The 97693-nt window shown below is 70.0% G+C and carries 82 protein-coding genes and 1 riboswitch; of the genes, 44 read left to right on the top strand and 38 right to left on the bottom strand.

Annotation, left to right across the window (positions count from 1 at the left end; all coding sequences use genetic code 11):
• Window positions 1–171 precede the first annotated feature (171 nt).
• Genes NS334_RS06720 through NS334_RS06710 form a run of 3 tightly spaced genes read left to right on the top strand, consistent with a single transcriptional unit; the run spans window position 172 to window position 5487 of the window.
• Window positions 172–1029: a glucose 1-dehydrogenase gene (locus NS334_RS06720; protein ID WP_058755195.1), complete on the top strand. Its 858-nt coding sequence runs from the start codon at window positions 172–174 to the stop codon at window positions 1027–1029.
• 55 nt (window positions 1030–1084) lie between these two features.
• Window positions 1085–3472 carry a DUF3772 domain-containing protein gene (locus NS334_RS06715; RefSeq protein WP_058755194.1) on the top strand — a complete coding sequence of 796 codons (2388 nt, stop codon included), beginning with the start codon at window positions 1085–1087 and terminating at the stop codon, window positions 3470–3472.
• A 53-nt stretch (window positions 3473–3525) separates the two neighbouring features.
• On the top strand, window positions 3526–5487 hold the full coding sequence (locus NS334_RS06710; protein ID WP_058755193.1) for a putative bifunctional diguanylate cyclase/phosphodiesterase: 1962 nt from the start codon (window positions 3526–3528) through the stop codon (window positions 5485–5487).
• A 22-nt stretch (window positions 5488–5509) separates the two neighbouring features.
• On the opposite strand, the gene NS334_RS06705 is transcribed toward NS334_RS06710, so the two are convergent.
• Genes NS334_RS06705 through NS334_RS06695 form a run of 3 tightly spaced genes read right to left on the bottom strand, consistent with a single transcriptional unit; the run spans window position 5510 to window position 7924 of the window.
• Window positions 5510–6301 (bottom strand): LysR family transcriptional regulator, encoded by a 792-nt coding sequence (locus NS334_RS06705; RefSeq protein WP_058755192.1) that lies wholly within the window; start codon window positions 6299–6301, stop codon window positions 5510–5512.
• A gap of 4 nt (window positions 6302–6305) precedes the next feature.
• On the bottom strand, window positions 6306–6704 hold the full coding sequence (gene apaG, locus NS334_RS06700; RefSeq protein WP_058755208.1) for a Co2+/Mg2+ efflux protein ApaG: 399 nt from the start codon (window positions 6702–6704) through the stop codon (window positions 6306–6308).
• 14 nt (window positions 6705–6718) lie between these two features.
• Window positions 6719–7924 (bottom strand): trans-sulfuration enzyme family protein, encoded by a 1206-nt coding sequence (locus NS334_RS06695; protein ID WP_058755191.1) that lies wholly within the window; start codon window positions 7922–7924, stop codon window positions 6719–6721.
• A 110-nt stretch (window positions 7925–8034) separates the two neighbouring features.
• Between NS334_RS06695 and NS334_RS06690 the strand changes: the two genes are divergently transcribed.
• Window positions 8035–9267, top strand: coding sequence for a glycosyltransferase family 39 protein (locus tag NS334_RS06690; protein WP_058755190.1), 1233 nt, complete (start codon window positions 8035–8037; stop codon window positions 9265–9267).
• 213 nt (window positions 9268–9480) lie between these two features.
• Here the strand turns inward: NS334_RS06690 and leuB are convergent, their stop codons facing one another.
• The 12 genes from leuB to NS334_RS06630 form a co-directional block, all read right to left on the bottom strand.
• Window positions 9481–10533, bottom strand: coding sequence for a 3-isopropylmalate dehydrogenase (gene leuB / locus NS334_RS06685; protein WP_058755207.1), 1053 nt, complete (start codon window positions 10531–10533; stop codon window positions 9481–9483).
• A 29-nt stretch (window positions 10534–10562) separates the two neighbouring features.
• Entirely contained in the window at window positions 10563–11294 is a 732-nt protein-coding gene (recO, locus tag NS334_RS06680) for a DNA repair protein RecO (RefSeq protein WP_058755189.1), read from the bottom strand.
• A 239-nt stretch (window positions 11295–11533) separates the two neighbouring features.
• Entirely contained in the window at window positions 11534–13453 is a 1920-nt protein-coding gene (uvrC, locus tag NS334_RS06675) for an excinuclease ABC subunit UvrC (RefSeq protein ID WP_058755188.1), read from the bottom strand.
• 359 nt (window positions 13454–13812) lie between these two features.
• The gene (locus NS334_RS06670; RefSeq protein WP_058755187.1) at window positions 13813–15618 is read right to left on the bottom strand and encodes a DUF885 domain-containing protein; all 1806 of its coding nucleotides are present in this window, start codon (window positions 15616–15618) and stop codon (window positions 13813–13815) included.
• A 122-nt stretch (window positions 15619–15740) separates the two neighbouring features.
• Window positions 15741–16352 (bottom strand): ATP synthase subunit B, encoded by a 612-nt coding sequence (locus NS334_RS06665; RefSeq protein ID WP_058755186.1) that lies wholly within the window; start codon window positions 16350–16352, stop codon window positions 15741–15743.
• Entirely contained in the window at window positions 16345–16839 is a 495-nt protein-coding gene (locus NS334_RS06660) for an ATPase (RefSeq protein ID WP_058755185.1), read from the bottom strand. The genes NS334_RS06665 and NS334_RS06660 overlap by 8 nt, the downstream gene beginning before the upstream one ends.
• 69 nt (window positions 16840–16908) lie before the next feature.
• Window positions 16909–17136: a F0F1 ATP synthase subunit C gene (locus NS334_RS06655; protein ID WP_019515901.1), complete on the bottom strand. Its 228-nt coding sequence runs from the start codon at window positions 17134–17136 to the stop codon at window positions 16909–16911.
• A 41-nt stretch (window positions 17137–17177) separates the two neighbouring features.
• The gene (locus NS334_RS06650) at window positions 17178–17966 is read right to left on the bottom strand and encodes a F0F1 ATP synthase subunit A (RefSeq protein WP_058755184.1); all 789 of its coding nucleotides are present in this window, start codon (window positions 17964–17966) and stop codon (window positions 17178–17180) included.
• A 26-nt stretch (window positions 17967–17992) separates the two neighbouring features.
• A complete protein-coding gene (locus NS334_RS06645; RefSeq protein ID WP_058755183.1) occupies window positions 17993–18325 on the bottom strand; it encodes an AtpZ/AtpI family protein in 333 nt (110 codons plus the stop codon).
• A gap of 232 nt (window positions 18326–18557) precedes the next feature.
• Window positions 18558–18935, bottom strand: coding sequence for a YdbL family protein (locus NS334_RS06640; RefSeq protein WP_058755182.1), 378 nt, complete (start codon window positions 18933–18935; stop codon window positions 18558–18560).
• Window positions 18936–18938: 3 nt separating this feature from the next.
• Entirely contained in the window at window positions 18939–19103 is a 165-nt protein-coding gene (locus NS334_RS06635) for a YnbE family lipoprotein (protein WP_193753021.1), read from the bottom strand.
• 47 nt (window positions 19104–19150) lie between these two features.
• Entirely contained in the window at window positions 19151–22234 is a 3084-nt protein-coding gene (locus tag NS334_RS06630; RefSeq protein WP_058755181.1) for a YdbH domain-containing protein, read from the bottom strand.
• Between the two features lie 110 nt (window positions 22235–22344).
• Between NS334_RS06630 and radC the strand changes: the two genes are divergently transcribed.
• Window positions 22345–23034 (top strand): RadC family protein, encoded by a 690-nt coding sequence (gene radC / locus NS334_RS06625; RefSeq protein WP_058755180.1) that lies wholly within the window; start codon window positions 22345–22347, stop codon window positions 23032–23034.
• 52 nt (window positions 23035–23086) lie between these two features.
• Here the strand turns inward: radC and NS334_RS06620 are convergent, their stop codons facing one another.
• A complete protein-coding gene (locus NS334_RS06620) occupies window positions 23087–25882 on the bottom strand; it encodes a TonB-dependent receptor plug domain-containing protein (RefSeq protein ID WP_428835043.1) in 2796 nt (931 codons plus the stop codon).
• Between the two features lie 506 nt (window positions 25883–26388).
• Here NS334_RS06620 and NS334_RS06615 point away from each other — a divergent pair.
• From NS334_RS06615 to dacB, 7 genes are all read left to right on the top strand, one after another.
• Window positions 26389–28782: a penicillin acylase family protein gene (locus NS334_RS06615; protein ID WP_058755179.1), complete on the top strand. Its 2394-nt coding sequence runs from the start codon at window positions 26389–26391 to the stop codon at window positions 28780–28782.
• Window positions 28779–30374 carry an N-acyl-D-amino-acid deacylase family protein gene (locus tag NS334_RS06610; protein WP_058755178.1) on the top strand — a complete coding sequence of 532 codons (1596 nt, stop codon included), beginning with the start codon at window positions 28779–28781 and terminating at the stop codon, window positions 30372–30374. Before NS334_RS06615 ends, NS334_RS06610 begins: the two co-directional genes overlap by 4 nt.
• 90 nt (window positions 30375–30464) lie before the next feature.
• The gene (gene dgcN / locus NS334_RS06605) at window positions 30465–31517 is read left to right on the top strand and encodes an N-acetyltransferase DgcN (RefSeq protein WP_058755177.1); all 1053 of its coding nucleotides are present in this window, start codon (window positions 30465–30467) and stop codon (window positions 31515–31517) included.
• Entirely contained in the window at window positions 31460–32464 is a 1005-nt protein-coding gene (gene dgcA / locus NS334_RS06600; RefSeq protein ID WP_058755176.1) for an N-acetyl-D-Glu racemase DgcA, read from the top strand. Before dgcN ends, dgcA begins: the two co-directional genes overlap by 58 nt.
• Window positions 32461–33705 carry a dicarboxylate/amino acid:cation symporter gene (locus NS334_RS06595; protein ID WP_241491837.1) on the top strand — a complete coding sequence of 415 codons (1245 nt, stop codon included), beginning with the start codon at window positions 32461–32463 and terminating at the stop codon, window positions 33703–33705. Before dgcA ends, NS334_RS06595 begins: the two co-directional genes overlap by 4 nt.
• Window positions 33706–33716: 11 nt before the next feature.
• The gene (locus tag NS334_RS06590) at window positions 33717–34601 is read left to right on the top strand and encodes a LysR family transcriptional regulator (protein WP_058755174.1); all 885 of its coding nucleotides are present in this window, start codon (window positions 33717–33719) and stop codon (window positions 34599–34601) included.
• The gene (gene dacB / locus NS334_RS06585; RefSeq protein ID WP_058755173.1) at window positions 34601–36013 is read left to right on the top strand and encodes a D-alanyl-D-alanine carboxypeptidase/D-alanyl-D-alanine endopeptidase; all 1413 of its coding nucleotides are present in this window, start codon (window positions 34601–34603) and stop codon (window positions 36011–36013) included. The genes NS334_RS06590 and dacB overlap by 1 nt, the downstream gene beginning before the upstream one ends.
• On the opposite strand, the gene NS334_RS06580 is transcribed toward dacB, so the two are convergent.
• The gene (locus NS334_RS06580) at window positions 35987–37021 is read right to left on the bottom strand and encodes a serine hydrolase domain-containing protein (RefSeq protein WP_058755172.1); all 1035 of its coding nucleotides are present in this window, start codon (window positions 37019–37021) and stop codon (window positions 35987–35989) included. The genes dacB and NS334_RS06580 overlap by 27 nt on opposite strands.
• Window positions 37018–38538 carry a permease gene (locus NS334_RS06575; protein WP_241491836.1) on the bottom strand — a complete coding sequence of 507 codons (1521 nt, stop codon included), beginning with the start codon at window positions 38536–38538 and terminating at the stop codon, window positions 37018–37020. Before NS334_RS06575 ends, NS334_RS06580 begins: the two co-directional genes overlap by 4 nt.
• 116 nt (window positions 38539–38654) lie before the next feature.
• Between NS334_RS06575 and NS334_RS06570 the strand changes: the two genes are divergently transcribed.
• Window positions 38655–39533, top strand: coding sequence for a BadF/BadG/BcrA/BcrD ATPase family protein (locus NS334_RS06570; RefSeq protein WP_058755171.1), 879 nt, complete (start codon window positions 38655–38657; stop codon window positions 39531–39533).
• 9 nt (window positions 39534–39542) lie between these two features.
• On the opposite strand, the gene NS334_RS06565 is transcribed toward NS334_RS06570, so the two are convergent.
• Genes NS334_RS06565 through NS334_RS06550 form a run of 4 tightly spaced genes read right to left on the bottom strand, consistent with a single transcriptional unit; the run spans window position 39543 to window position 45501 of the window.
• Entirely contained in the window at window positions 39543–40289 is a 747-nt protein-coding gene (locus NS334_RS06565) for a GntR family transcriptional regulator (protein ID WP_058755170.1), read from the bottom strand.
• Window positions 40286–41173, bottom strand: a complete 888-nt coding sequence (locus NS334_RS06560; protein WP_058755169.1) for an N-acetylmuramic acid 6-phosphate etherase — start codon at window positions 41171–41173, stop codon at window positions 40286–40288. The genes NS334_RS06565 and NS334_RS06560 overlap by 4 nt, the downstream gene beginning before the upstream one ends.
• A gap of 24 nt (window positions 41174–41197) precedes the next feature.
• Entirely contained in the window at window positions 41198–42748 is a 1551-nt protein-coding gene (locus tag NS334_RS06555; RefSeq protein WP_058755168.1) for a sodium:solute symporter family transporter, read from the bottom strand.
• A gap of 5 nt (window positions 42749–42753) precedes the next feature.
• Complete coding sequence (locus tag NS334_RS06550) at window positions 42754–45501, bottom strand: TonB-dependent receptor plug domain-containing protein (protein WP_058755167.1); 2748 nt, start codon at window positions 45499–45501, stop codon at window positions 42754–42756.
• A 218-nt stretch (window positions 45502–45719) separates the two neighbouring features.
• On the opposite strand from NS334_RS06550, the gene NS334_RS06545 reads away from it, so the two are divergent.
• From NS334_RS06545 to NS334_RS06535, 3 genes are all read left to right on the top strand, one after another.
• Window positions 45720–46793 (top strand): beta-N-acetylglucosaminidase domain-containing protein, encoded by a 1074-nt coding sequence (locus NS334_RS06545; RefSeq protein ID WP_241491835.1) that lies wholly within the window; start codon window positions 45720–45722, stop codon window positions 46791–46793.
• Window positions 46790–48499 carry a D-lactate dehydrogenase gene (gene dld, locus NS334_RS06540; protein WP_058755166.1) on the top strand — a complete coding sequence of 570 codons (1710 nt, stop codon included), beginning with the start codon at window positions 46790–46792 and terminating at the stop codon, window positions 48497–48499. The genes NS334_RS06545 and dld overlap by 4 nt, the downstream gene beginning before the upstream one ends.
• A gap of 92 nt (window positions 48500–48591) precedes the next feature.
• Window positions 48592–49944 carry a glycoside hydrolase family 27 protein gene (locus NS334_RS06535; protein ID WP_058755165.1) on the top strand — a complete coding sequence of 451 codons (1353 nt, stop codon included), beginning with the start codon at window positions 48592–48594 and terminating at the stop codon, window positions 49942–49944.
• 52 nt (window positions 49945–49996) lie between these two features.
• On the opposite strand, the gene NS334_RS06530 is transcribed toward NS334_RS06535, so the two are convergent.
• Both NS334_RS06530 and NS334_RS06525 read right to left on the bottom strand, forming a co-directional pair.
• A complete protein-coding gene (locus tag NS334_RS06530; RefSeq protein WP_058755164.1) occupies window positions 49997–50788 on the bottom strand; it encodes a kinase in 792 nt (263 codons plus the stop codon).
• Window positions 50778–51749 carry a 2-hydroxyacid dehydrogenase gene (locus NS334_RS06525; protein WP_058755163.1) on the bottom strand — a complete coding sequence of 324 codons (972 nt, stop codon included), beginning with the start codon at window positions 51747–51749 and terminating at the stop codon, window positions 50778–50780. The genes NS334_RS06530 and NS334_RS06525 overlap by 11 nt, the downstream gene beginning before the upstream one ends.
• A 331-nt stretch (window positions 51750–52080) precedes the next feature.
• Between NS334_RS06525 and lldD the strand changes: the two genes are divergently transcribed.
• Together lldD and NS334_RS06515 are read left to right on the top strand one after the other, a co-directional pair.
• The gene (gene lldD, locus NS334_RS06520; RefSeq protein WP_058755162.1) at window positions 52081–53217 is read left to right on the top strand and encodes an FMN-dependent L-lactate dehydrogenase LldD; all 1137 of its coding nucleotides are present in this window, start codon (window positions 52081–52083) and stop codon (window positions 53215–53217) included.
• A 73-nt stretch (window positions 53218–53290) separates the two neighbouring features.
• Window positions 53291–54544, top strand: a complete 1254-nt coding sequence (locus tag NS334_RS06515) for a CaiB/BaiF CoA transferase family protein (RefSeq protein ID WP_058755161.1) — start codon at window positions 53291–53293, stop codon at window positions 54542–54544.
• A 2-nt stretch (window positions 54545–54546) separates the two neighbouring features.
• Here the strand turns inward: NS334_RS06515 and NS334_RS06510 are convergent, their stop codons facing one another.
• Entirely contained in the window at window positions 54547–55113 is a 567-nt protein-coding gene (locus tag NS334_RS06510; protein ID WP_193753020.1) for a hypothetical protein, read from the bottom strand.
• 118 nt (window positions 55114–55231) lie between these two features.
• On the opposite strand from NS334_RS06510, the gene NS334_RS06505 reads away from it, so the two are divergent.
• Genes NS334_RS06505 through NS334_RS06495 form a run of 3 tightly spaced genes read left to right on the top strand, consistent with a single transcriptional unit; the run spans window position 55232 to window position 57425 of the window.
• A complete protein-coding gene (locus NS334_RS06505) occupies window positions 55232–55888 on the top strand; it encodes a LuxR C-terminal-related transcriptional regulator (protein ID WP_241491834.1) in 657 nt (218 codons plus the stop codon).
• Entirely contained in the window at window positions 55885–57039 is a 1155-nt protein-coding gene (locus NS334_RS06500) for a sensor histidine kinase (protein ID WP_153002614.1), read from the top strand. The genes NS334_RS06505 and NS334_RS06500 overlap by 4 nt, the downstream gene beginning before the upstream one ends.
• Window positions 57036–57425: a response regulator gene (locus tag NS334_RS06495; RefSeq protein ID WP_058755158.1), complete on the top strand. Its 390-nt coding sequence runs from the start codon at window positions 57036–57038 to the stop codon at window positions 57423–57425. The genes NS334_RS06500 and NS334_RS06495 overlap by 4 nt, the downstream gene beginning before the upstream one ends.
• Here the strand turns inward: NS334_RS06495 and NS334_RS06490 are convergent.
• The 5 genes from NS334_RS06490 to NS334_RS06470 all read right to left on the bottom strand — a co-directional run bounded on the left by NS334_RS06490 (window position 57404) and on the right by NS334_RS06470 (window position 65482).
• The gene (locus tag NS334_RS06490; RefSeq protein ID WP_058755157.1) at window positions 57404–57922 is read right to left on the bottom strand and encodes a hypothetical protein; all 519 of its coding nucleotides are present in this window, start codon (window positions 57920–57922) and stop codon (window positions 57404–57406) included. The genes NS334_RS06495 and NS334_RS06490 overlap by 22 nt on opposite strands.
• Window positions 57922–62865, bottom strand: a complete 4944-nt coding sequence (locus NS334_RS06485) for a DUF11 domain-containing protein (RefSeq protein ID WP_083500296.1) — start codon at window positions 62863–62865, stop codon at window positions 57922–57924. Before NS334_RS06485 ends, NS334_RS06490 begins: the two co-directional genes overlap by 1 nt.
• Before the next feature lie 67 nt (window positions 62866–62932).
• The gene (locus NS334_RS06480) at window positions 62933–64072 is read right to left on the bottom strand and encodes a hypothetical protein (protein WP_241491833.1); all 1140 of its coding nucleotides are present in this window, start codon (window positions 64070–64072) and stop codon (window positions 62933–62935) included.
• A 34-nt stretch (window positions 64073–64106) separates the two neighbouring features.
• Complete coding sequence (locus NS334_RS06475; protein ID WP_058755156.1) at window positions 64107–64559, bottom strand: DUF11 domain-containing protein; 453 nt, start codon at window positions 64557–64559, stop codon at window positions 64107–64109.
• Window positions 64560–64570: 11 nt separating this feature from the next.
• On the bottom strand, window positions 64571–65482 hold the full coding sequence (locus tag NS334_RS06470) for a hypothetical protein (protein ID WP_058755155.1): 912 nt from the start codon (window positions 65480–65482) through the stop codon (window positions 64571–64573).
• Window positions 65483–65839: 357 nt separating this feature from the next.
• Between NS334_RS06470 and msrB the strand changes: the two genes are divergently transcribed.
• The 9 genes from msrB (at window position 65840) to cobS (ending at window position 74871) form a co-directional block, all read left to right on the top strand.
• Window positions 65840–66280 carry a peptide-methionine (R)-S-oxide reductase MsrB gene (gene msrB, locus NS334_RS06465; protein ID WP_058755154.1) on the top strand — a complete coding sequence of 147 codons (441 nt, stop codon included), beginning with the start codon at window positions 65840–65842 and terminating at the stop codon, window positions 66278–66280.
• An 84-nt stretch (window positions 66281–66364) separates the two neighbouring features.
• Complete coding sequence (locus NS334_RS06460) at window positions 66365–68773, top strand: putative bifunctional diguanylate cyclase/phosphodiesterase (protein WP_058755153.1); 2409 nt, start codon at window positions 66365–66367, stop codon at window positions 68771–68773.
• A 58-nt stretch (window positions 68774–68831) separates the two neighbouring features.
• Entirely contained in the window at window positions 68832–69236 is a 405-nt protein-coding gene (locus NS334_RS06455) for a hypothetical protein (RefSeq protein ID WP_241491832.1), read from the top strand.
• Window positions 69237–69257: 21 nt separating this feature from the next.
• Entirely contained in the window at window positions 69258–69869 is a 612-nt protein-coding gene (gene cobO / locus NS334_RS06450) for a cob(I)yrinic acid a,c-diamide adenosyltransferase (RefSeq protein WP_058755151.1), read from the top strand.
• A 43-nt stretch (window positions 69870–69912) separates the two neighbouring features.
• A riboswitch (cobalamin riboswitch) is annotated at window positions 69913–70101 on the top strand.
• A 168-nt stretch (window positions 70102–70269) separates the two neighbouring features.
• Window positions 70270–72213, top strand: coding sequence for a TonB-dependent receptor plug domain-containing protein (locus NS334_RS06445; protein ID WP_083500294.1), 1944 nt, complete (start codon window positions 70270–70272; stop codon window positions 72211–72213).
• Between the two features lie 3 nt (window positions 72214–72216).
• On the top strand, window positions 72217–72621 hold the full coding sequence (locus NS334_RS06440; protein ID WP_058755150.1) for a DUF1636 domain-containing protein: 405 nt from the start codon (window positions 72217–72219) through the stop codon (window positions 72619–72621).
• Window positions 72618–73628: a nicotinate-nucleotide--dimethylbenzimidazole phosphoribosyltransferase gene (gene cobT / locus NS334_RS06435; RefSeq protein WP_058755149.1), complete on the top strand. Its 1011-nt coding sequence runs from the start codon at window positions 72618–72620 to the stop codon at window positions 73626–73628. Before NS334_RS06440 ends, cobT begins: the two co-directional genes overlap by 4 nt.
• A complete protein-coding gene (locus tag NS334_RS06430; protein ID WP_428835042.1) occupies window positions 73625–74173 on the top strand; it encodes a histidine phosphatase family protein in 549 nt (182 codons plus the stop codon). The genes cobT and NS334_RS06430 overlap by 4 nt, the downstream gene beginning before the upstream one ends.
• Window positions 74170–74871, top strand: a complete 702-nt coding sequence (cobS, locus tag NS334_RS06425) for an adenosylcobinamide-GDP ribazoletransferase (protein WP_058755148.1) — start codon at window positions 74170–74172, stop codon at window positions 74869–74871. Before NS334_RS06430 ends, cobS begins: the two co-directional genes overlap by 4 nt.
• A gap of 4 nt (window positions 74872–74875) precedes the next feature.
• Here the strand turns inward: cobS and NS334_RS06420 are convergent, their stop codons facing one another.
• Genes NS334_RS06420 through NS334_RS06410 form a run of 3 tightly spaced genes read right to left on the bottom strand, consistent with a single transcriptional unit; the run spans window position 74876 to window position 78283 of the window.
• Window positions 74876–76315: a cobyric acid synthase gene (locus NS334_RS06420; RefSeq protein WP_058755147.1), complete on the bottom strand. Its 1440-nt coding sequence runs from the start codon at window positions 76313–76315 to the stop codon at window positions 74876–74878.
• Window positions 76303–77226, bottom strand: coding sequence for an adenosylcobinamide-phosphate synthase CbiB (gene cbiB, locus NS334_RS06415; protein ID WP_058755146.1), 924 nt, complete (start codon window positions 77224–77226; stop codon window positions 76303–76305). The genes NS334_RS06420 and cbiB overlap by 13 nt, the downstream gene beginning before the upstream one ends.
• Window positions 77219–78283, bottom strand: coding sequence for an aminotransferase class I/II-fold pyridoxal phosphate-dependent enzyme (locus NS334_RS06410; protein ID WP_083500293.1), 1065 nt, complete (start codon window positions 78281–78283; stop codon window positions 77219–77221). The genes cbiB and NS334_RS06410 overlap by 8 nt, the downstream gene beginning before the upstream one ends.
• A gap of 64 nt (window positions 78284–78347) precedes the next feature.
• Between NS334_RS06410 and cobU the strand changes: the two genes are divergently transcribed.
• Together cobU and NS334_RS06400 are read left to right on the top strand one after the other, a co-directional pair.
• Window positions 78348–78866 (top strand): bifunctional adenosylcobinamide kinase/adenosylcobinamide-phosphate guanylyltransferase, encoded by a 519-nt coding sequence (cobU, locus tag NS334_RS06405; protein WP_058755145.1) that lies wholly within the window; start codon window positions 78348–78350, stop codon window positions 78864–78866.
• Window positions 78867–78927: 61 nt separating this feature from the next.
• Window positions 78928–80019, top strand: coding sequence for a Gfo/Idh/MocA family protein (locus tag NS334_RS06400; protein ID WP_058755144.1), 1092 nt, complete (start codon window positions 78928–78930; stop codon window positions 80017–80019).
• Between the two features lie 8 nt (window positions 80020–80027).
• Here NS334_RS06400 and ligD read toward each other — a convergent pair whose 3' ends face one another.
• Together ligD and NS334_RS06390 are read right to left on the bottom strand one after the other, a co-directional pair.
• Entirely contained in the window at window positions 80028–82535 is a 2508-nt protein-coding gene (gene ligD / locus NS334_RS06395) for a DNA ligase D (protein WP_058755143.1), read from the bottom strand.
• A complete protein-coding gene (locus NS334_RS06390) occupies window positions 82528–83394 on the bottom strand; it encodes a Ku protein (RefSeq protein ID WP_058755197.1) in 867 nt (288 codons plus the stop codon). Before NS334_RS06390 ends, ligD begins: the two co-directional genes overlap by 8 nt.
• 119 nt (window positions 83395–83513) lie before the next feature.
• On the opposite strand from NS334_RS06390, the gene pdxH reads away from it, so the two are divergent.
• From pdxH to NS334_RS06330, 12 genes are all read left to right on the top strand, one after another.
• On the top strand, window positions 83514–84095 hold the full coding sequence (gene pdxH, locus NS334_RS06385; protein WP_058755142.1) for a pyridoxamine 5'-phosphate oxidase: 582 nt from the start codon (window positions 83514–83516) through the stop codon (window positions 84093–84095).
• Window positions 84092–85039: a cation diffusion facilitator family transporter gene (locus tag NS334_RS06380; protein ID WP_058755141.1), complete on the top strand. Its 948-nt coding sequence runs from the start codon at window positions 84092–84094 to the stop codon at window positions 85037–85039. The genes pdxH and NS334_RS06380 overlap by 4 nt, the downstream gene beginning before the upstream one ends.
• A 13-nt stretch (window positions 85040–85052) precedes the next feature.
• Window positions 85053–85847: a PhzF family phenazine biosynthesis protein gene (locus tag NS334_RS06375; protein ID WP_058755140.1), complete on the top strand. Its 795-nt coding sequence runs from the start codon at window positions 85053–85055 to the stop codon at window positions 85845–85847.
• Window positions 85848–86058: 211 nt separating this feature from the next.
• A complete protein-coding gene (locus tag NS334_RS06370; RefSeq protein ID WP_083500292.1) occupies window positions 86059–88443 on the top strand; it encodes a circularly permuted type 2 ATP-grasp protein in 2385 nt (794 codons plus the stop codon).
• Window positions 88444–88475: 32 nt separating this feature from the next.
• On the top strand, window positions 88476–89363 hold the full coding sequence (locus NS334_RS06365; protein WP_058755138.1) for a transglutaminase family protein: 888 nt from the start codon (window positions 88476–88478) through the stop codon (window positions 89361–89363).
• A gap of 60 nt (window positions 89364–89423) precedes the next feature.
• Entirely contained in the window at window positions 89424–90374 is a 951-nt protein-coding gene (locus NS334_RS06360) for a DnaJ C-terminal domain-containing protein (protein ID WP_058755137.1), read from the top strand.
• Window positions 90375–90380: 6 nt separating this feature from the next.
• Entirely contained in the window at window positions 90381–91328 is a 948-nt protein-coding gene (locus NS334_RS06355; RefSeq protein WP_058755136.1) for a YihY/virulence factor BrkB family protein, read from the top strand.
• Window positions 91329–91351: 23 nt separating this feature from the next.
• Window positions 91352–92155 carry an enoyl-ACP reductase FabI gene (gene fabI / locus NS334_RS06350; protein ID WP_275044676.1) on the top strand — a complete coding sequence of 268 codons (804 nt, stop codon included), beginning with the start codon at window positions 91352–91354 and terminating at the stop codon, window positions 92153–92155.
• Between the two features lie 15 nt (window positions 92156–92170).
• The gene (locus NS334_RS06345) at window positions 92171–92428 is read left to right on the top strand and encodes a hypothetical protein (RefSeq protein ID WP_058755134.1); all 258 of its coding nucleotides are present in this window, start codon (window positions 92171–92173) and stop codon (window positions 92426–92428) included.
• Window positions 92425–92964 (top strand): GNAT family N-acetyltransferase, encoded by a 540-nt coding sequence (locus NS334_RS06340; protein WP_241491831.1) that lies wholly within the window; start codon window positions 92425–92427, stop codon window positions 92962–92964. The genes NS334_RS06345 and NS334_RS06340 overlap by 4 nt, the downstream gene beginning before the upstream one ends.
• Window positions 92965–93031: 67 nt before the next feature.
• Window positions 93032–93349 (top strand): hypothetical protein, encoded by a 318-nt coding sequence (locus tag NS334_RS06335; RefSeq protein WP_058755133.1) that lies wholly within the window; start codon window positions 93032–93034, stop codon window positions 93347–93349.
• A complete protein-coding gene (locus NS334_RS06330; protein WP_058755132.1) occupies window positions 93346–94902 on the top strand; it encodes a methyl-accepting chemotaxis protein in 1557 nt (518 codons plus the stop codon). Before NS334_RS06335 ends, NS334_RS06330 begins: the two co-directional genes overlap by 4 nt.
• Here NS334_RS06330 and NS334_RS06325 read toward each other — a convergent pair.
• The 3 genes from NS334_RS06325 to NS334_RS06315 are packed head-to-tail and all read right to left on the bottom strand — an operon-like array spanning window position 94899 to window position 97401.
• Window positions 94899–95255: a reverse transcriptase-like protein gene (locus tag NS334_RS06325; protein WP_193753019.1), complete on the bottom strand. Its 357-nt coding sequence runs from the start codon at window positions 95253–95255 to the stop codon at window positions 94899–94901. The two genes, NS334_RS06330 and NS334_RS06325, sit on opposite strands and share 4 nt — an antisense overlap.
• Window positions 95252–95791 carry an rRNA large subunit pseudouridine synthase E gene (locus NS334_RS06320; protein ID WP_058755130.1) on the bottom strand — a complete coding sequence of 180 codons (540 nt, stop codon included), beginning with the start codon at window positions 95789–95791 and terminating at the stop codon, window positions 95252–95254. Before NS334_RS06320 ends, NS334_RS06325 begins: the two co-directional genes overlap by 4 nt.
• A complete protein-coding gene (locus tag NS334_RS06315; RefSeq protein WP_058755129.1) occupies window positions 95788–97401 on the bottom strand; it encodes an NAD(P)/FAD-dependent oxidoreductase in 1614 nt (537 codons plus the stop codon). The genes NS334_RS06320 and NS334_RS06315 overlap by 4 nt, the downstream gene beginning before the upstream one ends.
• Window positions 97402–97693 lie beyond the last annotated feature (292 nt).

Genomic DNA, 97693 nt, shown 5'->3' with positions numbered 1-97693 from the left:
AGAGCACCACCGCTGCGGTGAACAGGCCTCTACGGGCCCCGCCCCGAACGGTCAAGCGATTCGATGACACTTTTTTTGCCGCGCTGCGACGAATGTGTTGATCGACGTCACGACGCGGAACGTCCTACGTGCGCAAGCCATTGATCGCACGACGCTTTCAGGAGCCGCCGCATGACCGATTATCCCGTACCCCCCTATCCGCCACAACAGCAGTCGATGCCCGGATCGACCGACGCCATGGATCCGCGTCCCGATCACGGGGAACACAGCTATGTCGGCCATGGTCGCCTCACCGATCGCAAGACGATCGTGACCGGCGGCGACAGCGGCATCGGGCGGGCGGTGGCGCTCGCCTTCGCCCGCGAAGGCGCCGATGTCGCGATCGCCTATCTCGACGAGCATGACGACGCGCGCGAGACGCAGCGGCTGGTGGAGGATGCCGGGCGACAGGCGCTGCTCATCCCCGGCGATATCAGCGATCCCGCGCACGCGCGTCACGTCGTCACGACGACGGTCGCCGCGTTCGGGCGGATCGACGTGCTGGTGAACAATGCCGCGCATCAGGCGACCTTCCAGTCGCTGACCGACATACCGGACGAGGAGTGGCAGCTGACCTTCGCGGTCAACGTGCATGCGATGTTCTACCTCTGCAAGGCGGCGGTGCCGCACATGCGCGCGGGATCGTCGATCATCAACACGACCTCGATCAACGCCGACAGCCCGAACGAGCAATTGCTCGCCTATGCGACCACCAAGGGCGCGATCCACAATTTAACCGCCGGACTGGGGCAGATGCTCGCCGAGCGGAAGATCCGCGTGAACGCGGTCGCCCCCGGCCCGGTATGGACGCCGCTCATCCCCTCCACGATGCCGCCCGAGAAGGTGAAGAGTTTCGGCAGCAACACGCCGCTCGGTCGCGCCGCGCAGCCCGCCGAACTGGCGCCGCCCTATGTGATGCTGGCCAGCGACGCCGCCAGCTATATCACCGCCGCGACGATCCCGGTCACCGGGGGGCGTCCCTTCCTGTAACCCGCATCAGGGAAGGCCCTGCGCAGCGGGACGGGTTCTGCTATCGGCGCGCATCATGCCGATGCGCTTCCTGATCCCGCTGCTGCTCGCCCTCCTGCTCCCCGCGCCGCTTGCCGCGCAGGCGCCATCCGTCGACAAGCCCGCCGACAGCGCCGCACGCCTGGCGCAAGCCGAGGCGGACGTGCGGATGGTCGACCGCGCGCTGGACACGCGGCTCGACGACGACCGCCGCGACGAACTGCGCGACCGCATCATGAGCGCGCGGGTCGCCGCCACCGCCACCACCGCCGACCTGGCGCAGCAGCTCGCGCTCGTCGATGCACGGCTCGCCGGGCTCGGCCCCGCCAACCCGACCGAGGCGCCCGACCTGCGCGAGCAGCGCCGCCGGCTGGCGCAACAGCATACCGCGCTCGATTCGAGCGTGAAGCGCGGCCGGCTGATCGGCGTCGAGGCGCAGCAGCTGGCGGACGAGCTGGAACAGAGCGTCGCCGAACAGTTCAGCCAGACGATCACCGCCCGCTCGATCCCGCCGATCTCGCCGTCCTTCTGGGTCGCGGTGGTCCAGGCGATACCGCGCGACCTGCGGCGGATGGAACGCTTCGTCACCACCGGCGCGGCGGGCATCGCCGGCCACTGGGGGGGACGGCCGCCGTTCCCGGCGCTGTTCGGTCTGCTGGCTGCGCTGGCGATCATGCTGCCGGGGCGTGCCGCGGCGCATCGCGTCGGACAGCGCTTCCTGATCGAGGGCGCGCCCGGCCACCGGGTCCGCCGCTCCGCCAATGCGATCTGGCGGGTCATGGTCGGCACGCTTGCGCCCTTGCTCGCGATAACGCTGCTGATCGAGGGGCTGCGCTGGTCGCTGCTGCTGCCCGACAGCTGGAACGGTGTGGCGGAAGCCTTCACGATCGCCGTCACCTTCGCCTGCTTCGCCTCCTCGGTCACCGGCGCGTTGCTGATGCGCCAGCACCCGAGCTGGCGGGTCGCCCCGATCGCCGACGATGTCGCGCAGGAACTGCGGCCGTATAGCTGGCTGCTCGCCGGCGTCGCCTTCACCAGCTACATGCTGGAGGCGTTCAACACCGCCACCGGCGCCAGCCCGGCGATCCGCAGCGCGACGCAGGTGCTGGAGATCGTCCTGCATCTGGCGCTGCTTGCCTTCGCGCTGCTCGCGCTGGGGCGGCTGCGCGCGAATCGCGCCGAGGAGGAGGCCGCCGCTCCGGCCCGCACCGGGCTGGGCGCGCTCGCGCTGCTGGCGTGGGTCGTCGTGCTGGCGACGACGCTGGCGCTGCTGATCGGCTATCTCGGCTTCGCGCTGTTCGTCATGCAGCTGATCGCCTGGGGCGTCGTGTTGTGGAGTGCGGCCTATCTGCTGATGGCCGCCGCCGACGATCTGGCCATCACGCTGTTCACGCGCGACAGCGCGCTGGGGCGGGCATTGTCGCGCGGGCTGGGGCTGCGCGGCGCGGTGATCGACCAGTTCGGCGTGCTCCTGTCCGGCGTGCTGCGCGTCACGCTGGCGCTGCTGGCGATGGGACTGTTCTTCTCGCCGCTCGGCGCGGGCGGCGGGATCGGCAGCGTCATGGGGCGGCTCGGCCTGCTGGCGCAGGGGGTGCAGATCGGCGGCGTCTCGATCTCTCCGGGGGCGATCGTGCGCGGCGTCGCGGTGCTGTTCGTCGGGCTCGCGCTGGTGCGGGCGTTCATGCGCTGGCTGGAGGGCAAGTATCTGCCTGCGACCGACCTCGACGGGTCGGCGCGCAACTCGGTCGGGCTGGTCGCGCGCTATGTCGGCATCGCACTGGCGGTGATCTGGGCGATGGCATCGCTGGGCATCGGGGTGGAGCGAATCGCGCTGCTGCTCTCGGCGCTGTCGGTCGGGATCGGTTTCGGGTTGCAGGCGATCACGTCCAACTTCGTCTCGGGGCTGATCCTGCTGGCCGAACGCCCGATCAAGATCGGCGACTGGATTCGGGTCGGCACCGACGAGGGCGATGTGAAGCGGATCAGCGTGCGTTCGACCGAGATCGCGCTGGCCGATCACTCGACGCTGATCGTGCCCAATTCGGAGCTCATCACGAAATCGGTGCTCAACAAGACGCTCGCCAGCCCGCTCGGCCGCTTCCAGATCCAGTTCGCGGTCCCGCTCGAAACCGATGCCGATCGCGTCGCGGCGATCGTGGCCGAGGCACTGGCGGCCGAGCCGGCGGTGCTCGATCAGCCCGCCCCGGCCGTCTATATCGATTCGATCGCGGACGGCCGCATCTTCTTCAACTGTTTCGCGCATGTCGCCTCGCCACGCGCCGCCTACAGCGCGCGCAGCGGCGTGCTGACGGTGCTGCTGCGCCGGTTCCGCGCGGAAGGCATCGAAATCGGCACCGTCCCGCAGAAACTGGAGCTGATCGCCGCGCGCGACATGGCCGCCGCCGAACCGCCGGCACGCTCTTAGTGCCCCGTTAACGCTTTCTGGTTATCCCTCCTCTCAGGGGGATAGGCGGCCGGATGAACATTGCAGCATTGCGGCGCTGGCGACTCTATCGGTGGTATGCCGATGTCGGCACCGATCCGCGCCTCGCGGTCGCGCAGGTTCGCAACCTCTACGGACAGGTGCCGTTCCTCTACGGGCTGCTCGTCGTCAGTTCGATGGCGGTCGCGTTGACCCACCATGCCAGCGCGCCAGCGCTGGTCAGCACCTATATCCCGGCTCTGCTGTTCTCGATCAGTTCGGTCCGGATCGTCCACTGGTGGCGGCGATCGAGAACGCACGCGCGTCCCGATCCGGTCATGGCGAAGAAGCAATTGCGCGCGACCGTCGTACTGGGGGGGATCGTCGCCTGCGCCTATGCGGCCTGGGCGTTGTCGTTGATGAGCTACGGCGTCGGCCAGCAGAAGGCGCACGAGATGGTCTATCTGACCACCACCGTGCTCGGCTGCATCTTCTGTTTGGGGACGCTGCCGCAGGTGGCCGTGCTGGTCGGGATCATCGTCATTCCGTCGTTCATCGCGATGTGCCTGGTCGAACACGATCTCATGTACACGGTCATCGCCGCCAACGTCGGGCTGGTGCATATCGTGCTGCTGCGCGTGCTCCTGAACAGCTTCGAGCACTTCCGCCGACAGGTCACCGCCCAGACCCGCCTCACGCGCCAGCATGACGAACTCGTCCGCCTGAACGAGGAGAACGACCGGCTCGCGCGCACCGACAGCCTGACCGGGCTTCCCAACCGGCGGCGCTTCCAGAAGGATCTGGAGGAACTGGCCGCCGCCGGCCCGTCCGCGCCGTTCGCGGTCGGGCTGCTCGACCTGGACCGGTTCAAGCCCGTCAACGACACGTTCGGGCATCACGCCGGGGACATCCTGCTGATGCAACTCGCCCGCCGCGCGATGGAGGTCGTGGGCGGCGAGGCGACCTTTTACCGCCTCGGCGGCGACGAATTCGGCATCCTCATCCCCGGCGACGCCCGCGCCGCCGCCGCGGTCGGCGCGCGCGTGTGCCGCTCGCTGGACCGGCCGTTCGACGTCGGCGAGCTGAACATCGCGGTCGGCGGGTCGCTGGGAATCGCGCTCTATCCCGAGGCCGGCGACACCGCGCCGGCGCTGTTCGACCGCGCCGACTATGCCCTTTATCATGCCAAGCGCGTGCAGGGCGGCGGGATGTGCATCTTCACCCCCGATCTGGAGGGCGCGATCCGGCGCGACCGCGCGATCGAGGCCGCGTTGCAGGCCTGCGCGTTCGACGACGAGCTGCAACTGGTCGGTCAGCCGATCGTCAACGCCCGGACCGGCATGGTCGAGGCCGTCGAGCTGCTCGCGCGGTGGAACAGTCCGCTGCTGGGCGATATCGCGCCATCGGACTTCATCGCGGTCGCCGAACGCTCGACGCTGATCCACGGCATCACGCTTACCGTGTTCCGAAAGGGGCTGGCGGCGGCGCGACTGCTGCCCGATCATGTCGCGCTATCGTTCAACATCTCCGCCTGCGACCTCCATTCACCCGCCACGCTGGCGGCGATCGAGTGCGAGATCGCGACCTCCGGCATCGCGCCGTCGCGGATCTGGATCGAGGTGACGGAAACCGCGCTGATGCGCGATGCCGCGACCGCCGCGCGCGTGCTGCAACGATTGCGCAGCTGGGGCATCAAGGTGGCGCTCGACGATTTCGGCACCGGCTATTCCAGCCTCAGCAACCTCCACCAGCTACCGCTCGACAAGGTGAAGATCGACCGCAGCTTCATCGACGACGTCCAGGCGCAGCGCGGCTGGGCGGTGGTCGAATCGGTGCTCGGCCTCTGCCGCGCGCTGTCGCTGCAATGCGTCGCGGAGGGCGTGGAAACCGCCAGCCAGCTCGAGGCGCTGCTGCGCATCGGCTGCGAACATGCGCAGGGCTTCCTGTTCGGCGAACCGCTGCCCGTCGCGCAACTGCCGGAAGTGGTGCGGATCGTCAGCCGTCGCAACGCCGCCTGATCGCGGCGCGCCCGCCCGGCGCTTACCGGGAAAGCGCCTCGACCAGCGCCTGCACCTTGCGCTGCCGCCACTGCGGCGTCGGCGCGACCAGCCAGTAACCGATGCGGGACGGCTGCGCCGCGCCCACCACCACGACCCGCCCGGCGGCGATATCGCGCGCCGCCAGCATCTCCGGCACCGTCGCGCGCCCCAGTCCGGCGGCGGCGGCATCGATCGCCAGCCCGGCGTCGCCGACACGCACCTGCGCCGCCGCCTCCGTCTCGGGCGCGCCCGGCCACACGATCGTCGCGGTCGCCTCGCCGCCCGGCCGCGCGACCGTCACCAGCCCCTCGCTCTCGATCGCCTCACCCTCGTGCGCGCCCGGCCCTTCGCCCCAGCGGATCGCGAGGTCGAGGTTCGCCTCGGTGAAATCCATCCCCTCGTCCGCCGCGACCAGCGCGAAGCGCAGGTCCGGGTCCGCCGCCGCGATCCCGGCCAGGCGCGGCAGCAGCCACTTCTCGGTCACGTCGCGGGGCGCGGCGATCGTCAGCGACTTGGACGATTGCCCGGCCTGCATCGCGCGCACCGCTTCCTCGAACTCCAGGAACGCCTGCCGCAGCGGCGCCAGCCCCGCCTCGCCCTCCGGCGTCAGCTCCAGCCCCTTGGTCGTGCGGCGGAACAGCACAACGCCCAGCGTATCCTCCAGCGCGCGGATCTGCTGCCCGACCGCCGCCGGGGTCACCGCCAGTTCGTCGGCCGCGCGCGTGAACGACAGGTGCCGCGCCGCCGCATCCAGTACGCGCAGCCCATTCAGTGGCAGATGCGTCCGCTTCACCGCGTCACTCCGCCTCGGCGGGCGCGAGCAGCGCGAAACGCGGGATCGCCACGTCGAACAGCCGCCCGTCCTCCGCCACCATGCGATAACTGCCCTGCATCGCGCCGGACGGCGTCGCCAGCGGACAGCCCGATACGTAATCGTAGCTTGCGCCGGGCTGGATCACCGGCTGCTCGCCGACCACGCCCTCGCCCTCCACCGTATGGCGCGCCCCGCGCGCGTCGGTGATGATCCAGTGGCGGGTCAGCAACTGCACCGGCCCGTCCCCGTCATTCTCCAGCCGGATATGATAGGCCCAGAACCAGCGCCCGCGTGCCGGCTCCGACTGTTCCGCCAGATAGCTGACCGAAACGCGCACCGTCACCCCGTCGGTGGTCTGCGCGTCCGGGAACAGCGCGCCCATGCCCGGCGGCAGCGTCACAGCCCGACCTGCCCCAGCGCGCGATCGAGATCGTCGATCAGGTCCCGCGGGTCTTCCAGCCCGACGTTCAGCCGCAGCATCCCCTCGGTCACGCCCATCTCCGCGCGCGCCTCCGCCGACACGCCATAATGCGTGGTGGAGGCGGGGTGCGTCATCAACGACCGCGAATCGCCGATGTTGTTCGAGATATCGATCAGCTCCAGCGCGTTGAGCAGGGCATGCGCCTGCGCGCGATCCGCCACCTCGAAGGCGAAGATGCCACCGGCCGCGACCATCTGGCTCATCGCCAGTTCGTGCTGCGGATGGCTCGGCAATCCGGGGTGCAGGATGCGCGGCACGCGGCCCTCCAGGAAGCGCCCGACCGCCAGCGCATTGTCCGACTGGCGGCGGATGCGCAGGTCGAGCGTCTCCAGCCCCTTCAGCACCACCCAGGCGTTGAACGCGCTCAGCGTCGGCCCGGTGTTGCGCGTGAACGGCAGCAGCGTGTTGGTGATGAAATCCTCGGTCCCGCACACCGCGCCGGCCAGCACGCGCCCCTGCCCGTCCATCATCTTGGTCGCGGAATAGGCGGTGACGTCCGCGCCATAGTCCATCGGCCGCTGAAGCGCGGGGGTGGCGAAGGCATTGTCGACGACGCTGGTGATCCCGTGCTCGCGCGCGATGCCGCACACCGCGCGCAGGTCCACCACATCCATCGTCGGATTGGCGGGCGTCTCGAAGAAGAACACCTTGGTGTTCGGGCGCACCGCATCGCGGAACGCCTGTGGATCCCGCGCGTCGACGGTGGTTGTCTGGATCCCGAACTTCGGCAGCAACGTGTCGACCAGCCAGCGGCACGATCCGAACGCCGCGCGGCCCGCGACGACATGGTCGCCCTGCTGCAACTGGCACAGCAGCACCGCGGTCATCGCCGCCATGCCGGTCGCCATCGTCCGGCACGCTTCCGCACCCTCCAGCAGCGCGATGCGATGCTCCAGCATCTCGACCGTCGGGTTCTGGAGCCGGGAGTAGGTCATCCCCGACTGCTCGCCCGCGAAGCGCGCCGCCGCATCCTCCGCCCGGTCGTAGCAATAGCCGGAGGTCAGGAAGAGCGCCTCCGACGTTTCGCCATACTCGGAGCGCGCCGTGCCGCCGCGTACCGCGAGCGTCGCGGGACGCCAGTGCTGCGTGATCGACCGATCCTGTCCGCTGTGCCGTTTCATGGGTCCGCTTTGCCCCCGCGCAGCCGTGGGACGCAAGTCAAACCGTCATCGCGGGCTTGTCGTCCGCGCGCCGCTGTCGCAATCCGCGTCGGCATGGTGGCGGAGGACAGATGCCGGTGAAGACGATCGAACGACGCCCGCGCCTGCTGCTATGGCTGGTCGCGCTCGCCAGCGAGGCGATCTTCCTGTTCCGCCTGACCGTGCCGACCAAGCCGGTGTTCGACGAGGTGCATTACTTGCCCGCCGCGCGCGCGTTGCTCGCGCTGTCCGGGCCGGCGAACATCGAACATCCGTTGCTGGCCAAGGAATTGATCGCGGCGGCGATGTGGCTGTTCGGCGACACGCCGTTCGGGTGGCGCTTCGCCTCGACGCTGGCGGGGGCCGCGACCGTCGCGGCGGTGTTCGCGCTCACCCACCTGCTGACCGGGCGGGTGCGCGCCGCATTGCTCGCCACCGCGTTCGCGCTGCTCGGCTTCACGATCTACATCCAGGCGCGGATCGCGATGCTGGACACGTTTCTGGTCGCGTTCCTGATGTGGGGCGTGGTCCTGCTGGCCGGCGCGATGCGGGACGGCAGCGTCGCGCGGTGGAGCGCGGGCAGCGTGCTGATGGGGCTCGCCACTGCCTGCAAATGGGCGGCGGCGCCCTATGTGGCGGCGGCGGGCGTCACCTTCCTGCTGATGCGGCGCAAGCGCCCGTCGCGCTGGCCGGGGCTGGGCACGGTCCCGGCGCTGGCGCTGCTCGGCGGCCTTTCGGTCGCGGCCTATTTTCTGACCTTCGCGCCCGCCTTCTTCTACGCCGGCGACGCGCTGACGCTGCGCGGGCTCCCGCATTTCCAATGGGACATGTACCTGCGCCAGACGCAGAAGCTGCCGCCGCACACCTACCAGTCGACGTGGTGGACATGGCCGCTGCTGATCCGCCCGATCTGGTATCTGTACGAGCCGGTCGACGGCGCGCAACGCGGCATCCTGCTGCTCGGCAATCCGGCGGTGATGTGGGGCGGGCTGATCGCGGTCGCGGCCTGTTACCATGGCTGGGTGAAGACCGGCGCGGCGCGGCTGCTCGCCCCGGCGGCGCTATGGACCTTTTCAGTCGCGATCTTCGCGATCATCCCCAAATCGCTCGGCTTCTATTATTATTACTATCCGTCCAGCGTGCTGCTCTGCGTCGTGCTGGCGGTGGCGCTGGATCACTGGCGCGTGGCGCTGGGGCGCTGGATCGAGCTCTACCTGCTGCTGGTGTTCGCGCTGTGGCTGTATTTCCTGCCGGTCCTGTCCGCCGAGCCACTGGCCAACCCCGCCGCCTTCCACCGCTGGACGTGGTTCGACAGCTGGGTGTGACCTGTCAGCGATACCGCCCCCAGGTGAACCGCGACGACAGCGCACACCAGGCAGAAGGCCACCCAGCCGTCCCGCAACGCCCGCGCGGTCGTCAACCGCCGGTCGCGACAGGTCAGTGCGCCGCGCCCCGCGGCGTCGCGGAACGGTGCCCCCCCCCGGCCTGCGTGCGCGTGCCGGTGGAATGAAGCGAGGGCAGGATCCCCTCCGACGAAGCTACAGCCCCGCCAGCACCGCATCGCCCATCGCGCGCGTCGTCGCGGTGCCGCCCAGATCGGGCGTCCGCACGCCGGTCGCCAGCGCCTTCGACACCGCCGCCTCGATCCGGTCCGCCGCCACGCCGTCACCCAGCGAATGCCGCAGCATCATCGCCGCCGACAGGATCGCGGCGCACGGATTGGCCTTGCCCTGCCCGGCGATGTCCGGCGCGGAACCGTGGATCGGCTCGTACAGCCCCTTGCCCTGCGCATCGAGCGACGCCGACGGCAGCATCCCGATCGACCCGACGCACATGCTCGCCTGATCCGACAGGATGTCGCCGAACAGATTGCCGGTCACGATCGTGTCGAACGCGCCCGGATTGCGGACCAGCTGCATCGCGGCATTGTCGACATACATATGGGTCAGCTCGATCTGCGGATAGTCCGCGGCGACCTCGATCACCACGTCGCGCCACAATTGCGACGTCTCCAGCACGTTCGCCTTGTCGACCGAACACAGCTTGCCGCGCCGCTTCGCCGCGGTCTGGAACCCGACGTGCGCGATGCGGCGCACTTCCGATTCGTCATAGCGCATCAGGTCGTGGCCCTCGCGCAAGCCGCCCTCGGTGGTGCCGCGCCCCTTCGCGCCGAAATAGACGTCGCCGTTCAGTTCGCGCACGATCACCAGATCGATCGCATTCGCCACCTCGGGCTTCAGCGTCGAGGCATCCTCCAGCCCGGCGAACATCTTGGCCGGACGGAGGTTGGCGAAGGTCGTCAAATTCTTGCGCAGCCCCAGGATCGCCTGCTCGGGGCGCAGCGCGCGCTCCAGCGAGTCGAACTCCGGGTCGCCGACCGCGCCGAACAGCACCGCATCGGCGCGCTTCGCCAGATCGAGTGTCGCCTCGGGCAGCGGACGGCCGCTGGCGCGATAGCCCGCGCCGCCGACCGGCGCTTCCTCGAAGGTGAGACCGAGGTCGAGCGCGTCGAGCACGCGCCGCGCCTCGCTGGTCACTTCGGGGCCGATCCCGTCGCCGGGCAGAATCGCGATGAGCTTGCCGTATGTCATGGCCGCACCGCATGGCGCGGGCAGCGCGCTCACGCAACCGCCCTCTGCAATCGTTCGAGCAATCGCGCCCGCGCCGCCAGCGGATCGCGCCGCCGGTCGACCAGCACGTCGCGCGCGAGGAAATGCCCGGTGATCGCCAGCCCCGCCAGCACCTCGTCCCATTCCGCCCCTCCGCCATCGCGCAGGAACGGCGGCAGCGCGAACAGCCGCGCCTCGTAACCGGCGGCGGCCGCGCGGCTGACCGCCCCGCCGCTCTTGGGGCTGACGAAGGCGAGGTCGTCGGTCGCGCCGGTCGCGACGCACGCCGACAGGTCGAGCCCGAAGCCCAATTCGGCCAGCAGCAGCAATTCGTACCGCGCCATCGCCGCCGCCCAGCCGCGCGCGCTCGGCGCCGCCTCGATCGCGTCCAGCACGCCCGCCAGCGCATCGTGGAGGTGCGGATAGGGCTGCGCTTCCGGCAAGGCGGTCGCGGTCAGCGCGGTCAGCCATTCCAGCGCGGCGGCGGGCAGCGGCGCGGCATGGAGCGCGGCGCGGCTATGGACCAGTTCGACGGTCAGCGCGGCGAGTTGCTCCTCGGTGCGCGCGCGCCACTCGCCGCGCACGATGTTCCCCGGTTGCAGCACCGGCCGCAACCCGCGCGCGTGCCCGCCGCGGACATAGCCCGGCTGCACCCCGTCCAGCCGCGTCAACGCCCGCGCCACCGCCCCATGCTCGCCATGCGCGCGGACGGAGAGCAGGATGGCGTCAGCGGTCAGGTGCACGACGACCTCAATCCGTCATTCCCGCGAAAGCGGGAATCCAGAACCTCCGACGATTGCGTCTCCATCGCCGGACCTGCGCGTCTGGATTCCCGCCTTCGCGGGAATGACGGGAACGACCCATCCCATCGACCTTCCCCCGTCATTGCGAGCGCAGCGAAGCAATCCAGGGCGGCGTGCGGAACACTGGATTGCTTCGCTGCGCTCGCAATGACGGAGCGACGGGTCACGACCGTCACCCCTCACCGCGCATGGTAGAAGTCGTACACCTGCTGCGCGACCGCCGCGCTCACTCCCGGCGCCTTGCGCAGATCCTCCAGCGAGGCGTTCCGCACCGCGCGCCCGGTGCCGAAGTGCATCAGCAACGCCTTCTTCCGCGCCGGACCGATCCCCGGCACCTCGTCCAGCGGACTCGCGCCGATCGCCTTCGCGCGCTTCGCCCGGTGCGCGCCGATCGCGAAGCGGTGGACCTCGTCGCGCAACCGCTGGAGATAGAACAGCAAAGGCGCATTGACCGGCAGCGTCAGTTCGCGCCCGTCCATCAGGTGAAAGACCTCGCGCCCCTCGCGCCCGTGATGCGGCCCCTTGGCGACGCCGACCATGCACACGTCCTCAATGCCGAGGTCCTCCAGCACCGCCTTGGCCGCGTTCAACTGTCCGCGCCCGCCGTCGAGCAGCACCAGATCGGGCCAGGTCTCGCCATCGCGGTCGGGGTCCTCCTCCAGCGCGCGGGCGAAGCGGCGGGTCAGCACCTCGCGCATCATCGCATAATCGTCGTCGGTCGCGGCCTGCTTGATGTTGAACTTGCGATACTGGCCCTTGCGGAACCCCTCCGGCCCGGCGACGACCATTGCGCCCAGCGCATTGGTGCCCTGGATGTGGCTGTTGTCGTACACTTCGATCCGGTCGGGCGGCTCGCCCAGTTCGAACAGATCGGCCAGTTCGCGGTGTAGTCGCGCCTGCGTCGTGCTCTCCGCCAGCCGCCGCTCCAGCGCTTCCTTCGCATTGCGCGTCGCCTGATCGAGCAGCCGCCTGCGCACGCCGCGCTGGGGCACGGTCATCTCCACCTTGCGCCCGGCCTGATCGGAGAGCGCCTGCACCAGCACCTCCGCCTCGGGCAGCACGCGGTCGATCAGGATCGTGCGCGCGGGCGGCACCTCCTCATAGAATTGCGCCATGAACTGCGTCAGCACCTCGTCCTCGGGCACGTCGGCGGTGTGCGCGGGGAAGAAGCTGCGGTGCCCCCAATTCTGCCCGCCGCGGATGAAGAACGCCTCGATCCCGATCAGCCCTTCGTGGCTGGCCAGCGCGAAGATATCGGCGTCGCCGACCCCCTCGGCATTGATGAACTGCGTGCCCTGGATGAAGGTCAGCGCCTTCAGCCGGTCGCGCAGGATCGCGGCCAGCTCGAAATCCATATTCTCGGCCGCCGCCTGCATCTGCGTGCCCAGCTTCGCCTGCACGTCGGTCGCCTTGCCGGCGAGGAACTTCTTGGCGTCGCCCACCAGCTCGGCATAGCCCGCTTCGTCGATCCGCCCGACGCACGGCGCGGAGCAACGCTTGATCTGGTACAGCAGGCACGGGCGGTCGCGCGTCTTGAAGAAACCGTCGGTGCAGCTGCGCAGCAGGAACAGCTTCTGCAACGCGTTCAGCGTGTTGTTGACGCTCCCCGCGCTGGCGAACGGACCATAGTAATCGCCCTTCGCGCGCCGCGCGCCGCGATGCTTCTGGATGCGCGGAAAGTCGTGGTCGGCGCGCAGCAGGATGAAGGGAAAGCTCTTGTCGTCGCGCAACAGCACGTTGTAGGCGGGGCGATAGCGCTTGATGAGTTGCGCCTCGAGCAGCAGCGCCTCGGCCTCGTTGTTGGTGGTGACGATCGTCATCGAGCGTGTCTGCGCGACCATGCGTTGCAGCCGCCTGGGCAGGCGATCGACCTGCACGTAATTGCCGACGCGGTTCTTCAGCGCGCGCGCCTTGCCGACGTACAGCACGTCGCCCTTCGCATCGTGCATCCGGTACACGCCGGGCTTCAGCGGCAGCGTCTTCAGCACGTTGCGGATCGCCGCGACCCCGCCCTCCAGATCGGGCGCATCGGCGCCACGGATCGCGTAGGTGGCCTTTTCCTCGTTGAAGCGGTCGGGGGGACCGTAGCTGCCTGTCATCCCCCGCGATCTAGGAAGTGCGGGGGAGTGGGGCAACGGGTCGCCGGCTCCGCCCGTCGTCCGTGCCGGCACGTCGCCCCTGCGAAGGCAGGGGCCTATGTCTCTCGAGTGGTTACCCGCCCATCTGACACAGGAAACGCCGCCCCCGTGTCAAACCCGTCGCGACACGCCACAGCGATAGGCCCCTGCCTACGCAGGGGCGACAACGGTCGAAAAGCCCCGGATTTCACCCCCCCACAACCCGTCACCCCGGCGAACGCCGGGGCCCAGTTGGGAGACGTCGCCGGATTTCACGAGCCGCCCGCCACTGGACCCCGGCCTCCGCCGGGGTGACGGCTGAAAATGAAGCGCGGTGGCCTCTACTTCCCGCCGCCCTTCACCCAGGCGGCGATCTTCTCCTCCAGCACCGGCATCGGCAGCGCGCCCGTGTCCAGCACCTCTGCATGGAACCTGCGCGGATCGAACCGTGCGCCCAGCGTCTTCTGCGCATCCGCCTTCACGCGCGAGATCGTCAGCTGCCCGATCTTATAGGCCAGCGCCTGCCCGGGGATCGCGATATAGCGCTCGACCTCGGCCGTCGCGTCGGTGCGCGACATCGGCGAGTTGGCGAGCATATAGTCGATCGCCTGATTGCGGCTCCACCCCTTGGCATGGATGCCGGTATCGACCACCAGCCGCATCGCGCGCAACATCTCGTCGTTCAGCCCCCCCATCCGCTGATACGGGTCGGTCTCCATCCCCAGCTGCGGCCACAGCGTTTCCGCATACAGCGCCCAGCCCTCGACATAGGCGGTGTTCCCGCCGAACCGCATGAACGCGGGCAGCGCCGTATTCTCCTGCGCCAGACTGATCTGGAAATGATGCCCCGGCACCGCCTCGTGCAGATACAGCGTCTCCATCTCCCACATGTAACGGCTCGGCAGGTCGTAGGTGTTGTAGTAGAACACCCCCGGCCGCGACCCGTCCGGCGTGCCGGGCTGATAGGAGCCGCCAGCGTCGGTCTTCTCCTTGAACGCCGGGACCGGGCGGATCTCGAGCTTCGACTTGGGGATCAGCGAGAATTGCTCGCGCACCCGCGCATCGACGCGCCGTCCGATCGCCTCATAGCCCTCGCGCAGCTGCGCCGCCGACGACGGCTGGAAACGCTTGTCGGTGCGCAGGACGGTGAAGAAGTCGGCCAGCGTGCCCTTGAACCCCACCTTGGCCTTCTGCGCCTCCATCGCGCGCGTGATCCGCGCGACCTCGGACAGGCCGAGCTGGTGGACCGCATCGGCCTTCAGCGGCAGCGTCGTGTTCGACTCGATCAGGTAATCGTACAGCCTCGCCCCGCCCGGCATCGCCGACAGCCCGACGCTGTCGCGCGCGACCGGCAGATAATCGGTACGCAGGAAGTCGCGCAGCCGCGCCTGTGCCGGGTTCAGCACCTCGGCGATCTGCTTCGCATAGGCGGCCGTCAACCGGGCGCGCTCGGCCTCCGGGATACTGTCGGGCATCATCTTGATCGGGCCGTAGAAGGGCGACGCCTCGACCCCGCCCGCCAGCAGGTTGTCGAGCTGCCCGATCACGTTGCGGACGACCAGCTTGGGCTGGACGACGCCTGTCTTCATCCCCTCGCGGAACCGGCCGATCGCCTGGTCGAGCATCACCGCATATTGCGCGTTGCGCTTCAGGTTGTTCTCATAGTCCGCGACGGTCTTGAACGGCGCCGCGCCCTGCCCCGACGCCAGTTCGGGATAGAAGGTCTGTATGCCGTAGAAGTGGTCGAGCGGGCGGACGATGGTCAGCGCCACCAGATCGGGCGCGAAGCCGCGCAGCGTCGTCTGCGTCTGCTGCCGGAACGTGTCATAGGCGAGCTGGTCGACCGGGTTCAGCGCCGCGCGGTCGATCGTGCCGAGAACGGCCAGATCGTGCTCGGCTGCGGCGCGCTCGGCGGCGAGATAGGCGTCGGTGAAATAGTCGCCGAGCTGGTCGGCATAGCGCATGTCGCCCCGGAACAGCGCCGACACCGGATTGCGCTTCAGGCTGGCTTCGTCGCTTTCGTGGAACAGCGCGCGGAGCCGGGCATCGGCGCTCGTCGCGGGCGCGGCGGCGGGGGCGGCGGTCTGGGCGAGCGACGGCGCGCCGGCGGTGCCGACCAGCAGGGCGGCGAGGAGGACGGAACGCATCGGACTGGCTTCCTGGGCTGGCCGCCAGCGAGGGGAAGCAGAATGCCGACGGCGTGGGGAGGGAGAAACGTCGGGGAAAGGAAAGGACCGGCGGAAACTGTCGCCCCGCCGGTCCCGGTAACTCAGTTCAGGCGGCCGACGCCCGAAATCGCGCGGTCGACCAGCGCGCGGTCGGCGTCGGCGCCGTGCCGCTCCGCGATCAGCGCGGCGGCGGCGGCGGTCGCCGCCTCGGCGGTACGGGCGCGGACCTCGGCGATCGCGGCGCGTTCGGCGGCGGCGATCTTGTCCTCGGCCATCCGCGCGCGACGCTCCATCAGCGCCTCGGTATCGGCCTTCGCCTTGGCGACGATCGCGGCCGCCTCGTGATGCGCCAGGTCGCGCATCTTGGCGGCATCCGCCTCGGCACCGCGCGCGCGGGCGGCATATTCGTCGCGGAGCGCCTCGGCTTCCTTGCGGAGCGCGGCGGCTTCGTCGAGCTGGTGGCGGATCTCGGCGATACGCTTGTCGAGCATCGCGCCGATCGCCGCCGGCACCTTCATCACCGCCAGGCCGATCAGCACGACCAGCGCGGCGATGCCGACCCAGCCGGTGTCGTTGAAGCCCAGCGCGGTCGGCGCGGCGTGCGATTCGCCGTCACCGGCGCTGGTCCCGGCGTGGATGCCGCTGCCGTTGGCCATGTCCTGGCCCTCCAGCGGCTGCGCCTCGATATCGTGGACGAGCGGGGAATTAGCCATGATTGAGCTGCCTGCGCACCGCCTCGTTGGCGGCTTCCGGGGGGATCGTGACGCCGGACAGGCGCTGGACCAGATCCTGCGCCGCCTCGGCGGCGATCGTCTGGACGTTGACCATCGCGGTCGCCTTGGCATTGCCGATCGCGACGTCGTGATGCGCGACCCGCTCGGCCAGATCGGCGTCGGCGGCGCGCAGCTGCGCCTCGGACGCGGCGACCGCGCGCGCCTTGGCGGCGGCGACCTCCGCCTGCGCGGCGACGCGGGCGGCGTCCATGTCGGCGTTCCAGGCCGCCTCGGTCCGATCGGCCTCGACCCGTGCCGCTTCGGCCGTGGCGAGATCCTGCGCGATCTTCGATTCACGCAGCTCCATCACGCCCTGCACCCTGGGCACCATCATCTTGCCGATCCCGAAATACAGGATCCCGAAGGTGATGAGCAGCCAGAAGAGCTGGGAGGCGTAGGTGGCGGCGATCTGACTGATTTGCGGCATGCCGGTCCCTTGGCTGGTCGTCGTGGCACTGGCCCGGCCCGCGCGAACGCCGGCCGGGCAAGTCGTATGTTACGCGACGAACACCAGGATGATCATCGTCACGAAGGCGAGCAGGCCCAGAAGCTCGGCACCGGCGAAGCCGATGAACAGGCGGCCCTGCTGGCCGTCGGCGGCACCCGGGTTGCGCAGCGCGCCTTCGAGGAAGGCGGCGAACACGTTGCCCACGCCCAGCGCGGCGATACCCATGCCGATCGCGGCGAGACCGGCGCCGAGCAGCTTGGCGGCGTTTGCGTCCATGATAGTAACTCCCGTTGAAATTCAGTGGTGGAAAAGGAAACTCAGTGCAGGTTGACCGCGTCGTTCAGATAGACGCTGGTCAGCAGCGCGAAGACGTACGCCTGGATCGCCGCGACCAGCAGCTCCAGCAGCGTGATGCCGATCATCAGCACGAAGCTGGGCAGCGACACGATCGCGATATAGCCCGGACCCATGTTGATGCCGTTGATGACGAACGCCGCCAGCACCTTCAGAAGGATGTGCCCCGCGGTCATCGCGACGAACAGTCGCAGACCCAGCGAGAACGGACGGACCAGGAAGCTCAGCAGCTCGACGACGAAGATCAGCGGGATCATCACCACCGGCGTGCCGTGCGGCACGAACAGGCTGAAGAAATGGAAGCCGTGCTTGCCGAAACCGACGATCAGCACAATCGAGAAGCTGATGATCGCCAGCACGCCGGTGACGGTCAGGTGGCTGGTGATCGTGAACGGGTGCCAGCCGGGCACGATACCGACCGGCATCAGCCCCAGGACATTGGCGAACAGGATGAACATGAACAGCGAGAAGACGTACGGGACGAACCGCTTGCCCTGCGGCCCGACGTTCGAGGTCAGCATGTTCTGGACGAAGCCGGTGAAGCCCTCCACCGCCGCCTGCCAGCGACCGGGCACCAGCTCGCGCTTCATCCCGCCCAGCATGAACAGCCACAGCGCGACCAGCGTGATGACCATCCAGAGCGCGGAATTGGTGAAGGACAGATCATAGCCGCCCACGATCCAGGGCCGACCGAGCACAGGCTCGATCAGGAACTGGTGCATCGGATCGATCTTGCCGCCTTCTGCCGCCACTGCCGGGTTCCCGCTTCTCACATACGTCAAGCGCCCGGGTCGCCCGGACGCTTGCTCGTCAACCGAATGATCTGCCTGAACGCCACCGCGATTCCGAGGAACAGCATGACGATCAGCCCCCAGGGCGCGGTGCCGAACCAGCGGTCGATAAGCCAGCCGATCAGCGCCGATCCGACGAGACTTCCGATCAGGGCGGCGAGCACGCGGTTGCCGAGCTGATAGCCGGCCTCCGATTCGTCGCGCACCGTCCCCTGTCGAACCGCTTCGTCCCGGCGCGCCTGCCTCAGCCGTTCGTCCAGCTGGTTCAGGCGCGGGTCGCCCGCGTCGTGGAAATCCCCCCCGGGTCCGTTCTCCGCCACGCAGTCACCCTCACCCCTGTGTTCTGACAGCCGGGGAGAGGACGCGCGCAAGCGGCGAGCAGCCCCGCCAAGGCCCGGCCCGGTTAGACGGGGGGTCCGGGGGTGTCAACCACGCACGAACACCCGCGCGTCATCCCCGTGTCATCTTCGGGGCAGGGTAAGCGATAAACGTCACGGTCCGGTTACCGCGCCGCCCGTGCGCCGGCGACCGCCGGTCCTCGACCCGGCGCCCTCACACGCAGCGCGGATCCCGCTGCGGCGCCCCGCTGCCGCGCGTCTCCCACGACCCGTCGGGGGCGCGATACTTCTCGCCGGGCTTCGTCTGCGCGATCAGGTTGCACCCGCTGGTGAACGCCATCTGCTCGACGGTCGCGCCCGACGCCTGCGCCTTTTGCGTGTAGGCGGCCTTGCGCTGGATGTTGATGTTGCTGACCAGCGCGCGCAGCGCCGCCGATCCCGCGCCGACGACGCCCAGATAGCCGTCCGGCTGCTCGCCCACCTCGCCGCCCGCGCGCGCGGCGGCATAGGCGGGATCGCGCTGCGCCTGCGCCATGCCCGGCAGCGCCAGCGCGGCCAGAGCGGCGAGGATCGAAAATGCCTTGATACGCATGGCTCAGAAAATCCCCGGGTTCTGCTGGATCAGCGACTTCGCCTCGTTGTCGAGGCGATAGACCACTTCCTGCGTCACGTTGATGTTGAGGTTGATCTGGATCGGCTTGTCGGGGGCGGAAATGTTCACGCATCCCCCCATGCCGCCGGCCAGCATCAGCATCGCCATCGATGATAAGGTCGTGAGGCGCATCGCGTTCGTCAATCCTGCTCGGGTCATGGCACATTCTCGCTTGCGGGCGGCTGAACACCCGTCTTCCGGTTCTGTTCGTCGATCAAGGCCTGGAGGTTGCGCTTCACCAGCCGCTGCGGGTCGTAGAAGCTGGCCGCCGAATCGATCAGCCCGCGGAACGGCGCGCGGATCGTGATGTTGAACTGGATCGGCAGGCGGGTCAGCCGGCGCAGCAGGAAATTGCTCTTCGCGCCCTGCCCCTGCCGGATGCCGGTGAAGCGCACGCCCGTCACCATCTCGCCCGCCAGCGGCCCGTCCATCTGCACGTCGAGGCTGCGATAGGTGAGCGAGCGCAGCGACTGGAAGGCGAGATTGCCCCAGAAGCCCAGATCCTTCTCGGTCAGCTCGCCCAGATAGGCGATCGATCCCCCGCCCGGCCGCGCGATCAGCCGCCCGCCCTCGATCCGCCCGCCGCTGTCGTCGAAGATCATCGGCAGCACGCCGTCGAAGGTGCCGGTGGCGTTCAGGTTCGAGAAGTCGAACTGCTGCAGGAACTTGCCCGCCTCCATTCCCTGGACGCGGAACGTCAGCCGCCGCGTCCGCTCGGCGTCGAAGTCCAGTACGGTCGGGTCGAGCGTCAGCGTCCCGCCCGCGAACGGCCAGCGCCCCGCATCCACCCGCACGCGCAGGTCGGGGAGCAGGCGATAGACGATGCGCCCGTCCGTCACCGCGATGCCGGGATTGATCGACGCGACCGTCGCGACCTGATCGGGCGCGCTCACCAGCCCCAGCAGGTCGGTGAAGCGGATCGTGCCCGCCAGCCCCTCGACCGGGCCGAACGCGGCGGCCAGGTTCATGCCCGGCGTGGTGAAACTGCCGGTGCTGCTCACACCCTTCGCGTCCCAGCGGATGTCGCCCTGCCCGCTCACCATTCCCTGCACGTCGGCGATCACGCCATAGGTCACGCGCGTCAGCAACTCGGGCTGGAACGTCTTGGTGAAGGTGATGCCGGGCACCGTCAGCCGCGCCTGCCCCGCGCCGCGCGACAGCGCATGGTCGATCGCCACCGTCGCCACCGCCGTCCCGGTCGTCGGCTCGATCAGCGCGCCGGTCGCGCGGATCGCATCACCCTTCAGCGAGAACGCGACGTCGCGCGCGGTCATCGGCTGGAACCGCGCCGGATCGGCGGCGTCGGCGACGCGCAGCGTTCCCGTCAACGCCAGCGCGCGGCCATCGAAGGTCCATTTGCCATCGCCCGCGCTCATCACCAGCGGCACGTTGGCGACCTGCCCGCCGCCCGCCGCGAACGTGCCGGCCGCGCCCGCGCCAGTCAGCCGTCCGTCGAGCGTCCCCGCCGCGATTCGCGTCACGCGTCCCGGCGCGCCGATCAGCGCGACCACATCGCGCAGCGCGAAGCCGCGATCGACCAGCGCCAGCGTCCCGCCGCTGCTGTCGAGCCGCAGCGGCGACCCGCCGATCGCGCCCGCCAGCCGAACCGTGCCCAGCCGCGCGCTACCGGAAAGGCGCCCGTCCGCCACCTCGACCAGCGCGCGCGACGTCGGGCACAGCGTCAGCGTCGCCGCCTCCAGCCGCAGGCTCGACACCGCCAGCCGGTCGAAGGCGAGCGGGGTGCAGGCCGGATTGACCGCCAGCCGCCCGCGCCGATCCCACAGCGCCGCCACCGGGACGCGCAATCCGTCGACCCGACCGCCCGCCAGCGGCCCGCTCAGCGTCGCGCGGGTGGTGATCCGCGTCGCGCCACCGCCGCCGGTGGTGAAACGCACCGGGGTCAGCGACAGCGCCGCGCCGCCGCGCGCATAGGGCTGGATCACCGCCGTGCCGCTGACCGGCGCGCCCGGTGCCGGCTGCGCCAGCCGCACCGTCGCGCTCGGCAGCCCGCCGCCACCGATGGCCATGCGCCCGTCGAGCTGGACGCCCGCCGGATGGCCGATCGTGATCGCCCCCGAATCCAGCGTCGCCTGGGCACCGGTGGCCGCGCGCAGGTCCGCGCGCTCGATCGTCAGCAGCGTCGGTGTGCCGGTGGCCAGCGCCAGGTCGGCGCCGACGCGCATGTTGCCCGCCGCGCGCGCCGCATCCTCGGTCATGCCGGCCAGCAGCGGCGCGACCGGCGATCCCGCCGCGCCGCGTCCGGCCGCCGCGATCCGCGCGCGCCACGCCGGCGACAGCGCGACCTGCGCGGCCTCCAGCCGTCCGGCCAGCGTGGCGCGACCGCCGCTCAGCCGCCACTGCCCCGCCAGCCGCGTCGCGCCGCTGCGCCCGGCCTCGGCCGCCGCGCCCGCCAGCGTCAGGTCGGCCGTGCCGGTGGTGCGATCCGCGTCGCCGCGAAAGCGGATCGTCCCGGCCAGTCGGTCCAGCCGCGCGCCGCCGGTCGCGACCCGCCCCGCCGCCACCTGCGCGCGCCCGAACCAGCGGTCGAGGGCCGGCGACAGGCCGATGTCGAGGTCGGTCGCCACCGCGCGCGCCGCGGTCGCGCCGCACGCCAGCCCCGCGGCGTTCACCGGCCCGGCCAGGCGCGGCGCGCTGGCGGTGACGCGCAGGTTCACCGCGGCGGCCAGGCCCTCGACGCGACAGCCCGGCAGGGTCAGCGACGGCGCCTGCGCCCGCAATTGCCCGCGAAAGCCGTCGTCGAGCTTCCCTTTCCCGCTCAACAACATCGCGACCGCGCCATAACGCGTGTCCAGCGCGATGCGCGCCTGCTCGACCGCGACGTTCAGCGACGGCAGCGCGAAGGGCCCACCCGATGGCGGCGGCAGCAGCCGGTCGATAGCGCCCAGCAGCACGCGCCCCTCGCGCAGCCGCGCCGCGATCCGCACATGGCCGGCGCGCACCGCCACCAGCCGTGGCCCCGACAGCCCCAGGTCGATCTGCGTTTCCACCCAGTCGGCGGTCAGGTCGGGATGCGCGGGGTCGCCGATCACGACGTTGGTCAGCCGCTGCCGCCCCAGCCCCAGGTCGTCGATGCGATAGCGGGCCGCGACGCCCTTTGCCGCCAGTTCGCGGTCGATGACGTGCGTCGCGATCGGGATGCGCGACAGCCACAGCCCGCCACCCGCCGCCAGCGCCAGCACCGATACCGCCACGCCGATCCGCCGTCCGGCACCGCTCACGCCGGATGTCTCCGCTGCTGTGCCGTGCCGGTCATGCGGGTGCCAGCATAGGGCAGTCGCGGGCCGCGACGCAATTGCACGGGCGCACGATCCGACCTACCCCCGACGTCATGGCCGACGACGACATGCGCGCGCAGGATGCGAAGGGGCACCGTGCCCGGCTGCGCGCGCGGCTGCTCGCCGATGCCGACGGGCTGCTCGATCACGAACTGGTCGAATATCTGCTCGCGCTGGCGATCCCGCGTCAGGATACCAAGCCGCTCGCCAAGGCGCTGCTGCGCGAATTCGGCGGGCTGCCCGGGCTGCTCGGCGCCGACACCGACGCGCTGGTGCGCGTGCCCGGCATGGGGGAAACCAGCGCGGCGGCGATCCGCATCGCGCACGCCGCCGCGATCCGGCTGGTGGCGACGCGGGCACGCGCGGCGCCGATCCTCTCGAACTGGCAGGCGCTGTCGGACTATCTTCATGCCGATATGGCGCACGACATGGTCGAACGGTTCCGTGTGCTGCACCTGAATACGCGCAACATGCTGATCCGCGACGAGGTGATGGCGCGCGGCACGATCGACGAAGCGGCGGTGCACGTCCGCGAGGTCGTGAAGCGCGCGCTCGACGTCGGCTCGGCGGCGCTGATCCTGGTCCACAACCATCCGTCGGGCGATCCCTCGCCCAGCCGCGCCGACATCGATATCACCCGCGCGATCGTCGCGGCCGGCAAGCCGCTCAACATCGCGGTCCACGATCATCTGATCGTCGGATTGACCGGTCAGGTCAGCCTTCGCGCGAAAGGACTGATCTGACCGGTATTTGACCGCGATCGACGCTGACGACCCCTGTTCTCCGCGCCGGAAATCAGCGCGTCCGAAGGCGGATGCCGACCCGGAACGCGCGCCCCAGCAGGTCCGAATAGGTGCTGTTCGCCGCCAGCCCGGTTTCCGGCAACAGGATCGGATCGGCATCGAACAGGTTGGTAACGTTGAAGAATACCTCCCCCTTCGCCTCGCCGCCGACGTCGATCTTGGTGGTCAGGTTCAGGTCGAAGTAAAAGGCGCCCGAAATGTCGTTGTTGTCGATGGTCGGAAACTGCGAAACGATCGCGGCCGGACGACCGACCGGGCAGTCGGTCGAACACACGATATAGTTGTTTCCATACGTCCCGGAGCTTATGCCCCGCCCCGTCGCAGTAATCGCGAACGCATCGGCGTCATAGGTCGCCGAAGCACGATAGATCCACTTCGGAAGCCCGCCGCCACCATTCTGTCCGACGATATCGACCGGGATGTTACCGGGCACGCCCGAGTTGGTGATGTTGTCGATATAGCGCGTGGCCAGACCGTGCAGCGTCAGATTGTCGTCGCTGCCTGCGAACAGTCTTTCCATCGGCAGACGATAGGTGGCGTCGATATCGATCCCGCGCACGCGCTGCTGCGCGAAGTTGAACGGGCTGGCGCGGAAGAACAATTCGCGGTCGCCGGTCGGATCCTTCTCGAACGCGGCACAGAATTCCTGCCGCCCTTCATAGCAGCGATTGATGATATCCTGCGCGAAGAACTGTCCGATCGCATCCTTCAACTCGATCAGGAAGCCATCCACCGACAACGAGAAGCCCGGCACGAAGCGCGGCTGCAGGATCACCCCGACGCTGGTCGAATCGGCCTTTTCCGGGCGCAGATTGGGGTTGCCGGTCGTCGTCTCGCGGAAGGTGACGCCGGTACGCCCGTCCCGGGGGTCGGTCAGCGTGTTGGTCCGCGACGTGCCGGAAGCGAACAACTCGTTGAGATTGGGCGCGCGGATGTCGCGCGACCGGGTGACGCGGAAGCGGATGTCCTCGATCGGCTGCCACGTCGCGCCCGCCTTCCACGTCGTGACATAGCCCGATGTCGAATAGTCGGTGCCGCGCACCGCGCCGTTGAACTCCACCCCCGCGCCCAACGGCACGACGGTTTCGAGATAGGCCTCCTTCACGTTGTAACTACCGAAGGTCGGGAGGAAATTGCCCACCGACCAGCCGGTGCGGAATTCGGCCGGGACCGAACCGGACACTTCCTCCCGGCGATATTCGCCGCCCACCGCGACGCTGACCGGCCCCGCCCAGGTCGAGAATGGCGTGACCGACAGGTTGGCGCCCGCCACCGTCTGCTTCAGCTTCTGGTCGCGATACGGATCGCCCAGCACGTAATCGACCGCCGCCGGATCGGCGACGCCGATGCCCAGCCGGTTGAGCGGGAGGCAGCCGTTGGTCGGCGCGGTCAAGGTCGATCGACAGACGATCGTGCCCGCCGCGACGCCCAGTGCGTTGCCGGCCGGCGCGAACACCGCATCATTGGCGTTCGCCATCCGCGTGGTGTTCATGATGTTGCGCAACTGCTCGTGCGCGTTCATCTCGCCATATTGGCCGTAGACGTTCCAGATCGCCTTGTTGCCGAACCACTGGAAATCGCCCTCCGCGCCCAGCGCATAACGCTGCACGTCGCGCGAGCTGTTGTTCTGGCGATACGGCAGGTCGGCGGCGGTGGTGCCGATCGTCACGCTGGTGATCCCCGCCAGCCGCGACGCGCCCAGCGTATTGATCAGATAGGCATTGTCGCCGCGCAGCGTGGTGGTGGTGCTGACGTTCGGCCCGGCGTTGAACAGCGTCTTCTGCCAGTTGTACGCCCCTTCCGCGAAGACCGAGATCCAGTCGGCCAGTTCGTAGCTGACGCGCCCGAACACGCCGCGCCGGTCGTCGTCGGCGTCCAGCCCGATGCGGCGGCCCGAATCGTTGAGCTGCCAGTCGCCGCCCTGCGTCAGCGACGGAGCGTTGGTGCCGCCGAGCGCGGGCGAGTTGAAGGCGCCGTACTGGAACTGGTTCACCGATCCGCCCGGCCCGAAATACAGCCCGCGCAGCCGGTTGGCGACGCCGCCGCTGGAATTCAGGATAATCCCGCCCGGGGTCGCATTCGCCACGCCGACCGGCGTGCGGATCAGATATTGCGGCTGCCCGTTGTTGACCAGGCCGGTCGCATTGGCCGGGTTCGTCATCCGCACCCGCCCGGTGAAGTTCCAGTCGCGATCGACCGCGAAGATGCCGTCGCGATGCGCCAGTTCGGCGCTCAGCAGCACATGCCCGCGCCCCTCGCTGCCGAACGACGTGCCGCCCGCGACGCTGAACGAGTAATTGTTGCCGTCGCCGCGGCTGGTGATGCCGCTGTCGGCCGTGACCTTCAGCCCCTCGTACTTCTTGTCGAGCACGAAGTTGACGACGCCCGCGACCGCGTCCGATCCATAGGCGGCGGAGGCGCCGCCGGTCACGATCTCCACGCTCTTCACCAATGCCTGCGGGAAGGTGTTGATATCGACCAGCCCGGTGACGCTGGAGGCGACCGTGCGACGCCCGTCGAGCAGCACCAGGGTGCGGATCTCTCCCAGCGCACGCAGGTTCAGCGCGTTGATCCCGGCCAGCCCCGAGCTGATCGCCAGCCGCGAGTTCGCCGGCCGCGTCGATCCCGCGACCGACGGAATCTGGTTGATGAAATCGGCCAGATTGTTGGTCGGCGAGGAATTCTGGATCTCCGCCTCCGACACCACGGTCAGCGGGGTCGGCGCCTGAAAGCCGTCGCGGACGATGCGCGTCCCCGTGACCACGACGTCGGAGCCATCGTCCTGCATCTGCGCCAGATCGGGTTCCGACGCTGGCCGCGCCGCGCTGGCACCCGTGCCCGGCCCGTCCGCCTGGCCCTGCGCACCGGCCTCCGCGGCGAGCAACGCGAGCATCAGCGCCGCCATGCTGGCGCCGGCGCGGGTCACCGCGCGCAGCGCGTGGCCGCGTCCTGCCGTTAGCCGTCGAACCGTCATCATATCCCCCTATTGTAGCCCGGACCCGATGGCCCGGTCGCGATCAACCCGGATGTTTCCTGCGTCCGCGCCTGACCCGTTTCGCCCTCGCGCGGGGCGATCGCGGGGTATCAGGATCGGTGAAGGTGACGATGCGCACGGGATCACGTCAAGCACCAACGCCGGTCCGATCCGCGATAGGGGCATAGCCCGCGATTATAGGGCACCCCCGGCCACGCCGCTCCGGCATAGCCGCGCCCTATGCGCCGCCGACCGCTTGGTATAGCCACGCGCGGACGCCGGGCATTAGCCTGCCTGCATCAGCCGAGGAGTTCGCCACGATGCTTGACCGCCGATCGCTGCTGCTCGGATCGGCCGCAGGAGCCGCGTTCATGCCGTTCCTGCCCGCCGCCGACGCCCGCCCCGCACGGCCGATCCGCCGCACCGCCGTGCGCGGGGCGAGCGCACCGATCGAGATCGTCGACGACGTCCATGGCGTCCCCCACGTCCGCGCCCGCTCGATCCCCGACGCCTTCTTCGGGCACGGCTATGTCACCGCGCGTGACCGGCTGTTCCAGATCGATCTCGGGCATCGCCGCGAGATGGGGCGGATGGCGGAAGTCTATGGCGCGGATTTCGCCCCCTTCGACGCGGTGGCGCGGCTGTTCCATTATCGCGGCGATCTGGACGCGGAGCTGGCGCGCCTGCCCGCCGACGTCCTCGCCTGCGCGCGCGCCTATGTCGCGGGGGTTAACGCGCGCATCGACGAGGTGAGCGCCGATCCCGCGCTGCTGCCGCTCGAATATCGGATCCTGGCCGTTGCGCCGCTGCGCTGGGACGTGCGCGATTTCGTGCTGGCGCGCGGCGGCGGCGCGGGCAACACCGATGACGAGGTGCGCCGCGCACAGCTGGCGGGCATGGGCTTGCTCGATCTCGACGCGGTGTACGCGCCGCTGCGTCCCGCCTGGACGATGACCGTGCCGGAGGGGCTGGACGCCGCCGCGGTGTCGGAGGCCGATCTGGGCGTGCTGCGGCTGGGTCGCCTGCCGTTCGACGCGGAGACGCCGACGCGCGATCCCGCCGGCACCGCCCGCGACGCGACCGAACGGGCGAACGCGGGCAGCAACGCCTGGACCATCGCGCCGTCGCGCAGCGCGACCGGTCGCCCGATCCTGGCCAACGACCCGCATCTCGGCATCGGTGACTTCGGCCCGCGCCATGTCGCGCATCTGAGCGCGCCGGGCCTGGACGTGATCGGCGGCGCCTCGCCCGGGCTGCCCGGCATCATGCAGGGGCATACCGACCATTTCGCGTTCGGCCGAACCAATTTCCATATCGATCAGGAGGATCTGTTCATTCTCGAACTCGATCCCGCCGATCCCGAACGCTACCGGCACGACGGCGGGTGGAAACGCTTCACGACGATCGAGATCGATATTCCGGTCAAGGACGCCGCGCCGCATCGCGCCACGTTGCGCCATGCGGTGCAAGGCCCGGTCGTGTCGCACGATCCGGCCCGTCACCGCGCGACCGCGATCGCGACCATCGCGATGCAGCCCGGCGGGTCGGGATCGTTCGCGATGATCGCGATCAACCTCGCGCGCGACTGGGACAGCCTGAAGGCGGCGTTCGCGCTCCATCCCTGGCCCACGAACCTTCATTATGCCGATGTCGCGGGCAACCACGGCTGGCAGGTGATCGGCTACGTCCCCCGGCGCAAGCGCGGCGACGGGCTGCTGCCGGTGCCGGGCGACGGGCGCTACGACTGGAACGGCTATACCGACTATCGCGCGCTGCCCAGCAGCTTCAACCCGGCGAAAGGCTGGTTCGCCTCCGCCAACCAGAACAACCTGCCCGCCGACTGGCCGCGCGACCGCATCCCCGCCTTCTCGTTCCGCGATCCCTATCGCTACGACCGGATCGCCACGGTGTTGGATGGCGAGCCGAAGCATACGCTCGCCGACAGCGTCGCACTCCAGCACGATACGCTGTCGACGCCGGCGCAGCAGCTGGTCGCCTTGCTGCCGAAGGCCCCGTCGCCGGCCGCCGCGCCCGCCGTCGCACTGCTGCGCGACTGGGACGGGCGGGTCGATGCGGACAGCGGCGCGGCGGCGCTGTTCGAAATGCTGACGCGCGAACTCGGCCGGCGGATGGTCGAGCGGATCGTGCCGGAACGCGCGCGCCAGCTGGTCGATCAGATCGCGCCATCGGTGCTGCTGGGCCTGCTCGCCTTTCCGGACACGCGGCTGGGAGCGGAACCGGTCGCGGCCCGCGACGCGCTGTTCGACGCCGCGCTGGCCACCGCGTGGCAGCAGGCGGTGGCGGCGCTCGGGCCGGACAGCGCGGCATGGCGCTGGGGCACCCTGCATCAGGTCCGCATCACCCATCCGCTGGCGCGCATCCCCGCGATCAGCGCCGCCTTCCCCGCGATCGAGGGCGAAGGCTCGGGCGGGGATTCGTTCACCGTCATGGCCCGCTGGCTCGACGCGACCGGGCCGGGCTGGCGCGCGCGCGGCGGCGCCAGCTACCTGCAGGTGATCGACGTCGGCGCCTGGGACAATTCGCTTTGGCTCAACCTGCCCGGACAGTCGAACGACCCGCGCTCCCCGCATTACGGCGACCTGTACCGGCCGTGGAGCGCCGGGCGGATGCTGCCGATGGCGTTCAGCCGCGCCGCCGTCGATCGCATCGCCACGACGCACACCCTGCTCCAGCCGACCGGAGATCGCCCATGACCCGCCTGCCGCTCCTCGCGCTCGTTCCGCTGCTGATCGGCGCGGCGCCTCCGCCGGTCGATGTAGTGATCCGCGGCGGGACGGTCTATACCGGCGCGGACACGCCGCCTGCGACCGGCGATGTCGAGATCGCTGGCGATCGTATCGTCTATGTCGGCCCGACGCGCGGCACGGCGGCGACACGCGTGATCGACGCGCGCGGCAAGATCGTCGCGCCCGGCTTCATCGACGCGCACACCCATCCCGACACCTATATCCGCTCGCCCGACCCGCAGCAGCGGCTGAACATCGCGTGGCTCGGGCAAGGCGTGTCGACGATCGTCACCGGCGTCGATGGCGGCGGCACGCCGGATGTCGCGGCCGATGCGAAGAAGCTGGAGGCAAGCGGGATCGGCACCAACACGGTGCCGTTCGTCGGCTTCGGCGCGATCCGCGCGCGCGTGCTGGGGCAAGCCGACCGCGCGCCGACCCCCGCCGAACTGGAGCAGGAAAAGGCGCTGGCGGCCAAGGCGATGTGCGAAGGCGCGCTGGGGCTGTCGACCGGGCTGTTCTATGCCCCGCAGAGCTATGCCACGACCGACGAGGTGGTCGCGGTCGCCGCCGAGGCGGGCAAGCGCGGTGGCATGTACGACACGCACCAGCGCGACGAATCGAGCTACACGATCGGGCTGATGAACTCGACGCGCGAGGCGATCGAGATCGGGCGGCGCGCCGGCACGCCGGTCCATTTCGCGCATCTCAAGGCGCTGGGCGTCGACCTGCAGGGGCAGGCGCCGGCGCTGATCGCGATCATCGACGCCGCGCGCCGCGCCGGGCAGGACGTGACCGCCGACCAATATCCGTGGCTGGCATCGGGATCGAGCGTCGACGCCTCGCTCGTGCCGCGCTGGGCGGTCGATGGCGGGTACAAGCGCATGATCGCGCGCTTCGACGATCCCGCCGCGCTGGCGCGGATCAAGGTGGAGATGCGCGAGAACCTGCGGCGGCGCGGCGGCGCCCCCTCGCTGCTGCTGACCAGCGCCGGACAGCCGTGGACCGGCAAGACGCTGCAACAGATGGCCGACCTCTGGCACGTCGATCCCATCGACGCGGCGATCCGTATCCTGCGCGTCCCTGATGTGCGCGGCGACGAACCGGCGGGCGTGGGGGTCGCCAGCTTCAACATGGCCGATCGCGACGTCGATCTCATCATGCGCCAGCCGTGGGTCGTGACCAGTTCCGACGGATCGGACGGGCACCCGCGCCAGTTCGCGACCTTCCCTCGCAAGTACCAGACCTATGTGCGGGAGCGTCACGTCCTCTCGCTGGCCGATTTCATCCGCCGCTCGACCGGGCTGACCGCCGACATGTACCGGCTGCGCGGGCGCGGCTATCTCCGCCCGGGCTATTTCGCCGACGTGGTGGTGTTCGATCCGGTCCGCTTCGCACCGCGCGCCGACTATGTGCATCCGACGCGCCCCAGCGTCGGCGTGGACGCATTGTTCGTGAACGGCCGCCCGGCGCTGGCGAAGGGGGCCACGACCGGCGTGGCGGCGGGGCGCGTGCTGCTGCGCGACCGTCCGGCCGCCTGCCCCGCGCCGGCGGGGACATAGCCCGACGTTATGGCGGGCCGCGCGACCATGATTGGCGCGCCGCCCGGCCGTCCCGATAGGATCGACCTTCCTCCAGCAGCAAGGCGCCCGATGATCCCCGGACCCTTCCTCCTCTATCTCGGCCATTCCGACGACGAGATCGGCATCAAGACCTCGCGCGGGCTCGCCGCCTTCCGCCCCGACGATTGCGTCGGCGAATGGCGGCATGACGATTGCCCGCTGACGCTCGGCCTCGATCGGATCGACGCCGCCGAGGCGCGGCGGCGCGGCGCGCGGACGCTGGTGCTCGGCATCGCCAATGCCGGCGGGCGGCTGGGCGCGGACCTGATCGACGACGCGCTGCTCGCGATCGAGGCGGGCATGAACGTCGCGTCGGGGCTGCACCAGCGGCTCCACGACGAACCGCGTCTGGTCGCGGCGGCGCAGGCGGCGGGCGTGCAATTGTTCGACGTACGCGAGCCGCCGCGCGACCTGCCGGTCGGCAACGGGCTTGCGCGTGCGGGCAACCGGCTGCTGACGGTCGGCACCGACTGTTCGGTCGGCAAGATGTACACGACGCTCGCGCTCGCGGGCACGCTGAACGCGCGCGGCATCCGCGCCGACTTCCGGGCCACCGGGCAGACCGGCATCCTGATCGCGGGCAGCGGCGTGCCGCTCGACGCGGTGGTGGCCGATTTCATCGCCGGCGCGATCGAGCAACTGTCCCCCGCGCGCGACGACGATGGCTGGGACATGATCGAGGGGCAGGGCTCGCTGTTCCACCCCTCCTTCGCCGGTGTCTCGACCGGGCTGCTGCACGGCGCGCAGCCCCGCGCGCTCGTGATGTGCCACGATCCGTCGCGCGCGCACATGCGCGGTCTGCCGCACTATCGGCTTCCCGACCTGCGGGAGTGTGTCGAGGCGAACCTGTCCGTCGCGCGGCTGACCGCCCCGGCCGTCCGCATGGCCGGCGTATCGCTCAACACCGCCAGGCTCGATACCGACGCCGCGCGGCGGCTGTGCGCGGAGACCGCCGATGCGCTCGGCCTGCCCTGCACCGACCCGTACCGCTTCGGTGCCGATCCCATCATTGACGAGTTGCTGCAATGGTCCGCGACACCCCGATCCGCCACCTCGACGCCCATCATGACCGCTTCGGCCTGAACGCGCCTTTCCGCATCGCGCGGGGCGTCAAGACCGCCGCCGATGTCGTGACGGTCACAGTGAGGGAGGGCGCGCAGGTCGGCCGTGGCGAGGGCGTACCCTATGCCCGTTATGGCGAGACGATCGAATCCGCGCTGACGGAACTCGCGGACATCCGGCCGCTGGTGGAGGCAGGCGCCGGCCGCGCCGATATCGCGGCGGCGATGCGCGCGGGCGCGGCGCGCAATGCGCTGGACGCCGCCTTGTGGGATCTGGAGGCGCGGCTGGCCGGATCGAGCGTCGCCGCGCTCGCCGGTATCGCGGAACCGGCACCGGTCGCCTCCGCGATCACCATCACGATCGACACGCCCTCCGCGATGGCCGCGCGCGCCGCGCGGCTGGCGCGTGTCCCGCTCCTCAAGATCAAGGTCGATCGCGAAGGCGCCGCCGAACAGCTCGCGGCTGTCCGCGCCGTCGCCCCCGCCCTGCGCCTGATCGTCGACCCGAACGAGAGCTGGACGATCGACACGTTGCGCGATCTGCACGACCGGCTGGTCGCACACCGCGTCGATCTGCTCGAACAGCCGCTGCCCGCCGATCGCGACCAGGACCTCGCGGATTTCGCCAGCGCGATCCCGATCTGCGCCGACGAGGCGCTCCATACCCGTGCCGACCTGCCCGCGCTGGCCGGACGCTACGACTATGTGAACATCAAGCTCGACAAGACCGGCGGCTTGACCGAAGCCCTCGCGCTGGCGACGGCGGCGCGGGAGCAGGGGTTCGGGCTGATGGTGGGATGCATGGTCTGTTCGTCGCTGGGTATCGCGCCCGCGCTGCCGATCGCGCGCGAGGCCGCGTTCGTCGATCTCGACGGTCCCTTGTGGCTGGCCGAGGATCGCGCCGGCGGCGTCCGGGACCATGACGGCATGTTGCATCCCCCCGCGCCCGGATTCTGGGGCGGCCCGTGAGGCGCTGGTTCGCGATCCCGCTGTGGCAGCGGGTGGTCGGTGCGCTGTTGCTCGGCATCCTGCTCGGCTGGCTCTGGCCGGAAGGTGCGGGCGCACTGAAGTTGGTGGGCGAATTGTTCGTCCGGCTGATCCGGATGCTGGTGGTGCCGATCGTCCTGGTCACGATCGCGGCGGGGATCGCCTCGCTCGGCGATCCCCGCCGGCTGGGGTCGATCGGCGGGCGCACCGTCGCGCTGTTCGCGTTCACGACATTGGTGGCGGTGTCGGTCGGCATGGCCACCGGGCTGCTGATCCGGCCGGGTGTCGGCGTCGCGCTGGCCGGTGTCGCCCCGCATGTGCTGGGAACGCCCGTCTCTCCCGCCGACCAGCTGCTCGGCATCGTTCCCGCCAACATCGTCGATGCGCTGGCGAAGGGCGACATGCTGGCGATCATCTTCGTCGCGGTGCTGCTGGGTGTCGGCAGCGTCGTCGCGGGTGAGGCGGGGCGCCCGGTCGTCGCCTTCATCCAAGGCCTGTCGGCGGTGCTGATCCAGATCGTCCGCATCGTGATGGAGGCGACGCCCTTCGGGGTCTTCGCACTGATCGCCAATGCCGTGGCGGCGGGTGGCGCGGCGGTGTTCGTCAACGTCGGCTGGCTGGCGCTGTGCGTGGTCGTCGGATCGCTGGTGCAGATACTGGCGGTGCACGCGCCGCTGCTCCGGCTGGGCGCGCGGGTGCCGCTGTCGCGCTTCTATCGCGGGATCGCCGACGCACTGGCGATCGCCTTCTCCACCGCTTCCTCCTCCGCGACCCTGCCGGTCGCCTTGCGGGTGGCGCAGGACAATGTCGGCATCGCGCGCCCGATCGCCTCGACCGTGCTGCCGCTGGGCGCCAGTATCGGCAAGGACGGCACCGCCATGTACGTCGGGCTGCTCGGACAATTCGCGCTTCAGGCACTCGGCATCGTGCCCGATGCGAGAATGTTGCTGGTGATGCTGCTGACCGGCGCGCTGGCGGCGTTCGGCACCGCGCCGATCCCCTCGGCCTCGCTGTTCATGCTGGCGGCGATGCTGTCGGCGGTCGGCGTCGATGCTGCGCAGACCGCGCTGGTGGTGGGGCTGGTGCTGCCGTTCGACCGGCTGCTCGACATGACCCGCACCGTGCCGTCCGCCTCCGCCAACCTGACCGTCGCGACCTTGGTGGCGAAGGCCGAGGGCGCGCTGGATGGCGGGCGGTTGGCCGACACGCGCCATCTGGTCTAGACGGGCGCACGATGAACCTGCGGCATATCGAGATCTTCCACGCGGTCTATGTCAACGGCACGGTCAGCGCGGCGGCGCGCGCGCTCAACGTGTCGCAACCCTCCGTGTCGAAGACGTTGCGCCACGCCGAAAGCCTGCTCGGGTTCGAGCTGTTCCAGCGTACCGCCGGGCGGATGGTCCCGACCGAGGACGCCCATGCGCTGTTTTCGGAGGTGGCGGAGATCCAGGACCGGGTGCGCGCGCTGCGCGAGGCGGGGCGCAACCTGCGCGCGGGCAACGGCGCGACACTCCGCGTGTCGGCGCTGCCCAGCTTGGGTCTCGCCGTGCTGCCGACCGCCGTTTCGCGCTTCCTGGCTCAGCATCCCGACGTGCGCTTCGACCTGCAGACCGTCCACCACGACGATCTGCTGCGCAAATTGTACGAGCGCGAGACCGATGTCGCGATCGCCAGCGAGGCGCCGCGCGGCGCCGCTCTGGGACAGAGCTGGCTGGGGGAGGGCGAACTGGTGCTGCTGTACCGGGACGCCGACCTGCCCGAGGCGCCGCCGCGCGTTCCGCTGGCCGATCTGGTCGGCACGCGCTTCATCACGCTGGCGGGCAGCGGCCCGATCGGGCATCTGTTCACCGACGAACTGGAGCGGCTGGGGATCACCCTGTCGGAAGTCGCGACGGCGCGCACCTTCTACATTGCGGCGGCGTTGGCGCGCGCGGGCGTCGGGCTGACCGTGGTCGACAGCTTCACCGCCGATTCCGCGCTGTCGCAGGGGCTGTCGATGCGCTCGCTCAAGCCGCCGATCACCTTCGACGTCCACGCCATCCATCTGCTCGATCGTCCGCCCAGCGTGCTGATGGGCGCGTTCCTGTCGGTGGTCGGCGACGTGATCGAGGGGCGGTGATGCGCGCGGTGCCGGCGCTTCTGCTGGTCGCCGCCGCGCCCGCCCCGCCGCCCCCCGCGGTCGAACAGGCGCTGGCGAGTGCCGGGCCGGGGACGCGCATCGGGCTGGTCGTCGCCGACGCGGACGGGCGCGAGCTGGTGGCGATCCGCGCCGACGAGCGCTTCGTCCCGGCCTCCAACACCAAGATCTTCACCACCGCCGCCGCCTTCGCCGCCCTCGACACCGCCGCACCCGATGCGGCGGGCGGGGCGGGCGTGCGGATCGACGGACAGGACGTGATCCTGACCGGGCACGGTGACGCCCGGCTGTCGAGCGCGCCCGACTGCGCCGCCGACTGCCTTTTCGACCTCGCCCGCGCGGTCGCGAAGCGGACCCGTGTGGTGCAGGACGTGATCGGCGACGACACGGCGTTTCCCGACGAGCGCTGGCCGCTGGGAATGAGCTGGAACAACATGGCCGGCCGCTACGGCACCGCCGCCTCGGCGCTGACGATCGACGACAATGCGGTCGCGGTCGTCGTCGTGCCGACCCGGGCCGGTGCGGCGGCCGATCTGCGCGGCGACGGCTATTATCGGCTCGACGATCGGGTGACGACGACCGTCACCGGCGCGCCGGACCTGTCGATCGAGCGCTTGCCGGGCAGCGACACGCTGCGCGTCACCGGCACGATTCCGGCGGGTGGCGCGCCGGTCACGCTGATGGCCGGGATCGACGATCCCGCGCACCGCGCCGCCTGGCGGCTGGCGGCACTCCTGCGCGCGGCGGGAGTGCACGTCACCGGGCGGATCCGCGTTCGCCATCGCGCGCTGACCGGCGCCGACGATCCGCAGCGACGCGGCGCGGCCGTGGCGATCGCGCCGCGCCCCGCGCCTGCGCTCGCGCAACTGATCCCGCCGCCGCTGGCGGAGGACATTCGTCTCACCAACAAGCAGAGCCAGAACCTGCACGCCGAACTGCTGCTGCGTCGCGTGGCGGCGCGCGCGGGAAGCGGGTCGGTGGCGGACGGGCGCGCGGCGGTGCAGGCGCTGCTCGATCGCGCCGGCGTGCCGCGCTGGAGCTACGATTTCGCGGACGGGTCGGGAATGTCGAACTACAATCGCGTGACCCCGCGCGCGACGGTGCGCTTTCTGTCGTGGACCCGCGCGCAGCCGTGGGGGGCGGCGTGGCGCGAAACCTTGCCGGTCGCCGCGGTCGACGGCACCTTGGCGCGGCGGTTCGTCGGCACGCCGCTGGCCGGCAGGCTGTTCGCGAAGACCGGGACACTGAACGCCGCGACGGCCGTATCGGGGTTCATGGTCGCCGCCAGCGGACGAACGCTCACCTTCGCCGCCTTCGCCAACGACATGCCGGCCGATGCGGGCGCGACGGCGGCGCTCGACCGCGCGCTACTGGCGGTCGCCGCCGCCTATTGACGCGTCCCACGCCGCGATCACCGCCTCCCCGACCGCCGGGCGCAGCGTGAAGATGCCGCTGTCGGCATGGCGGGTCGGATGAACCCGGTTGGTCAGCAGCGTCCAGGCGAGGCCACGATCCCGATCGACCCATAGCCCGGTGCCCGTGAAGCCGGTGTGGCCGATCGTGGTCGGCGAACACGCCTGCCCGCCCGACCAGCCGGGAAAACGGATTTCCCAGCCGGCGGTGCGATGCCCCTCCACGGGCGTGCCGATCGCCGCCAGGATGCCGGGGGGCGTCGATCCGTCGAGCAGCCGCTCCGCGAAGTCCAGCACGCCGTCCACCGTCCCGAACAGCCCGGCATGACCGGTGCGCCCGCCCATCGCGAAGCAGTTTTCGTCATGCACCTCGCCGTCCAGCACGCGCCCGCGCCACTGGCAGAACTCGGTCGCGACCGCCGGCCCGGGCGGCGGTCCCCAGCTCAGCCCCGGCCCCAGCGGCAAGCGGTCCAGCGGGCCACCGGTCAGCCGCTCGATCGCGATGCCCAGCAGGATGAAGTTGATGTCCGAATAGACCGGCGGGCCGTGACGCCACTCGCGCTGCAGCACGAACGCGCGCAGCCGCGCCGGATCGTCGCCATAGGTATAGATCGGCTCGACCGCCGGCAGGAAGGTGCGATGGACCAGACAGTCGCGGAACGTCAGCCGCCGCTCCGCCGCGTTCGCGACGTCATATTGGCGCAGGTCCGGGATGGCGTCGGTCAGCGGCCGGTCGAGGTCGATCCGCCCGTCCTCCGCCAGCTGCAGGACGAAGCTGGTGGTCGCGATCACCTTGCTGACCGAGGCGAGGTCGAACCAGTGGTCACGCGTCAGCGGGGCGTGTTCCGGCACGCGCCGCGCCAGCCCGGCGACCTGCACCGCGCGCGCGCCATCGGCGGCGACGATACCCAGCGTCGCGCCGGGGATGCGCCCCTCCTCCACCGCCGTCCGCGCGGCGGCGAAACCGCGTTCCACCACCTGTTCGATCATGCGGCATCCTCCCCGTCGTCGGCGCGCGGCCGGATCCGCGCCAGCACCGGCAGGAACGGCATCACCGCCAGGCTGAGCGCACCCGACAGCAGGAAGAAGCCGTCATAGCCGATCGCACCCACCATCGTCCCCCCCGCCCCGGCCAGCAGTCGCGGCAACAGGAACGCGAAGCCGGTCAGGAACGCATATTGCGCCCCCGGATAGCGCGGGTTGACCAGCAGCGAGAGGTAGACGACGAACACCGCCCCGGCCATGCCGTTGCCGAACTGGTCGGCGGCGGTCGCGACGTAGAGCAGCGGCTCGCTCACCGGCTGATGCGCCAGCCATACGAAGCCGAAATTGCCGAGCGCGGCGAAGAGCGCCCCCACCGCCAGCGCCACCCCCATCCGCCAGCGCGTCACCATCCACCCGCCCAGACCGACGCCGACGATACTGGCCAGCAGCGCGACGACGCTGTCGGCACGGCCGATCTGCGTCAGGCTATAGCCCAGCCCCTTGATCATCGGCTTGGACAGGTTGAGCGCCAGCACGTCGCCCATGCGGTACAGCGACACGAACGCCATCAGCACCAGGGCACCGACGCCGTAGCGCCAGAAGAAATCGACATACGGCCCCAGCGCCACCGACGTCCGCAATCGCGAGCCCGGTGTCGCGCGACGGATGCGTGGCAGCGCGGCGGCCATCAGCAGGAACGGCACCATGCACAGCCCCAGCACCCACGGCGTCACATTGCTGTCGGCGTCGATCCCCGCGCGCGCCGCCAGGCCCAGCACCAGCCAGCCGACCACCGCGGTCGCGAGCGCCGCCAGCGACAGGATCACCACCGCGGCGACCAGCCCGGTGCCCAGCGCCACGCCGCGCCCGCCGCCGTGCGCGCGGTCCGGTGCCATCGCGACCAGCAGCGGGAACGGCAGGAACGCCGCGGCCGCGATCACCAGATAGGCGACGCTCCACCCCCCGACATCGGCGAGCAGCAGCGCGCCCGATCCCGCCGCGACCATCGCGCTGCGATAGCCCCATAGATTGGCGGCGACGATCGGCCCCTGCGCATCCTGCGTCGGATACAGTTCGATGCGCCAGGCGTCGGCCGCAACCTCCAGCGTCGTCGTCCAGAAGGCGAGCAGCACCGCGAACAACGCCGTCAGCGGCAGATTCGCGTCGTTCGCGCTCCACGCCATCGCGGCGGTGGCCGAGACGATGCCGAGCTGCGCCAGCATGATCCATCCGCGCCGCTTCCCCCAGAAGCGCGCGAAGCCGGGAATGTCGTAGCGATCGAGCAACGGCGCCCAGACGAACTTGAACGTCGGCAGCAACTGCACCCAGGCGAAGAAGCCGATGACCGCCAGCGCGACGCCATGCGCCTGCAGCCGCAACGCCAGCACCGTCGAGAACATGTAGAACGGCAGACCGGCGGAGAAGCCGAGCAGGCCGTACAGCGCCATGCCGCGCCGGTCGCGGATCGCCGCGACCGGGGTGCGCGGGGAAGCCTGGGCGGAAGCGGCGGCGGCATTCGACATATCGCCAGCGTCGGCGGATGCACCGCAGGCGTCAAGCGCGCGCGATGCGTGCACGTTATGGCAGGGGCTTCACATGCTATAGGTTCGCCGGAACGGGGCGAGGCAAAGGAGCCGTGATGACGCAATCCTATTACCTCGGCATCGACGCCGGCGGCAGCCATTGCCGCGCCCGCCTGACCGATGCGGCGGGCATCGTGCTGGGCACGGGCCTGACCGGCCCCGCCAATGCGCGGATCGGCACCGAGGCGCTGCGCGCGACGCTGGACGAGGCCATCGCACTCGCCCTCGCCGATGCGCGGCTGGACCCGGAAGTGCTGACCCGCACCCATGTCGGGATGGGGATCGCGGGCATCTCGCGCATCGGGGTGCGGGAGGGGCTGGCCGCGACCGACTTTCCCTTCGCCTCGGTCGCCTATGCCACCGACTCGGTGATCGCCAACCTCGGTGCGCATGGCGGCCGCGACGGCGCGATCCTGATCCTCGGCACGGGCAGCATCGCGCAGGTCCGCGTCGGCGGCGTCGATTTCGCGATCGGCGGCTATGGCTTCCCGATTTCGGACGAGGGCAGCGGCGCGGCGCTGGGCCTGTCGGCGGTGCGCCACGCGCTGCGCGCGCTCGACGGGCGGACCGCGCGCACGCCGCTCAGCCTGGCCGTGTCGGATCGCTTCGGCCATGCCATCCCGCGCGCCATCGCGTGGATGGATCAGGCGAGCCCGCGCGACTATGCCGCGATCGCGCCGCTGGTCATGGATCACGCCGATGCCGGCGACGCCATCGCCCGCTCGATCGTCGAGGACGCCGCGCAGCACGTCGAACGCTTCATCGAGACGATCTTCGAACGCGGCGCCCCCAATTGCGCGCTGATGGGCGGCCTCGCCCCCCGGCTGCGCCCATGGCTGCGCGAGCGCACCGTGGCGCGCCTGATCGATCCGCGGGGCGACGCGCTGTCGGGCGCGCTGATGCTGGCCGGGCTGAACGTCTCCGCACCGGTCTAGCGCCGCGCGTCAGAGGTCGTGGCCGCCGGTCAGGTCGGTCACGAACTCATAGCGATCGCCGCGATAGACGGAGCGCGTGAACTCCACGACCCGCCCGGTATGGTTCAGCGTGCGGCGTTCGATCCGCAACACCTCCGCATTATGCCCGATCGACAGGATGCCGGCCTCGGTCGGCGTCGCCAGCGACGCACGGATGCGCTGCGTCCCCGATACCGGCCCGTGCCCGTTCGCCTGCAACGCCTCGTACAGCGAGTCCGCCAACCTCGCGAGATCGGGCAGGAACTCCGCCGGCACCACGGCATGTTCGATGGCCAGCGGTTCATCCCCGGCCAGCCGCACCCGCCCCAGCCGCGCGACGCGCGTCGTCGTGGAAATATCCAGCGCCACCGCTTCCTCCTCGGTCGGCTGCGCATAGGCGCGCGAGATCCACACCACGCCCGGACGCTCGCCGCGCGACCGCGCGTCGTCGCTGAAGCTGCTCAGCCTCGCGCCGGGCGTTTCGATCCGCCGCGCGACATACGTACCCGCCCCCTGCCGGCTGACGAGCACGCCTTCCTCGATCAACTGCCGGATCCCGCGCCGCACCGTGACCCGCGACAGGCCGGCCAGCTCGCTCAGCTCGCGTTCGGACGGCAACAGCCCGCCCGGGCCGATCGCGCCGCCTTCGATATGATCGCGCAGGCTGCGCGCCAGCTGCATGTAGAGCGGGGTACCGCCGTCCTCTTCCCGCGTCCAGGCGATGTCGCGCAGCGTCATGGCTGCCCCGATGCCGCAAGCGCCGCGCGCAGATTGCCGTGATGCGCCTCCAGCAGCGCGCGCGCATCCTCCATCGCCACGCCGCGCGCCACGATCACGCCCAGCCGGATATCGCCGCCCGCCGCGTCGAGCGCGTGTGCGGCGTCCTCCTCGGCCGCGCCGGACAGATCCCGCACCATACGCCGCGCGCGGTTCAGCAGCTTGGCGTTGGAGATGCGCATCGTCACCATCCGCCCGTCGTAGACCCGGTCGAGCCGCAGCATGATCGTCGTCGAGAGCAGGTTGAGCGCCGCCTTCTGCGCGGTGCCCGCCTTCATCCGCGTCGACCCGGCCAGCACCTCGCTCCCGGTCACGGCCTCGATCGGATGATCCGCCGCCGCGGCCAGCACGGTGTCGGGATTGTTGACGATCGCGATGGTCAGCGCGCCGCGCGCCCGCGCGGTGTCGATCGCCGCGACGGTATAGGGCGTGCGACCGCTGGCGGCGGCACCGATCACCACGTCGTCGGCCCCGACCTCGGCGGCGGCGATCGCCGCCGCACCGGCTGCGGCATCGTCCTCGGCCCCCTCCCGCGCCTGCGTCAGCGCCTCCAGCCCGCCGGCCATCAGAAACAGCGTCCGCTCCGGCGGCCAGTTGAAGGTGGGGTAGAGTTCGCTGCCGTCCTGCACGACCAGCCGCCCCGACGTGCCCGCCCCGACGAAGATCAGCCGCCCGCGCTCGCCCAGCCGCACCGCCGCCGCCTCCGCCGCGGCGGCGATCGCCGCCGTCTGCGAATAGAGCGCGGCGATGGCGGCCATCTGGCCTTCCAGCATCGCCTCGACCGCCTGGCGTGTCGGCCAGCGATCCAGATCGACGTAGCGGGGATCGAGCGATTCGGTGTTCATGGCGTCCTTCCTGCCCGAAAGAGATTAGGTTCTGGCGACACCGCCGCGCGGGGCGGCGCACACCAGAAAGGCGACTGCCGCGCCGATGCAGAGCTGGAACGGGAACGACAGCGCGGTGAGCGCCCCCGGCAACCCCAGCCCGCGCGCGATCGCCGGCTGGAGCAGCACGATCGTGAGGAAGCCGGTCAGCAGCGCGGCGATGACCGACGCGGTCGTGCCGCGCGTGGTGAACAGCGCGGTGAAATAGACGCCGAGCAGCCCGGCATAGGTGAACACCATCACCTGCAACGCGAACTCCAGCAGCCCCATGTCGCTGTGCCGCTGCCAGTAATAGGAGGCGACCGCCATCGCGAGCATCGCCGCGCCGATCACGCCCATCCCGGCGCGCCCCGCCTGGACGAAATGCGCCTCCGGGACCGGCCCGCGCGCGACGCGCCAAGGGCGGTAGAAATCCTGCACCAGCACCGACGACATGGCGTTGAGCGCCGAATTGGTGGTGGCGACCGCCGCCGCGCAGATACCGACCGTCACCAGTCCACGCAGCCCGCCCGGCAATTCGGTCAGGATGTAATGCATGAAGATGCTGATCTTCTCTCCCCCGAATTGCACACCCGCCGTCGCCGCGGCGCCGCCCATCAGCTCGGGGCGCTGGTAGAAGACGTGCAGCAGCAATCCGATGACGATGAAGATGCCCACCGCCGGCACCGTCGCCAGCACCGACAGGTACAGGCCGCGTGCGCCGGTCCGCGCATCGCGGCACGACAGCAGTCGCTGCGTGGTGTCCTGATCCATCCCGGCATTGGCGATGTAGAGCAACGTCAGCCCGGTCACGATCGCCAGCATCGAGAACGGCCGGGAGAGATCGGTCGACCAGTCGAACAGCCGCAGCTTGTCGACCCCGCCCGGCGCGTTCGCCAGCGCGCGGACGATCTCGGCAGTGGACGCCGGGATCGACCAGCGCAGGAACAGCAGCACCGCGATCGCCGAGCCGAGATAGACGATGAACTGCATCAGGTCGTTCCAGAGCACCGACTTTAGCCCGCCGACGAAGGTGAACAGCACGCTGGCGATCACCAGCAGCGCCGCCGCAACCATGATGCTGCCCGCGCTCACGCCCCCCGCGATCACCATCGCCAGCGCGATCGCGGCCAGATAGACGCGCGCACCGCCCGCCAGCACGCGCCCGATCAGGAACATGCCCCCGGCCCAGCGCGTCGCCCGCGGGCTGAAGCGCAACGTCAGCAGCTCATAGGCGGTCGTCGCGCGCATCGCGTAGAAGCGCGGGATCATGACATGCGCGACGAATACCGCACCGATCAGCCCGGCGATATTGCCGCCCAGATAGGTCAGGTCGCCGTGGAAGCCATAATCCGGCCCGCCCAGAAAGGTGGCGGCGGACTGCGTGGCGGACAGGACCGAGATCGCCGCCAGCCACGCCGGCACGTTGCCGCCGGCCAGAAAGTAATCGCGCGCGGAGGCGGTGCCGCGCGGCGTGAAGATCCAGCCGCCCGCCACCAACAGCAGCAGATAGGCCGCGATCACCAGCCAGTCGGCAAGGACGAACGGTATCGCCACGGCGCTTACAGGCGCGTCGTCAGCGACAGGCCGATCGTCCGCCCGAGTATGTCATAGGTGTCGGGGAAGGTGTTGAAGATCCCGCCGCTCGACACGCGCGGCGGCGTCCTGTCGAACATGTTGTAGATGCCCGCGCTCATCGTGACGCGATCGGTGAAGTCGTAGGATGCCGACAGGTCGAACGTGTCCTGCGCCGGCAGCGTCTCGGTCGATCCGGGGGTGCTCGACGTCACGCGGCCGATCCGCTGCCAGTCGAACTGGATCACGCCGCGATCCAGCAGCAGGCCGAGACCGGCGGTGTGGCGGTAATCGGGCTGGACCAGCGTGGTCCCGTCGCTGGAACAGGTCGCGCCGAACGTCCCCTTGCACTGCACCGCCGAGACGGTCGGATTGGCCTGGATCAGGTAGGAGGTGACGATGTTGCCCTGATAGCTGGCGCGCAGCCCCCTGCCGGGCAGCCAGTCGCCGCGCAGCGTGTAGCTGGCGCCGATGTCGAACCCGCGCTGGAGCAGCCGGCCGAGATTCTGGTTGTTGACGAACGCATCGCGGAACGTGCCCGTACCGGGGTTGCGCGTCACCAGTCCGCAGAGCGGGTTCCCGGCGGTCGGGTTGGTGATGTAGCAGCTGGTGATCGCCGCGACCGGCTGGATCACGCCCACCGCGCCGCGCAGGTCCAGCTCGTACCAGTCGACCGTCGCGGTCAGGCCGGGCACGAAGGTCGGCGTGAACACCGCGCCCGCCGTGGTGGTATAGCCCGTCTCCGGCTTGATGTCGGGGTTGCCGCCGTAATAGTAATTTCCGGTCAAATAGTTGGCCGACCTGGAATCCGTGGACCCCGCCGCCGGCGCGCCGAAGCGCGCGCATTGCGCGGCGTCGCCGGTGCCCAGAACGCACGGGTCGCCGGCGTAGCGCGGCCGCAGCCGGTCGACGGTGACGAGGTTGCTGAACGGCAGCGACGAGGTGGTCGCCGCGAACTCGCCGAAGTTGGGCGTACGCAGCACCCGCTGGTAGGTGCCGCGCAGCCGCAGGTCGCGCGCGACCTCCCAATTGCCCTCCACCTTCCACGTGCCATGCCGCCCGAACAGATTATAGTCGGACAGGCGATACGCGCCGCCGACGTCGAGCTTGCGGATCAGCGGCAGGTCGCGCAGCACCGGCACCAGCATTTCGCCGTACCATTCCAGCACGTCGAACGACCCGCTGTACGCCGCCTGCACCCCCTGACGATAGGTGTTGCCCGTCAGCAGCGCGGTATCCTGGCCGATGCTGGCGGTTTCGCGGCGATACTCCAGCCCGGTGGCGAAGCCGATCGGACCGGCGGGCAGCGAGAACAGTTCCTCCAGCGTCCCGCTGATCGTGCCGGCCGCGACGAACTGATCGCGCTTGCGGTCGAAGCCGTTGATCGGGCTGCCCAGCGCGGCGGCGAGGCCCGGCCGATCGGGGCCGAAGATGTCGACCGTGTTGACGATCGCGCCGAAATTGTTGGCGCCCGCCGCATTGGCCACCAGCCCGTCGCCGGTGATCCGCGTGCCCTCGGTCGAGCGACCATATTGCGCATAGATGTTCCAGCGGGTCGCGCCGGTGAGCGCACCGCGCAGCCCGCTCTGGAACTGGAACGTGTCGCGCTCGGTATGATAGGTGACGAGGCCCAGCTCGCCGAGCGAGCGCACAACGTTCACCTGCGCGACGCCGTTGACGAACGTGAGCCGGCTGCGGATCGCATCGGTCAGGAAGGGATTGTTCTGCGCGATCCCGACCGTGCGGCTGACCGACGCCGGGGTGGCGCCGGGCGTACCGGTCTCCTCCGTCCGCGCATTGGTATACATCGCGCGGCCGTACAGTTCGATCTGCGGTGCGAGCGCATATTTGTAGAGCGCGGCAACGTTGATGCGCTTCAACGGCGAGATCAGCGGATAGCGGCCTGACAGATTGGAGGTCGTGGCGGGCGTCAGCGAGAACGTCCCGTCGTCGCCGAAGCCGAAGCGCCGACCGCTGGCCACGTCGGTGAACACGCCGCCGATGCTGGGAATGGTCTGGGTCGGCGTCGCCGCCCAGTCGCGCTGCCGCGCGCGGATCAGGTCGCGCTGCGTATAGTCGGCGGCCAGCACGATATGCCCGCGCTCGCCGACCCCGGCCCCCATCAGCAGCGATCCGCCATATTGCGCGCCGCCGCGCACCGACAGGCGGCTGGTCGCGGTCGCCCGCACCCCCTCGTAATCGTCGTTGAGGATGAAGTTGACGACGCCCGCGACCGCATCCGCGCCATAGACCGCCGCCGCGCCGCCGGTCAGCACGTCGGTGCGCTTGATCAGCGAGGCGGGGATGGCGTTGACGTCCACCGAGTTGCGGAAGCTGAACGGCGCGGCACGGGTGCCGTCGATCAATACCAGTGAGCGGCTCTGCCCGAAGTTGCGCAGTTCCAGCACCTGCGCGCCGAAGGCGTCGCTGCCCTGCGATCCCTGACGCACGCCGCCCGACAGTTGCGGCAGCTTGGTCGAGAAATCCTCGATGGTCAGCGCGGATTGCAGGCGGATCTGCTGCTCGCCGGTCGAAACCACCGGGCTGCTGGAGGTCAGGCCGGCCAGCGGGATGCGCGTGCCGGTGACGACGACCTCCGCCGGGGCGTCGGCCGCGGCGGTGGCGGACGGGTCGCCGTCCGCTGGCGTAACCTGCGCGGTCGCCGCGAGCGGCAGAGACAACAAGCCCAACGCGATTGCCGTCATCGCCACCTGCTGCCGCACGATCCGCTTCATATGCGCCCCCTGTTCATCCCGCCGCCGATCCGGCGCTGCGCGTTGTCCCACGGAACATGCGCCATCCCCCTGCACATGTAAACAGGTGGTATGATACCGGCATCGCTATAGCCGCGCATCAAGGCGCACAGGTATTTTCACCGGCGCGCGTCATGACGGACGACGGCGGGCCGGATTCGCGCTACGCGAGGCCGACCGATGCGGAAGGAGGACGACGCATGACCATGGGCACCCCCGAACTGGGTCTGATCGAAGGGCGGTTCGGTCGCCTCTGGAGCGCCGACGAGCGCGGCCATGTCGTGCGCACGCTCGGCGACGCGGGCTATGGGTTCTACCATTACGCGCCCAAGGCCGATCGCGCGCTGCGCCGCGACTGGCGGCGCGCGCACGATGCGACATCGAGCGACGCGCTTGCCCGCCTTGCCGCCGAATGCCGCGCGAACGGGATGCGGTTCGGGATCGGCCTGACCCCGGTCGGCGTCACCGACGGCTTCGACGCCGCGACGCGCGACGACCTCGCGCGACGGATCGCCGACCTCGACGCGATCGGCATCGACGACCTCGCGATACTTTTCGACGACCTGCGCGGCGATCGGCCCGATCTGGCCGAACGACAGGCCGAAATCGTCACGTTCTGCGCTGAGCGGACGCGCGCCACGCGCCTCTATACCTGCCCGACCTATTACAGCGACGACCCGATCCTCGACGTCGCCTTCGGCCAGCGGCCCGCCGATTACCTGCATGACTTCGGTCGCCGGCTCGACCCTGCGATCCAGGTCTATTGGACCGGAGAGGAGGTCTGTTCGGCGGCCATCGGCGCCGGTCACCTCGCGGCGGTGGCGGACACGCTCGGCCGCCGCGTGTGCCTGTGGGACAATTATCCGGTGAACGACGGTGCGCGCATGTCGCGCTTCCTGCACCTGCGCGCCTTTACCGGACGCGACGCGGCGATCGCGGACCATGTGTCGGGCCATGCGATCAACCCCCCGCTGCAGGCGCATCTCGGCTGCATCCCGGCGCTGACGCTGCCGATGGTCTATGCGCAGGGGCCCGGCTATGCCTATGGCGCGGCCTTCGCGACGGTGGCGCAGCGGTTGCTCGGCGAGCCCTTCGCGCGGATGCTGCAACAGGATCTCGGCGCGCTTCAGGATACCGGGCACGACCGGCTCGGCAGCCGCGCGGCGCGACTGCGCGCGCGCTACGCGGCGATCGATCATCCCGCCGCGCGCGAGATCGTCCGCTGGGTCGACGGGCACGATCTCATGACCGACGACGAGGTGAAGACGCAGTGAGCGACGCGCGCGACACCCGCTTGATCGCCGCGCTGCGCCAGGTGGTGGGACGCCGGCACGTCCTGACCGCGCCGAACGCGACCGCCCGCTTCCGGCACGGCTATCGCACCGGCGGCGGCGCGGCGGTCGCCGTCGCACGGCCGGGCACGCTGGTCGAGATGTGGCGCGTGGCGCAAGCCTGCGCCGCCGCCGACGTCTCGATCATCGTCCAGGCATCCAACACCGGGCTGACGGGCGGTTCGACCCCCGATGGCGACGACTATCCCGGTGGCGTCGTCATCATCAGCACGCGGCGGATCGGCGGCATCCAGGTGCTGGGCGCGGGCGAGCAGGTGCTCTGCCTGGCGGGTGCGACGCTGCACCGGCTGGAGGCGGCGCTTCGTCCGTTCGATCGCGAACCGCACTCGGTGATCGGGTCGTCCTGCCTGGGCGCATCGGTGGTCGGGGGCGTGTGCAACAATTCGGGCGGCTCGCTGATCCGGCGCGGCCCCGCCTTCACCGAACTGGCGCTGTTCGGCCGGATCGCGACCGATGGCACGCTGCACCTCGTCAATCATCTCGGTATCGAGCTCGGCGACGATCCCGAAACGATCCTCCATCGTCTCGACACTCGCGCATTCGACGCCGGCGACGTCCGGCCCAGTCCGGCCCGCGCGCACGACGATTCCTACATCGACCATGTCCGCGACATCGACAATGCCGTCCCCGCGCGCTTCAACGCCGATCCGCGCTGCCTGTTCGAGGCGGCAGGGAGCGCCGGCAAGCTGATCGTGTTCGCGGTGCGGCTCGATACCTTCGCGCGCGAGACCGACACCACGACCTTCTACATCGGCACCGACGATCCCGAGCGGCTGACCGAACTGCGACGCGCGATGCTGGCCGATCCGGCATTGCTGCCAATCGCGGGCGAGTATCTGCACCGCACCGCTTTCGACATCGCCGACCGTTATGGTCGCGACACGTTCGTCGCGATCGAGCGACTGGGGACCGAGCGGCTGCCGGCGTTCTTCGCCGCCAAGGCGCGGTTCGACGCGATCACCTCGCACGGGCGCGCACCGCTCAGCGACAGACTGCTGCAATGGGTCGGAAAGCGGCTGCCGGATCACCTGCCCCACCGGATGCGCGATTTCCGCGATCGCTTCGCGCATCACCTGATCCTGAAGGTGTCAGGCGATCAGGCGGCGCCGACGACGGCGTTACTGGACCGGATCTTCCCCGGCGGCGCAGCGGGCGATCATTTCACCTGCACCGCGCAGGAGAGCGCCAAGGCGTTCCTGCACCGCTTCGTCACCGCCGGCGCGGCGGTGCGATACCGCGCGGTGCACCCGCGCCAGGTGGCGGACATCGTCGCGCTCGACATCGCGCTGCCGCGCAACACCCGCAACTGGGTCGAACGTCTGCCGTCACAGCTGTCGGGCGATGTGGTGCACGCGCTCTACTACGGGCACTTCTTCTGCCACGTCTTCCACCAGGATTATCTGGTCCGCACGGGCACCGATCCGATCGCGTTCGAACACGCGCTGTGGAAGCTGCTCGACGCACGCGGCGCGCAATATCCGGCCGAGCACAATGTCGGGCACCTGTATGTCGCGCGGCCGGCGTTGGCGGATTTCTACCGCACGCTCGATCCGCGTAACCAGCTCAATCCCGGCATCGGCCACACGCCCCGTGCGCGATGCTGGTCCGATCACGTGGCGGACGGATGACCGACGCTTCACGGTTGCCGCGCAAGCATTTGTCGGACTAGAGTTTTTCGCCACGGAGCGCCCGGCATATTCGGCGCAGGGAGAGGAAGGCGATGACATCCGGATTCAATCGGCGGCAGGCGCTCGTCGGTGCGGCGTTGACCGGCACGGCGGCGCTGGGCGGGCATCCCGCAAGGGCGGCGCCGACCGGTGCGACGCTCGCCCCGCGCCCGCCGATGGGCTGGAACAGCTGGAACAGCTTCGCGACGACGATTACCGAGGCGCAGGCACGCGAAACCGCCGCGATCATGCGCGACAAGCTGCTGCCGTTCGGCTATGATGTGTTCACCGTCGACATCCAATGGTACGAGCCGGCGGCATCCAGCTACGAATATAACGCCGATCCGGTGCCGTCGCTCGACGCCTACGGGCGTGTGATCCCGGCACCGAACCGCTTCCCGTCCAGCCGCGACGGATCGGGCTTCACGAAGCTGGCCGCCGACATCCACGCGATGGGCATGAAGTTCGGCATCCACGTCATGCGCGGCATTCCCCGGCTGGCGGTGAAGAAGAACCTGCCGATCCTCGGCACCCGCTATCGTGCCGCCGACATCGCCGACCCCAACAGCGTCTGTTCGTGGAACCCGGACATGTACGGCGTCGACATGACGAAGCCCGGCGCGCAGGCCTATTACGACAGCATCTTCCGCCTCTATGCGTCATGGGGTGTCGACTTCGTCAAGATGGACGACATGAGCCGCCCCTACGACGCGCACGCGCCGGAAATCGAAGCCGCGCACCGGGCGATCGTCAACAGCGGCCGGCCGATCGTCCTCAGCCTCTCACCCGGCGAGACACCGGTGATCCGCGGCGATCACGTCCGCCGCCATGCGCAGATGTGGCGCATTTCGGACGATTTCTGGGACGAATGGCCGATGCTGGCGGCGCAATTCACCCGGCTGGAGAACTGGACGCCCTATCGTCGTCCGGGGGCATGGCCGGACGCGGACATGCTCCCGTTGGGGCGGCTGGCGCTGGGCAAGCGCGACACGAAGTTTACCCCCGACGAGCAGCGCACGTTGATGACCTTATGGTCGATCGCGCGGTCGCCGCTGATCATGGGCGGCGACCTGCGTCATCTGGACGCCGCGACGCTGGCGCTGCTGACCAACCGCGCGGTACTGGCGGTCAATCAGGCATCGACCGACAACCAGCCGCACTTCATCGCGGACGGCACGCGGATCTGGTCGGCCAGACCCGAAGGCGCGCCGCGCGACCGCTATCTCGCGCTGTTCAACACCACCGACACTCCGAAGGAGGTCGGCATCCCTTTCCGCGATCTGGGCCTGTCGGGCGAGGTGGCGGTGACGGATCTGTGGAGCGGCGCGACGCTGGGCCGACAGCGCGACCGTTTCGCTCGCACGTTGCCGGCGCATGGCGCGGGGCTCTATCGCCTGACTCCGTGACCTCGGCCCGCATCCGCGCCGATCGACCGCGCTGGCGATGGTGGATGATGGGTCAGGCGCGCAGCAGCGACCGGTCCGCCGCCAGCGGCAGGCAAAGATCGGCCCGGGCCGGCATCTCGCACCAGATATGCCGGGTCAGCCGCTCGTAATGGCTGACGAACCGCGCGAGTTGCGCGGCGTTCATCACCCCGGCGCCGTGGCCGTGCGTCCGGACCAGCGCACGCTCCTGCTCGGTTCGCCACCGCAACACCGTCGGCCAGTCGGGCGGCATCAGCAGCGCCAGCACATCGATCGACGCGAAGAGCGCGGGATAGTCGGTCGCCAGCGCCGTGTTGACATGCCGCCGCCAGCGCCCATCGGGGTCTTCCGCCGCCTCCAGCACGTTGATCGGCCAGGTCAGATCCTGATCGTCCTGCGCCCTCGCCCCGACGCACCAGCCCTCGAAGATCAGCAGCGCGCAGTCGCGCGGCGCACGCGGCCAGGTGTGGACGGGCGCGCGGTCGTCGATGGCCTTGTCGAAACGCGGCAGCGGCACCGGTTCGCCGCGCAGGACCGCCGCGATGGTCCCGAGGCCCAGCGGGACGTCGTGCGTTCCGGGTACACCGCGCGTCGCGAGCAGCGGATGGACGTCGCACGCCAGTCGCTGGCGATCGGCGCGGGTGCGGTACAGATCGTCGAGCGACAGGATCGCGCTCGGGCCGAACCGGGCGGCGAGGCGCGCGGCGATCGTCGATTTGCCGCTGCCCTGTGCGCCCGACAAGCCCAGCACCAGGGGCGGTTCCCCGGGCCGGCGCCGTGCCAGCCGTTCGCCGACGCGTGTCGCGATCGGCTCCTCAGGCGACACGATCGGGCGGCTCCTCGCCCGCGAAGAAGGCGGCCAGATTGGCGGCGGCACGCATTCCCATCGCGGTACGCGCCTCGATCGTCGCGCTTCCCAGATGCGGCAGCAGCACCGCACGGGGATGGGCAAGCAGATCGGGATGCACCGCCGGCTCGCGTTCGTACACGTCCAGCCCGATGCCGCCGATCGTCCCCGCGTTCAATGCGGCTGCCAGCGCCGCCTCGTCGATCACCGTACCGCGCGCGGTGTTCACGACGATCGCCTGCGGTTTCATGACCGACAGCAGCGCGGCATCGACCAGGTGATGCGTTGCCGCGCCGCCGGGCACATGCAGCGACAGGATGTCGCATTCCGCCGCCAGCGCCAGCGGCGATGGCGCGCGGGTCGCCTGCAGCGCACGCTCCACGTCCGGCGCGGCGGCGGAGCGGCTGGCGTAGCGGATCTTCATCCCCAGCCCCAGCGCCTTCACGGCGGTTGCCTGCGCGATCCGGCCGAAGCCGATCAACCCCAACGTCCGTCCCGCCAGCCCCTGCCCGATCAGGTGCGAGGGTCGCCAGCCGGTCCAGCGCCCCGTCCGAAGCTCACGTTCGCCCTCCCCCGCGCGTCGTGCGGCCATCAGCATGAGCAGGATCGCGATCTCGGCGGTCGCTTCGGTCAGCACATCGGGCGTGTTGGTCACCACCACGCCGGCCGCGCGCGCCGCTTCGAGATCGACATGATCCACGCCCGCGCCATAATTGGCGATGATCCGCACCCGTCGCCCCGGTGTCGCCAGCAGCGCGGCATCGATGCGGTCGGTGATCGTCGGCATCAGGGCGTCGTGGCCGGTCATGGCAGCGGCCAGCGCGGCGCGGTCCAGCGCCCGATCGTCGCGGCTGAACGTCGCGCACCATCGATCCGCAAGATGGCGTTCCACCGGCTCCGGCAGACGGCGGGTGACGAGAAGCGACGGCAGACCGGTCATACGAAGCGATTTCCTGCAGTAAGGGAAGGTTGGCGCGCAGCACCGGCCCGCTCCGCAGTTCCATCCCGGAGGGACAAGGCGGGGCATGGGGACGGCGGGGTCATCGCCACCGCACGAAGGCGCACGACCGCGCCGGACAACCGGACCGTCACCATCGCGCCAGCCGCACACGGGGCAGGCGAATGCGCAATTTCCCCGCCTCGCCCCTGTCCATCGCCGATCCCGCTCCTTATGGCGTCGCCGGATACTTGGCGCGTCGGCGACGGAAACGCGCCCTATTTCAGAGGAGCCCCTGCATGATCCGGGTCATGATGTCGAGCGGATTGCCGGCGTGACGATCATCTCGTCGCCGCAGGATTTCCGCCGCGCCGCCGCCGCACGACTGCCGCGCTTCCTCTTCGACTATGCCGATGGGGGCGCGGGTTCGGAAATGACGCTGCGTGCCAATGTCGACGATCTCGCCAGGCTGGGACTGAGGCAGCGCGTGCTGCGCGACGTGTCGGAGATCGATCTGTCGAGCGACCTGCTGGGCACGCGCCGTCCGCTGCCGGTGGCGCTGGGGCCGATCGGGATCGGCGGCATGTACCGCCGGCGGGGCGAGACGCAGGCGGCGCGCGCCGCCAATGCGGCCGGCATTCCGTTCACGCTGTCGACGGTCGGGCTCTGCTCGCTGGGCGAGGTACGCCGGGCGACCGCCGGACCGCTCTGGTTTCAATTGTACGTGATCCGTGACCGCGCCTTCATGGCGGACCTGATCGCGACCGCGAAGGCGGAAGGGGCGGAGGCGTTGGTCTTTACGGTCGACATGCCGGTTCCCGGGTCGCGCTACCGCGACGCCCATTCGGGCATGTCCGGGCCGAACGCGCCGCTGCGCCGCATGATGCAGGCGATCGGCAAGCCCGGCTGGGCATGGGACGTCGGGCTGCACGGTCGCCCGCACGCGCTGGGCAATTTGTTGCCGGTACTGGGCGCGTCATCGGGCATGAACGACTACATGGGCTGGCTGGGCGCGAACTTCGACCCGTCGATCGCGTGGGACGACATCGGCTGGATCCGCGCGGCCTGGGACGGCCCGCTCATCATCAAGGGCGTGCTGGATCCCGATGACGCCCGCGCGGCGGTGGACGCCGGAGCCGATGCGGTCGTGGTCTCGAACCACGGGGGACGGCAGCTCGACGGCGCTTCCTCGACCGCCCGCGCGCTGCCCGCGATCGCCGAGGCGGTGAAGGGCCGCATCGGCATCCTGGCCGATTCAGGCGTGCGCACCGGGCTCGACGTCGTGCGGATGCTGGCGCTGGGCGCGGAGGGCGTGCTGCTCGGCCGGGCGTGGCTCTATGCGCTGGCGGCGCGCGGCGAAGCGGGCGTCACGACGCTGCTGTCGCTGATCGAAAAGGAGATGCGCGTCGCGATGGCGCTCACGGGCGTGCGGCGGATCGCCGACATCGACCGCTCGATCCTGTCGGAATAGCCGTGGCCGGGACGCACCCCCTCGCGATCGGTGCGACGCTGCGCTATCGGCCGCCATGCGACAGGAGAGGGCCATGGGTGCGTTGTCCGGAGTGAGGGTGCTGGACCTGAGCCGCGTGCTCGCCGGTCCATGGTGCGCGCAGACGCTCGCCGATCTGGGCGCGGAGGTGATCAAGGTCGAACGGCCGCGCCACGGTGACGACACGCGCGCCTGGGGGCCGCCGTGGATGGCGGGCGAGGACGGCGCACCGACGCGGGAGGCGTCCTACTTTCAGGCGGCCAATCGCGGCAAGCAATCCGTGGCGATCGACATCGCCACGCCCGCCGGGCAGGAACTGGTCCGCACGCTGGCGCTGCGCTGCGACGTGCTGATCGAGAATTACAAGGCCGGCTCGCTGGCGCGCTACGGCCTCGACTATGCGACATTGTCCGCGCGGCATCCCGGACTTGTCTATTGCTCCATCACCGGCTTCGGGCAGACCGGACCGCGCGCGGCGGAGCCGGGATACGACTTCATCATCCAGGGGCTCGGCGGGCTGATGAGCATCACCGGCGAGCGCGACGACCTGCCCGGCGGCGGGCCGCAGAAGGTAGGCGTCGCGGTGTCGGACCTGATGACCGGCCTGTATGCGACGATCGCGATCCAGGCGGCGCTCCTGAACCGGCATCGCACGGGCCATGGCCAGCATATCGACATGGCGCTGTTCGACGTGCAACTGGCGATGCTCTGCAACCAGAGTCAGAACTATCTGGCCCGGGGTGTCCCGCCCGGTCGCTATGGCAACGCCCACGCCAATATCGTGCCCTATCAGGTGTTCGACGCCGCCGATGGCGCATTCGTGATCGCGTGCGGCAACGATGGCCAGTTCGTCGCGCTCTGCGACGCGATCGGGCTGCCCGATCTTCCGCATGATTCGCGCTTCACGCGCAACCCCGACCGGGTGGCGAACCGTGACACGCTGGTGCCGATCCTCGCGGCACACTTCCTGACCGGTCGGGTCGCCGACTGGATCGCGCGCATCCATCCCCGCGGAGTGCCGGTCGGCCCGATCAACGACATCGCGCAGGCGCTCGCCGAGCCGCAGGCAACGGCACGCGACATGCTGGTGTCGATCCCGCATCCGCTGAACCCGGCATTCAAGGCGGTGGGCAGCCCGATCAAGATGTCCGACACGCCGGTTGCCTACGCTTCCCCGCCGCCGATGCTGGGCGAGCATACCGCCGGGGTGCTCGCGCGGCTCGCCGACGTGGACGACGCCCGCCTCGCCGCGCTGGCGGCTACCGGGACGATCGACCTGGGGGAGACGCGCGACGATCGCACCGGCTGATCTCAGCCGTCGTCCAGTATCGCGATCGCGCGTAACGCCGCGCGGCGGGCGGCGGGCAGCGCGATCATATCCCCCTCCGCCAGCCGCAGCCACGCCGCGCCGACATCGGCGAACCCCAGCGTTCCGGCGATCCCCGCGATGCGATGCGCCACCTCGATCGACGCCTCGGAGCGGGCGATCGCCTCCGCCAGCGATCGGCGGAGCCCCGTGAGCAGTGCATCGATCTCACTCGCGCCGAACATGTGGCGCAGCCGGGCGAGCGTCGCGGCGCGCTGACTCGGGCACCATTGCCCGAGCGTGGCGATCGCCGTCGCCGGAGAGTGCGCCATACCATCGACCAGCGGATCGGGAGTGCCCCTGTCGTCCGTGACAACGTGCAAGATGGGCACGGTCGCGCCAACTTCCTGCGCACGAAGGGTCGCCACATGGGGCCAGTCACCCACGACGACCACCGCGAAGACAGCCGCCAACAACGCCTGCGCCTCCGCCGGACTTTCTGCGCGCTTCACCTGCCAGCCGGCGCGCGCGCACGCACCGTCCCAGTCTCCATCGGCGAGTGAGATCAACATCACCGAAGGGAGCGACTGGTTCATTACGGATACATTTTTCACCATCCCGGACCAAATATCGTTCAATTTCAGCCTGATCGACATATCTGAATTTTAACGACAGGCATTATCGAAACGCATGGACATGGTTCCGCAGCAAAGGTCGGGAGGGCGCGTGCTGGTGGCGGACGACCACCCCCTGTCGCGCGAGGGACTGGCCCTGGCCGCCCGCGCGGCGCTCGGCGGCGCCACGACGGTCGGCGTCGGCTCCGTCGTCGAAGCGCAGGCGGCGCTGGAAACCAGGCTCCCGTACCGGATGATCCTGCTGGACCTGTTTCTGCCCGACGCCAGTGGCTTTTCCGGCCTGCTGACGTTGCAGATGTACGCGCGCGGTACGCCGATCGTACTGGTCACCGCCAGCGAGGAACCGCGACTGGCCGGCGCGGCGCGGGCGCTGGGTGCCGCCGGCTACCTGTACAAGAGCCTTGCGCTGGATCAAATCGCGCAGCGCCTGCGCCGGATCGACGCGGGCGAAACCAGCTTTCCGTCCACCACCCCCGAAGCGTCCGGCGTGCGCGAGGCGCGCGAGCGGATCGCCGCGCTGTCCAACGCGCAGCGCGGCGTGTTGATGGCGTTGGCCGACGGCCGCGCCAACAAGCAGATCGCGCACGACCTCGCGATCAGCGAAGCGACGGTCAAGGCGCATATGACGGCGGTCTTCCGCAAGCTGGGCGTCACCAACCGCGCGCAGGCGCTGCTGGCGATCCAACCGCTGATCGGGGGCGTGGTCCGGTGAGCGGGCGGCGGTGGTTGTGGCTGGCGCTTCCGGCGCCGCTGCTGCTGACCGTCGCCTTCTGGTCCCCGCGCCCGGCAATCGCGGCGGGCGCGCTGGCCATCGGACTGGCGGCTCAAGGCGCCTTCTGGTGGTGGGCGCGGGGCACGCACGCGCGGGCGTCATGGCTGGCCGCGGTGCTGGAGGGGGCACCGGACGCCGTGCTGGAGGTGACACGCGATGACCGGATCGCCTTGGCAAATCCCTCGGCAGCCGCGCTGCTTCACGGCACCCCGCACGACCTGCGCGGCACCCCGTTGTCGCGCGTGCTGGCGCTGGAAGCGCAGTCCGCATCCGCCCATCTGAACGATGTGGTCGCGCGGCGGTGCGATGGCAGTACGCTCTCCGTCGATATCGCGATGGCGCAGGTCGGCGACCGACTGATCGTGTCGTTGCGCGACACGTCAGAGCGCAAGAAGATCGAGCAGGCGAAGGACGAACTGCTTTCCACGATCAGCCACGAACTGCGCACGCCGCTGACCTCGATCGTCGGATCGCTGACCTTGCTGCGGATCGGGGCAGCTCCCGATCTGGGGGCCGACATGCAGCGGCTGATCGACGGAGCGGACCGGAACAGCCGGCAGTTGATCCGCCTCATCAACGACCTTCTCGATCTCGATCGTATCGATGCGGGAAAATTGCCGATCGTCCGCGTCCCTCTGGACCTGCGCGATGTCCTGGTCGAGGCGTGTCGCGCGGCCGAGGGGCTCGCGACGGCGACCGGCATTTCGCTGACGTCCGACGTGCCGCATCGCATCGTTTCCGCCGAGGGCGACGCGGGACGGTTGCACCAGGTGATCGTCAACCTGGTCGCGAACGCCGTGAACGTCGCGCCGGCGGGATCGTCGGTCCGGCTGGCGCTGTCGGTGGACGAAAAGCGGGCGGTGGTCAGCGTCGCCGATCGCGGGCCGGGCATTCCCGTCCATATGCGCGACCGGCTGTTCGACCGGTTCGAGAGCCGCAAGCTCGGCCAACGCCGGGAGGGAACCGGGCTCGGCCTGACCATCGCGCGGGAAATCGTGCGGCGGCACGACGGTGCGATCTGGTTCGAGGATCGGATCGGCGGGGGTACGCGTTTTGCCTTTGCCCTGCCGCTGATCGAAGGCGCAACATGACGATCCGCCTGCTGCATGTCGACGATGATCCCGACATCCGGGCCATCGTGGGCATGGCCCTGGCACGCGATCCGTTGCTGGAGCCGGTCGCGACCGGATCGGGCACCGAGGCCTTGTCGCTGGTTGCGGACGGGCTGTGCCCCGATGCCGCGCTGCTCGACGCCACGCTGCCCGATATGGACGGTACGACGCTGCGGGTACGGCTCCACGCAGTGATGCCGCCTGATCGTTTGCCGGTGATCTATATGACCGCCCGCGCGCGCCCGCACGAACTGGCGGCGCTGCGCGCGCCGGGCGTGTTGGGCGCGATCGTCAAGCCGTTCGATCCGCTGCGGCTTCCCCTCGACATCCACGCGCTTCTCGATCAGCGGATCTTGACGCGATAGCGCAACTGGAAGGACGCGCCGCTCGCGAACGTCCCGTTCAGCGTGACGCGGATCGCCCGCACCCGCGGATCGTAACCCGTCGCGTCGGGCACCGGCTGGTACGCCCAGCTGCTGCCATCGTAGAATTCCACGCCGTCGCTCGCAGGGCTGGATGCCGAATAGCTCAGGGTCAGCCCGCTGCTCAACAGGCCCGTGCCGAGCAGGTTCACGTCGCTCAGCTCGACCGGCCCCTTGCCGGCGGTGGCCAGATCGACGACACGCAGCACCACGCCCGCGGGCAGCGGCTCCGTCAGCAGCAGGCCGCGCACCACGGTCAGCGTACCGGCATTGTTGGTGGCGACCGTCCGGTAATCCGCCACCACGCCCGGCAGCAGCCGGGACGCCGCATTGCCGTCCGCATCCGATACCGCCTTCACCGACTTGGTGATGGCGATCGGATCCGCGCCGGCCGGAACGGCGATCAGTGCGGCGATCGCCGCCGGCATCCATCCCCGCATCACCGCCCCCGCCGCAGCAGACGGCCGATCCCGTCCTGGTCGAACTTCAGCCGCATCGTCACATAGGGCCCGCTTCGCGTGTAGCGGTCCTGTTCGAAGTCGCGGTCACGATAGCCGGTGACGTTGTAGCCTGCGCTGACCCACAGATCGCGCACCGGCGCGACGCCGACGCTCGGGCCGGCACTGAACGCCAGCGTGCCGTTGGTCAGCCCATGCTGCACCGACGCCTGCACCCCCAGATCGAAGCGGGCACCGATCTCGCGCCGGACCTCCGCCCCGACGACCTGCGTGAAGCCGGTCAGATCGTCCGTGCCGAACCGGCCCCGCACCCACTTCGCGCCATAGTACAGCGTCGCCTCCAGCCCGTGCCCCGCGCCTTCCGCACCGCTGCGATAGTTGGCCGCGACATTGCCGATCGCGCGCAGCGTCGACTGGAACGTGTCGCCACCGGCATAGACGCCCAGAACGTTGCCGGCGGTGATCCCGGCATCGGCGCGGTCGCTGCGCAGCTCGACCCGTTGCAACAGCGACCAGCGGCTGTCGATCGGCCGCCATGCCAGCGCCAGGTCGGCAGCGAACGAGCCGGCGCGTGCGTCCCTGCCCTGCGCCAGCGTGAACCATCGCACCGCACCGGCCATCGTCCGCCCCTCGCCCAGCGGGCGCACCACGCTGCCGCTCAGTCCGATCCGGTCGCCGCTGCTGCCGGCGCGATATTCGGCACGCCCGTTCCACGTCCAGCGCCCGGCGCGATACTGCGCGCCCAGGGTCATGGCGGTGAAATCCTCCTGCGCGATGCCGGCGGCATCGACCGGCTGGACCAAAGCGGTCGCCACCGGCGCGCGGCCGCGCAGCGTGCCGGTGGCGTCCAGCGTCGCATCGACCGTCCAGTGCGCGTCCAGCGCCAGCGACTGGCTGAAGCCGTATTGCGCGAAGGTGCGTGCGCCATTCTCGCCGCGCTCGGCCTGCTGCTGGTTCAACGTGCTGCTGACCCGCGCGCCGGTCCATGGCGCGACATCGAAGCCGACCCGCGCGGTATGCGACACCTGCGTGCGGCCATCGGCGATCTCATAGCCGCCGATCACGCGCACGCCGGGCGTCACGCGATAGGCGGCGCTGAGCTGGTGCCGCACGGGAAAGTCCAGGCTGTCCTTGCTGCCGCCCGGTGCAAGCTGCGTCTGCCCGGTCAGCGACAGCTTGCCGTCCAGCAGCGACTGCGTGCCGCCCAGCGTCAGCAGCCGGGAATCGCGCGCCAGACCGTCCAGCCCGCGATCCTGCGCCAGTTGCCCGCCCGCGAAGATCGTGCCCGACGCGCGCCGCCATTCCAGCCGCGCGTCGACCGCGGTCCGTTGCCCCTCCCCCGCCAGTTCACGCTGATGCCAGCCGGTCGCGACCAGCGACAGCCGCCCGGCCAGCTGTACGCGCCCGTCGATGCCATAGCGCCGCGCGCCGGCCTCGACCGCATTCTGCTGCCCGACGCCGAAGGTACGATCCTGCTGGCGGGCATAGACCAGCAGGTCGACCCCGCCACCGTGATGCTCCCCCTCCGCCAGCCAGGCACGGCCTGCGCCCAGCCCGCCGCGCCCGCCGGTGCCCGCCTCGGCACGCAGTTCGGTCGCGGTGCCGGCGCGCGCGCGCAGGTCCAACGTCATCATGTCGCCCGCCCCCGCGTTATGGAGCGCGGTCGCCCCCACCTCCACCGCGTCGCCCGCCAGCCGCACCGCCGCGCGTCCGCCCGCCACACGGCGGCGCGACGTGCCGTACACCTCGTAATCGACGACGATGTAGACCGGGTTGAACGAGGGGTCGCGGCTCAGCACGGGCTCGCGGAAGCGGATCGTGCCGGCGGCGCTGTCGATGTCATAGTCGATATGGCGCGTCATCACGGTCGCCGACACGATCCGCTCCGGGCGCAGCCGGTCGCGCACCTCGATCCGCACCTTGTCGGTGTTGGGCACCAGACCACGCGTCGAGAGACGATACGGTCCGCTCAGGCCGCTGCCGCGCAGTTCGTCGCGTGCATACAGGTCGTCGGTGCGTGCGGTGAACGCCGTCGCGGCGATGCGCCCGTTGTCATACTCCGCCTTCGCGCCGTTGAGTGTCCGGCTGTAGCGCCCCAGCCGGGTCGCGGTCAGCCCCGTCTCGAAGTCGCCGAACAGCGCATAGGCGTCGGGCCGTTCCAGCCGCAGGTACAGCTTGCGATCGGTGGGCGCATCCTGCCCCTGCAACGTCGCGTCGCCGTACACGGTGTAGTAGCGGTCCGGGTCGATCGTGCCGAGCCGTCCCCGCGACGGATCGGGCTGCCGCCGGGTGTCGATGCCGATCGTCGCCAGCCACGACCCCTTGATCCGGCCGCGCGCATACAGCGCGAGTTCCCCGTCGACGACGCGCCGGTTGCGCTCGCCCAGCGGCAGGCTGCGCGCGTGACGCGCCAGCATGTCGTGGCCGATCGTCCCGGCGCCGAAGCCGACGACGGTCCACTGCCCCGCCGGTGCGCTCAGCCAGCCGCGAAGGTCGATGCTGCGCCGCCCGTCGCGCGTGGCCAGATCGACGTGCGCGCGCAGGCTGCCCGCCTGCGTGGTCGGACGCAGCGCCAGAAAGGCATAGCCATCGTCCCCGACCACCTGCGCGGTGCCGTCGCTGCGCCGCTGCTGCTCCAGCCCGGCGTCGGCGGCGGGGGCGTAGGGCGCGTCGATGCGGAACGCCAGCAACGTGCCGGCGCGTACCGGACGCCCTGCCGCATCGGTCGCGCGCACCGCCAGCAACGGGCGGGTCACGCCGTCCGCGACCAGGCGGCTGCGCGCCGGCACCGCGACGACCCGTGCCGGATCGCCCGCCATCCGCACCTCGCGCACCAGCGTCTCGACCGTGCGCCCCCCGGCATCGACGACCCGCGCCTCCAGCCGGTTGGCGCCCGGCGACAGCGGCACGCCCGACCAGCGCGCGATCGCGACGCTGTCGTCGGCATTGGTGTCGGTACCGTCATAGGCGAGCGTCTCGACCGCGCGACCGTTCATCGACAGCGCGACCCGCTGTCCGGGGCGATGCTTCACGACGACCCGCACCGCCGGCGCGCGCGGATTGTGATCGACTTCCGGGAACAGCAGCGCGACGCCCGGTGCCTGTCCGGCGAACCAGTCGCGCTCGGCGCCCGCCGCGCGCGCATCGCTGGCGACCGCGATCGGCAGCGCATCGGGGGCGATCATCGCGCGGCCGGTGGGGCGAAGCTGGAAATCGACGCGCTTCACCAGCCCGCCGACGCCCTCGACGAAGCGCGACGTGCCGCTGCCCGCCGCCTGCGTGTCATCGTCGCACGCGACCGGCTCGTGGCTGGCGGGCAACGTGGCGCGATCGAGTTGCACGACGTGGCGACCGGGACGGATTCCTTCGATATGGTACAGGCCATCGCCGTCGGTGACGACGAACGTGCCGTCCTCCATCAGCAGCCGTACGCCCGCCACGCCCTTCCGCCCCGCCAGCGGCGCACCGCACGCGCCCTCCGTCACGCGACCGACGACCGTGAAGGCATCCGCGAACAGCGTCGGGCGCAGCCGCACCGTCGCCGCGGCCGCATTACCCGTGACGTTCGCACCCTCCGCATGGATCCGGTTGACCGCCTCGCCGACGGGGGCTCCCGCCCCGACCGAGACGATGTAGCGCCATTCGTGCGTGCTGTTCGGCGGGATCGTTCCGATCGTGTGGGTGATCGTGCGCCCATCGGCGCTGACGCTGGCCGACGACGCCCGCTCCAGCTTCAGCCCGGCCGGCAGCTGATCGATCAGCCGGACGTCGGACGCCGCCACCTTGCCGCGATTTTCGACCGTCACCCGATAGTGCACGAAATCACCTGCCGACGCCTCGCGGATCGCCACGGTTTTCGTCAGCAGCAGCGTGGTGGTCTCGCGCGGCGGTCCGGCGCGCGGATCCTCCGGTCGATGGTCCAACGGAATGTCCGCCTCGAACGGATCCGAGGATTCGAGGTCGAACGGCGCTCCGAACGACGCCTGGTTGAGGATGTATGGACGCCCGGTGGCGTCGCGCACCGCTGCCAGCAGCGCGCGGTCGCGCGTGGACGGCGCGACATAGCCGGGCGGCGGCGTGACGATCAGGCGGTACGCGCCCGGCGCGACCAGCGGAAAGCGATAGCCACCGCTTCCGAAGCGATAGGCGCGGCCGCTGGCGTCCTGCGCCACGCCGCCGCTGGTAAGGGTCGCGGGGTAACGGCTGATCCCGTCGTCGCCGAACACCGTGGCGGGGCGACCGTCGCCATCGACCAGCGCGACGGTCGCTCCGTCGATCGCCGCCCCGGTGACGGAATCGAAGACGAAGCCGGACGGATCGATCAGCAGGGCCGCCTCCGCCGACAGGCTGAACGCGCTGCCGCCGAACGACAGTCGCAAATGGTCGCCGCGCACGCGCGTCGGATCGCACGCCGACAGTTCGGGGTACATGCCGCCGCCCGGCACGCCGGCCGCGAACACGCCGGTGTCGACGCCGGTTTCGAAAAGCGGCAGCTTCGTCCTGATCGTGTCGGTCGTCACGTCGATCCAGGCCGTCTCGCGAGCGGACGCGTCGCGGTTCTCGCCCGGCGCGTCGAGCACCAGCAGCATCGTGGCGCGAGTGTCGATCGCGGCCAGCGGCGCGGACCTCGCCAATTCATCGGCGGACACCGGCGCTGGCGTGAAGGCGGGAGGCGGCCCCGGGTCGCATCGCATGTCGGTCAGGCGATAGTCGAGCGGCGGCAGCCGGAAACTGAGAACGGCGGGTCGCTTCGCGCGCTCGATATCGAGCGCCACGGTATTCGACGCCACGCTGCGCGCCGCCCCGCCTTCGTCGAAGGAGAGGGTCGCGGTATTGCTGACGCGCGCGACCTGCCCATCCGCGGCGGGGCCGGCGGTGAGCGCACACAGCGCGGAAAGCAGGGCAAGCGGACGGAATCTGGGCATGAGCGGACCCGTATCCGGCGCGCGGCATCCCGCGCGCCGGAGCATGAGGCAATGATGAGGCGGTAGGTCAGTCGATCTTGACGCGGAACGCCGCCGCCACCGATCCGCCACCGCTGACGGTGCCGACATTGGCGGTCACCGCCTTCGTCACGCCGTCGAAGGACGCGGTGACGCCGTCGGTCTCACCCGCATCGTCGGCGTCGTCGTCCTCGGTCGATCCGTTGACGACGCATGTCACGCCCAAGGCCCCCGGTGTGCCGATCGAGATCGAGCCGGGCACATAGGTGGTACGCGCCGGGATCGCGTCGCGCAGCGCGACCCCGTTCGCGGCCGTGGTCAGCGTCGCGTTGCGAACCAACAGGCAATATTCGACGATCGCGCCGGGGATCGCCTTGGGATTGGGAGATCCGAGTCCGTCCGAGATGACCCGCGCCGACTTGGCGACGCTGAGCGCGACGTTGTTCACCGCGACATGCCAGCCCGAATAGGCGCGCCCTTCGCCGTTGCGCGCGATGTCGCCCAGCAGCGCCCCGTCGCTGTCATCGTCGGCGAACACGATGTCGACCGTGCCGTCCGCGCCGTCCAGGTTGAGATCGGTCGACACCAGCCGCGCGCCCTGCGTCCCGCTCTGCCCGCCGGCCGCCGCGATGACGTGCAGCGAGTTGTACGCATATTGCGCCCCGGCCTGATCGGGAACGTTGCCGACGACGAACACGGTCGCGGACGCGTCGGGTGCCAGTTCGTCGATATAGGTCATCGTATCGACACCCGGATCGTAGCGGCCGTTGTTATTGGAATCGACATAGGCGCGCAGGCCCGTGACGTCGAAATTGTCGCTGCCCGGAAACAGCCCCAGCGACAGGTTGAGCTGATCGGGATCGAGCAGGAAGTCCTGCGTCCCGTTGGTCAGGTTGGTGACGCGGAACGTCGTGAAGACGTTCTGCTCGCCCAGATTCACCTGCGTCGGCCCGGTCTGTGCGGTGACGACGGTGAAATTGACCTTCCGATCGACGACGAACGACGCGGTGGTCGACTGCGTCGTCTGACTGGTGCCGTTGACGGTGTAGGTGACGGAGGCGACGTTATCGATGCGCGTTCCGGCCGCCGTTTGCGCCGATGCCGCGGTCTGCGCCAGCGCGATCCCCGCCCCCGACACGTTGGCCGCCACTCCGGCCAACAGCATGGCCACTGACTTCTTCACGAACATGGAACTTCCCTCTGTTGAACGGTTGAGGCCGCGCTCACTTCAGCACGGCGAGAAAGGCGAGGCGTCCCTGCGCCCCGGCGGCCAGCGGGCGGGCGAGCCGCCAGCGGACATGCGTCACGTCGTCGGCACGCGCGGGGCGATCGCCGACGCGCAGCGCGTCGATCGTCGCGAAGCGACGGCCATCGACCGAGACTTCGGGCGCCGCACTGCCCGGCGCGGGCGCGCGATAGGCGACGCCGGCCGGCACCGGATTGTCGAACACGACACCGGCCAGCGGCTGGGTGCCGGTGTTGCGGAACGTCAGCTCGAAGACGACCCGGTCGCCCGGCACGGCGCGCGCCGCCGGGCGCATCGCGACGGTCATCGTGCCGTCGGCGGCCCGCTGCGGCACCTGCGCCAGCACGCGCGACGTGACCTGCAAGGGCCCTGCCAGGGCGGGTGTCGCCGCCGCCAGCGTCAGCAGCAGCGGGCCGAGAGAACGGAACATGCGAAAACTCCTCACTGGATGATGGCCTGGAAGGTGATGGTGCGGGTGGCGGCCGCGGGAACGTCGCCCAGCGCGACGCGCACCGTGCCGGCGTCGAGCTGGGCGGCGTCGCCGTCGACCGGATCGGTCGCTGGACGACTGTCGATCGTGATGCTGCCCGGCACATAGGCGGTGCCCGCCGGAATCATGTCGGCGATCCGCGCGTTGCGGACGTCGCGCACGAATTGCGCGACCAGCGTGTAGGTGATGACCGCGCCCGGCACCGCGCGCGTCGATCCGTCAGGCGCGCGCACCGCCTGCGTCTTGTCGAAACGCGCGGCGTCGGTCGTGTCGGTCAGCCGCGTCGTCGCCGTCGCCTGCGCGCCGGACGCACCGATCACCGCGTCGTCCTCCAGCGCCGTTCCCGGCGCGCCATGCCCACGCGCGGCGGTCACCGTCGCGGTGACCGCGAGCGGGACCGGCACATCGCCGACCAGCACGAGGATGCGTCGCTCACCACCCGGCGGCAGCGCGACGACCGGGCGCACACTCGCGGCGCGCCGCTCGGTATCGTCGATCTGACCGTCGCCATCGACATCGACCGCGATCGCCGGTCCACGCTCACCGGCAACCGCCTCCACCGTGAAGCGGTCCGCGGCATTGCCCGGATTGCGGATGGTGAAGCCGACCTCGTTCTGCGCCGTCAGCGGCTGGCTGGCCCGGTCCGCCACGATCGCGGCATCGACGATCGCGCCGATCGTCAGCGCCACGGCGTTGCTGTCGAGCGCCGTCGACGGGCTGCTGGCGGTCAGGCGCGCGATATTGACGATCGTGGTGCCGGCGGCGGTTTGCGCCAGCGCCGGCGTGGATACCGATAGCGCGGCCGCGGCGCACACCGCCGCCAGCCCCCGCTTCACCCCCCGATCGATCGTCGTGTCGCCCACTGTCCGTCGCCCATCAAACGCGTGCGTACGATCAGCCGTTCGGGTGGTTAAACGGGGGTTATCGTCCTTGTTTCACCACGACAAATTAGACCTATGTCTTACATCTAGAACGAGAAAACCGTGGCTGCGCCCATCGACGCGGGAGGAGCGGGCCGGGGGCGTTCCCGCCACTGCCCCCGCCGGCGCCCACGTCGTTCCTTGATCGTGAGCATGGCGGCCCACATATCCACGACGACACGACCGGGCGATCGGTTCGGCGACGCTTCCGCCACGCGCGGATCGCCCTGGTGACCGTGATCGATCTGCCGGTACCGTCGTTGAGGCCGGCAATCGTCCCATCGTTAAGGAGCACGGCGCATGACCGACTATCGCAAGACCGACGAGGCGCTGGCCCGGCTGACCCCGGAGCAGTTCCACGTCACGCAACGCAGCGGGACCGAGCGTCCCGGCACCGGGGAGTATCTGAACAACAAGCGTCCCGGCATCTACGTCGATGTGGTGTCCGGCGAGCCGCTGTTCGCCTCCACCGACAAGTACGAATCGCATTGCGGCTGGCCGAGCTTCACGCGCCCGATCGATCCCGCGCGCGTGAACGAACTGCACGACGCCAGCCACGGCATGATCCGCACCGAAATCCGGTCGGCCGGCGCGGACAGCCATCTTGGTCATGTCTTCGAAGACGGGCCGCGAGATCGGGGCGGTCTGCGCTATTGCATCAACTCCGCCGCGCTTCGTTTCGTACCGCGCGAGGATATGGATGAGCAGGGGTACGGGGCTTACATCGATCAAGTAGAGTAAGCGTCGCGGCAATGAATTACTCAAATTGGCGTTATAGATTATTGTTATGATAGCGTTTGCAGGCAGACTGCGACAAGCAGCGCCATGCCTCGCAACTCGTCCGACACGGAACGCCGCTCCCCGGCGTCGGGGGCAGGAGACGCGGATGTCACCCTGCTCGACGAAGCGATGCTGGCGCCGATCCTGCGGACGGCGCTACGGCTGACCTCCGCCGAAAATGCCGCGATCATGGCGATGGATGGCCGGCATGTCGCCACTGGTCCGGATGCCGCGCGCTGGCTGTCGGATGACGGCCTTCGCGGGCTGCTGCTCGACTGCGACGAACCCACATCCATGATTCAGCCCGCAATGTCGCCCTCGGGGGACGGTCGGGCGGGTGGCGACCACCCGGCGTTCATCGCTCTTATCCCCCTGCATACGGCCGGCCGACGCGTCGGCGTGCTTTGCATGCTGGGCCACGAACCGTGTGCCCCGGTCGAACCCGCGGTGCTGGAAGATCTGGCGCTGATGGTGACCGACGCGCTGATGCGCGAAGGCCATGGGCACGCGGTGAACGGCATTCGCGGCGCGATCGCCCGCGTGGACCGGTCGGGACGTATCACGTCCTGGAACCATGCGGCAGAGCGCCTGACGGGGCACGCCGCCCCGCGCGCGATCGGAATGCCGATCGCCGCGCTGCTCCTCGCGCCGCACGATGCCACCTATGAGCAAGCCGTAGCTGCGGACCGTGCCGATCCGGTCACACTGACGCTCCGGCATGCCGATGGCCACGATCTGGCGGTCCGCATGATCGCGCTGTCGGCGGGTCCCTCCGAAACGATCATCGTCTTCGACACGCCGGGCGGAGACGATCCGGCGGACGCGATCCTGGAGCATCTGCCGCATCCGCTGTTCGTCAAGGACGTGCGCACCCGGCGCTTCGTACGCGTCAATCGCGCCGGTGCGGCGCTATTGGGGGAGACGGCGGAAACGCTGATCGGACGCGCCGATTACGAACTGTTCCCGCATCTCGCCGCCTCTCAGTCCCATGAGCAGCCGCCATCGGCAGGCGGTTTCGGGACCGGAACCGATTCCACCTTCGCCACCCGTGGCGGACAGCGAGTGCATGTCCGGACGCGCCGCCTGGCGATCGATGGTCGGGACGCGCCACGTCGATATGTCGCCGCATTGCTCGAGGATCTGTCCGAAGCGCATCGAACCGAGCAGGAGCTCCAACGCCTGACGCACTTCGACGCGCTGACCGGACTGTTCAATCGCGCGACCTATCTCGACCGACTCCAGTCGCTGATCTTGCAGGGCACACCGCTCTGCCTGCTCGCGATCGCCCTCGACCGGCTGAAGATCGCCAACGACCAGTTCGGGCATCTGGCCGGCGACATGATCCTGGCGGACGCCGGCGAACGGCTCTGCGCGCTGCTGGGCCCGGACGATCTGGTCGCGCGCGTCGGCGGCGACGAATTCGCGGTCGTGGTGGTCGGGCCCGACGCGGCGCTGCGCGCGCCACCACTCGCCCACGCCATATCGGCGGAAATGGTCCGCCCGTTCGCCACGATGCGCGGTACCGCCTATCTGGGCGCCGGTATCGGCGGCGCCAGCTTCCCCGACGATGCGACGACCGCACCCGAACTGCGTCGATGCTGCGACGCCGCGCTACACCGGGCGAAGTCGCAACGCGACGGACTGGTCCGTTTCTATCACAAACAGATCGATCACGATGCCCGCGACCGGCTGACCCTGGTCCGTGACCTGCGCGAGGCGATGGGGCGCGGCGAGATCACGCTGGCGTATCAGCCGGTGTTCGCTGCGGCGACCGGGCGGATCACCAGCGTCGAGGCGCTGGCGCGCTGGACACATCCGATGCGCGGGCGGGTCAGTCCAGACCTGTTCATATCGGTTGCCGAACAATATGGCCTGATCGTGGAGCTGGGCGCCGAGCTGCTGCACCGCGCCTGCGCCGACGCCGCGGGCTGGCCGGGGCATGTCGCCGTAGCGGTCAACCTGTCGCCGTTGCAGTTCGAGGGCGACGGGCTGATCGCGACCATCCAGAACGTGCTGGCCACCACCGGCCTGCCCGCCAGGCGGCTTCATCTGGAGGTCACGGAGGGGTTGGTCATCCATGATGTCGAACACACGTATCGACAGCTCGAACGGTTGCGCGAGCTGGGCATCAAGATCCTGATGGACGATTTCGGCACCGGCTATTCGGCGCTTTCCTATTTTCAGCGCTTCCCGTTCGACAAGGTGAAGATCGACCAGTCGTTCGTTCGCGAACTGGGTACCGGTCGCGCGGCGGAGGCGATCGTGCGCGCGGTCGCCGGGCTGGGCAAGGCGATGGGAATGAGCGTCGTCGCCGAAGGCGTCGAGACGGAAGAGCAGATGGCGACGCTGATCGCCGCCGGATGTACGCACGTCCAGGGATATCTGTTCAGCAAGCCGATTCCGGTCGAGTCGCTGGAACGGTTGCTGCACGCGCAATACGCCCCCCGCGGTTGACGCGCCACCGATGAACCGCTTTGACGCCGCGCCTTCGACGACGGCAAGGCGAGAGAATGTGACGGATCAGGACGAGCGCGCGCAGCGACGCGCCGAAGATCGCGAGCGTCGCGCCCGGGAGCGGGTCGCCGCCGCACTGGCGCGCACCGAACAGCGCGCCACCGAGCGCGAAGCGGCGGGCAGGCGGCGTGAAGAGGCGCGGACCGCCCGCCGCCACGAAGAGGAGCAACGCCGCGCCGCGCTGGCCGCCGAGCGCGAGGAACGCCCACGCCGCCGCAGCAGCACCGGCTCGCTCGCGCGGACCGGCGAGAAGCCGGTCGAGCGCGACGTGCGTCATTATGCGACCAGCATGGATCCGTCGCGCATCCGCGTGCTGGCGGCGCGCGGCGCCAAGCCCGACGCGCTGGCGGCGGTCTTCGGTATCACCGTAGCCGAGGTGGAGGCGGTGCTGGCCGAAGCCTGACTGCGCGACTATGCACCGCACATGAGCGATACCGACCAGCGCGCCGCGCGCCATAACGAGAAGATGCGCCGCGTGCAGGCCGCGCGCCGCACGATGATGGCGGGCAAGACGGTCGAAAAGGGGCTGCTGATCGTCCACACCGGCGCGGGAAAGGGCAAGTCGACCGCCGCCTTCGGCATGGCGGTGCGCGCGATGGGCCACGGGATGAAGGTCGGCGTCGTGCAGTTCGTGAAGGGCGCGATGACGACCGGCGAGAAGGCGATCTTCGACGCCTTTCCCGAACTGATCGAGTTCCGTCCGATGGGCGAGGGCTTCACCTGGGACACGCAGGACCGCGGCCGCGACATCGCCGTGGCGCGTACCGCATGGGAGGAGGTGCAGCGGATGCTGGCCGATCCCGACTATGCGATGGTCATCGCCGACGAGCTGAACATCGTGCTGCGCTACGATTACCTGCCGGTCGCCGAGGTGGTGGCGGCGGCCACCGCCCGCCCGGCGATGACCCATCTGGTCATCACCGGCCGCAACGCCCCCGACGCGCTGATCGCCGCCGCCGATCTGGTCACGGAGATGACGCAGGTGAAGCACCCGTTCCGCGACGGCGTGAAGGCGCAGGCCGGCGTCGAGTTCTGACGACGCCCCACCGGCCGGATTGACCGCCACCCGTCGCGACGCTAGGGCGCGCGGCGCGACAGGTTCCCCCTGACCGGGGATCAAAAGGGAACGGACGAACTCCGGCTGCCCCTGCAACTGTAAGCGGCGAGCCAGCGCGCCACATGCCATTGGGCCGATGTCCGGCCTGAGAAGGCGGCACGCACGGCGATGACCCGTGAGCCAGGAGACCTGCCTGCCGCGATCGTCCTTCGCTCGGCCAGGGTGCGCCGAACGGACGGGAAGGCGTGCACGGCAAGAACCGGCGGCCGGACCCAGCGTGACGATATCACCGCCGTGCGCGGTCGACGATGCGGATGCGCCGGACGGCGCGTGCGCAGCGGCGATCGCGACGGCTCGTTCGTCAGGGAGTCCCGTTTACATGCCGTTCCGTTTCGCCTGCCTCGCCATGCTGCTCACCTCCACCGCCGCGGTGGCGCAGGAAGCCCCCCGCCCCGACGCCGCCACGCCATCCGACCGTCCCGACATCGTCGTCGCGGCCAATCGTGCGCCGACCGACGCCGATCGCGTCATCACCTCGGTCACGGTGCTCGACAAGGCGGCGATCGATCGCGCGCAGGACCTGTCGATTGCGGACCTGCTGCTGCGCACGCCGGGCGTCACGCTGTCGCGCAACGGCGGCTATGGCACGCAGACGTCGCTGCGCATCCGCGGCGCCGAGTCCGACCAGACCGTGGTCGTGATCGACGGCGTGAAGATGAACGATCCGTCCACGCCGGGCGGCGGCTACAATTTCGCCAACCTGCTGACCGGCGACGCCGCGCGCGTCGAGGTGCTGCGCGGGCCGCAGTCGATCCTGTGGGGCAGCCAGGCGATCGGTGGCGTCGTCAACATCGTCACCCCGCTGCCCACGCAGGCGCTGGAAGGCAGCTTCGACGTCGAGGGCGGATCGCGCGATACGGTCAGCGCGCGCGCCGCGCTGGGCGGCAACACCGGCCCGCTGGCATGGCGGCTGGGGGCGCAGACCTTCACCACGCGGGGCGTCTCCGCGCTGTCGGCGGGCACGGAGCGCGACGGTTACACCAACCAGAACGTGCAGGGCCGCGCGGTCCTGACGCTGGCGCCGGGAATCAGCGCCGACCTGCGCGGCTATTATGCCAACGGCCGCAACGATTTCGACGGGTTCGGCGGCGACACGCCCGAATATGGGCTGACGCGGGAGTTCGTCGGCTATGCCGGCCTGAACATCGACCTGTTCGACGCGCGACTGCGCAATCGCATCGGCTATGGCTATACCGACACCGATCGCGATAACGAGGATCCGTCCCGCCCGTCGCAGCCCAGGACGTTCGACGCGCAGGGCCGCACGTACCGCCTGGAATATCAGGGATCGCTGGCGGTGACGCGCGGCGTGGACGCGGTGTTCGGCGTCGAGAACGAGGTCAGCCGCTTCGCCAGCGCCTCGTCCGACTTTTCGCCGCCCTATGCCCTTGGCACCCCGGCGCGCGGTCGCGCCGAACTGACCAGCGTCTATGGCCAGCTCAACCTGTCGCCGCTCGACGGGCTGACCGTGACCGGCGGCGTGCGTCATGACGAGCACAGCCGCTTCGGCGGGCAGACGCTGTTCGCGGGCGGTGCGAGCTATGCGCTGCCGACCGGCACGGTCCTGCGCGCCAGCTATAGCGAGGGCTTCAAGGCGCCGTCGCTGTACCAGCTCTTCTCGGAATACGGGAACCGCGGCCTGGCGCCGGAACGCGCGAAGGGCTGGGAAGCCGGCGCGGAACAGCGCTTCCTCGACGGGCGCGTCGCGCTGGGCGGGACCTATTTCGAGCGGCGGACGCGCGACCAGATCGTCTACAACGGGTGCAGCTTCGGCTCGACCGACCCGTTGTGCTTCGTCCCCGGTTCGACGACCGAGCAGCGCTTCGGCTATTACCGCAACGTCGCCCGCGCCTTCGCGCGCGGGGTCGAGGCGGTGGCGCGCGCGCAGGTCGGCGCGCATCTGTCGCTGGACGGCAATTACAGCTGGGTGCTCTCGGAGGATCGCTCGCCGGGCCGCACGCTGGGCAACTGGCTGCCGCGTCGCCCGCGCGACACCGCCAACGTCGCCGCCACCTACAGCTTCGCGGAACAGGGATCGGTCGGGATCGCGGCGCGCTGGGCCGGGCATTCGTTCGACGATGCGGCGAACCGCACGCGCCTGAACGGCTATACGCTGGTCGATCTGCGCGGCGAACTGCCGCTGTCGCCGCAGGTACGGCTGTTCGCGCGGGTCGAGAACCTGTTCGACGAGACGTACCAGACCGTCGCCCGCTACAACACGCTGGGACGCAGCGTGTACGCCGGCCTGCGCGGGCGGTTCTGATCCATGACGCTGGTCCCGGTCGCGGACGGACCGGCCGTCGTGGTGTGCAAGACCTGTCGCCTGCCCGCGGGTGCGGATGGCGGCGGGCCGCGCGACGGAGCGCTGCTGGCGGCGGCGCTCCGTACCGCGCAGGCCGACGACCCCGCGTGGGCGGATATCGCGGTTCAGGAGATGCCGTGCCTGTTCGCCTGCGACCGGGCCTGCACGATCCACCTGCGCGCGCCCGGCAAGATCGGCTATGTGCTCGGCGGCTTCATGCCCAGCGAGGATGCGGCGACGGGGATCATGCGGTTCATGCGCCATTATGTGGACAGCGAGACCGGGCAGGTCGCCTATCGGCTCTGGCCGGAGGCGGTGAAGGGCCATTTCATCGTCCGCATCCCCCCCGCCGGTCAGCTGGTCGCATGACGCGATTCACCTCGGTCGCGGCGTTCGGCGCCGCGCTGGTCGATCTTCCGCCCGCCGACGCCGGGGCCCGCCGTGCCGCCGCCGACCGCCAGGCACGGCTTACCAAGCCGGTCGGGTCGCTGGGCCGGCTGGAGGAGATCGCCGAGTTCATGGCCGCATGGCAGGGGCGCGCGCGGCCCCGACTGAACGACGGGCGAGCGATCATCTTCGCGGGCAACCACGGCGTCGCGGCGCGCGGGGTCAGCGCCTATCCGCCCGAGGTGACGGAGCAGATGGTCGCCAATTTCGCACGCGGCGGCGCGGCGATCAACGCGCTGGCCACCGCCGCCGGCCTGTCGCTGACCGTCGTGCCGCTGATGCTGGAACAGCCGACCGGCGATATCACCCTCGAAGCGGCGATGAGCGAAACCGAATGTCTGGAGGCGCTCGACGCGGGCGCCGCCGCGGTGACGGGGGATATCGATCTGCTGGTGCCCGGCGACATGGGAATCGGCAATACCACGCCCGCGGCGGCCCTTTGCGCGGCGAGCTTCGGCGGCAGCGGAATCGAGTGGGTCGGACCGGGCACCGGGGTTGCCGGTACGGCACTACAGGCGAAGATCGCCGCGGTGGACGACGCCCTCGTCACGCACGGCGATGCGCGCACCGCCTTCGAGCGGCTGCGCCGGCTGGGCGGACGCGAGATCGCCGCGATCGCCGGGGCCGTGCTGGCGGCGCGCCACGCGCGCGTGCCGGTGCTGCTGGACGGGTTTATCGTCGGCGCGGCCCTCGCGCCGCTGGCGGCGGCGCAGCCGGCGATCGTCGACCATTGCCTCGCCGGCCATTGCTCCGCCGAACCGGGGCACCGGCGCCTGCTGGAGCGGCTCGGCCTCTCCCCGCTGCTGTCGCTCGACATGCGGCTGGGCGAAGGCAGCGGCGCGGCGGTCGCGGCAGGTGTCGTGCGCGCCGCGCTGGCCGCGCATGACCGCATGGCGACGTTCGACGAAGCGGGCGTCGCCGAAGCGTGATCGCGTCACGCGCCGTCCACCTGATGCGGCATGGCGCGACGGCGCTGAACGGTCATCTGGTCGGGCATGAGGATGTCCCGGTAACGGCCGAGGGCATTGCCGCCTGCCTGGCGGCCGCCGACACCCTCGCCTTCACCCGTGTCGTCAGCTCGGACCTGTCCCGCGCCGCCGATTGCGCCGCCGCGATCGGTGCGACCTTCCGGCGCGATGCGCGGTGGCGCGAGCTGGATTTCGGCGCATGGGACGGGTGCGATCCCGCCACGCTGGACGCCGCCGCGCTCGCCGATTTCTGGCGCGACCCCGATGCCGCGCCCCCGCCCGGCGGCGAACGCTGGTCGGCACTGGTCGCGCGCGTCGGCGCGGCACTGCACGATCTGGACGACGGCACGCTGGTCGTCACGCACGGCGGGGCGATCCGTGCGGCGCTGGCCGGCGCCTGCGGGTTCGACGTGCGACAGGCATGGGCGTTCGCCCTGCCCTGCGCGTCGGTGGTGTCGCTGCGGCTGTGGGAAGATGCCGCGCAGATCGTGGCGCTGCGACCATGAACCGCTTCTGGACCGCCATGGCGTTCCTGACCCGCCTGCCGGTGCCCGTGATCCGGGGAGATGCCGGCGATGTCGCGGCCGCGATCCGATACTATCCGGCGGTCGGCATCGTGATCGGCGCGATCGTCGCCGGCAGCATGTGGCTGGGCGCGATGCGCGATCCGTGGCTGGGTGCCTTGGCCGGGCTGGTCGCCTGGGTCATGGTGACAGGGGCGCTCCACCTCGACGGGCTGGGCGATGTCGCGGACGGCGTGGGCGCGGCGCATGGCGACCGGGCACGTCTGTCGGCGGTCATGCGCGACCCGCACGTCGGCAGCTTCGCGGTGGTGGCGATCGGGGTGCAGTTGATCGCCAAGCTCATCTTGCTCCACGACGTCGCGGGCGATGGACGCGTGCTGCTGGTGCCCTTCGCGGCACGCGTCGGTCCGCTGTTCTGGGCGCGCTGGGTCTCGCCGCTGGGGCAGGGACTGGGCGCGCGGGTTGCCGCGGCGGTGCGATCACGCGATCTCGCCGGCTGGGGCGCGGTGCTCGCGGGCGTATGCGTGCTGGCCCCGCCGCTGCTGATCGTACCCGGCGCGATACTCGCTTTCGGTGCATGGCTGCGCTGGCGACTGGGCGGGGTGAACGGCGATGCGCATGGCGCCGGGATCGAACTGGTCGAGACGGCGGCATTGCTGGGACTGGCCACGATCGGCTGACCGCTCAGCGCGCGAGGTCGAGCAGCGCGTCGAGGTCCATATGCCGTTCCAGCGCCTCGGCGATCGCATCGAGCGCGGCATCGATCGCGGCGTGATGATCGGGCCCGCGCGCCGCCCGGCCCAGCCACGCGCTGCGTTGCTCCGCGAGCGCGAAGAGACCGTGGACATAGGTGCCCGCGACCAGGCCGTCCGCGCTGGTCGCGCCATCCACGCGCCCGTCGTCGAAATGCACCACGATCCGCGCCGCATCCGGCCCGGTCGTGGCGCCGAGATGCATCTCGTATCCGGCGAACCGCGCCCCGCGCGCCGTCCCGCGCACGTCGCGCAGCAGCTTGTCGCCGCCCAGCACCGTCTCGACGTCGAGCAGACCCAGCCCCTCGACGCGCGCCGGCGGCCCCTCCAGCCCCGACGGGTCGGCCACCGACCGTCCGAGCATCTGATAGCCGCCGCACAGCCCCAGCACCGCGCCGCCGCGACGATGATGCGCACGGATATCCACGTCCCAGCCCTGTTCGCGCACGAAGGCGAGGTCGGCGATCGTCGCCTTGGAACCCGGCAGCACGATCAACGCCGTCTCGGCCGGGATCGGCCTGCCCGGCGGGATCATCGCCACCTCGACACCGGGTTCGAGCTTGAGCGGATCCAGATCGTCGAAATTGGCGATGTGGCGCGTGATCGGACAGGCGACCAGCACCCGTCCCGACGTGGCGGATGCCGGCTGCTGAAGCACGACGGCATCCTCGCTCGGCAGCCGCGCCGCCGCCGTCAGCCACGGCACCACCCCGAACCCGCGCCACCCGGTCCGCTCCGCGATCGCGCGATAGCCGTCCTCGAACAGCGCCGGGTCGCCGCGAAAGCGATTGACCACGAAGCCGTGGATCATCGCCGCATCGTCGGGCGCGAGCACCGCGCGCGTGCCGACCAGCGACGCGATCACCCCGCCGCGATCGATATCGCCGACCAGCACCACCGGCACGCCGGCGGCGCGCGCGAAGCCCATGTTGGCGATGTCGCCGTCGCGCAGGTTGATCTCGGCCGGCGAGCCCGCGCCCTCCACCAGAACCAGATCGGCCTGCGCGCGGAGCCGCTCGAAACTCTCCAGCACCTCGGCCAGCAGCCCCGCCCGCCCCTCGCGCCAGTTCGCCGCCGCCAGCGTACCGCGCACGCGCCCGCGCACCACCAGTTGCGAGGTGCGATCGCCCTGCGGCTTCAGCAATACCGGATTCATATCGACGTGCGGCGCGACGCGCGCGGCGATCGCCTGCGTCGCCTGCGCGCGCCCGATCTCTCCGCCATCGGCGGTGACGGCGGCGTTGGTCGACATGTTCTGCGGCTTGAACGGCCGGACGGTCAGGCCGCGGTTGGCGAACGCACGGCACAGCCCCGCCACCAGCACCGACTTGCCGACGTCCGAGCCGGTCCCCTGTATCATCAGCGCGCCCATGCGACCGCCCCTGCCACGATCCAGAGCAGGGCGCACGCCCGCACGTACACCGCCAGCGCGCGCCGGATGTCGGGTGCGCCCGGCTCGGACCGCCCCTCGCCAATCCACGGCTTGTTGGCGAGCACGCCGTCATAGGCGACCGGCCCGGCGAGCCGCAGCCCCAGCGCGCCGGCCATCGCCGCCTCGGTCCAGCCGGCGTTGGGCGAGGCGTGCCGGCGCGCGTCGCGCCACATGATGCGCCATCCGCCGCCACCCGCGATGCAGATCAGCACCGCCCCGACCCGCGCGGGAATGAGGTTGGCGAGATCGTCGAGCCGCGCCGCGGCCCAGCCGAATGCCCGCCACCGCGCCTCGCGATGCCCGATCAGACTGTCGGCGGTGTTGATCGCCTTATAGGCCCACACACCGGGCAGCCCGCCGACCAGCAGCCAGAACAGCGGCGCGGCGACGCCGTCGCAGAAACTCTCGGCCAGGCTCTCGATCGCCGCACGGGCGACACCGGCCTCGTCCAGGGCGGCGGTATCGCGCCCGACGATCATCCCGACCGCGCGCCGAGCGGCGGGAAGGTCACATGCGGCAAGCGCCGCCGCCACCGGGCGGACGTGATCGAAGAGGCTGCGCTGCGCCATCGCCGGCCAGGCGAGCAGCGCGACGACCGGCCAGCCGAAGCCGATGACGCGGGCGAGATGTTCGACAAGGGCCGCGATGCCGGCGGTAACGGCGACGACGATGGCGATTGTCGCGACGCCCAGCAGGCGGCGGGGACGGCGCGGGCGATTCCAGCGCGCCTCCAGCGCGCCGATGAGGCGGGCGATCCCGCCGACGGGATGGCCGACCCGCGCGTAGAGCCACGCCGGCCAGCCGACCGCCGCATCGACCGCCAGTGCGGCAAGGGCTACCGGATCAGCCACTCTGTCCGAACCCGCGCGGAGGGCTATCGAGGGAGACGCGTCCCTCGGATGAGCCAGCTTCCCGCCGTCGCGCTAACGGCGACAGCGCCGCCGCCAGGCGATCCGTCCCCTCACCCGGCAAGCCGAAGCGCAGCCATCGCGGATGGCCGTCGAACGGACGCGTCAGGATCCCGCGCGCCGCCAGCGCCTCGAACACGTCGCCCGCCCCGTCGCTTTCCACCAACCGGAACAGCGGGCACGCGCCCGTCGCGACCAGCCCACATGCCGCGAGCATGTCGTCCAGCGCCACCGCCTCCGTTGCCAGCCGCACGCGCATCCGCGCCGCCCATCCGACATCGCGATAGGCCGCCGTGCCATAGGCCAGCGCGGTCGACGAGATCGGCCATCCGCCCAGCATCGTCGCCACGCGCGCCACCACCGCGCGTGCGCCGCAGACGAAACCAAGCCGCACCCCCGCCAGCCCATAGAATTTACCGAACGAGCGCAGCACCACGACCGGATCGTCGTCACGCAGCAGCGGCAAGACGCTCGCCCCGGCGACCGCGTCCGCAAAGGCTTCGTCGACGATCAGCATCCCGCCACGCGTGCCGGCGTCGCGTGCCAGCGCCAGCAGAGCCTCCGGCGCGATCAGCCGGCCGTCGGGATTGTTGGGATTGGCAAGCAGCAGCGTGCCGCCCGTCCGCGCCGCCGCACCGATGTCCGCCGCCGGAACAGGCGTCGCGCCCGGCAGGACATCGTGATGCGTGCGATAGCAGGGTGTCACGACATGCCACGGGCGCGGCCGGTCGATCGTCGCGAGCAGCCGCAGCGCCGGTTCGCTCCCCGGCACCGCCGCCAGCGCGCCCGCAAAGCCGAACGCGCCGCGCGCCGCCGCCTCCAGCGCCGCCAGCGCGTCGCCGGACGGCAGGCGCCGCTGATCGATCGCCAGCGGTACGCCCGGCGTCCAGCCATGCGGATTGATGCCGGTCGACAGGTCCAGCCACGGGCGCGGCGCCTGGGGGTACAGGCGCGCGGCATCCTCGATACGGCCGCCGTGGAAGGTAAGATCGCGCGACATCGGGCTCGACTTGGGGCAAGGACCGCCTCCTTCGACAATCGCGCGCGGACAGGCAAGGGACAGGATGACGGGCGACGACGGATGGCGCACGCGGCTGGTGCTGGGCGGTGCACGCTCGGGCAAGAGCCGTCATGCGCAGGTGCTGGCCGAGACGGTCGCCGGGCCGCGCGTCTTCATCGCGACGGCGCAGGCGTTCGACGCCGAGATGGCGGAACGGATCGCGCACCATCGCGCCGATCGTGGACCGGAATGGCGAACCGTCGAGGCGCCCGTCGCGCTGCCGGAGGCGATCGCCACGGCGGGCGGTGCGATGGTGCTGGTCGACTGCCTGACGCTCTGGACGTCGAACCTGTTGCTGTCGGATGCCGATGTGGAAGCGGCGACCGATGCGCTCGTCGGTGCACTGGCCGGCGCCGGCGGTCGCATCGTGCTGGTATCCAACGAGGTCGGCTGGGGCATCGTCCCCGACAACGCGCTGGCGCGGCGCTTCCGCGACGTGGCGGGCCGGGTCAACCAACGGGTCGCCGCGACCGTGGACCGCGTCGATCTGGTCGTGGCCGGCCTGGCCATGCGATTGAAATAACACGCATTGACATGGCGGGCGGGCGCCCGCAGCCTCGCCGCGACAGAACAGGGAGGTGAGGATGGAGATCGAACGCCGCACGCTCATCGCGGCCGCACCGCTGCTGGCGGCGGGAAGCGCCTGCGCGCAGGGACGGGGACGCACGCTCGGCTATGCGATCGTCGGGCTGGGCGGGTACGGGCTCGGGCGGATCATCCCCGAATTCAAGAACTGCACCCGCAGCCGGCTGGCGGCGGTGGTCAGCGGCGACCCCGCGAAGGCGAAGAAGGTCGCGGACGAACACGGGCTGGGCGCCGACGCCATCTATTCCTACGACGATTTCGACCGCATCCGCGACAATCCGGACGTGGACATCGTCTATGTATGCCTCCCCAACTCGATGCATGCGGAATATACGATCCGCGCGGCCAGGGCCGGCAAACATGTGATGTGCGAGAAGCCGATGGCGATCTCGGTCGCCGAATGCGAGGCGATGATCGCCGCGTGCAAGGCGGCGAACCGCAAACTGATGATCGGGTATCGCTGCCATTTCGAGGCGACCAACATTGCCGCCATGCGGCTGGCGAAGAGCGCCGACACGGGCAAGATCCGCTACGTCCGCTCCGAACATGGCTTCAACGCCGGCGACCCGACAGCATGGCGGCTGAAGCGCGCGCTGTCGGGCGGCGGGTCGTTGATGGACATGGGCATCTACAGCCTTCAGGCAGCGCGCTACATGACGGGCGAGGAGCCGATCGCCGTGACCGCGCGCGAATCCACGGACCGTACCGACCCGCGCTTCCGCGAGGTCGAGGACATGATCGACTGGACACTGGAATTCCCCTCGGGGGCGATCGCAGGGTGTCAGTCGATGTACTCGGCGAACCAGAATCGCATCCTGTTGATGGGGACCAGGGGGCGTGTCGAGCTGGAGCCGGCGACCCGCTACGAGGGGAACAGGCTGTGGACCGGCCGCGACGGGCGCGAGCAGGAGGTGTCACCCCCGCCGGGACCAGGAAAGACGCAGTTCGCCGGGCAGCTCGACCATCTCAGCGCCTGCGTGCAGGACGGCGGCACCCCGATCGTCTCGGGCGAGGAAGGGCTGCGCGACATGCGGATCATCGAGGCGATCTATCGCTCCGCGCGTGAGGGTCGGACGATAAGGTTGGCCTGACGCCTCGCTCAGAAATCCGGCAACAGCTGATCGGCGACGCCCCATCCCGCCAGTGCGCGGCCGTTCGCCCGCTCGAGCAACGCATCCATATCCCCGACACTCCAGCGCGCAGCGGTGTCGAGGTCGCGCAACTCGCTCCACGACACCGGGGCGGCGACCGGCGCGCCGGGGCGTGCGCGGGCGGCATAGGGCATGATCGCGGTCGCGCCGCGCTGGTTGCGGAGATAGTCGATGAAGATACGGCCCTTGCGCTTCGCCTTGGTCGCGACCGCCACGAACCGCTCCGGCTCGGCCTGCGCCAGCGCGCGCGCGAAGCGATCGGCGAAATCCTTGACACGCGGCCACTCGGCATCGGGAGTCAGCGGCACGACGACATGCACGCCCTTGCCCCCTGACAGCAGCGCGAAACTGATCAGCCCCAGTTCGGCGAGCTGCTCCTTCAGATACACCGCCGCGCGCTTCGTCTCCTCGAACCCCAGCCCTTCGTCCGGGTCCAGGTCGAACACCATCCGGTCGGGCGTTTCCAGCGCATCGACGCGCGATCCCCAGCCGTGGAACTCGATCGTTCCCATCTGCACGCACGTGACCAGTCCGGCGGTATCGTCGACGTACAGATAATTCTCGGTCGATCCGTCCTTCTCGCGGATCGGCACCTGATGGACCGCGTCACCGAAGGATCCGGCGTCATGCTTCTGAAAGAAGCACGCGCGCGCGCGGCCTTGCGGGCAGCGGACCAGGCTGATCGGGCGATGCCCCGCCCATGGCAGCATCACGCCGGCCATCGTCGCATAATAATCCGCAAGCTGGCCCTTGGTGATGTCGCTGTCGGGGAAGATCACGCGCTCGCGGTTCGTCACCTTCACCGTCGTGGGCGCCGGCACGGGGGCGGCCCGTTCGGCGACCACCTCGCGCGCCGGCTTGTCGCCGCGCAACCCGATGAAACTCGAATGGCGCAGCACGCCATCGGGGGTCGTCTCGGCGAAGGCGACCTCGGCGACCAGTTTCGGCGTCACCCAGTGCGCGCCCTTCACCGCCGCGCGCGGCGCGTCCACGGTCGGGGTCTTGCGCGCGAGCCGGTCGAGCCGCGTGCGCAGCTCGTCGATCGTCGCCGCGTCGAACCCGGTCCCGACCTTGCCCGCATAGCGCAACGTGTCGCCGTCATGCACGCCCAGCAGCAGCGAGCGCAGCCCGCGCGACTTGGTGGACGGCAGCCAGCCGACGATGACGAACTCCTGCCGCCGGATGCACTTGATCTTCAGCCACGCCGACGTCCGCTTGCCGCGATAGGGTGCGTCGGCACGCTTGGAGACGACGCCCTCATAACCTTCGCGGCACATCGTCTCGAACAGCTCTTCGCCCGACCCGATGACATGCTCGGCGAAGCGCAGCCGCTCCTCGCCCGCGCCGACCAGCGCGCGCAGCCGTTCCTTGCGCGTGACGTTGGGCAGGGCGCGTAGATCCTCGCCGTCCACTTCCAGCAGATCGAACGCGAACAGCGTCATGTCGCCGCCCGCGCCGATCGCGTCCTTCAGCGTCGAAAAGTCGGGCCGCCCGTCCTTGAACGCGACGATCTCGCCATCGACCAGCGCGCTCGTCGCGGGCAACGCGGCGGCGGCCTCCGCGATGCCGGGAAACTTGTCGGTCCAGTCCAGCCCGCTGCGGGTGAAGACCTTCGCCGTCCCGCCACCGACCGCGACCAGCGCGCGATAACCGTCGTACTTGACCTCGTGGAGCCAGTCCGAGCCGGTGGGAACGTGATCGACCAGCGTGCAGAGTTGCGGCGGCTCGAAGGGGGGTGCCTTCGCCGCCCTGCCGCTCTTCTTCTTCTTCGTCACCCCGGCGGAGGCCGGGGTCCAGCTACGGCCCGTTTCGCCTTCATCGCCAGCGTCCCCCAACTGGGCCCCGGCCTTCGCCGGGGCGACAGCCTTGCGGGACACCTTCTTCCCCTCCGCGATCTCCTGCATCGTCCGCCCGGTCGCCACGCTCGTCAACGCGGTCTCGACCAGCACGTCCGTGCCCCCCGCCTCCGCATCGGCGATCTTGCGCAGCAGCCAGTTCTCGCGCTTCTCCTTTCCCCGCGGGCGCAGGCGGATCAGCAGCCACTCGCCCTTCATCCGCTCGCCATCCAGCACGAAATGCAGATGGCCCTTCTCGATATCGGCCGCGCTCTTGCCCTTGACCGGCGACCAGGTCCCGCGATCCCAGAGCATCACCGTCCCGCCGCCATATTCACCCGCCGGGATCGTCCCCTCGAACGTGGCGTAGGACAAAGGATGATCCTCGGTCCGCACCGCCAGCCGCTTCTCGTCGGGGTCCAGGCTCGGCCCCCGCGTCACCGCCCAGCTTTTCAGGACGCCGTCCACCTCCAGCCGAAAATCCCAGTGCAGCCGGGTCGCATCATGCTTCTGGACGATGAAGCCGTTCCCGTGCCCCGCCGCCAGCGTCCCCGCCGGCTCCGCCGTGCGCGTGAAGTCGCGCTTGGCGTTGTAGCGTTCCAGCGGGTCGCGATCAGGCACGTTTCTTCGCCGGCGCGCGCTTCGCCGGCGCCTTTTTCGCCGGTGTCTTCTTGGCGGGCGTGGTCTCGCCGGGCTTCTCCATCGATTTCTTCAGAGCGGCCATCAAATCGACCACATTCGACCCTGAGCGCCCGCCATTATCGCCCTTGTCCTCGATGATCTTCTTGCCCTTCGCCTTGCGCTTGCGCTCGATCAGCCCCTTCAGCGCATCGACATAGCGATCGTGGAACTCGGCCGGATCGAAGGCGGCGGCCTTCTTCTCGATCAGCGCCTCGGCCAGTTCCAGCAACTCGCCGTCCGGCTTGTCGTCGGGAATGTCACGGAAATATCCCTGCGCCTTGTTGACCTCGTCCGCGTAGCGCAGCGTCTCCAGCACCATCCCGCGCCCGCACGGCTTCAGGCTGACGACATATTCCCGCCCCCGCATCGCCAGCTGTCCCAGTCCGACCTTCTTCGTCCGTTTAAGTGCTTCACGCAAGACGATGAATGCTTCTTCGGCGAGATCGTCGGTCGGAACCACGAAGTACGGCTTCTCATAATAAAGAACATCGATCTCATGCGCGTCGACGAACTGGGTCAGTTCCAGAGTCTTCTTCGATTCCAGCTTCACCGCGTCGATCTCGTCTTGTTCGAGCAGGACATATTCGCCCTTCTCGACCTCGAACCCCTTCACGATCTCATCGACATCGACTGGGCCGACGCCGGGCGCGACCTTCTCGTACTTGATCCGCTGCCCGCTGGGTTCGTGGATCTGGTGGAAACTGATCTGCGCGCCGGATTTGGTCGCGGAATAGATTTCGACCGGAATCGACACCAGCGCCAGCCGGATCTGCCCCTGCCAATATGCGCGTGCCGCCATCGAACCCGCCTCGCCGTTACGAAGCCGATTCAATCCGCTGAAAAGATGTGGGTTCCGTCACGATGCCCCCATGTGACGCCGTTGATGACCTTTTCGCGCGATGGCGGTAAAGGCGGCCCATGTCCGATGATCCCTTTGCCTTGTTCGATCGCTGGTTCGCGGCGGCGCGTGAGAGCGAGCCGAACGATTCCAATGCGATGGCGCTGGCCACCGCGGATGCCGCCGGCCGGCCGTCGGTACGGATGGTGCTGCTGAAGGGGCATGGCCCGGACGGCTTCGTATTCTACACGAATCGCGGTAGCCGCAAGGCCGACGATCTGGCCGCCAACCCCCATGCCGCGCTGCTCTTCCACTGGAAATCGCTGCGGCGACAGATTCGTGTCGAGGGCGCGGTGTCGCGCGTCACCGACGCGGAGAGCGACGCCTATTTCGCCAGCCGGGGGCGCGATTCGCAACTCGGCGCCTGGGCGTCGGACCAGTCGCGTCCGCTGGACGAACGCGCGACCTTCGAGGCGCGGTTCGCGGAAATGACGACGCGGTTCGAGGGGCAGGACGTGCCACGCCCGCCGCATTGGGGCGGCTATCGCGTCACGCCCGAACGAATCGAATTCTGGCAGGACCGCGCGCATCGCCTGCACGAGCGCCGCCTGTTCGTCCGCGACGACGCGCGCGGCTGGACCGAAGGATTGTTGTTCCCATGACCCGCGACGAACGCCGCCGTATCATCCCGCTTGCGATGCGCGCCGCGCTGGCCAGCGTGGCGATGGCGTGCACGCTGCTGCTGGTGAAGGCCTATGCCGCCTGGCACACCGGGTCGGTCGCGATGCTGGGCAGCCTGGCCGACACCGGGCTGGACTTGCTCGCCAGCCTCGTCACCCTGTACGGCGTCAAGCTGGCCGCCGAGCCGGCCGACCACGACCATCGTTTCGGCCATGGCAAGGCGGAGGCGCTGGCCGCACTGTTCCAGGTCGTGCTGATCACCGCATCGGCGATCGGCATCGCGGTGCAGGCGATCCGGCGCTTCTCCGACCCGGTCGCCAACGAAGATGCCGGTCTGGGCATCGGCGTGTCGATCGCCGCGATGGTCGCCACCTTCCTGCTGCTGGCCTATCAGCGCAGCATCATCCGCCAGACCGGATCGGTCGCGATCATGGCCGACAACGTCCATTATCAGTCGGACATGCTGCTGAACGTCGCGGTCATCGCCGCGCTGGTGCTCGACCAGTATCTGGGCATCTCCGGCGCGGACCCGGTGTTCGGCATCGCGATCGCGGCATGGCTGGCGTGGGGCGCATTCCAGGCGTCGAGCCAGGCGATCGACATGCTGATGGACAAGGAATGGCCGGAGGCGCAGCGCGCCGCCTTCATGGAGGTGGCCGCGCGCCAGCCGGGAATCCGGGGCATCCACGATTTCCGCACCCGCCGCGCCGGCAGCCACGATTTCGCGCAGTTCCACATGGAGGTCGACGCGAACCTGACGGTGCGCGCCGCGCACGACATCGTCGAACAGGTCGAGCGCGCGCTGCGCGACACCTTCCCGCGCGTCGAGACGCTGATCCATCTCGATCCGGAAGGGCATGTCGATACCGACAATCCGCTGGTCGAGGCGGACGTGACCCCGCACTGGTTCTCCAAGCGCCTGTAAGGAACGCGACGCGATGCGCATCCCCTTCACCCAGGTCGATGCCTTCGCCGACCGCGCCTTCGGGGGCAATCCGGCGGCCGTCATGCCGCTGTCGGCATGGCCGGACGATGCGGTGCTGCTGGCGATCGCGCAGGAGAACAACCTGTCCGAAACCGCGTTCCTGGTGCCGGACGCGAGCGGGGCAGCGAATTACGAGCTGCGCTGGTTCACGCCGGCATCGGAAATCGCGCTGTGCGGTCACGCGACGCTGGCGAGCGGGCATGTCGTGCTGTCGTCCGATCCGGATCGCGAGCGGGTGCGTTTCCGCACGCGGCAGTCCGGGGTGCTGGAGGTCGCGCGCGACGGCGGCGGCTATGCACTGGCGCTGCCCGCGCTGACGCCCGCCCCGCGCCCGCTGCCGGGTGTCGTGGTGGCGCTGGGCGTCGAGGCGGTCGCGACCCTCTGGCACGAGGGCGGCTATGCGGTCGCGGTGCTGGCCGACGAATCCGCCGTCCGCGCCTGCGCGCCCGACCAGCGCGCGCTCGAGCGCGAGGGACGGCTGCTGGTGATCGTCACCGCGCCGGGCGACGCCAGCGACATCGTGGTTCGCGCCTTCACCCCGGCGTTCGGCATCCCCGAGGATCCGGTGACCGGCGGCGCGCACGCGGTCGTCGTCCCTTATTGGGCGGAACGGCTGGGGCGCGACAGCTTCTCCTCCTATCAGGCGAGTGCGCGCGGCGGTCGGCTGGGGTGTCGCCTCGACGGCGAGCGCGTGGTGCTGCGCGGGGAATGCGTGACGACGATCGAGGGCACGTTCCTGCTGCCGTGACGCGCGTCAGGGCGTCGTTCCGGCGCGGACGATGAGGGCGCGGCGATGGGGAACGTCCCGTCCCAGAATTCCGTTTCCTTAACCCAGGTGCTCCACTACGGTCCGCCCGCTTCGCGACGAGGGAATCGCACTGGCCACGCACTTCGCCCATGACACCGGCACGCACGCCCGCCGCCGGTACGACGATTACGCGGCTGCGCCATCGGACACGATGCGCAGCGCCGCCGCCGCGCCGTGGATCGCGGTGCTGGAGGAATTGTCGGCGGTCGCGGGCGACGATCTGGGCCATGCGCGCGAGCGGGTGCAGCGCCACGCCGCCGACATCGGCACCGGCTTTCGCATCATCGGCGAGGAGAGCGAGCGGCCGTGGCCGGTCAGCCCGGTCCCTCTGCTGATCGACGCCGCCGAATGGGCGACGATCGAGCGCGGCGTCATCCAGCGCGCCGATCTGTTCGAGACGATCCTTAAGGACCTGTACGGCCCGGCACGCTTCGTCGAGCGCGGGCTGATCCCGGCGACGCTTGTCACCGGCAGCCCCTTCTACCTGCGCCCGCTGGTCGGGTTGACGCCGCCGGGCGGGCACCATCTGCATTTCGTCGCGATCGACCTGGGGCGCAGCCCGTCCGGCGAGTGGCGCGTGCTGGGCGACCAGCTGCGCGCGCCGACCGGCGCCGGCTATGCGCTGGAGAACCGGCTGGCGGTCAGCCGCACGCTGGGCGGATTGCAGGGGCGGCTGAACGTCCGCCGCCATGCCCCGTTCTTCGCCGCATTCCGCGAAGGGCTGGCCGCCGCCTGCCGCCGCAGCGATCCGCGCATCGGGCTGCTGACGCCGGGGCGCTACAATCCCAGCTATCCCGAACAGGCACATCTGGCGCGCTATCTGGGGCTGCTGCTGGTCGAGGGCGACGATCTCGCCGCGCTGGAGGATCGCCTGTATGTCCGCACGATCGGCGGGCTGAAGCGCGTCGATGCGCTGTGGCGGCGGCTCGATCCGCGGCTGCTCGATCCGCTGGCGTTCGATTCGCACTCGCGCATCGGTGTGCCGGGGCTGATCGACGTCTGGGCGCAGGGCAATGTGGTGCTGGCCAATGCGCCCGGCGCGGGGGTGCTGGAAAGCGCGGCGTTCGGGGCGTTCCTGCCGCAGCTGGCCACCCGGCTGACGGGGGCGGACCTGATCCTGCCCAACATCGCGACCTGGTGGTGCGGGCAGCCGCGCGAGGCCGCACATGTCGCCGCCGAACTCGATTCGATGCTGCTGTCGTCGGCGTTCGGCGCGCGCACGCTGGGACTGCCCGGCGACGGCGCGGTATCGGGGGCGGAGCTGACGCGCGAACAGCGTGCCGCGCTGCTCGACGACATGACCCGCCGCCCGCAGGATTATGTCGGACAGGAGGTGGTGCGGCTATCGACGATGCCGGTGGTGATCGGCGACGCGATCGAACCACGCCCGTTCACGCTGCGCGTCTTCGCGGCGCGCGATGGCCTGGGGCGGTGGCAGGTGCTGCCGGGCGGGTTCGCGCGGATCGGCGAGCATCCCGACCCGCGCGCGGCGGTGATGGGTGAGGGCACATGGTCCGCCGACGTGTGCGTCCACGGCGCGGAGCCGGTCGCGCAGGTATCGCTGCTCCCCGCCCCCGACTCGCTGCATATCCGGCGCAATCCGGGCACCTTGCCGAGCCGGGTCGCGGACAATTTCTTCTGGCTGGGCCGTTATCTGGAACGCGGCGAGGCGTTGCTGGGGATGATCCGCACGATGCTGGGCAGTTCGATCGACGCCGACGCCAGCGCCGGGCCGGACGATGCGACAGCCGGCCGGCTGGTCGCCGAGATCGTCGAGGCCGGCGCGGCACCCGCCCCGGCCAGCCTGCGCCGTCCCGACCTGATCGCCTTCGCCCGCATCGCGATGGAGGCGCGCGACGGCTATCAGTCGGTCGCCGCGATCAACACCCACGCACAGCGGATCGCAGGTGGATCGCGCGACCGGCTGTCGGTGGACATGGTGCGGTTGCTCGACGCCCCCTTCCCCACGCATCGCGGCATGCTGGACCGCGCCGGCTCGCTCCAGCGCCGCTATGCCGCGATTGCCGGGCTGTCGGCGGAGCATATGGGGCGCACCGCCGCGTGGCGATTCCACGATCTGGGCCGTCGCGTCGAGCGCGCGCGCGCGATCACGCGCGCGGCACGGGTGTTCGGGATGGTGGGCGCGTCGAGCGACGACCTGTCGACGCTGCTCGACCTCGCCGACAGCCAGATCAGTTATCGCCAGCGCTACCTGACCGGGATCGCGCGCGTGCCGGTGATCGACCTGACCGTGCTCGACCCCGGCAACCCGCGCGCGCTGGCGTTCCAGGTCGAGCGAATTCGCGAGCATCTGGACGCACTGCCGGTGCTGGGCGACGACGGGATGGCGGAGCCGCAGCAGATCGAGGCGACGGAATTGTACGCGTTGGTCGCACCCGCTCAGGCAGCGCTGCTGGATCCCGAGACGCTGTCGGAGGTGGAGCGGCGGCTGTTCCGGCTGTCGGAGGCGATCGCGCGTCGGTACTTCCTGCAAGGGGCGGAACCGCTGCGGGCGAGCGGGTTGACGCTGGCGTGAGGGCGCACGCGAAAGGTGGGAACTGCTGACCGATGCGCTACGACATCCGCCACATCACCCGTTTCGATTATGGCAATGCGGTCAAGTTCGCGCGCTGCAATTTGCGGCTGAGGCCGATCGACTGGCCGGGCCAGCATATCGAGGAATATGCGCTGCACGTTGCGCCATCGGGCCGCACCACCGTCGCCCATGCCGAGGCGGGGCTGGCGCATGTCACCCGGCTGATCGTCGACGAGCCGGTGCGGCAGTTGACGATCGAGAGCGTGGCGCGGCTGACGGTCGACCGGCTGGTCCCCGTGCCTGCCGCCGACGACCCGACGCTGGGCGAGATCGCGGCGCTGGCGCGCGCGTCGAACGACCTGTCGGCGGCGGGGCCGGCGGCGTATCTCTATCCCTCGCCGCTGATCCCGCTGGACCGCGCGATTGCGGCATATTGCGCGCCGGACCTGTCGCCGGACCGCAACGCGCTGGAGGCCGGGATCGCGCTGGCTCGCCGCATCCAGCACGACTTCGCCTTCGATACCAGCGCGACCTTCGTGGACACGCCGCCGCACGAGGCGTTCCTGAAACGGCGCGGGGTGTGTCAGGATTTCGCGCAGATCATGCTGACGGGGTTGCGCGCCGCCGGGCTGCCGGCCGCCTACGCCTCAGGTTATATCCGCACCATCCCGCCGCCCGGGCAGGAGCGGCTGGTCGGCGCCGACGCCACCCATGCCTGGGTCCTGCTCTGGTGCGGGCCGACGCGCGGCTGGGTCGGGGTCGATCCGACCAACGGCATCTGGATGGCGGGCGACCACATCGTGGTCGCGATCGGGCGCGACTATGCGGAGATCGCGCCGGTCGACGGCGTGGTACTGGGGTCGGGCGCGCAGGCGATGGACGTCAGCGTCGACGTCGCGCCGGTCATGGAGCCGGCGTAACGATTGCGCTTCGCGCACTCCTGTCCCACATAGGCGACTAACACACCAACCGGGGACGACATGGCCGATCCATATGCGACGCTGGGCGTGGCGCGCGGCGCCAGCGAGGCGGACATCAAGAAAGCGTATCGCAAGCTCGCGAAAGAGCTGCATCCCGATCGCAACCGCGACAATCCCAAGGCGGCGGAGCGGTTCGGGCAGGTGACCGGTGCCTATGACCTGCTGACCGACAAGGACAAGCGCGCGCGCTTCGACCGCGGCGAGATCGACGGCGACGGCAATCCGGCCGCGCCGTTCGGCTTCGGCACCGGCGGGCGCGGGCAGCCGGGGGCCGGCGGCTTCCGCGCCGAGGGCTTCGACATGGGTGGCGGCGGCGCGGGCGGCCCCGACATGAGCGACATTTTCGAGGGGCTGTTCGGCGGCGGACGCGCGCGCGGCGGCAACGCCGGCGGCGGCTTCGCCAGCGGATTCGGACGGCGGCCGCCGCCGGCGAAGGGCGGCAACGTCGCCTATTCCTTACGCGTCCCCTTCACCGACGCCGCGACGCTTGCGCCGCAGCGGGTGACGCTGGCCAGCGGCAGCACGATCGACCTGAAGCTGCCGGCCGGAGTCGAGACCGGCACGCAGATGCGGCTGGCGGGCAAGGGCGACGCCGGGCCGGGCGGCAACGGCGACGCGATCGTGACGATCGAGATCCAGCCGCACCGCTTCTTCACGCGCGACGGCGACGATGTGCGCGTCGACCTGCCGATCACGCTGAAGGAAGCGGTGGAGGGCGGCAAGGTGAAGTGCCCGACGGTCGAAAACCCGGTGATGGTCGGCGTGCCGGCGGGCGCAACATCGGGCAAGACCCTGCGTTTGAAAGGGAAAGGCTTTCATCGCAAGAATGGCGAGCGCGGGGATCAGCTGGTGACGTTGATCGTCGATGTGCCCGCCGACGATGCGGCGTTGAGGGCGTTCGTCGCCGACTGGAACGGCGGCGGGAACCCGCGCGCGGCGATGGGCGTCTGAGGGTGCGTGACCGACGCCCCGCTATCGCTGACACCTGAGGATCGCGGGCGCAGCCACGGTGCTGCGCGGCGACGGCTGGACCGCCAGCTCGCCCGGCTGCGCCCCGGCCTGTACGCTTGGGAAATTCTGAAGCGCGCGGCGGTCGGTGTATGGACGGACGGCTTCATCCACGCCGGCAACCTGGCCTATCTAGCGCTGATGACGGTGTTTCCGTTCTTCATCGTCGCCGCTGCCGTCGCGTCGATCTTCGGACAGAGCAACGAGGTGCAGCACGGGGTCGCCAGTTTCCTGTCGGTCCTTCCCCGTGACGTGGCGGAGGTGCTGCGCACGCCGATCGCCAACGTCCTGCAGGCGCGGACCGGACCATTATTATGGTTCGGCGCGCTGGTCGGACTCTGGACGGTCGGCAGTTTCGCCGAGACGATCCGCGACATCTTTCGCCGCGCCTATGGCACGCGATCGTCGCAATCGCTCTGGCGCGCGCGGCTGGGGCTGAGTTTCGCGATCATCGCCTCGGTGGTGATCGCGCTGTTCGCGTTTCTGGTCCAGGGACTGCTGACCGCCGCCGAACAGTTCATCTATCGTCTGCTGCCGTTCGCGCAGCATGTCGCGGAATGGCTGAACATCGCGCGGCTGGTACCCGCCGTCATCATGTTCGGCGCGCTCTACATGCTGTTCTACTCGGTGACGCCCGGTAAATACCGGCGCAGCGACGCGCTAAAATGGCCTGGCGCGCTGTTCACGACCGTATGGTGGGTCAGCATGACCGCAGGTCTGCCCTGGGCGCTGTCGCAACTGGGCGGCTATGACCTCACGTACGGCAGCCTGGCGGGTGTGGTCGTGATGCTGCTATTCTTCTATCTGATCGGATTGGGACTCGTGTTCGGCGCCCATGTCAACGCGGCACTGGCGGAGCCCCCCGAAGCGGTTGTAGAGGGGACCGCGACAGGGTGAATAATTATGAAGCAGGTACACGCGTGAACGGATTGATGGCGGGCAAGCGCGGGCTCATCATGGGGCTGGCCAACGACAAGTCGCTCGCGTGGGGCATCGCCAAGAAGCTGAGCGAGGCGGGCGCGGATCTGGCCTTTTCCTATCAGGGCGCGGCGATGGAGAAACGTGTGCGCCCGCTGGCCGAACAACTGGGCGTCGCCCGGCTGTTCGACTGCGACGTGTCCGACATGGACGCGCTGGACGCCACCTTCGCCGCGCTGGCGCAGGAATGGCCGACGATCGACTTCGTCGTCCATGCGATCGGCTTTTCGGACAAGTCGCAGTTGCGCGGGCGTTATTACGACACGACGCTCGACAACTTCCTGATGACGATGAACATTTCCGCCTATTCGCTGGTCGCGGTGGCGCAGCGTGCGCGGGCGATGATGCCGGAGGGCGGCTCGATCCTGACGCTGACCTATTACGGCGCGGAGAAGGTCATCCCGCATTACAACGTCATGGGAGTGGCGAAGGCGGCGCTGGAGACCAGCGTGAAGTATCTGGCGGTCGACCTGGGCCCCGACAATATCCGCATCAACGCGATCTCGGCCGGGCCGATCCAGACGCTGGCGGCGCGCGGCATCGGCGACTTCAACTACATCCTGAAGTGGAACGAGCTGAATTCGCCGCTGCGCCGCACCGTGACGATTGAGGACGTCGGCGGCGCGGGCCTCTATATGCTGTCCGATCTGGCTAGCGGCGTGACGGGGGAGATCCACCATGTCGACGCCGGCTATAACGTGATCGGCATGAAGGCGGAGGACGCGCCGGACATCGCACTGGCGTAAGAAGCGGAGGCGGTGATGGTGGAGTTGTTGTCGGCGATCCGCATTCCGGTCGCGATCGGCCTGCTCTTCGCCGTGACCCTGATCGGCGCCCGGGCCGTCGGCGTCGGCCGTGCACGGAGCAACCGAGAGATCGCCGAACTGGTGACGATGACCACGATCATGTCCGCCGCGGCCAACATCGGCAACGACCTCCACCGTTACTGGCTGGCGATGGTGGCGGGCGTCACGCTGGGCTTCGCCGCCAGCCTGCTGCTGCGCCGCGTGATGGCGTGACGACGATCGCGATCCGCCCGGCGCAGGGGCCGGACGTCGCGGCGATCGACGCGCTGCTGCGCACCGTCTTTCCGCGCGCCGACGAAGCCGATCTGGTCCGGCACCTGTCGATCGACGGCGACATCGTGCTGGTGATGGTCGCGGTCGACGAGGAGAGCGGCGCGCTGGCTGGGATGGTGGCGTTCAGCCGTATGCAGGTGGACGTCGGCGGCAAGGCCGTCGCGGCGGTCGCGCTGGCTCCCGTGGCGGTCGCGCAGGATTATCGGCGGCAGGGTGTCGCCGAGGCGCTGATCCATGCCGGGATCGAGCGGCTGGAGGCGGAGCGGATCGTGCTCTGCTTCGTACTGGGCGATCCGGATTATTATGCGCGGTTCGGGTTCGACGCGGATTATGCCCGCAACTTCGCGTCCCCCTATGCTGGCGACTATCTGATGGCGGTGCCGATCCAGGGCGGTTTGATGCCGTGCGGCGTGCGCGGCGCGGCCCATCATGCAGGGGCGTTCGCGCGCTTGGCCGCCCCCGACCCGGAGCAATAGCTTCAGATGGATTTTTCCTTATCGTTCAACACGAGCCGTTAAGGGTTTTTTCTTACTGCCAGACGGCATGGCGAACCTCTCGAACCGGATGTTGCTGATCTCGCAGACCGTTATCGGCGTCGTCGCGCTGGGCGGGATGAGCGTGTATCCTCCTGCGCAGGGGCGCATTCTGTTGATACCCGTGTTCGATCGCCAGGCCGACGCGGCCGCGCAACTGGCCTTGTCGGCGGGGGCGGCGCTGCTGGGGCGCGGACCGCTGCCGGGATCGTGGATCGTCATGGGCCAGCGGGATCGGATCGCGACGCGGACCCATTCATGGGACATGCTGCTGCTTGCCGCCCCGCCCGGCGGCTGTGGCGACGACAGCCACGCGGTGACCGTATGAACGCGCCGGTCACGCCGCTCGACCGGATGCGCAGCAATGGCGTGCGCGGCTGGGCATGGGCCGGGTGGGTGTCGCTGACCTTGTTGCTGATCGGCAACCTTATGCTGGCACAAGGCGCGGTCGTCCCGCTGCTGCTGATCGGTATCGCCATGAACATCGGCCCGACCGCCATGGCGATGGCGGGGCGGTACGATGCCACCGCGCGCACGCTGATGGGCGTGCCCGCGACGGTCATTCCGGCGCTGCTGGTGTTCCTGCTGCACGGTCATGCGTGGCAGATGGACGCGCACATGTATTTCTTCGTCACGATGGCGGCGCTGCTGGTGCTGGCCGACTGGCGGCCGATCGCGCTGGCCACGGTGCTGACCGCGATCCACCATCTGCTGCTGCAATGGTTCGTGCCGGAATGGGTGTTCACCGGCAGCGGCAATCTGGGCCGGGTGGTGTTTCACGTCGTCGCGGTCGGATTGCAGTTCGGCGCGCTGACCGTGCTGACGATCATGCTGGAACGGCTGTTCGCCGCCCAGCAGCGCGCGCTGGAGCAGGCCAACGAGCTGACCGCCCAGGCCGAGGAAGGACGCCGCAGCACCGAGCGCGCGATGGAGAAGGCGCGTGCCGCCGAGCAGGAAGCCGCGCACGAGCGGCGCCGGCGGCAGGAACAGGCCGATCAGGCGGCGCGCGAACGGCGCGGCGAGTTGACGATGCTGGCGCGCGAGTTCGAGCGCTCGGTCACGTCGATCGTGTGCGGCATCGCGCAGGCCAGCGAGCGGCTGGAACAGGCCGCGATCAATCTGGAAGGCGGCACGGTGCGCGCGCGGATCGAGGTGCAATCGACCGCGACCGGCGCGAACGAGGCGGCGGCCGGGATCGCGCAGGTCGCCGCCTCGATCCGCGACCTGTCGCGCTCGATCCAGACGATCGCGGTCGCGGCCTCCCGCCAGTCGACACTGACCGACGGCGCGCAGACCGCCGCGCAGCGCAGCGTGCAGACGGCCGCGATGCTGGAGGAACAGGCGGTGCAGATCGACGGCTTTCTCGACGAAATTCGCCGCATCGCGTCGCAGACCAACCTGCTGGCGCTGAACGCCACCATCGAGGCGGCGCGCGCGGGCGAGGCAGGACGCGGCTTTGCGGTGGTCGCGGGCGAAGTGAAGGCGCTGTCCGCCGACACGACGCGCGCCAGCGACCGGATCGGCGCCCTGGTGACGGCGATCCGCGAGGGGGTGGCCGACACCGGCGTCAAGCTGCGCAGCGTGACCGACGCGATCGAGGAAGTGTCGGGCGCGGCGCGTGGGATCGCCAGCGCGGTCGACGGGCAGCGCACGACCGCGCTGGAGGTCGATACCGGCGCGACTCATGCCACCCGCATGGCCGAGGTGATCGGCCAGGGCGTCGACACGCTGGTCGACACGATCGGCAAGGCATCGACGCTGTCGGCGACGGTGCGCACCAGCGCGGGCGACCTGGCGACCAGCGCACGCGAGCTGCGGACTTCCACCAACCAGTTCGTCGCGTTCCTCACCTGCGACCGCGCCGTCGGCGAGCAGCACTAGCGCCGCACCGCCTCCAGCGCGATACCCGCCAGATTCTGCGTGCGCTTGATGTAGCGGATGCGCAGGTGTGGCGGCCGGGGCATGGCGTGGAAATGGTCGGACAGCGTGCGGCAGGCGGGCGGGCAGCGGATGGCGCCATGCGCCTGCGCGATCACCGCCGCCGCATCGCCGAGCAGCAGCGCATCGGGCAGGCCGAGGTCGAGCGCCAGCGACAGCGCGGCGATCAACGCATGCCACTCCGCCTCCATGCTGGTCCCCGCGCCGAGATCGCGGCGCATATAGGTGCGCCCGCCCGCGACCAGCGCATATTCCATGCCCGCCGGGGAATAGCCGCCGTCGAAGAAGATCTTCATGCGCGCCGCCACGCGCCCGGCGAAAGATCACCCAGCGTCCAGTCGCCGATGCGCCACCGGATCAGCCGCAGCGTCGGGTGGCCGACCGCGGCGGTCATGCGGCGAACCTGCCGGTTGCGCCCTTCGCTGATCGTCAGCGCGATCCACGTGTCGGGGATGCTTGCGCGATAGCGGATCGGCGGCGTGCGCGGCCAGATGGCGGGCGCGTCCAGCCGCGCGACCCCGGCAGGGCGGGTCGGGCCGTCCTTGAGCGTCACGCCGTCACGCAACGCTGTCAGTGCGGCATCGTCGGGCACGCCCTCCACCTGCACCCAATAGGTCTTGGGCAGTTTGAACTTCGGATCTGCGATCCGCGCCTGGAGCCGCCCGTCGTCGGTCAGCAGCAGCAACCCCTCGCTGTCGCGGTCGAGGCGCCCCGCCGGATAGACGCCGGGCACGTCGATGAAATCCGACAAGGTAGCGCGCGTCGTCGGCGAGCCGCGATCGGTGAACTGGCTCAGCACGTCATAGGGTTTGTTGAACAGGATCAGCGTCATGACGCGGCGATGCGCGCGGCGACCGCTTCGGCGACGCGGATGCCGTCGACCGCCGCCGACAGGATGCCGCCGGCATAGCCCGCCCCCTCGCCCGCCGGGAACAAGCCGCGCGTGTTGAGACTCTGCAGATCCTCGCCGCGCGTGAAGCGGACCGGCGACGACGTGCGCGTCTCCACCCCCGTCATGACGACGTCGGGATGGTCGTACCCCTTGATCTGACGCCCGAAGACCGGGATCGCTTCACGCATCGCCGCAATCGCGAAGTCTGGCAAGCATTCCGACAGGTCGGTCGGGGTCACGCCAGGACGATAGGAGGGCACGACGCTGCCCAGCGTGGTCGAGGCGCGGCCCGCCAGGAAATCGCCGACGCGCTGCGCGGGCGCGTGATAGTTGGAGCCGCCGGCGACGAACGCCTTCGCCTCCCAATGGCGTTGCAGCGCGAGCCCCGCCAGCGCATCGCCGGGGAAGTCGCGTTCGGGGTCGATCGCGACGACGAAGCCGGAATTGGCGTTGCGCTCGTTACGTGAGTATTGGCTCATGCCGTTGGTGGCGACGCGCCCTTCCTCGCTGGTCGCGGCAACGACCGTCCCGCCGGGGCACATGCAGAAGCTGTAGACCGTCCGCCCGTTCGAGCAGTGGTGCGAGATGTGATATTCGGCCGCGCCGAGGATGGGATGCCCGGCATCGGGGCCGAAGCGCGCGCGGTCGATCCAGCTTTGCGGATGTTCGATACGGACGCCGATCGAGAAGGGCTTGGCCTCGGCATGGACGCCGGCATCGAGCAGCAGCGCGAAGGTGTCGCGCGCGCTGTGGCCGATCGCCATCACGACATGCTCGGCCTCCAGATAGCCGCCGTCGTTCAGGTGCAGCCCGCGCATCCGCCGCTGCCCCCCGCCGGTATCGATGTCGAAGCCGTCGACGCGGGTCGAGAAGCGATATTCGCCGCCGAGTTCCTCGATCGTCGCGCGCATGCTCTCGACCATCGTGACGAGGCGGAAGGTGCCGATATGCGGATGCGCCTCGGTCAGGATATCCTCGGGCGCGCCGGCCTTGACGAATTCGGTCAGGACCTTGCGGTTCAGGTGCCGCGGGTCCTTGATGCGGCTGTAGAGCTTGCCGTCGGAGAAGGTCCCCGCCCCGCCCTCCCCGTACTGGACGTTCGATTCGGGGTTCAGGACGCTGCGCCGCCACAGGCCCCAGGTGTCCTTGGTCCGTTCGCGCACCACCTTGCCGCGCTCCAGGATGATCGGGCGATAGCCGGCCTGCGCGAGGATGAGCGCCGCGAACAGCCCGCATGGCCCCGCCCCGATCACCACCGGGCGCGGCGCGCCGTCCTTCGCCGGGGCCGGCGCGCGGTAGCGGGTGTCGGGGGTGAGCGACACGTCGCGATCGCGGCGGTTACGGGCGAGCACCGTGCCCTCGTTCTTCACCGCGACGTCGACGGTATAGACCAGCTGGATCCGGCCATGTTCGCGCGCGTCGTTGCCGCGCCGCGCGACCGCGAACCGAATCAGGTCGCGCGGGGTGATGCGCAGCCGCTTGACGATCGCGGCGGGCAACGCCTCGTCGGCATGATGGAGCGGCAGTTTGAGGTCGGTGATGCGGATCATGGCGGCGGGGCTTTAGCGGGGTTCTCGCGGGCGCGCGAATGTTGTGAATGTTGAGACGCTGGCGGGGTGACTCAACATTCCGGTCGCACGCGACAAGCGGCGTGACGTGGCGGCGATTGCTGCCACAAGGCCTTGTTTTGCTTGACTCTGGGTTCCGGCGTTCGCCGGAACACGGGAGAGCGGGGCGCGCGCGAATGTTGCGAATGTTGAGACGGTAGCGCGGTGACTCAACATTCGGGCGGGGGTGTGGGGTCCGCCTCCCCCCGTCATTGCGAGCGCAGTGAAGCAATCC

The organism is Sphingomonas endophytica (assembly GCF_001476895.1).
GTDB lineage: Bacteria > Pseudomonadota > Alphaproteobacteria > Sphingomonadales > Sphingomonadaceae > Sphingomonas > Sphingomonas endophytica_A.
The sequence above is the reverse complement of the archived record's forward strand: the minus strand, read 5'-3'. Positions and strand labels throughout refer to the sequence as shown.

Bases quoted from the DNA above. Each gene is read 5' to 3' on its own strand.
- NS334_RS06720 (WP_058755195.1), top strand. From the start codon at position 172: ATGACCGATTATCCCGTACCCCCCTATCCGCCACAACAGCAGTCGATG.
- NS334_RS06715 (WP_058755194.1), top strand. From the start codon at position 1,085: ATGCCGATGCGCTTCCTGATCCCGCTGCTGCTCGCCCTCCTGCTCCCC.
- NS334_RS06710 (WP_058755193.1), top strand. From the start codon at position 3,526: ATGAACATTGCAGCATTGCGGCGCTGGCGACTCTATCGGTGGTATGCC.
- apaG (WP_058755208.1), bottom strand. From the start codon at position 6,704: ATGGGCGCGCTGTTCCCGGACGCGCAGACCACCGACGGGGTGACGGTG.
- NS334_RS06695 (WP_058755191.1), bottom strand. From the start codon at position 7,924: ATGAAACGGCACAGCGGACAGGATCGGTCGATCACGCAGCACTGGCGT.
- NS334_RS06690 (WP_058755190.1), top strand. From the start codon at position 8,035: ATGCCGGTGAAGACGATCGAACGACGCCCGCGCCTGCTGCTATGGCTG.
- leuB (WP_058755207.1), bottom strand. From the start codon at position 10,533: ATGACATACGGCAAGCTCATCGCGATTCTGCCCGGCGACGGGATCGGC.
- uvrC (WP_058755188.1), bottom strand. From the start codon at position 13,453: ATGACAGGCAGCTACGGTCCCCCCGACCGCTTCAACGAGGAAAAGGCC.
- NS334_RS06670 (WP_058755187.1), bottom strand. From the start codon at position 15,618: ATGCGTTCCGTCCTCCTCGCCGCCCTGCTGGTCGGCACCGCCGGCGCG.
- NS334_RS06665 (WP_058755186.1), bottom strand. From the start codon at position 16,352: ATGGCTAATTCCCCGCTCGTCCACGATATCGAGGCGCAGCCGCTGGAG.
- NS334_RS06660 (WP_058755185.1), bottom strand. From the start codon at position 16,839: ATGCCGCAAATCAGTCAGATCGCCGCCACCTACGCCTCCCAGCTCTTC.
- NS334_RS06655 (WP_019515901.1), bottom strand. From the start codon at position 17,136: ATGGACGCAAACGCCGCCAAGCTGCTCGGCGCCGGTCTCGCCGCGATC.
- NS334_RS06640 (WP_058755182.1), bottom strand. From the start codon at position 18,935: ATGCGTATCAAGGCATTTTCGATCCTCGCCGCTCTGGCCGCGCTGGCG.
- NS334_RS06635 (WP_193753021.1), bottom strand. From the start codon at position 19,103: ATGGCGATGCTGATGCTGGCCGGCGGCATGGGGGGATGCGTGAACATT.
- radC (WP_058755180.1), top strand. From the start codon at position 22,345: ATGGCCGACGACGACATGCGCGCGCAGGATGCGAAGGGGCACCGTGCC.
- NS334_RS06620 (WP_428835043.1), bottom strand. From the start codon at position 25,882: ATGCAGGACGATGGCTCCGACGTCGTGGTCACGGGGACGCGCATCGTC.
- NS334_RS06615 (WP_058755179.1), top strand. From the start codon at position 26,389: ATGCTTGACCGCCGATCGCTGCTGCTCGGATCGGCCGCAGGAGCCGCG.
- NS334_RS06610 (WP_058755178.1), top strand. From the start codon at position 28,779: ATGACCCGCCTGCCGCTCCTCGCGCTCGTTCCGCTGCTGATCGGCGCG.
- dgcN (WP_058755177.1), top strand. From the start codon at position 30,465: ATGATCCCCGGACCCTTCCTCCTCTATCTCGGCCATTCCGACGACGAG.
- dgcA (WP_058755176.1), top strand. From the start codon at position 31,460: ATGGTCCGCGACACCCCGATCCGCCACCTCGACGCCCATCATGACCGC.
- NS334_RS06590 (WP_058755174.1), top strand. From the start codon at position 33,717: ATGAACCTGCGGCATATCGAGATCTTCCACGCGGTCTATGTCAACGGC.
- dacB (WP_058755173.1), top strand. From the start codon at position 34,601: ATGCGCGCGGTGCCGGCGCTTCTGCTGGTCGCCGCCGCGCCCGCCCCG.
- NS334_RS06580 (WP_058755172.1), bottom strand. From the start codon at position 37,021: ATGATCGAACAGGTGGTGGAACGCGGTTTCGCCGCCGCGCGGACGGCG.
- NS334_RS06575 (WP_241491836.1), bottom strand. From the start codon at position 38,538: ATGTCGAATGCCGCCGCCGCTTCCGCCCAGGCTTCCCCGCGCACCCCG.
- NS334_RS06570 (WP_058755171.1), top strand. From the start codon at position 38,655: ATGACGCAATCCTATTACCTCGGCATCGACGCCGGCGGCAGCCATTGC.
- NS334_RS06565 (WP_058755170.1), bottom strand. From the start codon at position 40,289: ATGACGCTGCGCGACATCGCCTGGACGCGGGAAGAGGACGGCGGTACC.
- NS334_RS06560 (WP_058755169.1), bottom strand. From the start codon at position 41,173: ATGAACACCGAATCGCTCGATCCCCGCTACGTCGATCTGGATCGCTGG.
- NS334_RS06550 (WP_058755167.1), bottom strand. From the start codon at position 45,501: ATGAAGCGGATCGTGCGGCAGCAGGTGGCGATGACGGCAATCGCGTTG.
- NS334_RS06545 (WP_241491835.1), top strand. From the start codon at position 45,720: ATGACCATGGGCACCCCCGAACTGGGTCTGATCGAAGGGCGGTTCGGT.
- NS334_RS06535 (WP_058755165.1), top strand. From the start codon at position 48,592: ATGACATCCGGATTCAATCGGCGGCAGGCGCTCGTCGGTGCGGCGTTG.
- NS334_RS06525 (WP_058755163.1), bottom strand. From the start codon at position 51,749: ATGACCGGTCTGCCGTCGCTTCTCGTCACCCGCCGTCTGCCGGAGCCG.
- NS334_RS06515 (WP_058755161.1), top strand. From the start codon at position 53,291: ATGGGTGCGTTGTCCGGAGTGAGGGTGCTGGACCTGAGCCGCGTGCTC.
- NS334_RS06510 (WP_193753020.1), bottom strand. From the start codon at position 55,113: ATGTTGATCTCACTCGCCGATGGAGACTGGGACGGTGCGTGCGCGCGC.
- NS334_RS06505 (WP_241491834.1), top strand. From the start codon at position 55,232: ATGGACATGGTTCCGCAGCAAAGGTCGGGAGGGCGCGTGCTGGTGGCG.
- NS334_RS06495 (WP_058755158.1), top strand. From the start codon at position 57,036: ATGACGATCCGCCTGCTGCATGTCGACGATGATCCCGACATCCGGGCC.
- NS334_RS06490 (WP_058755157.1), bottom strand. From the start codon at position 57,922: ATGCGGGGATGGATGCCGGCGGCGATCGCCGCACTGATCGCCGTTCCG.
- NS334_RS06485 (WP_083500296.1), bottom strand. From the start codon at position 62,865: ATGCCCAGATTCCGTCCGCTTGCCCTGCTTTCCGCGCTGTGTGCGCTC.
- NS334_RS06480 (WP_241491833.1), bottom strand. From the start codon at position 64,072: ATGTTCGTGAAGAAGTCAGTGGCCATGCTGTTGGCCGGAGTGGCGGCC.
- NS334_RS06475 (WP_058755156.1), bottom strand. From the start codon at position 64,559: ATGTTCCGTTCTCTCGGCCCGCTGCTGCTGACGCTGGCGGCGGCGACA.
- msrB (WP_058755154.1), top strand. From the start codon at position 65,840: ATGACCGACTATCGCAAGACCGACGAGGCGCTGGCCCGGCTGACCCCG.
- NS334_RS06460 (WP_058755153.1), top strand. From the start codon at position 66,365: ATGCCTCGCAACTCGTCCGACACGGAACGCCGCTCCCCGGCGTCGGGG.
- cobO (WP_058755151.1), top strand. From the start codon at position 69,258: ATGAGCGATACCGACCAGCGCGCCGCGCGCCATAACGAGAAGATGCGC.
- NS334_RS06445 (WP_083500294.1), top strand. From the start codon at position 70,270: ATGCCGTTCCGTTTCGCCTGCCTCGCCATGCTGCTCACCTCCACCGCC.
- NS334_RS06440 (WP_058755150.1), top strand. From the start codon at position 72,217: ATGACGCTGGTCCCGGTCGCGGACGGACCGGCCGTCGTGGTGTGCAAG.
- cobT (WP_058755149.1), top strand. From the start codon at position 72,618: ATGACGCGATTCACCTCGGTCGCGGCGTTCGGCGCCGCGCTGGTCGAT.
- cobS (WP_058755148.1), top strand. From the start codon at position 74,170: ATGAACCGCTTCTGGACCGCCATGGCGTTCCTGACCCGCCTGCCGGTG.
- NS334_RS06420 (WP_058755147.1), bottom strand. From the start codon at position 76,315: ATGGGCGCGCTGATGATACAGGGGACCGGCTCGGACGTCGGCAAGTCG.
- NS334_RS06410 (WP_083500293.1), bottom strand. From the start codon at position 78,283: ATGTCGCGCGATCTTACCTTCCACGGCGGCCGTATCGAGGATGCCGCG.
- cobU (WP_058755145.1), top strand. From the start codon at position 78,348: ATGACGGGCGACGACGGATGGCGCACGCGGCTGGTGCTGGGCGGTGCA.
- NS334_RS06400 (WP_058755144.1), top strand. From the start codon at position 78,928: ATGGAGATCGAACGCCGCACGCTCATCGCGGCCGCACCGCTGCTGGCG.
- NS334_RS06390 (WP_058755197.1), bottom strand. From the start codon at position 83,394: ATGGCGGCACGCGCATATTGGCAGGGGCAGATCCGGCTGGCGCTGGTG.
- pdxH (WP_058755142.1), top strand. From the start codon at position 83,514: ATGTCCGATGATCCCTTTGCCTTGTTCGATCGCTGGTTCGCGGCGGCG.
- NS334_RS06380 (WP_058755141.1), top strand. From the start codon at position 84,092: ATGACCCGCGACGAACGCCGCCGTATCATCCCGCTTGCGATGCGCGCC.
- NS334_RS06375 (WP_058755140.1), top strand. From the start codon at position 85,053: ATGCGCATCCCCTTCACCCAGGTCGATGCCTTCGCCGACCGCGCCTTC.
- NS334_RS06370 (WP_083500292.1), top strand. From the start codon at position 86,059: ATGCGCAGCGCCGCCGCCGCGCCGTGGATCGCGGTGCTGGAGGAATTG.
- NS334_RS06365 (WP_058755138.1), top strand. From the start codon at position 88,476: ATGCGCTACGACATCCGCCACATCACCCGTTTCGATTATGGCAATGCG.
- NS334_RS06360 (WP_058755137.1), top strand. From the start codon at position 89,424: ATGGCCGATCCATATGCGACGCTGGGCGTGGCGCGCGGCGCCAGCGAG.
- NS334_RS06345 (WP_058755134.1), top strand. From the start codon at position 92,171: ATGGTGGAGTTGTTGTCGGCGATCCGCATTCCGGTCGCGATCGGCCTG.
- NS334_RS06335 (WP_058755133.1), top strand. From the start codon at position 93,032: ATGGCGAACCTCTCGAACCGGATGTTGCTGATCTCGCAGACCGTTATC.
- NS334_RS06330 (WP_058755132.1), top strand. From the start codon at position 93,346: ATGAACGCGCCGGTCACGCCGCTCGACCGGATGCGCAGCAATGGCGTG.
- NS334_RS06325 (WP_193753019.1), bottom strand. From the start codon at position 95,255: ATGAAGATCTTCTTCGACGGCGGCTATTCCCCGGCGGGCATGGAATAT.
- NS334_RS06320 (WP_058755130.1), bottom strand. From the start codon at position 95,791: ATGACGCTGATCCTGTTCAACAAACCCTATGACGTGCTGAGCCAGTTC.
- NS334_RS06315 (WP_058755129.1), bottom strand. From the start codon at position 97,401: ATGATCCGCATCACCGACCTCAAACTGCCGCTCCATCATGCCGACGAG.